Genomic DNA, 114909 nt, shown 5'->3' with positions numbered 1-114909 from the left:
AGTGGCGGCGAGCTTCGACATCAACTGGCTGTCTTGGCAGCCGAGGTTCAGTTTCCGATTTCGTGCGCGGTCGCGGTCGCGGTCGTCGGTCAACCGGCCGTCGGGATCGAGGTGGGCGATGATCCGGACACCGGCGGCGCCGATCTCTTTCGGTGTGAGTGTGGTCGCGAACTCGGCCAGGGTCTGCTCCGCGAACGCGCGGTGCTCTGGCTCGACAGCGGTCGGAATCTTGGCCATCACATCGAGGACTGCGTGGACATGGTCGGGTCCGATCGCACCGGCCGCCAACTCTCGTGCGGTGTTCGGGCAGACCGGTGGAAGCTTCTCGCCGGTCATGGCGTGCATCGGTTCGAGTGCCTGCACTTCTTTGAGCCGCTTCTTCGGTTGCGTCACGCGCAGTGTCGTCCGCAGGAACTCGGTCAGGTTCACACACCCGACGGTGCGGTGGGCGTCGCGGTCGGAGACCTCGAGGATCCTGCGGTTGCCGGCGGCCTCGAGTCGGCGGGCGATGCGTTCATGGCGGATGGCGAGATCCGCGACCTCCTCCTCGGTGCACGAGGTGGAGTCGGCGATGAGGATTCTGTCCACGATCTGTTCCAGGGCAGCGTAATCCGATTGGATATCGTTCATCGGTTTGCCCCCTCCCCAAGTGGATCTGTACATCTATCCTAGCACGGATGTTCGAGGGGTGGGCGATTGAATTTGGTGGATGTTGTTGAACGCTGGTGTATTTCGCTTGTCTGGTCGCGTTCTACTACCGCTGACGGTGCGGAAGCCGGTCGCCGAGTGTGCGTTGCTGCGCTGTCGGCTCACGTCGTGTGGTGAGCACACTCGACGGCCGTTTCCACACAGTCAGCCCTACCGGCCGACTTTCCACACAGTCAGCACCACCGGGCAGTCAGCGGGAACCGATGGTCTGCCAGAGGAACTCGTACGCCAGGGCCGATTTGAAGGCCGACTGCTTGTTGTCGGCGGCGCCGCCGTGGCCACCCTCGATGTTCTCGTAGTAGCGCACGCGGTGCCCCAGCTCCTCCATCCGTGCCGTGAACTTGCGGGCGTGGCCGGGGTGTACACGGTCGTCGCGGGTGGAGGTCGTCATCAACAGGTCGGGATACCGCGCATCGGCGACGATCCGTTGATACGGCGAGTACTCCGAGAGGAACTTCCACTCCGCAGGATCGTCGGGGTTGCCGTACTCGGCCACCCAGGACGCACCGGCCAACAGCAGGTGGTAACGCTTCATGTCGAGCAGCGGCACCTGACACACGATGGCGCCGAACAACTCCGGGTACGTCGTCACCATCACGCCCATCAACAGACCGCCGTTAGACCCACCCTGCGCAGCCAGACGATCGGGCGAGGTGAGCCCGCGGGTGACGAGGTCCTTCGCGACCGACGAGAAGTCCTCGAACACCAGGTGGCGCCCCGCCTTCAGTGCCTGGGTGTGCCACGACGGACCGTATTCGCCTCCGCCACGGATGTTCGCGATCACATAGATCCCGCCCCGCGTGATCCAGCTTCGTGCGGAGATGGCCGCATACCCCGGTGTCATCGAGTTCTCGAAGCCGCCGTAGCCGTACAGCAGCGTCGGTCCCGACGCGACGTCATCGCGCTTCACCACGAAGTACGGCACCGAGGTGCCGTCGTCGGAGGTGGCGAAATACTGTGTCGCCGAGATGCCGTCGGCGTCGAAGTGGGCCGGGCTCTGCTTCAGCGGCGTCACACCGTCGACAGTGCTGCCGTGGAGCAGGGTCGGCGGGGTGGTGAAGCTGCTCGCCGACAGGAAGATCTCGTCGCCCACGTCGGGGTCGGTGTCGAGCACCGAGATCGTGGCCAGCGGCGGCAACCCCGCGAGGTCGGCGCGTACCCAGTCCCCGAGCGTCAGCAGGTGGACCTCGGTCTGCACGTCGTGCAGCGTCACCAACGCCAGGTGCGACGCTGTCGCCCGCACGTCCTGCAGGCTGGTGTGTGCGTCGGGTGCGAACAACACCTGACCCGCACCTTCGTCGCCCGCGAGGAAGCGCGGGTAGTCGAACACCACGAGAGTGCCTGCGGGATGGGTGGTCTCGCCAATCACCCAGTCCGAGCGGGTCAGCACGAACAGCCAGTCGTGGCGGATCACGGTGTGTGCGTCGTCGGGTACGCCGATCTCGATCAGCTCGCCGTCGCGCACCTCGAAGGTGATCTGGTGGAAGAAGTCGACCGCACGCACGAGGAAGTCGCGTTCGAAGCCGGGGGTCGCATCGTGGCTGATCTGCACGGCGACATCGGTTGTCTCCCCGGCGAACACCGTCTCCGCCTCGGCAAGAGGTGTGCCACGGCGCCAGCGTTTGGCGACACGTGGGTAACCCGAGTCGGTCAGCGACGACACGCCGTCTGCGTCGGGGCCGAAATCGGTGCCCACGAAGACGGTGTCGCGATCGATCCATCCGACGTCGGACTTCTCCTCGGGCAGGGCGAACCCGCGATCGGGTCCGTCGGGATCGACCCACGTGCGCGACACGAGATCGAACTCGCGGACGACGGCGGCATCGGCGCCACCGCGTGACAACGACACCAGCGCGCGCTCGTGGTCGGGCCGCAGGACGGCCGCGCCCTGCCACACCCAGTTCTCGTCCTCGGCCTCTGCGACGGCATCGAGATCGATCAGCACGTCCCAGTCGGGCCGGTCGGTGCGGTACGACTCGAGGGTGGTGCGCCGCCACAGGCCGCGGGTGTTGGTGGCGTCGCGCCAGTAGTTGTAGAGGTGCTCTCCGCGCCGGCGCACGTAGGGGATGCGGTCGTCGGTGTCGAGGATCTCCAAGGCCGAGGCCTCGAGTTCGGCGAACCGCTCGCCTCCGGTGAGCTCGTCGAGGGTGGGCTGGTTGTGTTCGCGCACCCACGCCAGCGACTGCTCGCCGGTGACGTCTTCGAGCCACAGGTACGGATCGTCGGGGTTGCTCGCCGTGTCGGTCACCCGCCCGATTGTGTCAGGCGCCCGATCAGCGGAACCGGTCGCGCAGCGTGGCGTCGGTCTCCCACCACAGTGCGGACGGCGCAGCGGTCTCGGTGTCGTCGCGTTCACCGTCCCCGCGGGCCGCGGCCGATGTCGCGGCCTCGTCGATCTCGGCGTCGATCTCGTCGGCTCGCCGGGTCTGTTCGGTACGGAACCGACTCATCAGCGTGAGCAGGAACGGCAGTCCCACCACGTCGCCGAGGACCCACAGGATGCCGGCACCGATGATCTGATCGGTGCGCAGCGACGGCCCCCACATGCGGTCGAGTGCCGCGTAGTAGCCGTGCGCGATGTCGCCTCCCTGCCAGATCACGACCCCGAGCAGACCGTCGCCGATCGTCTCGACCAGCGTGATCAGCAGCGACAGGGCCTGGGGGAACCGGCGCGGCACCGGGTCGACCTGCAGCCGCGACCAGAAGTAGCCGAAGCCGACCCCCACGAAAAGCAGGCGGGTGACGACGTCGAGGGCGGTGCCGCGCAGCACCGCCTCGTACCAGCCGGTGAGATAGAACAGCCACGGCGTCACCAGTACGGCCGCCGAGGTGACCGCGGGGTAGGTGAGCACGCGCGCCGCCGTCGACGCCAACGCCGCATCGAATCGTCGCGTGCCGCGCGGTCCGAGGGCGTCACGCGCGACGGTGAGCGGCATCCCCGCGGCCAGCCCGAACGGCACGATCAGCAGCAGGATCACCACCTGCAACGCCCGCACCCAGAACAGCACGTCGGCATACGCCCCGATGAAGCTCGCCGTCGAGATCATCCAGACCCCGACACCCATCACGGTGAACACCGCGCCCCGACCCGCCGACACCGTCGACCGGCGCCACGCCCACCAGTACACGGCAAGCACGACAAGGCAGACACCGAGCGTGACGACATCGAGATGACCTGTGGTCAGGGCGGATTCGACGGTCAGCGGACGGTGGACGGCAGACATTGTCGGAGTATGTTCCCGGCCGCCTCCGGCTCACAACCTCGACGACCGAAGCGCGGAGAATGTCGGCTCCGCGACGGGGTCCTTGCGCCGTACGCGAACTTCCGTCGGTCGGCCTGCGTGGGCACGCACGGGCAACGTAGGCTGGCGCCCGTGGCTGAACACTTCGACACAGTTGTCCTCGGCGCAGGTCCGGGAGGGTACGTCGCCGCGATCCGGTGCGCCCAGCTCGGGCAGTCCGTCGCCGTCATCGAAGAGAAGTACTGGGGCGGTGTGTGCCTCAACGTCGGGTGCATCCCGTCGAAGGCGCTGCTACGCAACGCCGAGCTCGCCCACATCTTCCACTCGCAGGCGAAGACCTTCGGGATCTCCGGTGAGGTGACCTTCGACTTCGGCGCGGCCTACGACCGCAGCCGCAAGGTCTCCGAGGGCATCGTCAAGGGTGTCCACTTCCTGATGAAGAAGAACAAGATCACCGAGATCGACGGCTACGGGGTGTTCACCGGCCCGAAGGCGATCACGGTCCGGCCGAGCAGCGAAGCGGATCCGGCTCAGAACACAGACGACCGCGAGGTCACGTTCGACAACGTCATCATCGACACCGGTTCGTACGTGAAGCTGCTGCCCGGTGTCGAGCTCTCCGACAACGTGGTCACCTACGAGACGCAGATCCTCACCCGTGACCTCCCCGAGTCGATCGCCATCGTCGGTGCCGGCGCGATCGGTATGGAGTTCGGTTACGTGCTCGCCAACTACGGCGTCGACGTCACCATCATCGAGTTCCTCGACCGCGTGCTGCCCAACGAGGACAAGGACTCCTCGAAGGAGCTCGCCAAGCAGTACAAGAAGCTCGGCGTGAAGATCCTGACCTCGACGAAGGTCAAGACCGTCGACGACCAGGGCTCGAAGGTCGTCGTCAGCTACACCGACGCCAAGGGCAACGACAGCGACCTCACCGTCGACAAGGTGATGATGTCGGTCGGGTTCGCCCCGCGCGTCGAGGGATTCGGCCTCGACAAGACCGGCGTCGAACTCACCGAGCGCGGCGCCATCGCGATCGACGAGTACATGCGCACCAACGTCGACGGCATCTACGCGATCGGCGACGTCACCGCGAAGCTGATGCTGGCCCACGTGGCCGAGGCGCAGGGTGTCGTGGCCGCCGAGACCATCTCCGGCGCCGAGACCATGCCGCTCGGCGACTACCGGATGATGCCGCGCGCGACGTTCTGTCAGCCGCAGGTCGCCTCCTTCGGGCTCACCGAGGAGCAGGCCAAGGACGAGGGCTACGACGTGAAGGTCACCACCTTCCCGTTCACCGCCAACGGCAAGGCGCAGGGACTCGGCGAGCCCGCCGGCTTCGTCAAGCTCATCACCGACACCACTCACGACGAGCTCATCGGCGGACACCTGGTGGGCGACAACGTCTCCGAGATGCTGCCCGAGCTGACCCTGGCCCAGAAGTGGGATCTCACCGCGCACGAGCTCGCGCGCAACGTGCACACGCACCCGACGCTGTCGGAGGCCATGCAGGAGACGTTCCACGGCGCCGTCGGCCACATGATCAACCTGTAGTCCCCGCCGACAGTCCACACCGCGAGAACCCCGACGCCGATGGACGGCGAGCTGACCAGGGACTGGGCACCACCCTGGCCGCTCGACATCCGGCGCACGCTCGCGCTGCACCGGCGCGGCAGCGGCGACCCCTCGTTCCGGTTCGCGCCCGACGGATCGGTCTGGAAGGCCAGCCACACCCCCGACGGTCCCGGCACGATGGCCATCACCCGACGCTCGGGCGTGGTGACCGGGCACGGGTGGGGCCCGGGCGCGGCGTGGCTGCTGGAGCACCTGCCGTCACTGCTCGGTGCCGACGACGACCCCTCGGAGCTGATCGCCCGCGACGCGAGAGTCGCCGAACTCCAGCGGCAGGCCGATCACGCCGGTGTACGGCTGGGCCGCACCGACCGCGTGTGGGAGGCGTTGGTCCCGGCGATCATGGAGCAGAAGGTGCTCGGCCGCGAGGCGTGGCGCGCATGGCGATATCTGGTGCGGCGCTTCGGCGAACCCGCTCCCGGCCCGGCCGACGGACCCTCGGCCGACATGAGAGTGCCGCCACCGCAACGTGACTGGGCCGACATCCCCAACTGGGAGTGGCACCGCAGCGGTATCGAACCGGTCCGGATGCGCACCATCCGTGGCGCGACCGCGCTCGACGTGGAACGCCATCACACCAAGCTGACGTTGCTGCGCGGGGTGGGCCGGTGGACCGAATCGGAGGTGCGGTGTCGCGCGGTGGGCGATCCCGACGTGGTGCCCGTCGGCGATTACCACGTGTGCAAGACCGTAGGGCAGACGCTGATCGGGAGACCGGTCGACGACGCCGGCATGCTCGAATTGCTCGAACCGTATCGGGGACAACGATATCGGGTGGTGCGGCTCATCGAGCTGTACGGCACCCGGGTGGAGCGTCGGGGACACCGCCTCGCGGTCCGCGACTACCGGTCGTTCTGAACCCGAGGGTTCAGTGCGCCGCGCCCGCCGCGTCGAAGGCGAGGATCGCCGACTGGGTCTGGGCGATGGACCGCGGGCGGCTCAGGTCGAGCCCGATGGCCTCGGACACCTTCACCATGCGGTTGTCCACGGTGTTCGGGTGGATCGACAGACGCCGCGCGGTCTCCCGGCGGTTCAATCCGCACGACATGTGGATACGCAGCGTCTCGAGCAACTGTGCGTTGTCCTCCAGCGGGCGGATCAACGCCGCGAGCCGGTCGCGAGCGGGTCCCGGCCGGGTGACCTGGTATTCGACGACGAGGTCGGTGAGCTCGTAGAAACCCGGCGGCTTGCCGATCGCGCGGGCGAGTTCGAGCAGTTCGTCGGCGTCGGCGGCGATTCGGGGGACCTCGGTGGGGCCGCCGATCACCGACGTGCACGTCACGTCGGCGCCCATCGCCTCGCGCAGCGCCTCGACCGCGTCGGCGCCGACGACGTCGTCGGGTCGATGCAGCGGGACGATCGCCGTGCCGCCGCGCGCCCCGAGCAGACACAGCGCCCAGTCGCCGAGGACGTCGGGGGCCACGGTGCGCAGGCGTCGCCACGTCGGGGTGCCGGCGTCGGCGACGAGCGCGAGGACCTGGTACCGCTCGGCGGGCGCGATCCCGAACTCGCCGGACTGGTGGACGTGCATGCGCCCGGCGAGTACCTCCGTGACGAACGACTCCCGCGGCGAGTCGGCGGGCGTGATGAGTTCGTGGTCGGCCTCGGCGACGAACGCCCGGGTCACGATGGAGATCACGCGACCGCGGATGTCGATCAGCAGCGACAGGGCGCGGATCGTCTGCGCGCGGTCGACACCGACCTCGGGGACCGCGTCCGGCCGCGGGGACTCGGGCTCGGTCAGCGCACGCACGACTGTGTCGAAGGCGCTGCCCACCACCGACAGGATCGCTGCGAGGTCGATGCCGTCGCGTGTCCACATGGCGACCGCGGAGGTGATGGTCCGCGCGATGTCGTCCTCGTCGATGGCCGGCTCGAACTCCTCGGCGTCGGCGACCGCGGCCATGGCTGCGGCGGCGATCGCGGACTCGAGGTGGCCGGGGGTGTGTGCCGGTGCGGGCGAACGACGCGACCCGACGAGTGTCATCGCGGCACAGGAGATCCGGACCCCGAGATGCTTGATGTCGGCGTCGATCTGGGTGTCGCCGTTGCGGCCCCGCAACAGTTCTCGAACCGCGTACCCGATCGCGGCCAGCGGACGCGCGTCGGGCCGGGCGAACGCGGTCGCCGTCGGTGTGTGTCCGTACATGTGGTGCCCCCTCCCGCGGTGTGCCCTCCCCGGCACGGGAGTCACGCTAACGCAGGAGTGGCCGTCTCATGGCCGAATCGTCACACCGATTGTTGACACGTTTACATGTCAGATGGCTTGCGGGCGGTCACGAACTGACCCTGGCCGGTGATGGTCTGGTCGATGTCGGTCAGACCCGCCGCGGCGAGGCGTTCGGTGATCTCGTCCCGGCCGAAGATGCGGAACCCGGTCGCGCGGTTGAGCAGCCCGGTCCCGGGGACCGAGGTCAGACGGGTCCGCACGGTCGTGAACACGACGACCTCGCCACCGGGCGCGACCACCCGCGCGAGTTCGTCGATCACGGTCATCGGGTCGGTGATCAGGTACAGCGCTGCGAGGCAGGCGACGGTGTCGAAGGTGTTGTCGAAGAACGGCAGTGCGTGGGCGTCACCGCGTACGTAGGCGACCTGCGGCCCGGTGTTGTCGAGTACGGCGCGGCCGAGCATCGGGGCCGAGAAGTCGAGCCCGACGGCGAGACCGCCGCGGTCGAGGTCGGTCCCGAAACGACGTGTGTAGTTGCCGGGTCCGCAGGCGACGTCGAGGATCATCCGGTCGCCGGGACGGCTCAGACGCGCGGTGAGCTGCCGGTCGAACGCCTTGGTGGAGGTGCCCCCCAGGCTGAACAGGCGCGTGAACACCGGTCGCCACGCCCGTTCGTAGACCTCGGCGAAGATCGGGTTCTGCATCATCCGCAGGCTCAGCGACTCGCCCGTCTCGGGCGGGGGGAGCACGTCGAGGTAGCCGGCCGACTCGTCGCGCACGGGCACCGTCAGCAGGGCGCGGACCCGGTCGGTGGCCGAACCGATCGGCCGGGGGGTCATCGGTCGCGCTCGATGCGCAGGGTCCCGATCGTGGTGGCCAGCGAGTCGTACTGGTTGACCAGCATCACCAGTCCGATCTGCTGCTTCGGCGTGAGATGCCCCCGCAGGGCATCCCAGTTGCGGTCGGAGATGTCGCGTTCGCCCACCAGCTCGTCCACGGCGGTGAGGATCGCGCGCTCACGCTCGGCGAAGCCCGCGTCGGGACCCTCCATGATCCGCTCGGCCAACGCGCGGTCGATCCCGGCGCGCTTGCCCATTCGCAGGTGGTGATCGAGTTCGTAGGCGCACTGCCGCAGGTGCGCGGTACGGATGATGACCATCTCGGTCTCTTTGCGTGACAGCGGCCCGAACGGCATGAGGCGACCCGAATAGTGCAGCCACCCGCGGAACAGACCGCCGGTGCGTCCGAGGGTCGAGAAGATGTGCATGTCGCTCACCCCCTGCGTGCGCGCCGCGGCACGGCAGAACACCCAGTTGAACGGACCGAGTTGTCGGAGATTGCCCGGGGCCACGCGAGGTTGGGTCACGTGTCCGAGGTTAGAGGGTCAGTCGATGAGATAGGGCGAGATGGTGCTGCGGTGCTCGTCGATCTGCAGGGTCGCCCCCAACGCCGGGAATGCGCGCTGTGCGCAGTTGACGCGTTCGCACACCCGACAGCCCGCGCCGATGGGGGTCACCTGGGCCTGCGGCCCGATCTCGAGGCCGTCGGAGTACACGAGCCGACCCGCATGGCGCAGTTCGCATCCCAGCCCGATGGCGAAGGTCTTACCGGGCTGGCCGTAGCGGGCGGCGCGTCGTTCGACGGTGCGGGCGACCCACAGATACGTGCGGCCGTCGGGCATCTGGGCGATCTGCGTCAGGATCTTGCCCGGCGAGGCGAAGGTCTCGTAGACGTTCCACAGCGGGCACGTGCCGCCGCTGGAGGAGAAGTGGAAGCCCGTCGCCGACTGGCGTTTGGACATGTTGCCCGCGCGGTCGACACGGACGAACGAGAACGGGATGCCGCGCAGATTCGGCCGCTGCAGCGTGGACAGTCGGTGGCAGATCGTCTCGTAGGAGACCTGGTAGAACGCCGAGAGTCGTTCGATGTCGTAGCGGAAATCCTCTGCGGCGCCGTGGAACTGGGAGTAGGGGAGCACCGCGGCGGCCGCGAAGTAGTTGGCCAGCCCGAGTCGGGCCAGGCTGCGTGCCTCGTCGTTGGTGAAGTTGCCCTCGTCGGCGAGCTTGTCGAGCAGATCGCCGTATTCGAGATAGGCCAGTTCGGCGGCGAGCTTGAAGGTGCGCTGACCGCCGGAGAGGTGTCGGGAGATCTCGAGCCGTCGGGTGCGGGGGTCGAGCCGGTGCATGAGGGTGTCGCCCATGTCGACGCGTCGCACGATCTCCACGCCGTGCACGGTCTCGAGTCGGTTGTGGATCTCGCGGCGGACGTCGCCGGAGTGCATCCGCATGCGGGTGGCCATCTCCTCGGCCGCGACGTCGAGTTCGTGCAGGTAGTTGTGGCGTTGGTAGAAGTAGTCGCGGACCTCCTCATGAGGCGCGGTGATCGACCCTCGCATGCTGCCGTCCACACGGTCGTCGGTGGCTGCGGCGAGCTGGTCGGTCGCGATGCGGTAGCGGCGGTGCAGGTTCACCATCGCGCGGGCGAGGTCGGGATGTGAGCGCACCATCTCCGCGACGTCGGCGGTGTCGGCCTCGGCGTCGAGGTCGGGGTCGCCGAGCACCTCCCTCATCTCGGCGACGAGGCGGACGTTGTCCTGGGAGTTGAAGAACTCGGCCTCGATCCCGAAGACCTCACTGATCCGCGCCAGCACCGAGTCGGTCAGCGGGCGGGCGTCGTGCTCGATCTGGTTGAGATACGACGGCGAGATGGCGAGGGTCTGCGCCAGGGCGACCTGGGACAGTCCTCGTTCGGATCGCAGCGCGCGCAGGCGTGACCCCACGTACGTGCGTCCGTCGGTCCTGCTCACGACGACCAGATTACGGTCGTGAGAACTGTGATCATGGTCACTCCATCCCGGCTCGGTGAGGTCGGCACGCGGTGCGGTCGGCCGGCCTCGTGTCGAACGGTCCGCCGTGAGCGCGACGTAAAAACGCAGTACGCGCGTACTTTTTGCGCCTGATTCGCCCACTTCTTCGCAGAGACATCTTCGCAGAGTTTGCAAAACAGTCATCGATTGTGGCTCTGATTGGCATCTTCGAGGTGTGGACCAGCACGTTTGTCATGTGGCACCCTCGGTACAGGCGGCGCCTTCGAGTGGCTCACCGGTTGCGAATCCATCCGGGAACTAGCCAGGAGAACGCCAGATCTCACCACAGATCCGGCAGCCCCCCGCTCGGCGCGATGCGCCACAGGACAAACAAATAGACGAAGTCGATGAAAGTGAAGTGGGCATGAGCAACACCGGAAAGCCGAGGACCACCGCGGAGATCCAGCAGGACTGGGACACCAATCCCCGTTGGAAGGGCATCACCCGCGAGTACACCGCCGAGCAGGTCTCCGAGCTCCAGGGCTCGGTCGTCGAGCAGAACACGCTGGCCAAGCGTGGCGCCGAGATCCTCTGGGACGGCGTGAACGGCGTCAACGGCGACGAGTACATCAACGCGCTGGGCGCCCTCACCGGCAACATGGCCGTGCAGCAGGTGCGTGCCGGCCTCAAGGCCATCTACCTCTCGGGCTGGCAGGTCGCCGGTGACGCGAACCTGTCGGGTCACACCTACCCCGACCAGTCGCTGTACCCGGCCAACTCGGTGCCGTCGGTGGTCCGCCGCATCAACAACGCGATGCTGCGTGCCGACGAGATCGCCAAGGTCGAGGGCGACAACGCCGTCGACAACTGGGTCGTCCCGATCGTCGCCGACGGTGAGGCCGGCTTCGGTGGCGCGCTCAACGTCTACGAGCTGCAGAAGGCCATGATCGCCGCCGGTGCCGCCGGTACCCACTGGGAGGATCAGCTGGCCTCGGAGAAGAAGTGCGGCCACCTCGGTGGCAAGGTGCTCATCCCCACCCAGCAGCACATCCGCACGCTGACCTCGGCACGTCTCGCCGCCGACGTCTCCGACACCCCGACCGTCGTCATCGCGCGTACCGACGCCGAGGCCGCCACCCTCATCACCTCCGATGTGGACGAGCGCGACCAGCCGTTCCTCGACGGCAGCCGCACGGCAGAGGGCTTCTACGGCGTGAAGAAGGGCATCGAGCCCTGCATCGCCCGTGCCAAGGCCTACGCCCCGTACTCCGACCTCATCTGGATGGAGACCGGCAAGCCCGACCTGGAGCTCGCGAAGAAGTTCGCCGAGGCCGTCAAGGCCGACTTCCCCGACCAGCTGCTGGCCTACAACTGCAGCCCGTCGTTCAACTGGAAGCAGCACCTCGACGACGAGACCATCGCCAAGTTCCAGAACGAGCTGGGCGCCATGGGCTTCAAGTTCCAGTTCATCACCCTGGCCGGCTTCCACGCCCTCAACTACTCGATGTTCGATCTGGCCCACGGCTACGCCCGCAACCAGATGAGCGCCTACGTCGAGCTGCAGGAGCGCGAGTTCGCCGCCGAGTCGCGTGGCTACACCGCCACCAAGCACCAGCGTGAGGTCGGTGCCGGTTACTTCGACCGCATCGCCACCACCGTCGACCCCAACACGTCGACCGCGGCGCTGAAGGGCTCCACCGAAGAGGGTCAGTTCCACTAGGACCGGACCGCACAGCATTACCCGACCGGGGTGGGTACGACATCCGTCGTGCCCACCCCGATCTGTATCCGCATGTCCCCATCAGGTGAGGAGCCGACCGTGACAGGTGAACCCGTGTCGCGTGTCGGCGTGGTCGGTTCGGGCCAGATCGGTTCCGGGATCGCCGAGGTGTGCGCCCGTGCCGGTGTCGACGTCCTCGTGTACGACACCACCCGCGACCGGGTCGCCAGCGGACGCAGCCGGGTCCTCGACTCCCTCGACCGCGGCGTGAGCAGCGGTGCGCTCACCGCGCGGGAACGCGAACAGGCCTGCGCACGAATGGTGTTCACCACCGATCTCGACCGGTTCGCCGACCGTCAGATGGTGTGCGAGGCCGTGGTGGAGGACGAGGCCGTGAAGACGGCGCTGTTCGCCGCACTCGATGGGATCGTCACCTGCCCCGACGCCGTGCTCGCCTCCACCACCTCCTCGATCCCGATCACACGACTGGGCGCGGCGACCGCGGACACTCGCCGCGTGATCGGTCTGCACTTCTTCCACCCGGTGCCGGTGCTGCCGCTCGTGGAGCTCATCACGACCGCGAGCACCGACGACACGATCGCCGCACGCGCCGAACTGTTCGCCTCGGATGTGTTGGGCAAGCAGGTCATCCGGTCCGAAGACCGCTCGGGGTTCGTGGTCAACGCGCTTCTCGTCCCGTATCTGCTGTCGGCGATCCGGATGGTGGAGAACGGCCTCGTGACCGCCGAGGACGTCGATCGGGCGATGATGCTCGGCTGTGCGCATCCCATGGGCCCGATCAAGCTGGCCGATCTCGTGGGCCTCGACACCGTGAAGGTCATCGCCGACACCCTCTTCGCCGAGTACGCCGAGCCGCTCTACGCGCCGCCGCCCCTCCTGCTGCGCATGATCGACGCCGGCCGCCTCGGCCAGAAGTCCGGTCGCGGCTTCTATCGCTACCCCGCTGCCAGCTGATTCACAGGGTGCATGCAGCGTCGGTTGAATCGCCGCGACCACCGTGGTCGACATGACGATGCGACGGGTGTTCGAGGCGGTGCGGTCGGCGCCGGTGTCGGTGAGCTGGCTCGCCCTGTTGCTGGTGACCACGGTGCTGCAGCGCACCGCCGCCCCGGCGCAGGTGTCGGCGTGGCTGGCCGACTCCTCGACCGACATCTCCCACCTCGTGTCCGATCCGATCGGGGTGCTCGTCACCAGCCTGGCGTGGCTCGACGGCGCGTACTGGCTGCCCTACGCGGTGATGTTCGCGATCGTGGTGATCCCCATGGAACGACGGCTCGGTGTCCGACGCTGGGCCGCACTGGGTCTGGCCGGACACGTCGTCGGGACGGGGGTGAGTCAGGGCGCGTTGTGGGTCGCGATCGCGGTGGGCGCGACGTCGTCGTCGCAGATGTCGATGCGCGACATCGGGGTCAGCTACGCCATCTTCGCGTTCGTCGGCGGGGCGGCGCAGTTCATCGAACCGCAGTGGCGGCGGGCGTTCGCGACCACGGTGGTCGGACTCGCCGGGCTCACCCTCGTCGTCGATCCCTCGGTGACGACGCTCGGGCATCTCGTGGCCATCACCACCGGGCTGCTGCTCGGCCCGGTCGTCGCCGGACCAATGGTCGTCGGACAGGGCGCCGCAGGAGTTCAGGACGCGGCGAGCCGCTTCTTCTCGTGCTCGACGTCGAAGTCGGGGGCGGGCCATTCGAGGTCGAGGCGTTCGAGAGCGTCGATCACGAGCTCTGTGACGGCAAGGCGTGCATACCATTTGCGGTCGGCGGGCACGATGTGCCAGGGCGCGGCGTCGACGTCGGTCTCGTCGAACACCACCTGATAGGCCTCCTGATACGCCGACCAGTACTGGCGTTCGTCGATGTCGCCGGGGTTGTACTTCCAGTACTTGTCGGGCCGGTCGAGGCGCTTGGCCAGCCGTTCGCGTTGGGCGTCGGTCGAGATGTGCAGCATCACCTTGACGATGGTGGTGCCGGCCGCGACGAGCTCGGACTCGAAGTCGTTGATGATCGCGTATCGGGTGGACCACTCGGATTCGGGGACGAGATCGTGGACGCGCACGGCCAGTACGTCCTCGTAGTGGGAGCGGTCGAACACGCCGATCTGTCCTGCCGCAGGCACTTTCGCGCGGATGCGCCAGAGGAAGTCGTGGGACAGCTCCTCGTCGGTCGGCTTGCCGAACGAGGAGTGCGACACCCCCTGCGGGTCGACCATGCCCATCACGTGCCGGACGATGCCGCCCTTGCCTGCGGTGTCCATGCCCTGCAGCACTAGCAGGATCGATCGCGGATCGCCGCTGCGGCCGTGCGCGTAGAGCCGCTCCTGCAGACCCGCCAGCAACTCACCGCGGGCCTTGAGTGCCTTCTTGCCGGCGGCCTTGTCGCCGTCGAAGCCCGGGGTCGAACGCTGGTCGATCTCGCTCAGCTGTCCCTGCGCTCGCGCACGCAGGATCGCGGGGGCATCGGCGATGGCGGGATGGTCCGAGGACGGTTCGTCGGAGGAGGACATGCCGGTCAAACTACCGGGCCGAACAGTCCGCCACCGCCGAATGCGTCGCGGTGCGAATCGGGTACGACACCGTCGTCATTGACCAGTCCGTACTCATGACCGAGTTCGGCGGTCACCAGCGTGGCGCCACTGCGCGCCGGCAGGTCGGGGTCGCGGGCGAGTGCGTCGATCACGCGGCCGATGAACGTGGGGTCCTCGGCGCGGTCGAGGGAGAACCCGGCGAACTCGTTGACGCCCAACGACATCAGCAGTTCGGTGCGTACCAGCCCCGGCCACAGACTCACCGCGGTGACGCCCGTCCCGACCAACTCGTGCGCCATGTCGGAGGACATCTTGTCGAGTCCGGTCTTGCTCATCCCGTAGAGCACCGAGTGCAGATGCCCACGCGACCCGAACGACGAGATGCTCGCGATGAGACCGGAGCCCTGGTCGACCATGCGCCGCGCCGCGTGCACCGACGCGACGTAGTGCGCGCGGAGCCCGACGCCGATCAGACTGTCCCAGTCGGAGATCGGGCGTTCGAAGAACTTCTCGGAGAATCCGCCGAAGCCGCGCGGCGCCGCCCAGACGTTGTTGACGAGCAGGTCGAGTCGGCCGTGGTCGCCGTCGATGCGATCGAACAGCGACGCCACCGCGTCGTCGTCGGTGTGATCACAGCTGATCGGGTACGCGGTGCCGCCGGATTCGGCGATCTCGGCGGCCACCCGACCGAGCCGGTCGTCGGGCCCGGTACCGCCCCGCGCGGTGAGGTACACCGTCCACCCGGCCGCGCCCAGGGCTCGTGCGACACCGCGCCCCAGACTGCGGCTCGCGCCGGTCACCAGCGCGACCGAGGGCGGCGCCGCCGACGTCACCGGTCGACGTCGTCGGGGAGCTGTGCGAACGGGGGCGCGCTCACGCCGCGCACCACGTGCCCGCCGAAGGCGTCCTCCGCCGACAGCGTCCCCTCGCCCGCGCCGTGCGGGGTGCTGATGCGCACCTCGGTGCCCTCTGCGACCGGGGGGTCGGCGGGATCCGACACCGCCGTCAACCCGCGGATACGTCCCTGCCACATATAACGCCCGGCGATGGGATCGAAGTGGCCAATCAGCTGGACGTTCGCCTCCACCGGACGACGCCCGCCCACCGTCACCGTCGCCGGACCGGTGTACCCGCCGGCGTCGTCGTCGGCGTGGCCCGCGGTGTCGTGATCGCTCATGGCGTCACTGTAGGGAGTCAGGTCCCCGACGTCGACGGTGCGACACCGAACTCCGGCAGCGGATGGTCGCGGGCGTTGAACTCCGCCGCCGAACCACCGACCTCGGCGATGCCGACGAATGCCGTCCACACCAGCATCGTGAGGTGGTCGATGAGCTGTTCCTGGCTCAGGGTGCGCTCGACCATCCACCAGTGGGTGGCGAGCTGCACACCGCCGACCAGTGCGTAGGCCCACGTCTCGAATCCGGCGGTGTCGAGTCCGCGGTGGCCGAGGCGCTCGTTCATCGCGAACGCCACGACCTGCGCGATGAGCTTCTCGGAATCGGCCAGCACCGTGGGGCTGGCGAATTTCGAGCTGGTCACGAAGGTGTAGATCTGTGTCTCGTCGGCGATGGTCTGCACGTAGATGGAGATGACCGCGCGCGTCATCGTGAACTCGTCGACGTCGTCGATCAGCGCCTCGGTGAGACGCGGAAGCAGGGTCACCTCGATGAACCGGACCATCGCCGCGGTGTTCAGATCGTTCTTGTCGGTGAAGTAGCGGTAGAGGACGGTCTTCGACACACCGATGTGCGAGGCGATCTCGTCCATGCCGATGTCGGCGCCGAGTGCCCGTACCGCGGTGAGCGTGCCGTCGACGAGCTCGGCGCGTCGCTCTTCCTTGTGCTGCTGCCACCGCTGCTTGCGCCCGTCGGGTTTGCCGTCGGGGATGTCGTCGGCCGCGCCCCGCAGCGCGGCCTCGAGTCCTTTCGTCGCGTTCGCGGCGGCCACGACGGCGGCACGGGCCGCGGCGGCGGTGGTCTGGCGGGCGGGCATGCGCCCACAGTATCCCCGCCGGTGGGCATCGGATCACCGCAGCTCGTCGCCGCGCAGGCACCGACGTCCTCTTCGGGTAAGACTGGTCGGGTGAATTCGATGTCAACGGCGCAGCGCACCGACCCCGCGCCTGCCCCCAGCGCCGCCCCCACCGGTCTGTCCGGCTTCGACGCCGCCGACGCCGAACGCAGGCGGGCCCTGCGCAAGATGAAGGTGGTCGCCACCGGACTCCTGGTCTTCGCCGCCGGTGTGTACCTGCTGACCCGCTGGATCGAGAGCCGCGACGGCGCCGATGCCGCCGGCTGGGTCGCCTACGTTCGGGCGGCGTCGGAGGCCGGCATGGTGGGCGCGCTCGCCGACTGGTTCGCGGTCACCGCGCTGTTCCGCCAACCGCTGGGCCTGCCCATCCCGCACACCGCCCTGATCCGCCGCAAGAAGGACCAGATCGGTGATCAGCTCGGCGGTTTCGTCGAGCAGAACTTCATGACGCCGTCGGTGATCGAGAACCAGGTGGAGAAACTGCATCTGCCGCAGCGCGTCTCGCGGTGGTTCGCCGATCCGAAGAACTCCGATCGCATCAGCGAGGAGGCGTCACGTGCCATCGGCCTGGCGGGGGAGATGCTGCGCGACGAGGACATCGAGGCGTTCATCGTCGCGGGGATGCGGTGGATGGCCGAGCCGCAGTGGGGGCCGCCCGCCGGTCGCGTGCTCGAGCAGCTGATCGAGGAGAACCGTCTCGCGCCGATCATCGCGATGCTGTGCGACCGCGCGCACGACTGGGCACTCGACAGTCAGGGCCTCATCGACCGGGTCATCGACAAGGACGGGCCGGCCTGGGCGCCGAAGTTCCTCAACGCCGTTGTGGGGGAGCGGATCCACCGCGAACTCGTCGACTTCACCAACAAGGTGCGCTCCGACCCCGATCACGAGGTGCGCCGGGCGATGAACCAGTTCCTCGAGAACTTCGCGCAGGATCTGCAGCACGACCAGGCCACCATCGCCCGCCTCGAGGAGATCAAGGCCGAGTTCATCGGTCGCGACGAGGTCGCCGGGGCGGCGTCGTCGGCATGGAAGGCCGCGAAAGCCGTTCTGGAACAGGCACTCGACGACCCCGACAGCACCCTGCGCGCGACCCTGGCCGACGCGGTCATCAAGGTCGCCACCCGCGTCAGCAACGACGAGGCGCTGCAGACGAAGATGAACTTCTGGACGGTGCGCGTGGCGCGTCACGTCGCGGCCAACTACGGCACCGAGATCGTCTCGGTCATCACCGAGACCGTGCGCGGTTGGGACGCCGAGGACACCAGCCGCAAGATCGAACTCCAGGTCGGTCGTGATCTGCAGTTCATCCGTATCAACGGCACGGTGGTCGGCTCGCTCGCCGGCCTCGCGATCTACTCGATCTCGGTGCTGCTCTTCGGCTGAACGCGCTCGCGAGACCCCGCTCTGTGTGGGATCGACCACTATCGGGGTCGAAAATTAGCAGAGTGCTTGCTTTTGCTAGCACTCGTGCGAATACTCCTTTGCAGAGACTCAAGGAGGTACCGATGAAGTCTGAATCGGTTGATCCATCGGAGGACACACCGTCTCTCGTGGATGCCGAGGACGCAGCGACTCGCGCCGTCGAGAACGTTGTGAACGCCGCACAGGACATCGGTGCGTTCATCAGGTCTCAGCGGGTCGCCGCGGAAGTCTCGGTTCGGCAGTTGGCCGAACGGGCCGGAGTCAGCAACCCGTATCTGAGCCAGATCGAACGAGGACTGCGCAAACCGTCAGCAGATGTGTTGGCGCAGATCGCGAAAGGTCTGCGTGTGTCGGCGGAAGTGCTCTACGTCCGCGCAGGCATTCTCGAAGAACGTGCGGCAAGTCCGATACGCGACGCGCTGCTGGCCGATTCGCAGATCAGCGAGCGACAGAAACAGATGTTGCTCGAGATCTACGAGTCGTTCCGCAAGGAGAACGGCGTTGCAGTCGGTTCACCATCGCAACATCCATGAAGGAGACACCAATGAGCAAGAACGATAAGCTTTTCTCGACTCCCATCTACGCCGCGGTCGGCGTCGGTGACCTCGCCCTGCAGCAGGTGAACGAGGTTCTGACCCAGCTCCGCGAGCGCACCGAGGCCGCCACCGAGACCGCCCAGGCACGTATCGAGGAGACCCGCGAGCGTCTCACCGAGACCCGCGAGCGCATCAACGCCCTTCCTGAGGAGGTGCCTGCCGGTATCGACGACCTGCGTACACGTTTCACCCCCGAAGAGCTCCGCAAGGTCGCCGAGGCCTACATCGAGGTCGCGACCGGCATCTACAACTCGCTCGCCGAGCGCGGCGAGGAGACCGTCGAGCGTCTGCGCACCCAGCCGGAGTTCCAGGAGAACGTCTCGAAGGCCGAGAAGGTCTACAACGACGCCGTCGATCTGACCGAGGACGCCCTGGGCACCATCTCCTCGCAGACCAAGGCCGTCGGTGAGCGCGCCGCGAAGCTCGCGAACCTCGCCTCGGGCAAGGCTGCCGGCGCCGCCGGCACCGTCGAGGCCAAGGCGCGGGGTCGCAAGGACTCCCCGGCGAAGCTGCTCGAGGAGCTGAAGAACCCGGCCGAGGAGACCCCGGCCGCGAAGAAGCCGGCCGCCAAGAAGGCCCCGGCCAAGAAGGCGCCCGCCAAGAAGGCCCCGGCCAAGAAGGCACCCGCCAAGAAGGCCCCGGCCAAGAAGGCCGCCTCGAAGTAAGGCACTCCTCGGCGCAAGCCGGAAGCGATACGCGAACGCCCCCGACGGACCACGGTTCGTCGGGGGCGTTCGGCGTGTGGGAACGGTGTCGGTGATGCCCGGATAGGATCTGGACCATGAGCATCCTCGCCTACGGACAGAGCCTGATCGTCTTGATCCTCACGATCGTCGGCGGCGCCGCCGCGATCGTCGCGCTCGTCCACGCCGCGATCCAGCGTCCCGACGCCTTCCCCGCCGTCGACCGACAGTCGAAGGTGATCTGGGTCGGCATCCTGGTGCTCGCGAGCCTGTTCATCTGGTTCTTCGGACTGCTGGGCCTGTTCGGGATCATCGGCATCGTCGCGGTGCTGGTCTACCTCGTGGACGTGCGTCCCCGCGTCGACGCGATCCAGAACAAGAGCTGGTTCCGCAAGGTCTGACACCTGGGCGACCCGTCGGTGCCATCGCGTGGCGTGACAATATTCGTTGTCTCAATACCTTGACAACGGTAGGTGTCATATCGCATCGTTGATTGACAAGGACTTTGTCGTCAACCGAGGACATCGTGCCCTCGACAGGAGCCCACCGATGACCATCGCAGCCGAGCCCCTCACCCGACTCGATCGCGTGCAGGACCGTCAGGACACCGCTCGTCGACTGCTGGCCTCGTCGGCTCGCAAGTCCTATGACCCGCTGATCGAGGTCGACTGGGATGCCCCGATCGATCACGAGAGCTACTACGGCATGACGCCCGAGTGGTGCAGCCTCTACGGCACCGAGATGTGGGACCAGATGACCGAGTCCCAGCGCATCACCCTCACCGAGCACGAGGCCGCCAGCATCAGCGCGACCGGCATCTGGTTCGAGATCATCCTCATGCAGATGCTCATCCGCGACGCCTACAAGCAGGATCCGGCGTCGCCGCACTTCCAGTTCGCGCTCACCGAGATCGCCGACGAGTGCCGGCACTCGACGATGTTCGCCAAGGCCGCCGAGCACTTCGGCATCCCGAACTACGAGCGCCCGAAGTGGATCAACTTCCTGTCGCGCCCGTTCAAGGCGTTGGCGTCGGGATCGCTCGCCTTCGGCGGCACGCTGGCTGCCGAGGAGATCCTCGACATGATGCAGCGCGACTTCATGAAAGACCCGCGCGTGCAGCCGGTCACCCGCACCGTCAGCAAGATCCACGTGCTCGAGGAGGCGCGGCACATCCGCTTCGCCCGCGAGGAGACGGTGCGCATCGCCGCCGACATGAGCCCGATCCGGAGGCATCTGACCCGGCTGATGCTCGCGATCACCGTCTACATGGTGGTGTTCTGCCTCGTGAACCCGAAGGTGTACACCGCGGCCGGCCTCGACAAGAAGGCCGCGGTGAAGGCGGCCCGGAACAACACGTACTACAACGACCGCAAGCGCAACGGATGCGCCAAGACCGTGTCGTTCCTCGACGAGTGCGGGCTCATCGGCGGGCCCGGAAAGTTCCTGCTGCGCCGCGGCGCGATCATCTAGCACTGACCGACCGAGGTCTCGTACACCGCGCGGATAGACTCGCCGCGTGGCTGAATACCGGATCAACGAGCTCGCCGAGGTCTCGGGTGTGAGCGTGCGCAACATCCGGGTCTACCAGGATCGCGGGTTGTTGCCGTCGCCGAAGATCAAGGGGCGCACAGGGTGGTACTCACAGGAACACCTGGTGCGTCTCAACCTCATCTCCCGACTGCTCGAACGCGGCTACACCTTCGCGACGATCAGCGAACTGCTGCAGGCGGCGCACTACGGGATGAAGGTGGAGCACGTCCTCCACGGGACCCCGAGGTCCGGCCGCTGGCGCACGCTCAAACGGGCGGCGACGATCACCCTCACCGAACTGCGACGCACCCTGGGCGCCGACGAACGCACCATCGCGATGAGTCAGAAACTGGGCCTTCTCGCCAAGGAGGGGGCGCAGTACGCGATCAAGAGCCCCGAACTGCTCGAGGGTGCCGAGGTGCTGGTGAAGGCGGGTATCGACCTCGAATCGCTCCTGCGCAAATGGGAACGCGTCCAGGACGACATCGACGACATCGCCGACAACTTTGTCGCGATCATCACCGACAAGTACTTCGGCGACGACGGGCGGCTGCTCGACATGGAGGAGACCGAGGTCGCCAAGGTCGCCCACCTCATCGGTGCGGTGCGACCGATGGCCCACGAGATCGTGGAATCGGCGCTGCGGCGGTCACTCGACGTCAAGATCTCCGAGGCGCTCGGCGAGGCATCGGAGATCTTCGACAGCGACCGCATCCCCGACTCCGACCCCCTGACCGGGTAGGTCGCACCCGTCAACCCCGCCCGACCGATCCCGGCCCGGGCACGTATCGGAGAGGCACCCACCCATGACCAGGACGCATCGGCCGGTACGCGAGATCGCCGGCTCGCATCGAGTGCTGACCGGGACCGCGATCGCCGGCGGTGTCGCGTTCGGCGGGGCCGGGCTCGCGGTCGGGACCATCCTGGGTGCTCTGGTCCGCACGGCCCTGACCGGACCGGCGCCGATCGACGACGGCCCCGACGCGCTGCTCGCCGAACCGACCGTGGCGCCCGAGCGCATCGACGTCCGCGCCTCCGACGGCAATCCGATCAACGTGCTCGCCTACGGACCGCCCGACGGTGACCTGCTGGTGATGGCCCACGGCTGGACCTGCAACACGCGACACTGGTACGCCCAGATCAACGCCTTCGCCGCCGATCACCGCGTGGTGGTCTACGACCAGCGCGGCCACGGCAAGACCCCGCTGGGGCGCACCAAACCGACCACCGCGCTGCTCGGATCTGATCTCGAGGCGGTGCTGCGGGCGGTGGTCCCCGACGGGCGTCGAGCGTTGATCGCGGGCCACAGCATGGGCGGGATGTCGGTGCTGGCGTGGGCGAAACACCACCCGGCGAGTGTCGACCGATTCGCCCGGGTGGTGGTGCTCACCTCGACCGCGGCGGTCGAGGTGGTGCAGAACCTCGCGGTGGTCCCCGAGGGGCTCCCGCGGTTCACCCGCCCGTTCGAGCACGCCGTCGGTCGGTTGGTCGCCACCACGCCGGCTCCGCTGCCGCACACCACCGCGTCACCCAAGGTCGCGCAGTACATCGCGCTGAACACCCAGGCCAGGCTCTCGCACGTCGAGTTCTGCGACCACATGATCAGCGAGTGCCCCGCTCGTGCCCGGGCGCGCTGGGGGTCGGCGCTGCTCGATCTCGACGTGTGGCAGGGCGTCATCAACCTGACGGTGCCGACCGCGGTCGTGGTGGGCACCGACGATCGGCTCACCCCGCGCATGCACTCCGACGCGATCGCCTCGACGCTCAAGGCTGCGGGCCACCTGCAGGAGTACCTCGTACTCGAGCACACCGGACACATGAGCAACATCGAGGAACACGACCGCTACAACGATCTGCTCACCGCTCTCCTCTCCGACACCCGAGACCGCGCGTTGTGCTGAGTGGTTCGGCTGAGTGTGCGAAGAAGCGAGTCGAGTGGTTGTGCTGAGTGTGTGGAAAAGCAAGTCGAGTGTGCTCGCCGCATGACGTGAGCCGACGACGAACCAATGCACACTCGACGAAGCCTTTCCGCACACTTGGCGGCAGTAGAACGCAACCGAGAACCCAAATGAACTGACAATAAACACCATTCACGAAATTTGATCGGCCCAACTCTCGAACATCCGTGCTAGGATAGCTGTACAGCACGACGCGAGGGGAGGCGCAGCTGTGACTGATATCGAATCGAATTACGCTGCGCTGGAACATCTTCTCGACACGATCGCGACGCAAACCACCGACGCCTGTTCCGAGATCGAGGTCGCAGATCTCGCGCAACGTCACGAAACCATCGCTCGGCGTATCGAATCCCTCGGCAACAGGCGGATTCTCGAGGTGTCCGATCGGAATGCTCACCAGGCGGTCGGGTGTGTGAACATGACCGAATTCCTGCGATCGAACCTGCGGATCACGCACCCCAAGAAGCGGATGGCCGCGGTCCAGGCACTCGAGCCGATGCTCGCGATGACCGGCGAAAAACTCCCTCCCGCATGCCCGACCACCGCGGCCGAGGCAACCGCCGGCACCATCGGTCCCGATCATGTGCACGCGGTGCTCGATGTGATGGCCAAGATCCCGTCCGCTGTCGATGTGGTCGAGCGCGCGAAAGCGGAGAAACAGTTGGCCGAGTTCGCGGTCACGTTGACACCAAAAGAGATCAGCGCCGCCGGGAGCCGCATCCTGGCGCACCTCGATCCCGACGGCGAACTGACCGACGATCGCGATCGTAACCGGCAACGCAAACTGTCCCTGGGCGCGCAAGATTCGCAGTTGATGTCGAAACTCTCGGCCACCCTCGATCCTGCGACCCGTGCCCTGTTCGATGTCGTACTCGCCGCGTGGGCTGCACCTGGGATGAATAATCCCGACGACGATCAGTCCCCGAGCGGGGACAGCGCCCAGGTCGACCCAGCGGTGTTGCGGGAGGCGGCCGACTGCGACTGCCGTAGTCAGTCCCAACGTAATCACGATGCCCTGACCGCTCTGCTGCGCGCGGCGACCGACGGTGGCCTCCTCGGGGAATCCCATCGCGGGTTGCCGCCACACATCATCGTCTCGATCACCGACGAGCAATTGCGGGAGCATGCGGGTATCGCACGCACCGCGACCGGTGCTGACCTGCCGATGTCGGATGTGGTGAAACTGGCCGCGGACGCGCAACCGCATCTCACGGTGTTCAGCGAGACCACCGGCGAGCCCCTGTTCTACGGACGGGCCAAGCGACTGGCATCGCGGGCGCAACGCTTCATGGCGTTCGCCAAGTACAAGGGCTGTAGCAAAGACAACTGTCCCGTCCCGTTCGCCCACACCGAAATGCATCACGCCGAAACCGACTGGGCCGACGGCGGACTGACCGACTCGACGGACATGGCCCCCGCGTGCGGACCACACAACAGGGCCGTCGGCGACAAACCCCACCACTGGGTCACCGAGAAAATCGTCGACGGGCCGGATCGCGGCCGATACGGCTGGCGACGAAACACCGACCCACCCGAACAATTACGAGCCAACCACCTCCACCGTATCGATGAACTCCTCCGCCAGGGTTCTGACATGCCGGCGAGTACGCGCGTGCCCGAAACCAGCAGCACGGCAACTGATCCGTGGATCGAGCCTGCCGTCACCACACGCCCGCGCGGCTCTGCTGTCGAACTCGCACTCATCGACATCATCCGTCGAGAATCACCTTCGGTGTACGTCATCGACCCCGAGATGATCGCCCACTACCGCCGCTGACTGTCCGGAGAAAGCCGGAAGAGAACCAGCGGATCAGTCGTCGGCGAAACCGTCGAGCACCGCGCGTGATCCCGACAGGCCGAGGCGGGTGGCGCCGGCACCGATGAGTTCGGCGGCGAACTCGGCGGTCCGGATGCCGCCCGAGGCCTTGATGCCGACCGAAGCCGGTACCGCGGCCCGCATCAACTCGACGGCCTGCACGCTCGCCCCTCCGCTGGGGTGGAAGCCGGTGGACGTCTTCACCAGCGAGGCGCCGCCCTGCGCCGCGCGACGCGACACCTCGGTCACCGCCTCGGGTCCGGCGAACTCCAGCAGGGCCGCCGACTCGATGATCACCTTCAGCACGGCGTCGGGCCCGATGGCCTCGCGCACGGTGAGGACGTCGGCGAACACCTCGTCGTAGAGTCCGGCGACCGCGGCGCCGACATCGATCACCATGTCGATCTCGTCGGCGCCGGTGTCGATGGCGAGTCGCGCCTCGGCGGCCTTGACGAGTGAATGATGTTTGCCCGAGGGGAATCCCGCCACCACGCAGGTCCGCTGCGACCCGGTGTCGATGGGCAGCATCGACGGTGACAGACACACCGCGAGCACACCGAGTTCGGCGGCCTCCGCGACGCACGCGAGCGCGTCGTCGCGCGACGCCTCGGGCTTGAGCAGCGTGTGGTCGACCATCGCGGCGACGCGTCGTCGGGTGAGGGAACCGGTCGAGGCAGAAGTCATGTCGACGAGCGTGGCACACCTGCCGACACCGGTTCACCGCTGCCCACCGAAGCGGGTACGGCGTCGTCGTCGATGTCGTCGGCCCACGTCAGAGCTTGATCGGGACGGGCAGGACGCAGGAAGAGCGTGGCCACCACCGAGATGACCGAGGTCGCGACGAGATATCCCGCGGCCCGCCACGGACTGCCGCCGCCACTGTGGATCAGTGCGGTGAGGATCAGCGGGGTCAGACCGGAGGCGTAGACACCGGCGAAGTTGTAGATGAACGAGATGCCGGTGTAGCGCACGGGCGTGGGGTAGAGCATCGCGTACAGCGTGCCCTGGGCACCGTAGAACCAGCCGTGCACGAGCCCGAAGACGATGACGAGCCCCACGGTGAACCACACGATGTCGCCGGTGTGGAACAGCGCGAACACCGGGTACACGGCGAGGCCGTAGGCGGCGATCCCGCTGAGGAAGATCCATCTCGGTGCGATGCGGTCGGCCATGTGGCCGGAGAACGGGATCACGACCGCCATGACGGCCGTCGCGATGGTCACCGCCCACAGCACCGACACGTTGTCCATGGCGAGTGTGGTGGTGGCGTAGGTGATGGCGAAGACGCCCCAGGTGTTGAATGCGGCGCCCTCGGCCCAGCGCGACAGCAGGCCGAACACCGTCTGGCGCCGCAGACCCCGATCGGCGAACAGCGCGGCGATGGGGGCGCGCACCGTGTCGTCGGACCGTTCGGCCGCTCGGAAGGACGGTGTCTCCTCGACCACGAGCCGCACCACGAATCCGACGATCACGAGGATCACGCTGAGGCCGAACGCGATCCGCCAGCCGTAGGCGAGGAAGGCAGCCGAGTCGAAGACGGTCTGCAGCGTGGCGAACACCGCGGTGCCCAGACCGAGGCCGAGGGCGAGTCCGACCTGAGGGATGGATCCGAAGAACCCGGTGCGCCCGCGCGGGCCGTGTTCGACGGCCATGAGGACGGCACCGGCCCACTCGCCACCGAGTGCGAAGCCCTGCACGATACGCAGGAGCAGCAGGAGCACAGGGGCAAGGACACCGACCTGCGCCGCGGTGGGCAACACGGCCATCAGCGCGGTCGCGACACCCATGAGCAGCATCGTGACGGCGAGGGTCCGCTTGCGCCCGATGCGGTCGCCGATGTGCCCGAACACCAGCCCGCCGATCGGTCGCACCACGAACCCGACGGCGAAGGTCGCCAGCGACAACATGGTGCCGACGTAGGAACTGGTGTCGGGGAAGAAGACCTTGTTGAACACCAGCGACGCCGCGGTGGCGTAGAGGAAGAAGTCGTACCACTCGATGGTGGTCCCGAGCAGCGCCGAGGCGATCACGAGACGGAGTCGACGTTGCTCGACGGTGCCCCGCCCGCTGTCCGGTGAGTCGTTCGAGGGTGCGGGGAGGGAGAAGTCGGCAGACACGCGTTCCGACGTTAAGAGCGCTGCGGTCACCCGTCGAGGATCACGATCGCGGCGATCGCAACCCGCTCAGAGGCCCATCCGTCGCCGGCGTACGTCGGTGAGGAGCACGTGCACGCCGACGAGCAGGACGAGCACCACCCCGGCCGCGGCGCCGCCGGCGATGAACCAATGGTGCAGGGGATAGGTGTAGGTGGATCGGTTGTCGCCGATGGCGGTCGACCCGAACAGGGTCACCGCGAAGACGGCAATCGCCGCCCAGACGACGCCAGCGTAGCTGACCAGCGTCACGGCCAGGGGAGTGCGCAACACCGGGTTGTGCGCTGCCTTCGTACGTCCTCGCATGGTGGATGCCACCTCACATCGGTCGGTCGGTGTCGCCGATCGTACCGCCGGGAACTGAGCCACCGCTGTGGACTTCGCGCAGATTCTCAGGTTCGTCTGCGTGTCAGAACTGCTCGCGTGCGGCCTCCTGCTCGAGCAGCTCGTCGAGGTCTTTCAGACGGTTCATCGTCGCCACCGACCGCGCCGTGCGGTTGTTCTTGCGCAGCATCTCCTCGTGGCGATGGGTGAACGCCCAGTAGCCCGCGGTGAAGGGGCAGGCGTCGTCGCCGACGCGCTTCTTCGGGTTGAAGTCGCACGGCTTGCAGTGGTCGGACATCTTGTCGATGTACGCGCCGCCGGAGGTGTACGGCTTGGTCGCCATCAGCCCGCCGTCGGCGTGCTGGCTCATCCCGATCACGTTGACCGGCATCACCCAGTCGAATCCGTCGACGAAGTTGGCGCGGAACCACTCGGACAGCTCGGCCGGATCGTATCCCCGCTGCAGCGCATGACTTCCCAACAGCATCAGTCGGGGGATGTGATGCACCCAGCCCCGATCGCGCACCCCGCCGAGAGCCTCGGACAGACACCGTGCGGTGACCGCATCGGCGTCGAGGTCGCGGAACCAGTCCGGCAACGGCACATGCGCGTCGAGGCTGTTGTTCGCCATGTACTCGGGCCCGTAGTGCCAGTACAGGTGCCAGATGAACTCACGCCACCCGATGATCTGTCGAATGAAGCCCTCGCCTGCGGAGATGTCGACCGACCCGTCGCGGACGGCGGCCTCGGCGGCGTGCACCACCTCCAGCGGGTCGAGCAGTGACAGGTTCAGCGGCACCGACAGCAGCGAGTGCGACATCGTCCAGTCGGCGTCCATCATCGCGTCCTCCCAGCGACCGAACGTGGCCAGTCGCTGGTCGATGAAGGTGCGCAGGGCCTCGTCGGCCTCGTCGGTGGTCACCGCGAACAGGCGTGGCCCGTCGACCCCGGTGAACGCGACACCGTCGGCGGCCATCGCGTCGAGATCGGCGCGGACCTCCTCGTCGATCTGGTCCTCGGTGGGCCACCACGGCGGATCGACCCCGAGGGTGTCGCGTTTGGGTGGTGAGTCGCGGTTGTCGTGGTCGTAGTTCCAGCTACCGCCCAAGGGCTTGTCGCCGTCCATGAGGATGTCGAATCGTTTGCGTTGATCGCGGTAGAAGTTCTCCATCCGGAACTTCGTGCCGTCGCCGGCCCACTCGCCGAACTCCTTGCGCGACAGCGCGAACGACGGGTTGGGCAGGATCTCCGAGACCAGCCCCTCCTCGGCGAGGCGTGCGACGAATGCCGACGCGGCGTGCGAGGTCGGCTCGTGCACCACCACGGGGCGACCGAGTTCCACCAGGGCGTCGCGGTACCCCGACGCCTGCCAGAACTGGGCGCGGTCACCGAGCTCGGCCGCGAGATGGCGGATCCCGGACAGTACGAGATGCGCCTTCTGTCGGTGCCCGCCGCGGCGCGCGATGGCCGCCGACGACTCGACGAGGACCACCTCGCGGTCGGCGTGCTCGGGTGCGGAGTGGATGTGGCGACCGAGCTGATCGCCGAAGAGCCAGAGCGGATCCGGGCTCACAGGACGGTGCACGCGTCGTTGGTCGAGCCCTGCTGCTCCACCGGTGTCGATCCGAGGGTGTCGGGGTTGAGGGGGACGTCGGTGCCGGTGACCCGGAAGTCGACCCCGGTCGAGGTGACCGAGAGCTGCTGGAAGTCGAGCTGGTCGAACAGCGGCGGGAACAGCGACTTCGACACACCGTCGACGAGGGTCTGGGCGAACCCCGACGGCACACCGAACACCAGCGCGCTCGCCTTCACGACCTGGAACTCGATCTTCCCGCCGGTGACGGTCGGCTTCAGTTCGACACTCACCGGGATCGGGAAGATCGCCACGGTGACCGTCGCGTCGAGCGACATCGTCCCGGTCGAGGTGTTGCCGGTGACGCTGTTCAACGTGAAACCACCGAACAGCCCGGCGAGACCGCTCTGGTCGTTCTGGGCGGCGTCGGTGCCACCGGTGTTCTGATCGGCTGAGTTCTGAGCCGACTGCTTGCTCAGTTCGACGATCCGGGAGAACGGCACCGAACCGTTCGCCGACAGCGAGCCCAATGTGGACCCGTCCGATCGAGCGGTGATGTCGTCGGCGCGGCCGTGGAGTTCGATGGCCTTCCCGTTCTCGCCGTCTGCGTCGATCTGGACGTACGGGACCTTCTTGGTGGCGTACTGCAGCAACATCGGCTTCTTGCTCAACGACACCGACGCCGACGACCCGGTGACGTCGCTGAACGACTTCTCCAGGCAGTCCTTGGTGGCGTTGCGCAGGTACAGCTCGCTGCCCACCCCGGCGATCACCAGGACGAGCACGACTACCAACGCGCTGATCGTCACGATCACGCCGGTGCGTCGTCTCGGTCGGGTCGGTGTGGGCCCCGGATCGGAGGCCGGCACCTGCTGTGTCTGTGGCTCGGCGTCGAAAGGGCGTGTCTGCGAATACGCCTGCCCGCCGACCGGGATCTGCTCGGTCGGCGGTGTGGGGCCGGGCTGCTGCGGACTGTTGTCGGGTCGCTCGGGCTCATTCATCACCTCCGATTCTGCCTGCCGATGGTGAGGCGATCGTGAGAGTTCCCGCAAAACACGATGGCGACGGGTGACCGACGGACGTCGGCGGTCGTCCGGCGAACCGCCGATCAGGCCGTCACGACACCCGCGCGGGCGGGCGCCAGACGCCGGTTCGCCAACACGCCTATCGCCGAACGTGCGGCCTCGACACGCTCGAGGTCGACGTCGTGGACGCCGAGATGCTCGCACTCGCCGTACTCGGCCACCAGTTCGCCGAAGGGGTCGACCAGCAGTGAGTTGCCGATCCCGGTCGGCGCCGAGGACTCCGCGAGGGCGGGGTCCTCGGGCACGGCCTGCCCGACCGCGGCGACGACGGTGGAGCTGTCCAGGGCGCGGGCCTGGGCCAACACCCGCCACTGACGCCGCTTGCCCGGGCCCGCACCCCACGAGGCGGGCACCACGACCAGTTCGGCGCCGTCGGCGGCGAGGGTGGTGAACAGTTCGGGGAAGCGGATGTCGTAGCAGGTGGCGAGACCGACCGTGTGTCCGCCGACGGAGACGGTGGTGGGTGTGGAGCCCGCGGCGACGGTGTCGGACTCGCGGAACCCGTAGGCGTCGAAGAGGTGGATCTTGTCGTACGACGTGGTCGATCCGTCGGGTCCGGCGACGAGCAGCGTGTTGGTGACCCGGGTCCGCCCGTCGCGGGTGTCGGCGGGGGTGAACATGCCGACCACCACGGTGGTCGCGGCCTCGGCGGCGATGGCCCGTACCCGGTCGGCCCACGGTCCGTCGAGGGGTTCGGCGATCGGCGCGAGCGGCACCCCGAAACGACACATCGTGGCCTCGGGGAACACGACCAGCTCGGCGCCCGCGGCGGCGGCCTCCCGTGTGCGGGCGGCGACGATGCCGAGGTTGGCGTGCGGATCGGTGCCTGTCGACACCTGGGCCATCGCGATACGCATGACCGACACGGTACGGCGCTCTCGGGCCGTCGGTGCGGCTACGCCTCCGGCGCCACGAACGACCACGGGACGGTGAGGGTGTTGTCGCGCAGGCGGCGTCGCGGGATCTCACACGGCACCCCGCTCGCCGCCAGCGCGCGTCGGGCGTGCGACCACCGGACCCTCGGACCGTAGGGCGCATACGGCGCGGCGATGTCCCAGCACCGGTCGGCGGCGGTGAGCAGGGCGTGGATCGGGCGTCCCGGCAGGTTGTGGTGGATCAGCGCCTTGGGCAGCCGCGCGGCGATGGCCGAGGGGTGGTCGGTGTGGCGCGGTGCCCACGACAACGTCAGCGAGCGCGGCCCGTCGGCGTCGAGCAGGATCCACGCGCAGCGTCGCCCGATCTCGTCGCACGTGCCCTCCACGATGAGCCCGCCCGGCGCGAGCGCGTCCTGCATCCGACGCCAGTGGCCGACGACCTGCTCCTCGTCGTACTGACGCAGCACGTTGTAGGCCCGCACGAGATGTGGTCGCAGACCGGCGAGTTCGAAACCGCCACGGGCGAATCGGACACCGTCGCGGTCGGCGACCACCCTGGCGGGGTCGATCTCGAGACCCACCAGCGACAGGTTCGCGACCACCGGTCGCAGGCGTCGGTACATCTCGACGGCGGTGTCAGGTCGATCGCCGTACCCGAGGTCGACCGCGAGCGGATGTTCGGCAGCACGGAGGACGTCGACGATCTCGGGTCGCGAGGCCATCCACCGGTCGACCCGGCGGAGGCGGTTGATGTTGGTGGTGCCGCGGGTGATGACACCCTCGGGGAACGGCTCAGCCGTTGGCCTTGATCCAGTCCGCGGTGAACTCCGCCTCGCCACGGAACAGGTCGACGAGATTGACGAGGATGAGCTGCTCGAGCTTGCCGTTGACGAACGGGACGTACACCTTGACCTCGGTCGTGCGCCGCAGCGTGCAGCCGGTGTCGGTGGGGAACAGTTCCTGCACACCGGTGAGGCTGCCCGGGCCGGCGGGGATGCCCGCGCTGTAGGTGCCCTCGGTCTTCTCCGGGTGGAACGGCCCGAGGAATTCCTTACGCGTGATGATCATGTCCTTCTTGATCACCGCGTTGGCGATGGCCGGCAGATCGGACTTCGGCAGCGTCTGTACGAGCACGATGTCGATGCCGTTCTCGTCGACGGTGAACTTCTCGACATCGGACTGGGGGGTCAGCTTCCGGAACTCCACCATCTGGGCATCCCAGAAGTCGCGACTCGACAGAGCCGAGTAGACCTTCTCGGTGGGGTGCTCGTAGCGGGCTGAGTAGCTGAGACGTCGCGCCATGGGGTTACCGTACCGCCTCGCTGGTCAGGGGTGCTCCTGGTGCCAGGCAATCGTGAAATCGCGCTCGGCCTCGAACAGTGTGCGCATGTTCTCGGCGATCATCTTCTCGATCTTCCCGCCGATCAACGGGATTCGAACGGTCACCTCGCCGGCGAAGGCGATGGTGCACTCCTGCGCGCCGGTGGCCTCGATGGTGCCCGAGGTGGTGGCGGGCGCGCCGTTGACCGTGGCGTCGAAGGTGCCCGCCGACCGGTCGTCGGAGGTGAAGTCGATCGACACCTTCCGATGGATCGCGAGGTCGCCGGGGATCATCGAGGTGACCGCCGAGGGAAGCTTGTCGGCCGGGATCTTCTGGATGAGCGCGATCCGCGCCCCGGAGTCGGTGATGTCGGCGGATTCGAGCTCACCCGGCGCCTTCTCCGAACCGACCGCCAGGGTCGACCAGTACTCGGGGTCGGAGATGGCCTTGCGGTAGGCCGCCATTCCGAACGGGAACTCGATGGTGTGCTGCAGCTTCGTCGCCATGACCTGCAGACGTTACCGTTGGCAGGTGGGCTCCCGTTACGCGAACGACCTCGACACCGACGGCGGTGTGTCGTTGTCCGACCTGACCACCCTGCGCCTGGGCGGTCGCGCACGCGGGCTCGTCCGCGCCACCGACGTCAACGAACTCGTCGCCGCCCTCGACCGCCTCGATCGGGCCGGGGAGCCGGTTCTCATCGTCGGCGGCGGATCGAATCTCGTTGTCTCGGATGACGGTTTCGACGGAACCGTGGTGCAGATGGCGCAGGACGGCATCCGGGTGGGCGAGACCGACCCCGCCCGCGACACCGTCGTGGTCGTCGCCGGCGCCGGCGTCGACTGGGACCGCCTCGTCGCCCACACCGTCGCCCACGACCTCGGGGGCCTCGAGTGCCTGTCGGGCATCCCCGGTGCGACCGGCGCCACGCCGGTGCAGAACGTTGGTGCCTACGGCGTCGAGATCGCCGACGTGCTCGACGAGGTACAGGTCCTCGACCGCGCGACCGGTGTCGTGGAGTGGGTGTCGCCGGAGTCGCTGCAACTCGGCTACCGCACCAGCGCGCTCAAACACCGGTCGGACCGGGTGGTGACCGCGGTGGCCTTCGCGTTGACCCACGACGGCCTCAGTGCGCCCATCCGCTACCGCGAACTCGCCACCGCCCTCGGGGTGGAGCCGGGCGAGCGGGTATCCGTCGCTGCCGCCCGCGAGGCGGTGCTGCGACTGCGCCGGGGAAAGGGCATGGTGCTCGACGCCGCCGACCACGACACCTGGAGTGCGGGGTCGTTCTTCACCAATCCCGTTGTCGGTGAGCATGATCTGCCTCACATCCTCGAACGGATCGCGGCTCGGGTCGGGGATGTCGCGGTCCCCCGCTACCCGGCGCAGGACGGGGTGAAGCTGTCCGCGGGCTGGCTCATCGAGAAGGCCGGCTTCGGCCGCGGTCACCCGGCCGCCGACGCCCCGGCGCGCCTGTCGACCAAGCACACCCTGGCCCTGACCAACCGCGGCACCGCCCGCACCGACGACCTGTTGGCGTTGGCGCGGCAGGTGCGCGACGGTGTCGCCGACGCCTTCGGGGTGGTCCTCGAACCCGAACCGGTGCTGGTGGGGTGCCACCTGTAGGCCCTGGGCCGACCGTTGTGTGCAGTCGGACGCGATTCACGGCGTCGGGAGCACCCCTGCTGTGCAGGTATCCTCGGTTCACATGACCGTTTCACGTGGCCATTCCCCGATGACCCGGCGGACGGCGCTCGGCGCGATCGCCATCGGCGCCGTCGGCGTCACCGCCGCCGCATGCAGCACCGGCAACTCCGGTGACACCGCGTCCGACGCCGCCGCGTCGAAGAGTGCGGAGCCCTCGGCCGGCATCACCTTCTCCCCGGCGCTCGACGCGAACGCGAACCCCAGCCCCACCGCGCAGTTCTCGGTGAAGGTGTCCAAGGGCCAGCTCAACCCCGACGTGAAGCTGACCAACGCGCGGGGCACCGTGGTGACCGGCGCCCTGTCGGAGGACCGCACGACGTACACGATCGGCGAGCCCCTCGGGTACGGCAACACCTACACCTGGTCGGGTACGGCGATCGGTGACGACCGGAAGACCGTGCCGATCCAGGGCACCTTCACCACGTTGACGCCGCAGGAGCAGGCGAACGTGGTCGTCAACATCGCCGACGGTCAGGAGGTCGGCATCGCCGCGCCCCTGATCCTGAAGTTCGACTCCACGGTCACCGACAAGAAGGCCGTCGAGAAGGCGCTCACCGTCACCACCACACCCGAGACCGAGGGCAGCTGGGCGTGGCTGCCCGAGGACAACGGTTCGCGGGCGCACTGGCGCAGCAAGGAGTACTTCGCGCCGGGCACCAAGGTGTCGATGGTCGCCAAGCTCTACGGCCTCGACCACGGCGACGGCGTCTACGGTGCGGCCGACGTCACCAGCGACTTCGTGATCGGCCGCGCGCAGATCGTGAAGGCCGACGCGACGTCGTTCAAGATCGACGTCATGCAGGGCAGCAACGTCCTCATGACGCTGCCCTGCAGCTACGGCAGCGGCGACCTCGACCGCAACGTCACGCGCTCGGGCATCCACGTGGTGAGCGAGAAGCACGAGGACTTCTACATGTCGAACCCCGCGGCGGGGTACTTCAATGTGCGCGAGCGCTTCGCCGTGCGGATCTCCAACAACGGCGAGTTCATCCACGCGAACCCCGAGACCACCGGCGTCCAGGGGTCGTCGAACGTCACCAACGGTTGCATCAACCTGTCGCTGGACAACGCGCAGCAGTACTTCAACGTCGCCATCTACGGCGATCCCGTCGAGGTCACCAACACGCGGATCCCGCTGTCGGAGGCCGACGGCGACATCTACGACTGGACGTTCAGCTGGGACGACTGGAAGTCGATGTCGGCGCTCAAGGGTGAGGTCTCGAGCTCCACGGCCCCGGCGACCCCATCGAACGCGCCGCAGCTCTCGGGCATCCCGAGCACCTCGCAGACCCCGGCCCGTCAGGGCCCGACGGGCTGACTCGCACGCTCGTCAGGGTCCGACGGGCTGGCTCGCACGCTCGTCAGGGTCCGACGGGCTGACGTCTGCGCTATCCGGTACGCAGGTTGCGGCGGGCGCTGGCCTGATCGCGGGGTTTGAGCACGATCTGATCGAGGTTGACGTGCGGCGGCCGTGACGCCACGAAACCGACGACCTCGGCGACGTCGGCCGCGGTCAACGGGGTGAGGCCGTCGTAGACCGCAGCCGCCTTGTCGGCGTCGCCGTCGAATCGCACCAGCGAGAACTCCGTCTCCACCATCCCGGGCAGGATCTCGGTGAGCCGCACAGGCTTCCCGATCAGCTCGGGGCGCAGCGTGCGGTGCAACACGGCCTGCGCGTGCTTGGCCGAGGTGTAGCCCGACCCGTTGTCGTAGGTCTCGATGGCCGCGATCGAGGTGATCGTGACGATCAGTCCGTCACCGGAGTCGATCAGTGCGGGCAGCAGTGCTTTCGTCATCCGCAACGTGCCGAGCACGTTGGTCTCCCACATCCAGCGCCACTCGTCGAGATCGGCGTCGGCCACCGTCGCCAGGCCCCGCGCGCCACCGGCGTTGTTCACCAGGACGTCGACGCGGTCGAGCTGGGCGCAGAACTCCGTGACCGAGGCGTCGTCGGTCACGTCGAGCGCGATGGCGCGGCCGCCGATCTCCTGTGCGAGCGTCTGGCACCGGTCGAGTCGTCGCGCACCGACGACGACCTCGTAACCCTGTGCGGCAAGCGTTCTCGCGGTGGCCTCCCCGATCCCCGAACTGGCCCCTGTGACGACGGCGACGCGACGGGAGGACGACGGATTCGATGCGGTGGTCATCGCTGCAGTTTACGGCTGTGCCCGGGGCGGCCTAGGCTGAGCCCGGCGCCGTGCAACTCAGTCGGGGTTCGCCATCGAACGTCCGGAACACACTGCAGGGTAGGGGCGACCGACCATGGGCACGATCAGACGTGATGTCTCGTCGATGATGGACATCTGGGTGGAGGCCGCCACCGAACTCGAACTCCAGGTCACCGTGGCGAAACTGCCCGGGATGGATCTGGTGGAGACCCTCACCGTGTCGGTGAACGGCAACGCGATCACCCCCGAGGAGATCATCGCCGAGTGCGGCACCCGCATCCACCGCTTCGACGTCGAGCACGGCAACGTGCTGGTGCAGTACTCGGCGTCGGTGAACACCCCGGCCGAGCCGCTCACCGAGCAGGTGGGGGAGCGGTCGATCTACCTGCGCCCCAGTCGCTACGCCGAGGCTGACAAGTTCTTCGGTTACGTGACAGCCGAATTCGATCTCAGCAAGCCGCCGATCGAGCTGCTGTTCGAGGTGTCGAAGTTCGTGGCCGACCGCCTCAACTACCTGCCCGGTGCGAGCGATCCCATCGACGGCGCCGAGGACACCCTGCTCGCCAACGCGGGCGTGTGTCGAGACTTCGCCCACCTGGTGGTGGCGCTGCTGCGTGCACTCAACATCCCGGCCCGCCTGGTCGCGGTGTACGCGCCGGGCTGCGTGCCGATGGATTTCCACGCCGTCGCCGAGGCCCTCATCGACGGCACCTGGCTCGTCGTCGACGCCACCGGCCTCGCACCGCGTCAGGCCCTGGTCCGCATCGCGACCGGTCGCGACGCCGCCGACACCGCGTTCCTCGACAACCATTCCGGCAACATCACGCTCAACAACTACGAGGTCATCGCCACCGTCGCCGGCGACCTCCCCGTCGACAACGGCTCCGACCACATCAGCATCGGCTGACGCTCGGGGTCAGCCGCCGAGCAGCGCCGCGCAGCGGAGCAGGCCGATGTGGCTGTAGGCCTGGGGGTGGTTGCCCAGCGAGCGTTCGGCGACGGGGTCGTACTCCTCGGACAGCAACCCGGTGGGGCCCGCGGCCTTCACCAGCTGATCGAAGAGCGCCTCGGCGTCGGTGCGTCGACCGATGAGCAGGTAGGCCTCCACCAACCACGCGGCGCACAGATGGAAGCCGCCCTCGCCGCCGGGCAGACCGTCGTCGTGGTGGTAGCGGTAGACTGTTGCGCCGCTGCGCAACTCGGCCTCGGTCGCCTCCACGGTTTGGGTGAAACGGGGGTCGGAGGGATCGATCATCCCGGCGAGCCCGATGTGCAGGGTGGCGGCGTCGAGATCGGTCCCCTCGTACGCCGCGGTGAACGAACGCACCTCGGCGTTCCAGCCCTGATCGATGACCTGACCGGCGATCACGTCACGCAACACCGACCAACCCGGCTCCACCTCACGGCCGAACCGCTCGCCGATCTTGAGTGCGCGGTCGACGGTCATCCAACACATGACCTTCGAGTACACGTGATGACGCGGGTTGCCGCGGATCTCCCAGATGCCGTGATCGGGCTCGAACCAGCGCCGCTCCACCGCCCACACCATGTTGGCGACGAGGTCCCAGTCGGCGTCGGTGAGCGGCGTGGGGTCACCGGTCTCGGCACGGGCGTCGGCGAGATGGCCGATGAGTTCCACGATGGGGCCGAACACATCGAGCTGTACCTGCTGGTTCGCGGCGTTGCCGATGCGCACCGGTCGGGAGCCGGCGTACCCGGGCAGCGAGTCGATGATGGCCTCGGGCGGCAGACCGCCCCCGGCGAGGGTGTACAGCGGGTGCAGCCACTCGGGTCCGTTCACCGTGCCGAGCACACGGTAGAGCCAGCTCAGATACCCCTCGGCCTCGACGTGCGATCCCACCGACACCAGCGCCGACGCGGTGAGCGCGGCGTCACGCAGCCAGCAGTAGCGGTAGTCCCAGTTGCGGACACCGCCGATCTCCTCGGGCAGCGAGGTGGTGGCCGCGGCCATGATCGACCCGGTGTCGGCGTGGACGAGTCCCTTGAGGGTCAGCGCCGAACGCTTCATCAGGTCGGGCTTGATGACGGGCAGGGCGAGCCCGGCCGACCAGTCGCTCCAGTAGCTCTGCGCGAGTTCCCGACGTTGGGTCTCGGTGCGTTCTTCCTCGCCGATGTAATCGGTGCCGCAGCGCAATTCGAGGATCACCGGACCGTTCGACGCGTCGACCACGGCGGTCGCCCGCTGGTAGAACCGCTCGGTGTCGATGCGCCAGGTGATGCCCGGCGCGCGCAACACGATCGGCTCGTTCGAGCCGTAGACGCGCAGTCCGTCCTCGACGGCCTCGATCTGCACGCTGGCCTGACCGAATTCCGGCCGCGGTGCGAATTCGACCAGGGCCGGCGCGGAACCGGTGATGACGCGTACGAGATCGGTACGGCCGGGCGCGACATCGTGCGGCAGATAGTCGACGACCTCGAGGCCGGCCCAGCGGGTGGCGATGGTCATGGTGCCGTCGACGTAGCGCTGGCTCTGCGGCAGCGGTGCGCGACGGTCACCGTCGACGTGCGGGCGCACGCCGAACTCGCCGGCGTCGACCGTGCCGAGCAGGCTCGCGAACACCGCGGCCGAATCGGGTTCGGGGTGACACATCCAGCACACCTTGGCATCCGGCGTGATCAAGGCGACCGTGCGCGGCGACGCCAGCATCGACAGCCGCTCGATGGGTGCGGCGTTCTCGCCGCGCAGCCACGCGCGGCGCTCCTCGTAGAGAAACGCCAACGCCAGGGCCACCTGATCGGTGTCGGTCACGCGGTAGGTGGCGAGGGTGTCGCCGTCGCCGACCTTGACACCGAAATCCGGACCGTGGAGGCGACGGAACGCCTTCTCGTCGGTGACGTCGTCGCCGAAGAAGATCGCGGCCCCGGCCCCGGCCTGATGGCGCAGGATGTCGAGTGCCTGCCCCTTGTCGGTGCGGATGACGGCGAGCTCGATCACCGACTTGCCCTCGGTGACCTGCACACCGTCCCACGTCGCCGGCCCCAGCCGCACGCGGTGCAATGCCGAGTCGGAGTCGGTGTCGGAGGCATTGCGCACGTGCATGGCGGTGCTGGCGGGTTTGGTCTCCACCGTCACGCCCTCGTAATCGACCGCGATGGCACGCAACTCGGTCACCACGGTGTCGAGGAGTTCGGTTGCCGCGGGGCTGATCTCGTGCACGAAGCCGATGTCGAACTCGCTGCCGTGGCTGCCCACGAGGTGGACCTCGGCGGGCAGACGCGACAGAGTCGCGAGATCACGCAGCGCGCGGCCGGAGATGACGGCGGCGGTGGTGGAGTCGAGGTCGGCGATGGCCCGCATGGCGCGGACCGAGTCGGGGTTGGGCCGGGCATCCTGCGGGCGGGACACGATCGGCGCCATGCAACCGTCGTAGTCCGAGGCGACGAGCAGGCGCGGGGTGCGCGCGATGTCCTTCAACGCGCGGCGCAGCTCCGGGGACAGATCTTGGGCACTCACCCGGCGAGTCTAGAACCCCCGGGGGAGACCGCTCCAATCGAGAAACCCCTGCCGCCGCGCACCGTGGCGACGTCAGTCGCGATCGTGTCGACCGTCGTCGACGAGATGGACGCCACGGTTGCCGCTCGATGTGGTCTCGCTGCTGTCGGCGAGTACACCGAGGAAGCTCTGCGCCCAGCGACTCACGTCGTGGGCCAGCACCTGGCGGCGTAGCGACCGCATGCGTTTGCGGCCGTCCTCGGGGGCCTGCTCGACGGCGGCGACGATGGCGTCCTTCACCCCGTCGAGGTCGTACGGGTTGGCCTGGTACGCCGACCGCAGTTCGGCCGCGGCTCCGGTGAACTCGCTGAGCACCAACGCGCCACCGAGGTCGCTGCGGCAGGCGACGTACTCCTTCGCGACGAGGTTCATGCCGTCACGCAGCGGCGTCACCAGCATGACGTCGGCGGCGACGAAGAACGCGATCAACTCGTCGCGGTCGACCGGACGATGCAGGTACTGCACCACCTGGTGGGCGACCTCGCCGTACATGCCGTTGATGTTGCCCACGAGCTGCTCGATGCCCGCACGCATCTGGATGTAGCTCTCCACGCGCTCGCGGCTGGGGGTGGCGAGCTGGATCATCACCATGTCCTGCGGGTCGATCCGCTTCTCGGCCAGCAGCTCGCTCAGCGCCTGCAGTCGGACGTCGATGCCCTTGGTGTAGTCGAGGCGGTCGACGCCGAGCATGACCGTCGTCGGGTTGCCGAGTTCCTCGCGGATCCGCGCGGCGCGATCGCGGATCTTCTTCGAACGCGAGGTCTGGTCGAGCGCGCCGGAATCGATGGAGATCGGGAACGCGCCGACGCGGACGTTGCGGAAACCGACCTGCACGACACCGAATTTCGACCGGACGCCGACCGATCCTTTCGACGTGGCCTGACCGGCCAGTCGTCGGGCGAGGTAGAGGAAGTTCTGGGCGCCACCGGGCAGGTGGAAACCGATGAGGTCGGCGCCGAGCAGTCCCTCGACGATCTCGGTACGCCACGGCAGCTGCATGAACAGCTCGACCGGGGGGAACGGGATGTGCAGGAAGAAGCCGATGCGCAGGTCGGGCCGGAGCATCCGCAACATCTTCGGCACCAGCTGGAGCTGGTAGTCCTGGACCCACACCATCGCGCCCTCCGAGGCGGCCTCCGATGCGGCCTCGGCGAAGCGACGGTTGACCTCGACGTAGGTGTTCCACCACTCGCGGTGATACTCCGGTTTGACCAGGACGTCGTGGTAGAGCGGCCACAGGGTGGCGTTGGAGAAACCCTCGTAGTACTCGTTGATCTCCGTCGCCGACAGCGGGACGGCGCGCAACTGCAGGCCGTCGACCACAGGGTGTTCAGCGGAGTCGGGTACACCCGACCAGCCGACCCAGGCACCGGTCTGCGATCGGAGGATGGGTTCGAGCGCGGTCACCAACCCGCCGGGGCTCCGCTTCCAACGGACGCTGCCGTCGACGAGGGTCTCCTTGTCGACCGGGAGACGATTGGCCACCACGACGAAGTCGGCGGCATGGAACTCGGTGTCGACGCGATCAGGGACGAGGCCGTCGGGATCGGTGACGTTTGTCGGCACGCTCAGACGACGTCGGGGCTGATCCCGAGCATGGACAGCAGCATCCGACACTCGTCGGCGTCGGTGGCGTACGCGGCCACCACGCGGCGCGCGGCCTTGGCGGTCTCGGCGGCGACCGTCGCGATGTCGTCCTCGGCAATCTCGGCGGTGTCGGTGGTCTTCGCAGGCATGGGAAGTAGTTTACCCCGCGTCATCATCGGCCCTGACCTCGCCCTTTGGTCCACCGATCGGCCCACCCCGTGGTGGGCGGCGTCGGCCGGGGGCTCACCGGTCGGCCCGCGCGGCGAGGTCGTCGGTGGTGATCCGCGCGAACGACCCCGACTCGGCGCGTAGCGCGCGCATCGGTTCGGTGACGGCGGCGTCGGCGGGAATGGGCGGCGGCGCGTCGGCGTCGCGCGTGAACCGTTTCGGGCGCAGCGCCGAGCGCGCGGTGAGCAGCGCGCGGGTGGGGCGGCTCGGGATACGGGGCCGACGCAGTGTGCGGGCCAGGAACTCGCCGAGGGTGACCCCCGCGGCGAGCGCCGCTCCGATGCCCAGGGCCGAGGCGATGGCGATGATGCCGTCGAGGGTCTGTTCGTTCAGCAGGCCGTACAGCCCGCGGTAGACCGCCAGACCGGGTAGTAGCGGTGTGATGCCGGCGACGGCGACGACGAGCGGCGGCGTCAGCGCGCGACGGGCGAGGAGGCCACCGACCAGCCCAACGGTGACCGCGGCCAGTCCGCCGGCGATCACGGCACCGATGTCGATGAGCGCCGCCGCGGCGGACACCGCGGCACCGATGAGGCCGCCGGCGAACGCGACGGTGAGCGCGCGCGTCTCGGCGTAGCTGCCGAGGGCGAACGCCGCCGCCGCGACGCCGCCGCCGATGATCTGTGCGGGGGCGTCGGTGAGCCCGAGGGCGGTGGTGCTGGTGATGGTGGGCAGATAGGTGCCGGTCCCCGCCAGCAGTCGCAGCGCGACGCTGACGCCGGCGATGATCCCGCCGGTGAGGATCAGCAGCTCGAAGAACCGGGCGACACCGGTGATCGGCGCTCCGGTGATCGCGTCCTGCACCGAACCCACCAACGACAGCCCCGACAGCAAGACTATGACGCCCGCCGCGATGACCAGCGACGGTGAGATCGCGACCCCCAGTGCCTCCTGGAATCGGAACACCAGCGCGGCCGGGATCACCGCGATGAAGCCGCCGGCCACCTGCTGGAAGAACTGCGGCGTGCCCCATCGGTTCAGGAATCGGTTCATCCGATCGATGAACGCGGTGGTCACGAAGGACACGACCGCGACCAACAACCCGCCGCCGAGGGTCACCGACAGCGCCGCGGCCATCGTCGACCACGCCAGTGTCGCGATCCACCGCGCGTAGGGGTGTGGCGACGAGATGATGTCGTCGATCACCTCGTGGGCTTCACCCGGCGTCACCGCGAGATTGCGGATCTTGCGGATCAGGCGATCGACCTGCGCGAGTCGTGTGAAGTCGAGCGAGCGGTAGTGCACGGTGCGCATCGCGGTGACCGGCGGCATCGACTGTCCGCGCCGGGCGCTGACCATGATCGTGTTGTAGGTGACATCGACGTCGACGCGCTCGACGCCGAACATGCCGGCCACGAAACGCATCTGCGTCTGGGTGTCGATGGCGCCGGTGCCGGAGTCGAGGAGCACCGAACCGACCTTGATCGCCAGATCGAGCACCTCGGTGACCGCGGCGTCGTCGGTGAGGTCGACGGGCTGACGTGGTGACAGCGGCGAGGTGAACGGCTCGATCGTGTCGATCGTCGCGCGACGGGAGCCCGCCAGGGGGCGCAGCATCCTGCGGATATACTCGGCCACGCGCATTCGCCTCCTTAGCTCAGTGGTAGAGCACTCGCCTTGTAAGCGAAAGGTCGTCGGTTCAATCCCGACAGGGGGCTCCACCCACCACTGATCGCCTCACCGCCTGTTGCCACCGCAGACTACCCACGCACCGCGATGTCAACACTCCTCGAAATACGCGTCCGCAGAGCGGCTGACGACGACTCCAAGAAAAAACGATATTTTGGTTGCTCGACGATTATCGCTGGGATAGCGTGTGGCCTACACCACATCTGATCACGGATGTGGGCTGTGATGACGTCAGAGATGAGCAAGACCGATGCCTGATATCGAGACCCCAGTACTGATCGTGGGCGCCGGTCCCGCGGGACTGACCACCGCCTTGTCGCTCGCCCGATACGGCGTCGAGTGTGTGGTCGTCGAGAAGTACAGCGGCCCCGCGCACACGCCGCGTGCACACATCGTCAACCAGCGCACGGTGGAGATCTGGCGCCACCTCGGGATCGAAGACCGTCTGCTCGGCGCTGCGACACCGCAGGAGATGATGCGCAACAACCTCTGGGTGACCTCGCTCGACGGGCCCGAGGTGGCGCGATCGGAGACCTGGGGCACGTCGGACGAACGGGCGGCCGAGTATCGGAGCTCCAGCCCGTCCCCGATGGTGAACTGCCCCCAGACGATCTTCGAACCGTTGCTGATCGACGAAGTCGAGAAGTCCGGCGGCGATCTTCGGTTCGACCACGAATTCGAGTCCTTCGCGCAGTCCGAGGACGGCGTCGACAGTGTGATCCGGAACAGGGTGACCGGTGAGACCCTCACGGTCCGATCGCAGTATCTGGTCGGCGCCGACGGAGCGCGCAGCCGCGTGTTCGCGCAAGCGGGACTCACCGTCGACGGCCCGTCTGGACTCGCGCACGCAGCGAACATCTGGTTCCGCGCCGATCTCGGCGAATACCTCGCGCACCGACCCGGTGTGCTCACGTGGAGCGTCACACCCGGCCCGCTCCCGCCGCTGCGGCGCGGCGTGTTGATCTGCCACCGGCCGTTCACCGAGTTCGTCCTGGTCAACATCTACGAGCCGGGCACCGACGATGTCATGGCCGAGAGTCATGAGGAGCTCACGCGTCGAGTCCATGCGTTCATCGGCAACGACCGTACCGATGTCGAGATCCTCGATTGCGCCAGCTGGACGGTGAGCGCACAGGTCGCACAGCGCTATTCGGCCGGCCGGGTCTTCTGTCTCGGCGACGCCGTGCACCGCCACCCGCCGACCAACGGTCTCGGGTTGAACATGTCCACCGCAGATGCGTTCAACCTGGCGTGGAAACTCGCCCTGGTCGTGCAGGGCACAGCGGGCCCGGAACTGTTGGAGACGTACACCACCGAACGTCAGCCGGTCGGCGCGGCCGGGATCGCCCGGGCGATAACCAGTCTCGGTGACGCCGCGGAGATCGATCGTGCTCTCGGTCTCGCTCCGGGTCAGTCGGTCGAGGAGGGCTGGAAAGAGCTCGAGCAGTTGCGCGAACCCGGAGCCGTCGGTGCTCGCAAACGGGAAGACCTGGCCGCCGCGATACGGCTGAGTGACTACCAGTTCAACGCGCACGGTATCGAACTGGGCTATCGGTATGACGAGGGAGCGTTGGCGCCGGAGGGCCCGCAGACGCCCGTCGAGGATGGGCCCGATGCGGTGCTGAACTACACGCCCACCACCCGACCGGGAGCGCGCGTCCCGCACGCTCGGCTCCAACGCGGCACGGATTGCGTCTCGACCCTGGATCTCGTCGAGGGGCTGCACCTGACCCTCTTCACCGGTGTCGGAGGCGAGGGGTGGGTGCAGGCGGCCGCTGCGGCCGAACGCGCCACGGGATTCGCCATCGACGTACACATCATCGGTGCAGAACGTGGACTGGCCGATCCGTACAACGACTGGGCGCGGCGCCGCGAGGTCGATTCCGACGGATGCGTGCTGGTGCGGCCGGATCGCCATGTCGCCTGGCGGTGCGCCCGCATCACCGACACGGCCGCCGACGAGCTCACCAGCGTGGTCGCGCAGTTCCTCGCCCGTGGAGTCCACTCCGGCGAGATGGCCGCGGCTGCAGTCTGATCCGTTACGATCCGACACCCCCGGGTGCGCCACGTCGCGTGCGCCGGGGCGGGCCGCGTCGGCTGCCCAGGCTATTCCGGTGCGTAGGCCAACAGCGCGTCGGATGTCCGCACGATGTGGGCGGTCAGCTCGGCGACCGCCGTGTCCGCGTCATGGGCGAGCGCGGCGTCGAGGATCGCGCGGTGCTCGGTGACGTAGTCGCGGTCGTCATGGGCGAGGGTCGAAGCCCACACGCGGTACAGCTCGGCGCCGTCGCGCAGTGAGTTCGAGATGGACTGTAGCCGTGGGCTGCTGCATCCCGAGAGCAGAGCCTGATGGAAGGCTCGGTGCACCTCGAGCCACGCCGTGGCGATGGAACCATCGGCCTCGTGTGTCGGAGTGCGCTCCATCGTGTGATGCGCCGACACCGAGGCCGATTCCCAGGCGAGACCGCCGTGTTCGATGGCGTCACGCAGCGCCCAGGTCTCGATCTCGACCCGCACCCGGGTGATGTCCCTGAGGTCGTCGCGGGACAGGTCCATCACCGAGAAGCCACGCTGCGGGTTGGCGACGACGAGCTGTTGTTCCGCGAGACGGGTGAGCGCCTCGCGGACCACCGACAGGCTCACACCGAACCTGTTGGCGAGCTGCGCGATTCGCAGACGTACGCCCGGTTCGACACGACCGTTCAAGATGTCGGCGTAGAGCGCGTCGTATACCGCGACGGTCCTGGTCGTCGACTTGCTCTGCACGGTCATGGCCGGACTTTAGCATCGATCATCGATTTTCTCAGGAATGGTCGACCGACGTCGTCGACGTCCGATCAGGCTGTGGCCCTGTCGGGTCTGCTCATCGTGGCGAACTGCTCGAGGGCGCTCGGATCGTCCACCGCAAGCGGGTTCACCACCTCTGAAGGTCTGCGGCCCTGCAGTATTCGTTTCACCGGGACCTCCATCTTCTTTCCGGTCCGGGTGTGCGGGAGAGAGGTGACCACGATGATGTCGTCGGGGACGTGGCGGGGGCTGATCCCGGTCCGGATCGCCTGCCGCACCACGTCGACCGTGTCACCGGTACTCGGAGTGGAATCCGACTCGACGACGAACATGGGCATCCAGTACGCGCCGCCGTCGAGCTCGACCCCCACGACCAGTGCCTCGGAGACCTGTGGCAGTCGTTCGACGACGTCGTAGATCTCGGCGCTGCCGATTCGTACCCCGTGACGATTGATCGTCGCGTCGGAACGCCCGTGCACCACCACACCTCCCCGCGCGGTGATGGTGATGCGGTCCCCGTGGTGCCAGACGCCCGGGTACTTGTCGAAATACGCCGCGCGGTAACGATGACCGCCGGGGTCATCCCAGAATCCGATCGGCATGGACGGCATCGGTCGTACGACGACCATCTCACCTTCCTCGCCGACTCGCGCGACCCCCTGATCGTCGAAGGAGTGCAGCGCGACGCCGAGCATGGGGCCCTGGATCTCGTCTCCGTACACCGGCCGGGTGGGGATTCCGCCGGCGAATGCAGAGCAGATGTCGGTGCCTCCGCTCGCCGACGCCAACCACACATTCGGCAACTGTTCGGCCACCCACCGCGCCGTCGACCGCGGGAGCGGTGATCCGGTGCTCCCGACGGCCCGCAGATGCAACGCGGGTGCCACCTCGGATGGACGTGCGGCGTGCTTGCTCGCCGCGGTCAACGCCGACGCGCTGGTGCCGAGGAAATCGACGTCGAGTTCGGCGGCGATGTTCCACAGTCTGGCCGGCTCGGGCCACGACGGATTGCCGTCGTAGGTCGTTATCGTTGCACCGCAGATCAATCCGGAGATCTGGATGTTCCACACCATCCAACTCGGCGTCGCCAGCCACAGAAACGTCGATCCCGGTCGCACATCGGCGTGCAGCGCGAGGAACTTCGTGTGCTCGAGCACGATTCCGCCGTGCGAGTGCACGATGCCCTTCGGTTTACCCGTGGTCCCGGATGAGAAGAGAACCCACAGGGGATGGCCGAAGTCGACTCGGACGTAGTCGGGGGCCACACCGCGTGCGGTGACATCGTCGAAACGAACTGTGTCGGGCCCGGATTCGGGGATCCCGAGACCCACGTTGTCGATCCACACGATCGCTTCCACCGAGTCGAGCAGGGCGTGCAGGCGCGTGGCCTCCGCTCGTCGGTCGTGGGTCCTGCCGCCGTAGAGATAGCCGTCCGCGGCGATGAGGATGCGGGGCTTCAGCGGGCCGAAACGATCCTGTGCGCCTTCTGCGGAGTACTCCTGTGCACACGAAGCCCAGGTCGCACCCACCGAGGCACAGGCGAGCATCGCCACGACTGCGTCGGCGACGTTCGGCACGTAGGCCACCACGGTGTCCCCGGGCTCGATGCCCTGCGCGCGCAACCATCGCCCGAGTGCACCGACCTTGCCCCGAAGGGCTTCGGAGGTCAGTTCTGTGCGGACCCCCTGTTCGTTCAGTGACCGGATGGCGATTCGAGGAGATGTGTTCTCGAGTGCACATGCTGCGTAGTTGGTCGTCGAACCGGTGAACCAGGAGGTCGCAGCCATGCCGGTGGTGTGGTCCACGGCGACATCCGGTTCGCTGATGTCGAGGTGGAAGAAGTCGCGGATCGAGGTCCAGAAGTCGCCGACCTCGGTGACCGACCACCTCCACAGATCGTCGTAATCAGAGACGGTGCGTCCGGTTCGACCGGCGACGAATTCGCTGAACCGGTTGAGGAGCGAGTTGTCGGCGAACTCCGCTGTCGGCGTCCACAGGGGCTCTTCGGAGTCGGCGCGCGTCATGAGGATTCATGCGCCCCGGTCATGTGAGCAGCGAGGTCCTCCGGCATCACGAACGACGGTGGAGGCGGGGGACCCCAGTTGAACAGACTCTTCGCCGGCTCCCACACACCGGGCGTCCACAGCGCGTCGTCGACGATGCAGTCGATGTCGGAGTAGTACTCGGAGAAGTTTCCGGCGGGGTCTTTGAGATACCAGAAGAAATTCGATCCGACATGATGACGTCCGAGACCCCAGATGTGTCGTTCCGGGTGGTCCTCGAGCATCGCCATCGCGCCGCGCCCGATCTGGTCCACATCATCGACCTCCCACGACGTGTGGTGGAGGAAGTTGACCGGCGACTGCTGGACGAGCACGTTGTGGTGATCGGTGGAGCAACGCATGAAGGCCGCCAGCGAAGGGACCACATCACTGATCTTGAAGCCCAGGCCCTCGGTGAAGAACCGCTGGGTCGCAGCCTGGTCGGTCGATCCGATCACCACATGACCGAGCTTGTGTGGCCTGACGCGATCCGCGCGTTGGAGGCCGGGCGCACGATTCGTGCCGCGGTCGACGCGTCCGGGTCCGTTGTACGGGGTTGCGGGAACGATCGTCTGTCGCAGGTGCGGCATGACCTCGACCACGGCTTTGAACTGCGCAATCGGTTCGTACGCCTCCACACGTCCGGGACCCACCTGAGTATCCAGCCCCAGCTTGCCGAGTCGGGATGCGATGTCGTCGATGTCGTCCTGATCGTCGGCGCCGATGGAGATCTCGACAACCTGCCGGCGTGGTGCGTGGACGATACGGAGCTGTTCTCCGCCCTCGAGGGTGGAGAAGCGGTTCTCCCCGGTTCGGGTGAGCCCGAAATCCGAGTAATACGCAGCGGTGGCGTCCACGTTGGGAACGCCGATGGTCACGCTTCCGAGGCGATGAAGTGGCACGGGACTCTTCCTCAGTACTCGGACGGCGGGTAGGGCGTGCCTGCGACACATGTCGATGTGATGGAACCGATGCCTTCCACCCAGGTCTCCAGAACGTCTCCGTCCTTGAGAAAGACGGGTGGCTTGCGGGCCCCCCCGACGCCGGCCGGGGTGCCGGTGAAGATCACGTCGCCGGGGAGCAGCGGCAGGACCGCAGACAGTCTGGAGATGATCTGTGACACCGAGAAGATCAGGTCGTCGGTGCGTGAATCCTGCATGGTCACACCATTGATCGAGCATCCGATCGGGAGGGAGTCGCGGTCGGACAATTCGTCGGCGGTCACCAACCACGGTCCGATCGGCGAGAATCCGGGGAACGACTTGGCGAGACCGAACTGCGGAGCAGGCCCCATGAGCTGTCGGGTCCGCTCTGAGATGTCCTGTCCCACGGCGAGGCCGGCAACGTGGCCCCAGGCTGCGGATTCGGAGACGCGATAGGCGTTCTCGCCGATCACCGCAACCAGCTCCGCCTCGTAATCGACGGTGTCGGTCGGCAATTCGAGCGTGGTGTGCGCTCCGGTCACCGATGAGGGGAACTTGGTGAACACCGACGGCTCGGTCGGCCTGTCGAACCCGGCCTCGCTGGCGTGTCCGGCGTAGTTCAAGCCGATGGCGAACACCTGCTGCGGCGTCGGTGACGGCGCACGCAGCTGTTCGGGATCGATGACGTCGCCGTGAGACGGATCGAGGTTGGCGGCCCAGTCGCCGAACGCGCCCCAGACGGAGAAGATCTCGGCTGGATCCGACGAGAACTCGCCGTTGCTGTGTCGTGCGACGTCGACGGCATGTGTCCCGTCGGTGACCACGGCACGTCCTGCGTGGTTGGCGAATCTCATGGGTTCCCTGTCTGCGAAGTAGGTGCCACCGCGCGCGGCGCCTCGGCTCGATGTGATCCCTCAGGTGTACGGCAGATCACACTACTTTGCAACCAAAAGTCGATTTTTTGTCGCGTGTAACTCATTCTCGGGGCGGCGCGAGACGATCCACGCAATCGGGACTCGGCGGCGCCTGGCCGAAGTGCAGCAGATCGAGACGACACCCGGGGGGTGCCGCCACCGATTCGGCACCGAGGGCGCACGCCGGGGAGTCAGTCCTCCCGCATGTGCAGCCACCGTTCGACGACGTCCCAGGCCTGCGGCCAACCGGCGTCGAGCATCATGTCGTGACCGATTCCCTCGAGATCTCGAGTGGTCGCGCCGTAGCGGCGTGCGGTCGCGCGCGTGGAGCGGATCGGGACGACACGGTCGTCGACACTCGACACCATCAGCACGGGGATCGGTGTCGCCGGCCGTCGCGCCGGCGTGCGCACCAGGAGCTGGAGTTGCACCACCGCCGAGTCCGGGGTCATGTGGGTCATGGCTGCCGCGGACGAGGCCTCATCGAGGCCTCGGAAGAGCATCTCGGGACCGAGATGGAGGGGACGGCCCATGGCGAGGCGCAGCCCCTGGATCGGATCGTTGCGCACCACCGACAGCGCGGTTCGGATCGCCGGGCGATGCGGGATGGTCGCGAGCAGGACTGCCGAGGAGGCCTCGAGTACGGGCAGCGCGTGTTGGACGACCAGACCGCCGAGCGAGTGTCCGACGAGGACGGCCTTTCCGCCGCCGATCGACGATGCGGCCCGGACGGTGTCGGCGACATAGTCGCGCAGCCGTGCCCCCGCGGCGCTGCCCTCACTCCCACCGTGGCCCCGGAAGGACAACGCGTAGGCATCGTGCCCCGCGGCCGCAGCTGCTCCCATCCAGTTGCGCCAACACCATGCACCGTGTGCGAGGCCGTGTACGAACAGCAGCGGTGGACCGGTGGCGACACCGGTCGCCGGTTCGTGCACGAGCTCGATCGCGGGTTGCCCCCCGGTCGAGGGAAGCAGTGTCGTCGTCATGGTCGGGTCTCGATTCGATCGTCCCGCGGTGGGGTCTCGGTGTGGCCGGTGCAGATCAGTCCATGACCGAGCCGGACGGCGACCACGACGTGGTGTCGATCGGCGAGAAGTCCGTGTCCTTGTCGTCGAGTCGCCTCATCCGGGCCCCTCGGCGGGCCTCGAGGATGTGCTCGTCGAGGGGCGTGGTGAACACGTTCTCGACCAGGGTGTACTCGGCCGCCAGGCGGCCGACCGGATTCAGTGCTGCGGTGTCGATACGCCCTCGGTCGAGATAGAGATCGTCGCGGATGTGGAAGCGCTCGACGATCCCGTACACGACGTGATCGTCGAGGTCTCCGATGGGGATGATCCGTTCGAGGGTGCATTCGAAGGAGATCGGAGCGCCGGCGACCCGGGGAGGCCGCACCACCTCGGATGCCTCTTTCTCCAACCCCACGGCATCGAATTCATCGACATCGCTGGGGAATTCGGCTGCAGTCCGATGCATCTGGTGGGCGTGGGGGAGGGACACCAGGTTGGTGCAGAACTCGCCGGTGTCACGGATGTTGACGAACGTGTCCTTGAGGCGGCCGTCGGAGAGGGACTGCATGGACAGCGACACCATCGGTGGTTTGCGGCCGACGGCGGTGAAGAACGAGATGGGTGCCAGATTCGCGACACCATCGGGCGACAGCGTGCTCACCCAGCCGATCGCGCGCGGCAGGATGCTGCCGATCAACAGTTTGTAGGCGGCATCTGCCTCGAGGGTCGACGAGTCGATGATCATCGGTGAGCTCCGTTCGGTGCATTCGTGACAGCGGGTATCAGTGGTGTCGATGGATGGGTACACGCCTCCGGCGGTGTCATCCCTTTGCCGAGCGGGCCGATCCCCAGGCGGCTCCGGGGTTCACCCGATCGGGGTGTTTGTCGAGCAGGCGCTCGTAGAGCTCGAGCGTGGTAGAGGTGGTCGCGACCAGCTCGTCGAAATCCCGTATGTACTGCCGTGTCTGCTCGATGATCTCCGGGGTGTCGCCGCGCTCGGGATTCTTGTGGCCGGCGACGACGGAGACGGGGGCGAGGGAGTCGAGGGTGTCCAACGCGGCCGTCCACGCCTGTCGCCCTTCGGCGGGTGACTCGGCGAGATAGAGATGTACGTCGTTGTATGCCGCGTCGCCTGCGACCACCAGACCGATCGACGGTACGTGCAGGGCGGTGGTGTCGTCGGTGTCGGTGTGGCCGAGTTCGACGATCCGGATCTGCTCTCCCTCGAGCTCGAAGGTGGTGCCCGACACCGCCTCGGGAAGCGCGAGGTGATCGGGGATCTGCCCGGGGAAGCGGGATCGCCAGAACGACTCGACGAACTCCGGCGCGCTCTGTTTCCGCGCGTGGGCGAGCACGGCCGGCGTGGCGATGGCCCGGGCGCCCGGGAAGCGCTCGAGGAGGGTGGAGAGCCCGAACCAGTGGTCACCGTGACCGTGGGTGATGTAGATCGTCGTGAGGTTCTTGCCGCCGGCCGCCACCCAGTCGGCAAGGGCGCGTGCCTGTTCGACGGTCATCGGGGGGTCGACGAGCAGGGCGTCGGACTCTCCGCTGATGAGAGTCGAGGTGATCGGTGACCACCATCGCCGGTCGAGGCCGGGGGGAAGATCGGGGATCGCGGTCGGAATGGAGGGCGCGACGTGGAGCTCGTAGGACAGGGTCGGCATCGTGGGATCCTCTCAGCGGCCTTGGAAGGGCATCGCGGGTCGGGGTGCGCCGGACCGCAGGGCGTCGACCGCCGCGGGAAGCGCGGTGCGGCTGTCGTGGGTCGCGAACAGCGGCAGGGCTATGTCGAACATCGCCTCGTCGGCCGCCGCCACCCCACCGATCGCCCAGGTGCGCAACAGCGCCTTGTGTGCCGCGTGCGCCTTGGTCGGACCCTGTGCGAGTGCGCGGGCGAAAGTGGTTGCAGCGTCCATGAGTTCGTCGTCGGGAACAATTCTGTTGACTATCCCGAAGCGCTCCATCTCGACGGCAGGGACCTGCTGGGAGGTCAGCGCCCACTCCATGGCACGAGCTCGGCCCGCACGTTCGGCGACACGATAGATGCCGCCCAGCAGGGTGACGATGCCGATCGACTGCTCCGAGTGACCGAACCGGGCGCCGGAGCCCGCGAAGATGACGTCGCTGCGCAAGGCCAGTTCGAAGCCGCCACCCGAACACAGGCCCTGCACCGCGGACACGGTCGGCATCGGCAGACGCTCGAACTGGTTGAACGTCCACATGAATGCTTCGAACCTGGTGCGCATCTCGCGCTCGGTCCAGTCCGGCCACGGGTCGATGTCACCGCCGCAACTGAAGTCGGGGCCGTCGGCGTGGAGCAGGACTGCGCGGGCCTCGCTGATCTCGATGGTGTGCAGAGCCTGCCGCAGTTGGTCGTTCATCTCGACACCGATGCGGTTCTGGGGCGGGTTGTGCAGGCGCAGCATCGCGAGTTCGCCCTCGATCGTGCAGCTGAGGTGGGTCATGTCGCTCCCCTTGTCTCGGGTTGGTGGTGGGTCGACCTCCGCGTTCGGGGATCGAGGAGGTTCTCGGCGACGGCCAGACGTGGCTCGGTCACCGCGCAGACGTCGTCGACACCGATCCCCGGGGCCAGCTCGACCAGTCGCAGACCGTCGTCCTCGACATCGATGACCGCGAGATCGGTGATGATGCGGTGTACGACATGGCGACCGGTCAGGGGGAGGGTGCAGTGTCGGACGATCTTGGGTGAGCCGTCCTTGGACACGTGGTCCATCAGCACGACGACCCGCCGAGCGCCGTGCACCAGATCCATCGCCCCGCCCATCCCTTTCACCATCTTCCCGGGAACGATCCAGTTGGCGAGATCGCCCCGTTCGGAGACCTGCATGCCGCCGAGGATGGCCGCGTCGATCTTCCCGCCGCGGATCATGGCGAAACTCGTCGCGGAATCGCAGAACGAGGCGCCCGGCCGCAGCGTGACCGTCTCCTTGCTGGCGTTGACCAGGTCGGGGTCGACGTCGTCGGGCTCGGGGTAGTCGCCGGTGCCGAGCACGCCGTTCTCGGACTGCAGCACCACGTCGATGTCGGGGGGGATGTGGGCGGGCACCCGGGCCGGCGCACCGATACCCAGATTGACGTAGTCGCCGTCGGCGAGTTCCTGCGCGGCACGGGCCGCCATCTGATCTCGCGTCCAGCTCATCGGGCGTCGCTCCGCGTCACACGCTTCTCGATGCGTTTGTCCGCCGCCTGCTCGGCGGTGAGCGCGACGACGCGTTGCACGAACACCCCCGGCAGATGGACCTCGTCGGGCGCGATCTCACCGGGTTCGCAGAGCTGCTCCACCTCGGCGATCGTGACCTGACCCGCCATCGCGCACAGTGGGTTGAAGTTGCGCGCGGATTCCCGGAAGACCAGGTTCCCGTGCCGGTCGCCACGCCAGGCGCGGACCAGGCCGAAGTCCGTCCGGATGCCGGTCTCGAGGACGAACTCGCCCTCGAGCCCATAGCGGGCCGAGCCGAACGGCTTGGTCTCCTTGGCCGGTGACGCGATCGCGACGCCGCCGGTCGAGTCGTATCGCCACGCGAGTCCGCCGTCGGCGACCGAGGTCCCGACACCGGTTCTGGTGTAGAAACCCGCGATCCCGGCGCCGCCGGCACGCAGACGTTCGGCGAGGGTGCCCTGCGGTGTCAGCTCGACCTCGAGTTCGCCTGCGAGATACTGCCGCGCGAACTCCCTGTTCTCCCCGACATACGACGAGGTCATCCGATCGATGCGGTGCTCGCGCAGCAACAGGCCCAGCCCCCAGTCGTCGACACCGCAGTTGTTGGACACGACCTCGAGCCGGCTGACGTCGCGCCGCAGCAGCGCTGCGATCAACACGCTGGGGATCCCGCACAATCCGAATCCGCCCACCGCGAGCGATGCACCGTCACCCACATCGCTGATGGCCTCGTCGGCCGATGTGACGACCTTGTCCACGTCAGCTCACGCATCCCTCGTCGGACGTGGCACGACGGGCAGGACGATCCGTGAGGGGTGCCGGGCGTCGTGCAGGACGGTGAGATCGGCCGCCCGGAGGCTGGTGTCGGTGCCGACCGGTGCACCGGTCCCGGCATTCCGGTCCCACCGCGGGAAGTCGCTCGACGTGATGTGCAGTCGTGGTCGATGACCGCGTCGGAAGACATGGCTGATGTTCCACAGCGGGATCGTGAACTCGTAGGCGGCGCCCGGCTCCAACGGCATCGGGTCGATGAACGATTCGCGGAACTGCCCGCGCACCACACCCTCGGCGAGGTTCTGGACGAAGCCGTCGGGACGGACGTCGGAGAGCACGGCCACGAAGTCCGCGTCCGCGACCGATGTCGTCGCATGCAGATGGACGGTCACCGGCCCGGTGATCTCGAGGTCCTCGGTCAGGTGCGTCCCGGTGTAGACGAGAACATCGGAGCGCGACTGGTTCGGGCGTTGGTCTGCAACTCCGCCACCGACGTATCTGCCCCCCGCGGTGGGGACGGGATCGTCGGGGTCGAATCGATAGGTGTCCGGTGGCTCGTCCGTCGGTGGCTCGACGGTGAGGGTCCCATCGCCGTCGAGCGTGTTCGCCGAACCCGAACTGCGCAGGTGATACGGGGTGTACGCGGTGCGCGCGAGCGGCCACTCCTGCTCGTCCCGCCAGCGGTTCTCACCCATGACGAAGATCCGCACAGGCGGTGTCGGCAGTTCGGTGGAGTCGCTCCGGAGGTGATGGTCGAACCATCGGCGTTCGATGTCCACGAGATCGATCGCGGCCTCGGGACCGAAATCGATGTCACCGGTGCCACCCGAGGTCGGTTGGTTGAACGGCAGTTGATGCGCCCACGGACCCATCATCAGTGCGTGCCCGTCCCGCGCGGCCAGCGCGTTGTCGCGCAGGTCGGAGTAGAACATCGGGGTGTCGCGGTTGGCGATGTCGTACCAGGAACCTATGTGCAACATGGGCACATCGATGTTGAACAGCTGCCGGCTCAGGTCGGTCGCCCACCAGTACGGGCCGTCGGTCGACTGGGTGAGGATGTCGTCGAGGAACGGTGCGCCTGCGCCGAGTCGATCAGCCCAATCACGCAGGGGCAGTCGGCGTAGCGCGTCGTCGGTCAGGGCCGAGAATCGCACCGTCGGATCGGCTTTCAGCTTCGCCAGCTCGTCGATCGCCGCGTGGTCCCCACGGGAGGCGAGCACCGCCTCGGCCATGTTCACGAAATAGCTGAGTGTCCAGCCGAGTTCGAGCGCCCCGCCGTTGTACCAGTAGTTCTCGAACGCCAGCTGATACGCCGACACGGGGATGCAGGTCCGCAGGTGCGGCGGTCGCTGGGTGGCCGCGAGATACTGACTGATCGCCCCGTAGGACTGACCGAACGTCCCGACCGCCCCCGTCGTGCCCGGCAACGTCGCGGCCCATTCGATCGCGTCGTATCCGTCCCGTGCCTCGTAGATGAACGGGTACCAGGCTCCCTCGGACGCGAATCGCCCGCGCGTGTCCTGGACGACCACCACGTAACCGTGCGAGGCGAAGTAGTGGGCTTCGTTGAAATCGTCGGCCAGGTCGTTGACCCGCTTCCCGTACGGTGTGCGCCGCACCAGGATCGGATGATCGCCCGACGTCTCCGGGCGGTAGACATCGGCCCGCAGGACGACACCGTCCCTGGTGGTCATCGACAGGTCATTCTCGCGTACCACTGCGAAAGGGCCTCGCTGCTGTTCCAACAAGCTGCCGCTCGCCACGATGTGATGTCCAATCATTGGGGGTGTCATCGACATAACCATAAGCGCTACACCCATGTCTATGGTTTGGGGATGGGAATCGACTGTCGGTGCCCTACAGACAGAGCCGTACGCGAAACGGTCACCACGCCGTATGGGGTGAATCCGGGTAGGCTCTCGCCCATGACATGGCCCGCGACCGAGCGATACCAGCTGATCGGAGCCCCGGGGGGCCTGGGTTTCGTCCAGGACCTGCTGAACACGAGACCGGTCGGCAAGCCGCGTCAGGCCGATCTCCTCGGTGATCTCGAGAGCACGCAGGAGTGGCTGGATGAGGCGGTGGAGTCGTGGAGCACCGTGACCGAGGCCGGCGAGAACCGAATCGTCCTGGCCGAACGCGATCTCGAGCCATTGCGTGACCTCCGAACCGATCTCCACGCTCTTCTCGCCGCCGGGTCCGACTCGAGTCGCGTTGCGGCGCGGATGAACCCGGCCACGGTGGGCGTGCGGATGCAGTCGGACGGCACGGTGACACTGGAGCCACGCGCAGAGGGTTGGCGGCGCGTCGCCGCGATCGTCCTGATCGAGTCGTTCGTGGCCCAGCACCACGACACCTGGCGCCGATTCAAGATCTGCCGCAACGAGCGGTGCGGCGGGGCCTTCTATGACCGCTCGCGGAACACCAGTGCGGTGTGGCACGACGCGCGCGTGTGCGGGAACGCGGTCAATCTGCGCGCCTCTCGCGCCCGTAGACGCGCGACCGAACCGACGCCCGCCGAGAGCTGAGCGACGGGAGATCCGGCTACGCGCTGGACGAGTCGCCGTCGTGAAAATGGTCGCTCGATATCTCTCCGTCCAATCGGCGACGGAGTTCTCGAGAGAACTTCAGTGCGGCGCCGAGAGGACGGTGATGTATCGCGGCGTGTGCGATGCGACCGTCGGCATCCCTCGTGAGGATGGTGACCCCGAAAAGCTTCTCGCCTCCCCAGGCGGTGGCACTCCACTGGAGGTAGCTGGTGCCGCCGGATTCGGCGTCGGCGGTGAACTCGAGGGAGTCGTAGATCCCACTCGCCACCCCCAATGCGGTTGCGACAGCGGTGCGGCCGCTGAGAGGTCGCGTCAGGACGGTCGCCTCGAGGACGACGTCGTCGGTGAATCCTTCACCGAACCCCTCCGACGACTTCTCCGCGAACGCGGACTTCCAGCCGGAGGTCGGTGCATCGGGCAGGCGACGGGCGAAATCCGACAGCAGGTCGGCCACGCGGCCGGGCTGCTCCACGTGCAGCCAGTGCCCACCCCCGGCCACCACCTCGATCTCGGCGTCGGGAAAGCGTGGCTCGACGACCCCGTGGGCGAGCTCTTCGGTGACGAAGCCGTCGGAACCCCCTCGGATGATGAGTGTCCGGCCGGGAAAGGCCGTCACCTCGGGAGCCGAGCTGTCGCCGTTGTTCCAGAGCTCGACGTAGTTGGCGACCGTCGTCGTGGTCGGCAGTGCGCCGAGGGTGTCGAGCAGATCGAGGTCGTCCGACGTCAGTGCCGGAGACAGCTGTCGGCGCACCTCCCGCTGCATCCCGAGTTGATGCCCCATCGCCTTGAACGGCGCCGCCGCCTCCTCGGGCATGTTCGTGCCGCCCAGGGGAACCGGGCTCAGGAGGACGAGGCCGATGACCTTCTCCGTTCGTCGGGCCGCGGCCAGCTCGGCGATCTGAGCGCCCATCGACTGCCCCACCAGCACGACCGGACCAGCGATGTCGTCGACGACCGTCAGTGCCTCGGTCACGAAGTCGGCGAGGCGCTGTGGGGTGGCATCGTCGACGCGCGACCCCGATCCGGGGAGGTCGTAGGCGAGGGTGTGCACGGTGTCGCCCAGCGCGTCGGTGACGCCGCGCCACACGTCGGCGCTGTCGAGGAAGCCGTGTACGAGAACGAACGTGGGCGTCCCGGCGTCCGCTCCACGGATCAGAGTCCGTGCGCCGTCGAGCAAGTGACGAGTGATGACCATCTCGAGGTTCCTGACGTCTGTGTCCGAGGTCGGACGGTGATGGCGGTATGTGACCGCCCACACATCTGACCACATCTCACGAAAGAAGTGAAGTGCAGTTGCCTCTGTTGATCTGATCTGGGCTCACGGCGCCGATCGACAGGGCCGAGCCAGCCTGACCCGGGTTCGCAGGTGTCGCTACCGGTTGCCGTGCGCGGTCGGGGCGACGACGATGACGGGATGCGCGGGGTCCTCGACGAACTGTGCGCCGCCGCGGCGCGGGGGCCGGTGGCGCTCGCCCGCATCATCTCCGCGCACGGATCATCACCCCGTCCGGTCGGTGCGGCGATGATCGTCACCGAGGACGGCACCGTCATCGGATCGGTCTCCGGCGGGTGCGTGGAGGCCGCGGTGCTCGCCGCGGCACGCGACGTCCTCGGCACCGGCGCCGCGGTCGTCGAGAGGTACGGCCCCGACGACGACACCGACGCGATCGGAGTCGCACCAGGACTCACCTGCGGGGGCGAGATCGAGGTCCTCGTCGAACGGCTCGACGACGCCTCGGTCTTCGTCGACCTCGCCCGCCGCCTCGAGGCGGGCGAGCCGTGCGCATTGCTGACCACTGTCGGCAGCGACACCCGCCGCGCTGTCATCACGGCCGCCGGCGCCCCCGACCCGTCCTGGGATCGGGTGGACGCCGACGCACTCGCCATGATGGCCGCGGGTTCGTCGGGGGTCGTCGGCGAGGAGGTCGCCGGCGATCGCGCGCCGGTGTTCGTCCACGCGTTCGCCACACGCCCACGCATGGTGCTGGCCGGCGCCAACGACTTCGTGCGCGCGTTGGCCGAGGTGGGCGGATTCCTCGGCTATCGCGTCACCGTGGTCGACGCTCGCGCGACGTTCGCCGTCGCCCATCGTTTCCCCGCGGCGCACGAGGTGATCGTCGACCGCCCCGACCGCCACCTGCTCGCCGAGCACGCGGCCGGTCGGCTCGATCGCCGCACCGTGGTGTGCGTCATGACCCACGACGACAAGTTCGACGTCCCCGCCCTCGCGGCCGCACTCACCCTCGACCGGTTCGCGTTCGTGGGGGCACTCGGTTCCCGGCGCACCCACACCGACCGTCTCGCCCGGCTCGTCGCCGCCGGTGTGCCCGCGAGCGACCTCCGGCGACTGCACAGTCCGGTGGGTCTCGACCTCGGCGCCCACACCCCGCACGAGACCGCGGTGTCCATCGCGGCGGCGATCGTCGCCGCGCGCACCGGTGCGTCGGGGCGTCCCCTCGCTGAGCTGGACGGACCGATACACCGCTGACCTCGATGTTCGCATATGTGTCGACCGTCACACATGCAGTCGAGTGCAAATCTCGAGGCCTGCCCGACTCATTCCCTGTAACCGCAGCAACCCGTTGCGGCACCGAGAAGAGGAGTCACCATGGGAATCGTCGACAAGGCCAAGAACGCCGCCGAAGATGCGATCGGCAAGGCCAAGGAGGTCGTCGGTGACGTCACCGACAACAAGGATCTCGAGGCCGAGGGCAAGAAGGACCAGGGTTCGGCCGGCGTGAAGAAGGTCGGCGAGAACATCAAGGACAAGCTGTCCTGACCTGTTCGTGATCGTTCAGTCAGCGCACGACATCCCCACGGTGGGTCGCCTCCCGATCGGCGGCGGCCCACCGGGTCGGGGCGTGGTCGCACACCGCGGACCACCCTGACCACCACGACTTTTCACACCGAGAGAAGGTAGACGCCATGACCGCCACCACCACCCCGACCGTCCGTTCCACCGAGCGCCCCGCCCGCCGCGGTGTCGGCGCCGCCTCGAAGACGCTGCTCGCCGTCGCGACCGTTCTCGTCGCCGCCCTCGTCGTCTTCGTGCTGCAGAACACGGTGCACACCACGATCTCGTTCGTCGCGTGGGACTTCGATCTCGGTGTCGGTGTGGCGCTGCTCGGTTCGGCCGTGGTCGGAGCCGTCGTGGCTCTGACCGTCAGTGGGGCGATTCGCGCCCGCCGCGCGCTGAGCTGACCGAGCACTCTCGAACATCCCGGGACCCGGTGAGACCTGATGTCTCGCCGGGGTTTCGGCGTCTCACCGCAGTCGTGCGTGGCGCCATCCCGACAGCGCCTCGGGCTGGGCGATTCGCCGACCCCGCGCACGGTCGTAGGATGGCGCCCATGTCGCAGATACGCGTGAACGGATCGCAGTCGCTCCACGATGGTGGGTTCTCCTACAGCGCGATCGCCGCGCCCGGCTCGACCGTCTTCACCGCGGGCATCGCGCCGCTCGATCCCGCGGGCGCCACCGTCGCCCTCGGCGACGTCCAGGGCCAGGCCCGCGCGTGCATGGACAACCTGACGACGGTCCTCACCGAGGCCGGGGCCGCCCTGACCGATGTGGCGAAGGTGACCGTCTTCGTCGCCGAGGGTTTGCAGGCCGACCTGTCGGTGGCGTGGGACGCGGTGCTCGCCGCATTCGGCGACCACAAGCCCGCCGCGTCGCTGCTGGGCGTCACCGTCCTCGCCCATGACGACCAGCTCGTCGAGATCGAGGCCATCGCGGTCGTCGCCGCCCCCTGACCCCTCTATCCATCCCTCCGATGAGCGCCCGGCCCCACATCGACGACGCCGCCCGTCGCGCCCGACTCCAGCGGCGCCACCTGCTCACCGCCGATGCGGCCCCGACGCTTTCGACGACGCGGCCGATGTCGGTGACCGACGCGGTCTCGTCGATCGTCGCGCTGCACGCCACGTGTCCGCCCACGATGTACCTCTCGCTGTGGGCTCGTCTCCCCGGCTTCCGGCGTGAACAGCTCGATTCCGCTCTCTACGATGAGCGGTCGTTGATCAAGCAGCTCGCGATGCGGCGCACGATGTTCGTCCTCGACCGCACGGGTCTCGCCGCCGCCGTGGGTGCTGTGGGCCCGCGTGTCTCCGCATCCGAGCGCACCAACATGCTGCGAGACCTCCGTCGCAGCAACGATTTCGACGACCCCGAGGGCTGGATCGACACCGCGCGGGCCGCGGTCGCTGGTGCCCTGGCGGATGGTTCGGTGGCCTCGTCCACCGAACTGCGCGCCCGGCTGCCCGAGCTCGACGGGGTCGTGGAGATCGCCCCCGACCGGTCGTGGGGCGGAACGTCGCCGATGGGGCCACGGGTGCTGAACATGATGAGCGCGGCCGGCGACATCGTCCGTGGACCCAACGCCGCCGGGTGGCAGCTGTCCCGCCCGCAGTGGTCGTCGATGGAGCGGTGGCTCGGTGAACCGCTGTCGGAGGTGTCGGTCGCCGACGGCCACCGGGCGATGGTCGCGCGGTGGCTGCGCACCTTCGGCCCCGGCACCGAGACCGACATCGTGTGGTGGCTCGGGTCGACGAAGGCGTCGGTGCGGGCAGCACTCGCCGAGCTCGACGCCGTCGAGGTCGATCTCGAGGCGGGAGACGTCGGATACGTGCTCCCGGGCGACCTCGATGATGTCGAACCCGTTGCCCCGCAGGGCTTTCTGCTCCCCGAACTCGACCCGGCCACGATGGGCTGGAAGGAGCGCGGCTGGTACCTCGGCGATCACGGGCAGCACGTGTTCGACCGCAACGGCAACGGGGGACAGACGATCTGGTGGGACGGCCGCATCGTGGGCGGATGGTTCCAGCGAGCCGATGGCACCATCGGACTGCACCCCCTGGAGACGTTGCCGCGCCGCGCGATGACCCAGCTGTCCGCCCGCGCCGACGAGCTGGCCGCCTGGCTCGGTGACGCCCGCCCGAAACCGGGCTACCCGGCACCGTTCATGAAGGTCGTCGGATGACGTCGGGGCTTCGCTTCGCATTGTTCGACACCGCGCTCGGTGTGTGTGGGGTGTGCTGGAACGCCGCCGGCGCCATCGTCGCGGTGGCCCTGCCCGAGGACGACCGAGCCGACATCGAACGTCACCTCGCCGCGTTCGACGCCGTGGCCGGTGACCCCGATCCCGGTGTTGCCGAGACGATCGACCTCATCCGCGCACTCATGGCCGGCGACGACGTCGATCTGTCGGCAGTCGTCGTCGACGTCGCGGCCGTGCCCGAGTTCGATCGTCGCGTCTACGCGATCACCCGCGACATCCCGCGTGGCCGGGTGCTGACCTACGGCGCGGTCGCGGCGCGACTCGGGCAACCCGGCGCCGCGCAGGCGGTGGGCCGGGCGCTCGGTCGTAACCCGATCCCGGTGATCATCCCGTGCCACCGTGTCGTCGGCGCCGGCACCGAGGTCGGCGGGTTCTCCGCGCCCGGCGGCGCGGCGACGAAGAGTCGGATCCTCGCCGCCGAGAAGGTGTCGGGGTTCGGCGAGCCGACCCTGTTCTGACCTGTCGCACGGTTGCGACCTGCACGGATCGGTGCCGTGAGAAGGTGGGATCGGCTCACAGGAACCTGCCAGGGTTCTCGCAGCACGATGTCAGCGCATACACGGAAGGTGGGCACCATGACTGATCCCGGTGCCCGCGTGCTCGTCGTCGACGACGAGCCGAACATCCTCGAACTGTTGTCGGTGTCGCTGAAGTTCCAGAACTTCGACGTCGCGACGGCTGCCAACGGTCCCGCGGCTCTCGACAGGGCGCGCACCTTCCGCCCCGACGCACTGGTACTCGACGTGATGATGCCCGGTATGGACGGCTTCGGGCTGCTGCGTCGGCTGCGTGCCGACGGCATCGAGGCGCCCGCGCTGTTCCTCACCGCGCGGGACTCGATGGAGGACAAGATCAACGGTCTCACCATCGGTGGCGACGACTACGTGACCAAGCCGTTCAGTCTCGAGGAGGTCGTCGCTCGTCTTCGGGTGATACTGCGTCGCAACGGTTTCGGCGAGAAGCAGGCCGAGCCCACTCGGATCTCGTTCGCCGACATCGAACTCGACGACGACACCCACGAGGTGTGGAAGGGCGGTGAACTGGTGTCGTTGTCGCCCACCGAGTTCACCCTGCTGCGGTACTTCATGATCAACGCCGGCACCGTGCTGTCGAAGCCGCGCATCCTCGACCACGTGTGGAACTACGACTTCGGTGGCGAGGTCAACGTCGTCGAGTCGTACGTGTCGTATCTGCGTCGCAAGGTCGACACCGGCGACACACGCCTCATCCACACCCTGCGCGGCGTCGGGTATGTGATGCGCGAACCTCGATGACCTCGCCCGCGCCGCCGGTCGGCCCCGAGGCGGCGAAAATCCCGCGTCGTCGACGTGGTGTCCCGCTGCGGGTCTCGCTGGTCGCCCTGATGCTGGTCCTGGTGGCCCTCGGCCTCGTGGTCTCGGGGGTGTCGGTGACGTCGGCGCTGGAGAACCGCCTGGTCGACCGCACCGACAACGGTCTGCGCGGTGCGGCCGAGGGCTGGGCCCGTCCGCGTGACGGCGACGACCGCGGCCCCTTCGCCCAGGGCGGGCAGAGCGGCAGCCCGACCGCCGAACGTCGCCCGCCCTCACCGTATTACGTGATGCTGATCCGGTCCGACGGTCTGACGTTCACCATCAACGACGTCGGTGGGACCCCCGACCTGTCGGACCTCTCGCGTTTCTCCACCGATCCGGTCACCGTCGACAGCGCCACCGGGTCCGACGCCCGCTGGCGCGTGGTGAAGGTGACCGCCACCAACTCCTCCGGGGTCGCCACCACCTCGGTGGTCGCGATCAAGCTCACCGACGTCGACGACACCGTCACCCGGTTGATCTGGTTGCAACTCGGTATCGGGCTCGGGGTCGTGGTCGTCGTCGGCGGGCTCGGTTACCTGCTGGTGCGGACCAGTCTTCGCCCCCTCCGACGGGTCGAGGAGACCGCGGAGAAGATCGCCGGCGGCGAACTCGACCAGCGTGTGCCGACCTCGCCACCGAACACCGAGGTCGGCAGGCTCGCCACGTCGCTGAACGTGATGCTCCACCAGATCCAGAACGCCTTCGCCGCCACCGCCGCATCGGAGGAACAGGCCCGCGGTTCCGAGGACAAGATGCGGCGGTTCATCGCCGATGCGAGCCATGAACTGCGCACCCCGCTCACCTCGATCCGCGGGTTCTCCGAGCTCTACCGCCAGGGCGCGATGACCGACACCGGGCAACTGATGTCGCGGATCGAGACCGAGGCCGGCCGCATGGGGCTGCTCGTGGAGGAACTGTTGATGCTCGCCCGCCTCGACGCGCAGCGACCCCTCGACCGCGCGCAGGTCGACCTGTTGTCGCTGGCGTCGGACTCGGTGCACAGCGCCCGCGCGATGGCCCCCGAACGTGAGATCGCGCTGCAGGTGCTCGACGGGCCGGGGATCCCCGCGGTGATGGGCGACGCGGCCCGGTTGTCGCAGGTGTTGAGCAACCTGATCACCAACGCGATCCGACACACGCCCGACGACGCGACGATCACCGTGCAGATCGGCACCGACGACCGCGACGCGATCATCTCGGTCGTCGACACCGGTCCCGGGTTGGCCCCGGACGACAAGGCCAGGGTCTTCGAACGGTTCTACCGCGGTGACTCGTCGCGACACCGCGACGCCGGCGTCGGGGGCAGTGGACTGGGGCTGTCGATCGTGGCCGCGCTGGTCGACGCCCACGGCGGCACCGTCGGCGTCGACGACACCCCCGGCGGCGGCGCCACCTTCACCGTCCGCATCCCGCGCGCGGACTAGCAGCCGCCAGGCCGCGCCTACGATCGAGCCATGGCAACCGTGTTCAGCATGATCATCGACGGCGACATCCCTGGACGCTTCGTGTGGAAAGACGACACGGCCGTCGCGTTCCTCACCATCAACCCCGTCACCCCGGGACACGTGCTGGTGGTGCCGCGGGAAGAGATCGACCACTGGGAGCAGGTGGATCCGGGCGTGTTCGCCCATCTGACGGCGGTGTCGCAGACCATCGGCAAGGCCAACCGCGACGCCTTCGACGCACCGCGCATGGGTCTGCTGATCGCCGGGCTGGAGGTGCCGCACCTGCACATCCACGTGTTCCCCGCGCACTCGCTCGAGACCTTCGACCTGGCGTTGGCGGAGAAGGACCCCGATCCCGCCGCCCTCGACGATGCCGCGGCGAAGATCCGTGCCGCGCTGCGGGCGGCGGGGGAGACCGAGCACGTCGCCGACTGAGCCACGGCTCACAGGAAGCTGACAGGTCGGCCGCAGAATCGAGCCAGCCGGCTCGATCAGAGTCTCCTTCATGACAGCAGACACCATCGATCGGTCGGGCGACGCGACGTCTCCCGAGCCGACTCGCGCCCCCGAGATGACCGTCGTCGTCGACCGGACCCACCCGAGTCCCGAACTCGACGTCGTGGTGCCGGTCTACAACGAGGAAGCCGACCTCGAGACCGCCGTCGTGCGGCTCGCCGAACACCTGCGGACCCGCGTGCCGTATTCGGCGCGGATCACCATCGCCGACAACGCCAGCACCGACTCCACCCTGGCCGTGGGTGTCGAACTCGCGCAGACCATGGACAACGTGCGCATCGTCCACCTCGACGCCAAGGGGCGCGGGCGGGCACTGAACGCGGTGTGGAGCGAGAGCGACGCGACCGTCGTCGCCTACTGCGACGTCGACCTGTCGACCGACCTCAACGCGCTGATGCCGCTGGTGGCGCCGCTGCTGTCGGGTCACTCCGACGTAGCCATCGGGTCGCGGCTGTCGCGGTCGTCGCGGGTGGTCCGCGGCGCCAAGCGCGAATTCATCTCGCGCAGTTACAACCTCATCCTGCGCACCACGATGGGTGCGAAGTTCTCCGACGCGCAGTGCGGGTTCAAGGCCATGCGGGCCGACGTCGCGCGGGCGGTGCTGCCCTACGTCGCCGACACCGGCTGGTTCTTCGACACCGAACTGCTGGTGCTGGCCGAGCGCATCGGACTGCGTATCGCCGAGGTGCCCGTCGACTGGATCGACGACCCCAACTCGAAGGTCGACATCGTCAAGACCGCGACCGAGGACCTCAAGGGATGCTGGCGGGTCGGCCGCGCACTGGCCCATGGTGAGCTGCCGGTCGCCGAGCTCCGACGTAGCCTGGGCCGCAACCGCTTCGACGATCCGCAGGTGACAGGGGTGCCGCGGGGCATGGTCGGGCAGTTGGTCCGCTTCGCGGTGATCGGCGTGATCTCGACGGTCGCCTACGCGGTGCTGTACCTCATGCTGCACTCGCTGATCGGGGCGCAGGCGGCCAACTTCGCCGCACTGCTCATCACCGCGGTGTTCAACACCGCCGCCAACCGCGCGTTCACCTTCGGTATCAGGGGACGCGACGGCGCCGCACGACACCACATGCAGGGCATCGCGGTGTTCGTCTTCGGCTGGGCCCTCACCGGAGGGTCGCTGTGGGCACTGCACGCCTTCGCCCCCGATGCAGGCAAGCACGTCGAACTGCTCGTCCTCATCGTCGCCAACCTCGTCGCCACCCTCACCCGATTCGTCGCCCTGCGCTGGGTGTTCCGCTCGGCGCACCCGACCACCGACCTCGAAAGCGCCGCCACCGCATGAGCACACTCATCCGCCCCAGCGATCTCGACGCCCCCCGTACCGACGGGGGGCGTCGCCCCACGTCAGTGGTCCGCGACCGGATCGGTCTCGCCGTCCTCCTCGCCGGCACAGCCGTGCTGTACCTGTCGAACCTCAGCGCCAACGGGTACGCCAACTCCTTCTACTCCGCGGCGATCCAGGCCGGATCGGAGTCGTGGAAGGCGTGGTTCTTCGGATCGTCGGACGCCGCGAACTCCATCACCGTCGACAAACCGCCCATGTCGCTGTGGCTCCCGGGTGTCGCGGTCCGGATCTTCGGTCTGAACTCGTGGTCGATCCTGGTGCCGCAGGTCCTCATGGGGGTGGCGTCGGTCGCCCTGCTGTACGTGATCGTCAGGAAACACGTGGGGGCCACGGCCGGTCTCCTCGCCGGTGCCACGCTCGCGCTGACACCTGTTGCAGCACTGATGTTCCGGTTCGACAACCCCGATGCACTGCTGGTCCTGCTCATGATCGCCGCGGTGTGGGCGACGCTGAAGGGGATCGAGGACGGCCGTATCCGCTGGATGATCCTGACCGGTGTGTTCGTCGGGCTCGGGTTCCTCACCAAACAGCTCCAGGTGTTCCTGGTGATCCCGCCACTGGCACTGACCTACCTCGCGTTCGGGCAGCACACGTGGGTCAAGCGACTCGGCCATCTGTTCGCAGCATTGGCCGCGATGCTCGTCAGTGCCGGCTGGTGGGTTCTCGCGGTCACCCTCTGGCCGAAGGACTCGCGGCCCTACATCGGCGGCTCGCAACACAACTCGATCCTCGAGCTGACGTTCGGGTACAACGGCTTCGGACGGCTCACCGGCAACGAGACCGGCTCCACCGGCGGAGGCGGGGCGCGGCGAGCGACATCGGAGGTGGCCCAGGGCGCGTTCGGGGCCGGGTTCCCCGGTGGCGCAGGCGGTCCCGGTGGACGCGGCGGCATGTGGGGCGAGACGGGGTTCTTCCGCATGTTCCAGCCCGAACAGGGCGGACAGATCGGTTGGCTGATCCCCACCGCGTTGATCCTCGGTGTCGCCGCACTCGTGCTGGCGGGCCGTGCGGCGCGCACGAACACGACCCGGGCGCTGCTGGTGGTCCTGCTGATCTGGCTGGTCACGACAGCGGCCACGTTCAGTTACATGTCCGGCATCTTCCACGCGTACTACACGGTCGCGCTGGCCCCGGCGATCGCCGGACTCATCGGTGCCGGGGGAGTGCTCTGCTGGCGTGAACGCGACCGACTCTGGGTACGGTTGGTGCTCGCGGCGTCGTCGGTCGTCACCGGCGTCATGTCCTTCGTGCTGCTGAACCGGTCGTCGGACTTCGTGCCGTGGCTGAAGGTCGTCGTGATCGTGCTCGCGGTGCTCGCCGCGATCGGAGTGCTCGTCACGCGCATCCCGCGGATCGCGGCGGTGGTGGCCGCGGTGGCGATCGTGATGGGCCTCGCGGGGCCCACGGCGTATGCGATCGACACCGTCGCGACCGCGAAGAGCGGATCGATCATCAGCGCGGGACCGCAGGTCAAGGGAGGCTTCGGTCCGGGTAACTTCGGTGGACGCCGAGGCGGCCAACGAGGCGCGTTCGGTCCCGGCGGCCAGATGCCTGGCGGACAGGCGCAGGGCGGCCAGATGCCGCCCGGGATGGCCCCCGGCGGCGCGACCCCCGGCGCCGGCGCCGCGACCCGCGCCGAGGCCTTCGGGGCCATGGGCATGGGTGGTCCCGGTGGTGGCCTGCTCCAGGGCTCGAAGCCGACGGCCGAGATGGTCGCGCTGCTGGAGAAGGGCGCCGACGACTACACCTGGGTCGCCGCGGCGATCGGCTCGAACTCCGCGTCGGGGTATCAGCTGGCCACCCAGAAACCGGTCATGCCGATCGGCGGCTTCAACGGCAGCGACCCGTCACCCACCCTCGCGCAGTTCCAGCAGTACGTGCGCGACGGGAAGATCCACTGGTTCATCGGCGGCGGCCGCACGGGAGGCGGGATGAACGCCGAGGGCACCGCCACGGCCATCAGCGAGTGGGTCACCACGCACTACACCGCGAGGACCGTCGGGTCGGTGACGCTCTACGACCTCACCGCGCCGAAGGGCTGACCACGGTCGAACGCGGGTCGAGCAGGCCGACGCGGGTGCCCAGGGGCTCGCGTTCGCCGACTCGGCCCGCGTCGGCGGCACCGAAATCCCGTTGCCCGGTGGTCGGGGCTGGCATACGGTGCCTCTCCGTGGAACCCCTGACCGACTCCGACATCCGTGCGTCCTTCGTGAACGCGACGAAAGGCGAGATGAAGCGGATCGTGCTGCCCCGCGACCTGTCCGAGACCCGCTGGAAGGACATCGATTTCCTGGGCTGGGTCGATCCGACGTACGCCGGGCGGTCGTACCTGGTGACCCCCGCGGTGACAGACGAGGGCGACGACGGGTTGGTCGGGGTGGCGCTGCGCTACGAGACCGGTGGGTCGCGCAAGGCGCAGATGTGCAAGATCTGCCTCACGACCCACCCTTCGGGAGGGGTGTCGCTGATGACCGCGCGCAAGGCCGGCGAGGCCGGACGCAAGGGCAACACCGTGGGTACCTACATCTGCACCGACCTCGACTGCTCGCTCTATGCGCGCGGCAAGAAGACCCCGGCCCTGGGCAAGCAGTACCGCGAGGACCTCGACGTCGAGGCGAAGATCGACCGGGTGCGCCAGAACCTCGCCGCCTTCGTCGCGCGCGTCGCCGCCTGACGGTGCACGCGTCGATCGACACCGGTCTCCACGGAGTGATCGCGCTGAGATGTGAACCAGGCGCGGTCGAGGCCGCGTACGTCGATGAGCCGGGGACGCGCGTCGCCATCCGACGCCGCGGGCCCGCCACCCACCGGCGCACGCCGCTCGGAACCCGCGACCCGCGGGCGGTCGAGGTCGACCTCGCGGGGTGTGCGGTGACCATCCGTCCTCGACGGGCTCGGTTGACGAAACGGTCCTACCGCGTCGACATGGACGTCGACGGTGTCGCCCTCGATCTGTCGCCGCGCGACCTCACCACCAGTGAGTTCCGGTTGTCGACCATTGATGTCGCGCACAACGTGATGGCCGAACTGACGCGGCACGGCGACGGGACGATGGAGTTGATCCCGTCCACACCGGTTCGGTTGGGCCGGCGCACGTTCGATCCGCCGACCCCTTCTCGCGAGCAGTTGCTGCTGGCGCTGGCGGTTGCCGCGGCGTTCGGTACCGGTGGACTGTCGTTGCCGACAGTCGTCGGGAACGCTGTCGACGCGCTGCTGCCCTGACGACGAGGTCAGCGCTCGGCGAAGCGGTCGAGTGCCTCGACGAGGTGCCGGCCGAGTTGCTCCGAGCCGGTGTGGCCACCGTCGTCGACGACGTGCAGCACGCATCCCGGCCACGCGGCGGCGAGGTCGTAGGCGGTGTCGACCGGACAGCTCAGGTCCTGGCGGCCGTGCACCAGTACGCCGGGGATGTCGGCGAGCAGATGCGCGTCGCGGATCAGGGCGCCCTCGGCGAGCCAGGCGCCGTGCGAGAAGAAGTGGGCGCAGATGCGCACCAACGCGATCCGCGCGTCGGAAGGGCGATCGCTGAAAGGGTTCTTCTTCGGTGTGGGTTCGAGGGAGAGCACGGTGTCCTCCCACCGACACCACGCCTCGGTCGCCGCGAGCCGCACGGCCTCGTCGGGGTCGTTGACGAGGCGGTCGTAGATCGGCACGAGATCGGTTCGCGGGGAGTCGGGTTCACGCGGCGCCACCCCTGCACTCGCGGCGAAGCGGTCCCACTCCTCGGGGAAGAACCGCCCGACACCGCCGTAGAGCCAGTCGATCTCGCGCTTCCGGAAGGTGGTGACGGCCGGGATCACGATCTGCGTGACCCGATCGGGATGGGTCTGGGCGTAGGCCAGGATCAACGTCGACCCCCACGACCCGCCGTGCAGCAACCACCGCTCGATGCCGAGATGCTCGCGGACACGCTCCATGTCGGCCACGAGATGCCACGTGGTGTTGGTCTCGAGTGATGTCGACGGGTCACTCGCATGCGGCAGGCTCCGGCCGCAGCCACGCTGATCCACGTTGATGATCCGGTAGCGCGCCGGATCGAGACTGCGGCCCGCACCCGGTGCCGCCCCCGACCCCGGGCCGCCGTGCACGCACAGGGCGGGCTTGCCGTCGGGGTTTCCGCAGCTCTCCCAATAGACGAGCTGACCGTCGCCGACGTCGAGCAGGCCGTGATCGTGCGGAACGGTCGGCGGGTATGCAGGCATGTGAGCAAACCTAACGGTCGCCGACCTCGCGCACACCCGATGGCCGATACGTACCATTCCCCCCGTCTGAAGTCCCCGACTGCCCGAAGAGGTCGCCGCCATGACTGCCACCGACGCGGGTTCGTCCGCGCCCAACCCGCTGGCCCACCGGGTCACCCGCATGACCGGTCGCGCCCACGACGAACAGGGCCGCACCGCCACCAACCTCGAGCTGTTCTTCGACCTGACGTTCGTCGTCGCGTTCTCGCTGGCCGGAACCGAACTCGCGCACTACCTCGCCGACGGCGACTACAAGACCGCACTCATCGGATTCCTCTTCGCCACGTTCGCCAGCATCTGGGCGTGGATCAACTTCACCTGGTTCGCCTCGGCCTTCGACACCGACGACTGGGTGTTCCGCGTGGTCACCATGCTGCAGATGGGCGGCGTCCTCATCCTCGCCCTCGGTATCGAGCCGGTGTTCACCTCGGTGGCCGAGGGTCGCACCATCGACAATCGTGTGGCCGTCCTCGGGTACGTGGTGATGCGGGTGGCCATGATGTTCCAGTGGATCCGCGCGGCACTGCAGAGTCCGCAGTACCGCCGGACGTGCCTCACCTACGCCGCCGCAATCCTGACCGCGCAGGTCGGCTGGGTGGCGGTGATCGTGCTCGAGATGGACCTCGTCCCCACGCTCATCGCCACCGTGGGACTCGTGGCCCTCGAACTCGCCGGCCCGTTCATCGCCGAGACGCGCAACGCCGAACCGGCCACCCCGTGGCATCCGCACCACATCGCCGAGCGTTACGGACTCCTCGCGATCATCACGCTCGGCGAGGGCATCGTCGGCACGGTGGTGGCGCTGCAGGCCGTGATCCATTCCCAGGGGTGGGATATCGAGACCGCGGTCCTTGGGCTGGCCGGCATCGCCACCACCTTCGCCATGTGGTGGATCTACTTCGTGGTCCCCAGCGGCGACGCGCTGGAACTGCGGCGCGCCAAATGTTTCGGGTGGGGCTACTCCCACATCATCGTGTTCATGGCGATCGCGGCCGTCGGCGCCGGTCTGCACGTCGCCGCGCTCTACCTCGAACACGAGGCAAGCGTCTCGGCCGCCGTCGTCGTCGCGTGCGTCGCCGTCCCGCTGGGGATCTACCTCGTCGGCATCGCCGCCACCTACTCCTATCTCGTCGAGTTCGACGTGCTCAACGTGGCGCTCGCGGTCGGTGCGGTCGCGGTGCTCGGAGGGTCGGTGGCGTTGGCGGCGGCCGGGGTCGAGGTGGTCTACGCGCTCGTCGTCACCGCCATCGCGCCGGTGGTCGTGGTGGTCCTCGACGAGCTGGTCGGCACCGGACACCGTGCCACGGCGCTGGACCGATTGCGGGCCCGCGTCGCAGGGTGAGTCGCCGATACGTGTCGGCCGGTAGAGTTCCCGACCGTGCGAGTACTGGTGATCGGATCCGGCGGCCGCGAACACGCGCTTCTGGTGGGACTCTCGGCCGACCCCTCGGTGACGTCGCTGCACGTCGCGCCCGGTAACGCCGGGACAGCGGCGCTCGCGGACAACCACGCCGTCGATGTCGCCTCGAGCGAGGCCGTGGTGGCTCTCGCCGCCGAGGTCGACGCCGATCTCGTGGTCATCGGACCCGAGGTGCCCCTTGTCCTCGGGGTCGCCGATGCGTTGCGCACCGCCGGCTTCGCGACGTTCGGGCCGTCGGCCGCCGCCGCGCAGATCGAGGGCTCGAAGGCGTTCGCGAAAGACGTCATGGCCGCGGCCGGGGTCCGGACCGCCTACAGCGAGATCGTCGACACCCCGGCCCACCTCGACGCCGCGCTCGACCGCTTCGGTCCCACCTGGGTCGTCAAGGACGACGGTCTCGCCGCCGGAAAAGGCGTGGTCGTCTCGCCCGATCGCGACGCCGCACGTGCCCACGCCGCCGACCTCCTCGAACTCGGCCACCCGGTACTGCTGGAGTCGTTCCTCGACGGCCCCGAGGTGTCGCTGTTCTGTCTCGTCGACGGGACCGATGTGGTTCCGCTGCTCCCCGCGCAGGACCACAAGCGCGTCGGGGACGGCGACCGCGGCCCCAACACCGGCGGTATGGGTGCCTACACGCCGCTGCCGTGGCTGCCCGACGACATGGTGGACCGGATCGTCGACGAGGTGGTGCGACCCGTGGCGGCCGAGATGGCCACGCGTGGAACACCGTTCAGCGGCCTGCTCTACGCGGGCCTCGCCATCGGCCCCGACGGGCCCGCCGTCGTCGAGTTCAACTGCCGTTTCGGCGACCCCGAGACCCAGGCCGTCCTCGCGCTCCTCGAATCACCGCTGGGCGAGGCCCTGCACGCGACGGCGACCGGTGCCCTGTCCTCGCTCGCCCCACTGCGCTGGCGCGACGGCGCCGCGGTCACCGTGGTCGTCGCCGCCGAGCACTACCCCGCATCGCCGCGCACCGGTGACCCGATCACCGGCAGCGACGCCGAGGGGGTGCTCCACGCGGGCACCGCATTCGGCGCCGACGGCGCGGTGATCTCCAGCGGCGGACGTGTCCTGAGCGTGGTGGGCACGGGCGCCGACCTCCGCGCGGCACGCGCGCAGGCCTACGAACGACTCGAGGGCGTGAAACTCGCCGGGGCACATCACCGATCCGACATCGGGTTGGCCGCGCTCGAGGGCCGCATCACCATCCCCGGCTGATCGCGCCGGTTCACAGCACAGTGGGGTCTCAGGCGGCGAGGTTGCGGCCCAGGAACGCCAACTGGTCGGGTAACACGCTGCGCCAGAAACGATTGTTGTGCCCGCCCGGTGCGGTGGTGAACGCCGCCGGCGGGTGCAGACCGGCCATCCACTGCCGGGTGTAGAGGTAGAACTGATCGCTCGCACCGATGTCGATGAGCAGCGGGATCTTCGCGAAGGCGTTCTGCGCGCCGAACATCGAGTTCGCCTGGTAATCCTGCGGGTTGTCGAACGCCCGTGGGGGGAAGGTGCGTGGATCACCCCACAGCGCAGGTGAACTCGCCGCGATCGCAGCCACCCGCTGTGGCCCGAGGACGGCGCCGATTCGCAGAGCGCCGTAGCCGCCCATCGACCATCCGTAGAGCCCGATCCGGTCGGTGCGCAGGCCCAACGAGGCGTCGCCGGCGAGCATCGGCAGGAACTCGTCGATGATCATCGCCGCGGAGTCGGTGCCGTCGAGACGCGGGTGGTAGTAGTTGCGCCCGGTGTCGGGGGCCGCGAGCGCGAACGGTGCCGTCCCCGCCGCCACCGACTGCGCGAGATAGCGGTGCATCTGCAGGCTGGAGTCGAACGCCGTGCGCTCGTCGGTGTTGAGGGCGTGCAGCACCAGGACCACGGGCAGCACCCCGGTCACGCCCGGCGGGCGCGCCACCACCCAGCGGGTCTCGCGGCCGGCCATCTTCGCCGACCGGAAGCTGCCCGTGAGCAGCGTCGGGTCGTTCGGGGCGGTCGATGTCGGCACCGTCGACTCCGGCGAGACCTCGTCCTCACGCTGCGGTTGTGCCGCCCGCCGCGGGTCCATCCGGCCACGGTCGTCGTCCCCGCAGGCGGCAAGCGCCGCCACACCGGGCACGGCCAGGGCCGACAACCCCAGCCCGGCACGCAGCACGGAGCGACGATCGAGTGCGGTCATGAACCCGGTCGTCCCCTTCTGTCCCGGTCGCTGTCCCCAGCGGACTTCCCCGGCCGATGTGCTGTCGTCGGCGAACGACTCCACAGGGTACCGGCGAGGGCGGCCGACGTTACTGTCGAACCATGGCCGCACCGCGGAGTACACAGGCGGGGAGTTCACTCGCCGGGGGTTCACAGCGCTCCGAGATCGCGATGTTCCACGTGATGGACGTCCTCGCGGCCGGCGCCGCCCGCCGCGCGTCGGGACTCGAGGTGGTCTCGCTCGCGGCAGGACAGCCCTCGACACCCGCCCCCGCTCCGGTGCTCGCTGCGGTGCGCTCGGCACTGGCCGCCGACGTGCTCGGCTACACCGAATCGACGGGTGTCGCGCCGCTGCGTACCGCGATCGCCGGGCACTACCGGACGCGCTACGGCCTCGAGGTCGACCACGGCGACGTCGTCGTCACCACCGGCTCGTCGGGGGCCTTCACGCTGATCTTCCTGGCCGCGTTCGACGTCGGCGACCGCGTCGCGATGGCGCGCCCGGGGTACCCGGCCTACCGCAACACACTTGCCGCCCTGGGGTGCGAGGTCGTCGAACTCGACTGCGGCGCCGCGACCGGGTTCGTGCCGACCGTGGAGATGCTCGACGCCCTCGACTCGCCACCCGCGGGTCTCATCGTGGCCAGTCCCGCCAACCCGACCGGGACCGTCATCACCCCCGACGACCTCGCCGCATTGGCCCGGTGGTGCGACGACCACGGCACCCTGCTGATCTCCGACGAGATCTACCACGGCATCTCCTACGTCGGTCGTACCTCGTGCGCCTGGGAGACCTCGCGCGAATCGGTGGTGATGGGTTCGGTGTCGAAGTACTTCTCGATGACCGGGTGGCGTCTGGGCTGGATGCTTGTCCCGCAGCGGTATCGGCGTGGCGTCGAGCGCCTCACCGCGAACCTCACGATCTGCCCACCCGCGGTGTCGCAGGCCGCGGCCGTCGCCGCCTTCGACCCCGAGTCGATCGCCGAATGCGACTCGCACGTCGAGAGATACGCCGCCAACCGGGCGGTCCTGCTCGACGGTCTCGCCACCCTCGGCGTCACCGACATCGCCCCACCCGACGGCGCGTTCTACGTCTACGCCGACATCGGTGACATCACCGACGACTCCCTCGCGTGGTGCGCGCAGGTGCTCGCCGACACCGGTGTCGCGATGGCACCCGGCGTCGACTTCGACACCCGTTCCGGGAACCGGACCGTGCGGTTGAGCTTTGCCGGCACCACCGCCGAGATCGAGCGTGGTCTGGAATTGCTCACGCCGGTGTTCGAGAGCTCCCGCCTGCACACGGGCTGACCGCGGGCGGTCGGGCAGGGGTCGTTTTCCGCGAAAACACGGTGACGTGCACCACACATTTGGCAGCATGATCGGATGACGTCGGCAGCCACGCCCAAGGGAATGCGACGGCGTGCCCGATTGATCTCCGCCGCAGCAGAACTCCTTCTCGAGGGCGGCTTCGACGCGGTGCGCCATCGCGCCGTCGCCGACCGCGCCGGGCTGCCCCTGGCGTCGACCACCTACTACTTCGAATCGCTCGAAGACCTCATCGTGGAGGCCGTCACCTTCGCGTGCCACCACGACGAGGAGGCGATCCGGCTCCGGTCGGAGATGCTCACCCGACGTCGCCGGGGGCACGAGGCCACCGCGGAGGCGCTGGCAGATGTCTTCGTCGGCGACGGCACCACCCGCGACGAGCTGACCACGCGGTACGAGATGGTGGTGCTCTGCGCCCGCTTCCCACGCCTGCGGCCGGTGCTCGCCGACCGTCGCAAACTCCTCGCCGGCCTGCACTGCGAGGTGCTCGAGAAGTCGGGTCGGGTGGGCAGCCCCGAACGGATCAGCCAGCTGATGGCCGTCGTCGACGGTGCCGTGGTGGGCGCGCTCGCCGATTCGGTCGACGACGTCATGGAGGTCACCCGCGTCGCCCTGTGCGACGTCGTCGACGTGCTGGCACCCGTCCACGCCGACGACCGCCGGTTGAACAGTCGGTGAACTCGCCCGTCGCCGTTCGGTGATCGCCTGCGCTCACCCCTACCGTGGGTTTCCGTGATGATCTCCCGCCGCCGTCTGCGTCCCGTATCCGCCGCCCTCGCGATCGCGGCCGTCTCGACGATCGGACTGGCCGGGTGCGGATCGGACTCGCCCGATGCCTCGTCTACGTCGTCCTCGTCGGCCGCCGGTTCGTCCGGGGCCGCGCGCACGGTGGATCTGCAGGCGCACCGCGGTGGCCGCGGCGAGCACACCGAGGAGTCGCTGTACGGCTTCGAGCAGTCGATCAAGCTCGGCGTGAGCACGCTCGAACTCGACATCGTGCTCACCAAGGACCTCGCGCCGATCATCTGGCACGACCCGACCATCGACCCCACGAAGTGTTCGGACACCGCACCGGTCACCGCGGGCGACCCGCAGTTCCCCTACGTCGGCAAGGTCGTCCACGACCTCACCTACGCCCAGATCGAGACACTCGACTGCGGCAAGAAGCTGGCCGCCTACCCCGATGCGAAGGTGGTCGAGGGCAACAAGATCGCCACGCTCCCACAGTTGTTCGCGCTCGCCGACAAGTACAAGGCCGGTGTCCGCTACAACGTGGAGACCAAGATCGAGGGCGAGAAGCGCACCGAATCGGCCACGCCGCAGCAGTACGTGGACGTGATCCTCGGCGCGGTGAAGGCGGCGGACAAGACCGACAAGGTCGAGATCCAGAGCTTCGACTGGCGCACCCTGCCGCTGGTGAAGGCCGCTGCGCCGTCGATCCCGCTGGTCGCGCTGTGGGACGAGACGACCTGGAAGCCGAACTCGATGTGGACCGGGTCGGTCGACTACGCCTCGGTGGGCGGCGACGTGATCGCCGGCGCACAGAAGCTGGGCGTGCAGGTGCTCTCGCCGGGCTACTCGGTGCCCTACGGCCAGACCACGAAGGACAAGGATTTCGCGCTGGTCGCCGACAAGGCGTTCGTGGAGCGCGCGCACGCGATGGGCTTCACCGTGGTGCCGTGGACCATCGACGACGTCGACGTGATGAACGCGCAGATCGACGCCGGCGCCGACGGCATCATCACCGACTACCCGACCCGCCTGCGGCAGGTCCTCGCCGACCGCGGCCTGCCCCTCCCGAAGGCCTACTCCTGACCCTCGCCAGTTGGGCCGTTGTTTCCATCGACTGGGCCGTCGTTCGCACCGGCTGTGCCGAAATCCGTCTCAGTTGGGCGCCGTGGCTGATCAGGGCACAATGAGCGCCGTGTCGAACAAGCCTCGTATCTCGAATGTTCTCGCCGGCCGGTACGCATCTGCGGATCTGGTGGAGCTGTGGTCGCCGGAACACAAGATCGCCCTCGAGCGTCAGCTGTGGATCGCGGTTCTCTCGGCCCAGCGCGACCTGGGCGTCGACGTCCCTGACGGCGTCATCGACGACTACACCGGAGTGGTCGATCAGATCGACCTGGCGTCCATCGCCGACCGCGAGCGCGTCACCCGCCACGATGTGAAGGCCCGCATCGAGGAGTTCAACGCCCTCGCCGGTCACGAGCACATCCACAAGGGGATGACGAGTCGCGATCTCACCGAGAACGTCGAACAACTGCAGATCCTGCGCTCGCTCGAGCACGTGCACGCACACGGTGTCGCCGTCGCGGCCCGGCTCGCCGACCGCGCCGCGGAGTACTCGTCGATCGTGATGGCCGGCCGCAGTCACAACGTCGCCGCCCAGGCCACCACCCTGGGTAAGCGATTCGCCTCCGCCGCAGACGAACTCCTCGTCGCCCTGACCCGCCTGCGGGAGTTGATCGACCGATATCCGTTGCGCGGCATCAAGGGGCCGATGGGCACCTCGCAGGACATGCTCGACCTCCTCGACGGCGACGCCGCCAAGCTCTCCGAGCTGGAGTCGAAGATCGCTGTGCACTTGGGCTTCTCGAGCTCGCTGACCTCGGTCGGTCAGGTGTACCCGCGGTCGCTCGATCACGATGTCGTCTCCGCGCTGGTGCAGGTGGCGGCCGGGCCCTCGTCGCTCGCGCACACCATCCGACTGATGGCAGGGCACGAACTGGTGACCGAGGGTTTCCAGCCCGGGCAGGTCGGCAGCTCGGCGATGCCGCACAAGATGAACACCCGCAGTTGCGAACGCGTCAACGGCCTCACGGTCATCCTGCGGGGCTACGCATCGATGGCCGCCGAACTCGCCGGCGCGCAGTGGAACGAGGGTGACGTGTTCTGCTCGGTGGTGCGCCGCGTCGCGCTGCCCGACGCGTTCTTCGCCATCGACGGGTTGATGGAGACGTTCCTGACCGTGCTCGCCGAGTTCGGCGCGTACCCGGCGGTGATCGCCAACGAACTCGACCGCTACCTGCCGTTCCTCGCGACCACGAAGGTGCTGATCGCGGCGGTGCGGGCGGGTGTGGGCCGCGAGACGGCGCACGAGGCGATCAAGGAGAACGCGGTCGCCGTCGCCCTGGCGATGCGCGAAGAAGGTCGCGAACCCGACCTGCTCGACCGTCTCGCCGCCGACGACCGCCTACCGCTCGACCGCGCCGCGCTCGACGCCGCCCTCGCCGACAAGCACGCCTTCATCGGTGCCGCCGAGGCGCAGGTCGCCGACGTCGTCGCCGCGGTCGGGCGCCTCGTGGAGCAGCACCCCGACGCCGCGGCCTACGCGCCGGCCCCGATCCTCTAGCCGGGGCGCGACCAGCCGACCGTGATCACCCTGCTGCGGCGATGATCGCCTCGACGTTGCGTTCCGCGAGCGCCGTGATCGTCAACGAGGGGTTCGCCGTACCGGTGGTGCCCGGTATCAGCGCGCCGTCGACCACGAACAGGTCGCGGTAGCCGTCGACCCGACCGTGGGTGTCGGTGGCGCGCCCCAGCACGACACCGCCGAGCGGGTGGGCGGTGAACCGGGTGTTCACATCCTTCGCCAACGGCCCTGCACCGACAGCGATCCCGCTGCGGTCGGCGATGCGGGTGTGGACCGTGCGCAACGCCGCCTCCACGTCGCGGTTGCCACCTCGTGGCCATCGCAGGTCGACGTCGCCGGACGCGCGGTCGAGCACGAACCTGCCACGGGTGCCGTCGAGCACCATGCCCAGCGAGCCGATCAACGACAGGTCGACCGGGTTGCCCGGTACGTACCAGTTCTCCAGCGACACAGCCGTTCCGGTGGACTCGTCGACGATCCGGGTCGCCGACGGCGACGCCTGCACGAGGCCGTTCCCGCGGAGATCGGGTCCGCGTACCAGCGCCGCGTCGCCGTTGGTTCCCCAGCCCTCACCGATTGCTCCGCCCAGCTGGGGCAGGGTGCCGGTGTCGCGGGCGCGCACCAACAGGGCCGAGGTGCCCATCGATCCCGCACCGAGGAACAGGCGCCGACACCCGATGGTGCGGCGTCGGATCACGGTGGCGTCGGGCGCGAGCTCGGCGATGGTGAGCACGAAACCGGAAGCGTCCCGGCCGATGTCGATCACCTCGTGACGCGGATGGATGCGCACCCGGCCGGTGGCCTCGGCCCGCCGGAGATACGTCGAACGCAGATCGTTCTTGCTGCCGTCGGCATTGCCCAGGTTCGATTCGCCGATGATCGCCGAGGGACGCACGGCCCCGCGCAGTTCGGCGCGCACGATGTCCCAGTCCCAGATGCCGTCGATGCGTTGCAGCGCGTAGCCGGCGCGCCGGGCCTGCGCATCCCACACCCGTGAGTGCGTGAACGGTCCCGACGCCAGCACGTCACCGGGCATCGGTGATCCGCGTAGACCCGCAAGCGCGCGAGCGTAATACGGGGCCATCTCGTCGTGATCGAGGCTGGATCCGAACGCCGCTTCGAAGAATCGACGCTCGGGGCGCACGAGCGCTCCGGTGAACACCAGCGACCCGCCGCCGACGCCCGCGCCCCGCCAGACCTCGAGATCGCCGTGCTCGGTGGCCTCGAGCACCCCGCCGAACGAGTCGACGGGGATCTGCGGGAGTCCGGTCAGGGGAACGGGATTGACGGTGCGTCGCCAGAAGCCGCGCCCATCGGGTACCACGTCGTTGGCGAAGACGGCGCGGTGCGGGTCGATCGGCCATCGTGAGCCGCGTTCGAGCACGGTGACGTCGAGCCCCGCCTGTCCGAGACGCAACGCGGTGACGGCCGCCCCGAACCCGGTGCCCACCACGAGGGTGTCGCTGAACGCGGGGGCCGGCGGTGTCCGGCGATAGATCTCGGGGACCAGCGCCCGGTAGGCGGGCTCACCGATCGGAGCTGCCGTGGCGCGCACCGCCATCGGACCCAGCGCTGCGGTGGCAGCGACCCCGGCGGCGGTTCGCGCCGCCCCTGTGATGAACGCACGTCTGTCGAACACGGCTCGCCCCCCGGCTGATGTGCGTCACGCCGCACTCGGTTGTGGCCCACATCCTGCGCATCCGATCTGACATGTCGCGAGTTCAGATGACCGGAAGTGACCAGTCGGTAACCGGGGGCCACATGTGACGCCGGTCGGTTCGTGGTGCGCCTGTGGTCGGCGTCTACCTCGCGCCGTCTACGTCGCGGCCCCGGCGCGGCCCGCGACGCCCGCGATGAACTGGGCCTGGCCGATGTGCAGCGTGATGTCGTTGACGACGCTCACCAGGCGGACACCGGCGGTGACCGGCGGATCCCAGTTGTCGTCGACGATCCGTTCGATCTCGTCGGCGTCGACACCACGGATGTACTCCAACGTGGTCTCGTGCACGGCGTGGAAGTACCCGGCGAGCGTCGCTGCGTCCCCGGGCACCGCGGCCACCTCGTCGCTGGACTGGCCGTAACCGGTGGCCCAGTCGTCGAAGGGGAGGTCGAACCGGTCGCGCCACTGCGGCCACAGCTGATCGCGGCCCGAGAGTCCGGTGATGTGATCGTCGACGACCCGCGCCGAGTGCCAGATGAGCCAGGCGATGGTGTTCGCGTCGGCGTCGATCCGGTACGTGAGCACCTCGGGATCGGCGTCGTCGGTCAGAGAGGCGACGGCGTCGTCGACACGGGTGAACGCGTCGACGAGGACGTCGTGCAGGGCGGTGGCGTCGTCGGCCATGGTGGCTCCTCACAGGTCGGTGTCGTGTCGGGTGATCGGTGCAACGCCGCGGTGGGGGCGCTGCCATCCCCGCGGACACTGTCGACCGGGCGGCGCCACTAGCCTGAGGGGATGCGCCCCACCCTCGAGTCCTACCGCCACGTGGCATCGGGCAAGGTCCGTGAGCTCTACGAGATCGACGGCGACACGCTGTTGATGGTGTCGTCGGACCGGATATCGGCCTTCGACCACATCCTCTCCACGCCCATCCCCGACAAGGGGAGGGTGCTGACCGCGATGTCCTTCTTCTGGTTCGACACCCTCGGTGTGCCCAACCACCTGGCCGGCGGCGCCACCGACGAACGCATCCCGGGGTCGGTCCTGGGCCGCGCGATGGTGGTGCGGAAGCTGCCGATGCTGCCGGTGGAATGCGTTGCTCGCGGTTACCTCACCGGATCGGGACTCCTCGACTACCGGGCGACGGGGGAGGTATGCGGTATCGCACTGCCCACCGGTCTCGACGAGGCGTCGCAGCTGCCCGAACCCATCTTCACGCCCGCGAGCAAGGCCGACATCGGCGACCACGACGAGAACATCGACTTCGACGCGGTCGTGGCGCAGGTCGGTCCCGATGTGGCACAGGCCGCCCGAGCGCTGACCCTCGACATCTACACGCGCGGCGTCGAACTCGCGCGGGAGCGGGGGATCATCCTCGCCGACACCAAGTTCGAGTTCGGCACCGACGCCGACGGCGGCCTCGTACTGGCCGACGAGGTGATGACCCCGGACAGCTCCCGCTACTGGGACGCGCAGACCTACACGCCGGGACAGGTGCAGCCGAGCTTCGACAAGCAGATCGTGCGCAACTGGCTCACCGGGCCCGACTCCGGGTGGGACAGGGCCGCCGACGGGCCGCCGCCGCCGCTGCCCGGTGACGTCGCCGAACGCACGCGTGGTCGTTATATCGATGCCTACGAACGTATCTCGGGTCTGTCGTTTCGCGACTGGCCGAAGGAGGAGCAGTGACCATGCCGCAGATCCCGGTTGCGAAGAAGGTGCCGGTCACCCGCGTCCACCACGGCGACGAGGTGATCGACGACTACGAGTGGCTACGGGAGAAAGAGGATCCCGAGGTCATCGCGTTCCTCGAGGCGCAGAACGCGCTGACCGAGGCCGACACCGCCGAACTGGCCGATCTGCGTTCGGCGATCTACGGGGAGATCAAGGCGCGCACCCAGGAGACCGACATGTCGGTCCCGTCGCGGCGGGGGCGGTTCTGGTACTACGCGCGCACGGTCGAGGGCAAGCAGTACCCGCTGCGGTGTCGTGCGCCGATCGCCGGCGACGACGACTGGGACCCGCCGACGGTGTCGGGCGACGATCCGCTGCCCGGCGAGCAGATCCTGCTCGACTCCAACCTTGACGCCGAGGGCACCGACTTCTACAGCCTCGGCGCGTTCTCGGTCACCGACGACGGAGACCTGCTCGCCTACAGCGTCGACGTCAAGGGCGACGAGCGGTACACGTTGCGCTTCAAGGATCTTCGCACCGGCGAGATGCTCGCCGAGACGGTGGAGAACACCGCACCCGGCGCGACGTGGTCGCACGACGGCAAGCACATCTTCTACCTCACCGTCGACGACGCCTGGCGCCCCGACACCGTGTGGCGCCACGACCTCGGCGCCGGTACCGACGACGTGACGGTGTTCCACGAACCCGACGAGCGGTTCTGGGTCGGCATCGGCGGCACCCGCAGCGACAAGTACCTGATGATCGGGCTGGGTTCGAAGATCACCTCCGAGGTGCACGTCCTGTCCGCCGACGACCCCACCGGTGAGTTCCGCGTGGTGTGGCCTCGTCGCGACGGCGTCGAATACGACGTCGAGCACGCCGTCATCGGCGGTGAGGACCGGTTCCTCATCACCCACAACGAGAACGCCGAGAACTTCGAACTCCTCGACGCGCCCGCCGATGACCCCACGGCCACCAGGACTCTCGTGCCGCACTCCGAGGAGATGCGCATCGAGGGCGTCGACGCGTTCGCCGACCATCTGGTCCTCAGCTACCGTCGCGGCGCGACGCCTCGGTTCTCCATCGCCGACATCCGCGATGCCTCGAGCGCGACGGAGGTGTCGTTCGAGGAGGTGACCTTCGACGAGCCGCTGTCGACTTCGGGCCTCGCGGGGAATCCCGAGTGGGCGGCACCCCGTCTACGTATCGGGTACTCGAGCTTCATCGAACCCAGCGAGGTCATCGATCTCGACGTGCGGACCGGCGAGCGGATCCTGCTCAAACGCCAAGTGGTGCTCGGTGATTACGATCCAACCGACTACGAGCAGAAGCGCGAGTGGGTCACCGCCGCCGACGGCACACAGGTCCCGTTGTCGATCGTGAGCCGTAAGGGGGTGTCGCGGCCGGCGCCCACGCTGCTGTACGGCTACGGGTCCTACGAGGCGAGCATGGATCCCGGGTTCTCGATCGCGCGGCTGTCGCTGCTCGACCGTGGCGTCGTGTTCGTCATCGCCCACATCCGCGGCGGGGGTGAGATGGGGCGGCACTGGTACGAGAACGGCAAGACGCTCACCAAGAAGAACACCTTCACCGACTTCGTCGACGCGGCACAGCATCTCGTCGACACCGGTGCCACGACGCCGTCGCAGCTGGTGGGTGAGGGAGGTTCGGCCGGTGGGCTCTTGATCGGCGCGGTCGCCAACCTCGCACCCGAGCTGTTCAGCGGGATCCTCGCGGTGGTCCCGTTCGTCGATCCGTTGACGTCGATCCTCGACCCGTCGCTGCCGCTGACGGTCATCGAGTGGGACGAGTGGGGCAACCCGCTCGAGAACGCTGAGGTCTACGAGTACATGAAGTCGTATTCGCCATACGAGAACGTCGAGGCGAAGCCGTACCCGTCGATCCTGGCGATCACCTCTCTCAACGACACCCGCGTGATGTACACCGAGGCCGCGAAATGGGTTGCGCGGCTGCAGGCGAACACGACGTCGGACAACCCGATCCTGTTGAAGACGGAGATGAGTGCCGGACACGGTGGCGTGAGTGGCCGCTACAAGCAGTGGGAGGAAGTCGCCTTCGAACACGCCTGGGTCCTCCGCCAGACCCGCGCGATCTGACCCACCCCACCCCAACCCCACCTCCGCCAGTTGGGCCGTCGTTCCGCGCAGTTGGGCCGTCGTTCGCGCCGATTGGGCCGTCGTTCTACTCCGAGGGTCGGTAGCCACGAATCACGAGGGCGTCGGTGATGGTGCGGATCACCTCATCGGGACGGGGAGACAGGGTTGCCGAGTCGACTCGGATCGGTTCCCAGCCCCGGTTGCGAACGGCGAGGTCGCGGCGACGATCGTGGGCTCGATCGGCGGGTGACGTGTGGAAGTCGACGCCGTCGTAATCGATGCCCACCTTGTAGCGGCGGTATCCGAGGTCGAAGCGTGCGATCAGTTCACCCCGTGCGTCGCGGACCTCGATCTGTGTCTCGGGTTTAGGCAGTCTCCCCTGGATCATCACCCATCGAAGCCAACTTTCCCCAGGTGATTCGGCATTCGCATCGATCAACGGGACCAGTTCCCGAAGCTGCCGGATCCCTTTCGTGCGCGGATGGACCCGCACGTACGACCACAGCTGCCCGACGTGCAGACCGGTCGCGGCGACCAGGGCGTCGAGACGGCCGAGCGCCATCCAGGCGGGTGTTCTCCGACCGAGGTCGTACGCGGTGCGGATCGGCGAGGTGACCGCGATTCCGTCGACGACCTCGATCATCCCCGGTTCGAGGCCATCAGTCCGGACGATGTGGACGTCGTTGCGCGTGCGTCCCTGACCGCTGAGGTCACGGATCAGCTCGACCTCGTCTCCGTTGTCGTTGAACTTCGCCCCGTGCAGGACCGCAGCACTCGTTCCCGCGACGACCGCGCCGGGTCCGGCCCGCATCGCGGCCGCGCGGATCACGTCGACAGGGGACAGATCGATGCCGGGCTCGACGTAGATCCCGCGATGGAGACGGTGGTGATCGCGCCGGATGTCGTGTGCGCCCGCATCTGCCCGGATGATGTGCGCTGTTCCCCACAGGGGGTGCTCGCCGAATGCCATGACACGTTCGACGGTGTGGGCGGCGATCTGGTTTCATTCGGCGGCGCTCGGGTCGTCATCGGCCCAACTGGTGGAAACGTCGGCCCAACTGGCGCCAACGTCGGCCCAACTGGCGCTTACGTCGGCCCAACTGGCGGAAACGACGGCCCAACTGGCGGGGGTGGGGTGGGGTCGGGTTTGGGTGGCTCAGGGTGCAGAGATGACACGAGCCCCGCCGGAAGGTTCCGGCGGGGCTCGTGTGGTCAGGCGATCAGTGCATCATCACCGGGGCGGCCTTGACGGGCTCGCCGTTCTCGTCGACCGGGGTGGCGACGGCGATCTTCTTGCGCGGCAGGAAGAATGCCGGCACGAGGCAGATCACGATGAGCACCACGGCGACCACGAAGGTGTCGCCGAAGGCGCCGGCCGAGGCGCCCGGTGTCGGTGCGGCCAGACCCTTGAGGTTGGTCGCGAGGATCACCGAGATGACCGCGGTGCCGATGGAGGCGGCGGTCTGCTGGACGACGTTGACCAGGGTCGAGCCGTCGGCGACGCTCTCGGCCTTCAGGGTGGCCAGCGCGGCCGACATCATCGGCATCATCGACATGCCCATGCCGAGGCCCTGCACGAACAGTGCCGCACCGAGCAGCCAGTACGAGGTGTCGGCGCCGAGGAACATGAACACGCCGAGACCGATCGCGATGAGCACGATGCCGGTGAGCACGAACTTGCCGGGGCCGATCTTGTCGGTCATGCGACCGGCGATTGGCATCGTCAGCATCGCGCCGAGGCCCTGTGGGGCGACCAACAGGCCGGCCATCAGGGTCGACTCACCACGCACACCGATGAAGTACTGCGGGAACAGCAGCGACGCACCGAAGAACGCGATCAGGAAGAACGTGAACGTGACGACGGTGATGCTCAGCGTGCGGTTGCGGAACAACCGGAGATCGAGCAGCGGGGTCTTGCCACGCAGCGCGTGGACCACGAACGACACGATCAGGGCGGCACCGATCACCATGGGGATCAACACCTTCGCCGACATGAACGTGCCCTCGGAGTTCGACGACGAGACGCCGTAGAGGAACACCGCGAGACCGGGGGAGAGCAGGAGCAGTCCCACGAAGTCGAACGGGGGCTTGGACTTCTCCTCCTCGCCGTCGAGGATCCACGCCGAGTACGCGATCGCGAGGATGCCGATCGGGACGTTGATGAGGAAGATCCAGTGCCACGACACGAACTCGATGAGCACGCCGCCGAGGATGGGGCCGGCGATGGGTCCGAGCAGCATGGGGATACCGAGTACGGCCATGATCGAGCCGACGCGCTCGGGACCCGCTGCGCGCGTGAGGATCATCATGCCGACGGGCATCAGCATGCCGCCGCCGGCGCCCTGCAGCATGCGGAACGCGACGAGCGACCCGATGTTCCAGGCGAAGGCACAGAGGATGGAGCCGAGGACGAACAGCACCAGCGACGTCAGGTAGACGTTCTTGGTGCCGAAACGTGCTGTGGCCCAACTCGAGAGCGGGATCACCGCGGCCAGCGCCAGGGTGTAACCGGTGGCCGTCCAGGCGGCGTTGGCGGCGGAGGTGTTGAACACGTCCTGGAAGGTGTTCTGCGCCACGGCCACGACCGTGGTGTCGAGGATCGACATGATCGCGCCGAGCACGACCACGGCGGCGACCTTCAGGGTCCGGGCGTCGAGCCCCGACCCCTGATCGGCCGATGTTGTCGAGGAGGTCATCGGTTCACTTTCTGATGGTGCCGGTGTGCGAACACCGGATCGGATTCGGACAGGTAGTCGCCGCTGACTATCGAGTGCAGAGCGTCATGGAGGTTGGTGCGCAGCTCGGCGGGCAGCCGGTGGACGAAATGCCGGAACTGCTCCTCCTTGCTGTCGAGATGGGCGTTGACCACGGTGTGGCCCTCGTCGGTGAGGGACACCCGCTTGATACGGCGGTCGTGGCTGTCCTCGCGTCGGTCGACGAGACCCAGGCCCACGAGCTTGTCCACGTTGCGACCGGTGGCCGCGACGGACAGGTGCAACGCCTCGCCGAGTTCGTTCACCGACAGCGCCCGCCCCCGGCCCGAGAGGACCATGAGGGTGCGGAAGTGTGAGAACGAGATCTCGGTGTTGAACAGGCTGTCGAGCGCATCGACCTCGGCCGTGGACATGAGGCGCCCGAGGAACTCGACGAGGACGTCGAACGTCTGTTCCGTGGATGCCGCGGTGTCCGCGGAGGGGTCGGTGATGGTCACCGGAAAAAGGTAATGCCCGCGCAACTATTGCCGCCACTGCAATTGTTGTGACATGGCGCACGTCGACGAGAAATCGCATGTGAGCCGCGTCACGAACACCCTGCGGACGCCGTGACTACGCTCGTCGCATGACCTCCATCAAGTCCATCCCGCTCACCACCCTCCAGGGTTCCGACACCAGCCTCGCGGAGTTCGACGGCCCGGTCCTCGTCGTCAACGTGGCCAGCAAGTGCGGCCTCACCCCGCAGTACACGGGGCTGGAGAAGATCGCCGAGGACTACCGCGATCGCGGGCTCACCGTCGTCGGCGTGCCGTGCAATCAGTTCATGGGCCAGGAGCCCGGCACCGCCGAGGAGATCGAGACGTTCTGCTCGACCACCTACGGCGTCACCTTCCCGCTGCTCGAGAAGGTCGACGTCAACGGCGACAACCGGCATCCGCTCTACGCCGAGCTGACCCAGGCGTCCGATGATTCCGGCGAGGCCGGCGACGTGCAATGGAATTTCGAGAAGTTCCTCCTCGACGCCGACGGCACCGTGGTCAAGCGTTTCCGTCCGCGCACCGAGCCCGACGCCCCCGAGGTCATCGAGGCCATCGAATCGGTCCTCTCCTGAGAGTTGGCGCGCCGTACACGGCGACATAACCGACGGCTCACCTGCGAGATGGACACTCGGAGCCATGGCAGGACAGTTGTATGTGTCGGTCTCGGGGATCCGCGCCGACACCCTCCCCGACGCGCAGGCCTTCGTCGACGAGCTCGCCCGCCGCGAGGTGCCCACCTCGCTGCTGGTGTCGCCGCGACTCAAGCACGGATATCGCCTGGCCGACGACGCCGAGACCGTCGACTGGCTGCGCGAGCGGCGATCGGGTGACGACGCGATCGTGTTGCACGGCTACGACCAGGCGGCCACGAAGCGACGGCGCGCCGAGTTCGCGGTCATCGACACCCACGAGGCCGCGCTGCGTCTCGCCGCCGCCGACCGGGTGCTCGAGGCGGCGGGCCTGCGGACACGCCTGTTCGCCGCGCCCCGGTGGACGGCGTCGATGGGTGCCACCGCCGCGTTGCCCGCGGCCGGGTTCCGGGTGAACCTCGGCTTCACCGGCTGGGACGACCTGGTCACCGGCCAGTTCACCCGGGCACGGGTCCTCGGTTTCGGCGACGGCTTCCGGGCCGATGCGTGGTGGGCGCGGATGGTGGTCGTCTCGACGAACCGGACCGCGCGCCGTGGCGGCGTGGTCCGGTTGTCGATCGCGGCCAAGCACCTGCAGACGCCCATCGCGCGGCAGACGCTGCTCGACTGCGTCGACCTCTCGCGTCACCACGGGCTGACGCCGGTCACCTACCGCCGTCTCACCGGGGTCGCCGCCGGGCGCGGCGCCGCCTGACCGGTAAACTCTGCTCGATCGAGAACCCTCAGGATCGAGTACCGGTCGATCGGAATCAGGAGCGCACTCTCATGGCACGTGTGGTGGTCGATGTGATGCCCAAGACGGAGATCCTCGACCCGCAGGGTCAGGCCATCGTGGGCGCACTGGGACGGTTGGGCTTCTCCGGCATCGCCGACGTCCGCCAGGGCAAGCGGTTCGAACTCGAGGTCGACGGCACCGTCGACGACGTCGCACTCGACCGCATCGCGGCGGAGTTGCTGGCCAACACCGTGATCGAGAACTTCACTGTCTCCCGGGCCGAGCAGTGACGGCACGCATCGGCGTCATCACCTTCCCCGGCACCCTCGACGACGTCGACGCCTCCCGCGCGGTCCGCCTCGCCGGCGCCACCCCGGTGGAACTGTGGCACGCCGACACCGACCTGCAGGGTGTCGACGCGGTCGTGGTGCCCGGCGGCTTCTCCTACGGCGACTATCTCCGCGCCGGGGCCATCGCGCGCTTCGCCCCGATGATGGGTTCGGTCGTGGAGGCCGCCACCCGCGGCGTCCCGATCCTGGGGATCTGCAACGGTTTCCAGGTGCTGTGCGAGGCCGGTCTGCTGCCCGGCGCGCTCACCCGCAACATCGGTCTGCATTTCGTCTGCCGCGACCAGTGGCTCGAGGTCGCCTCGACCACGTCGGCGTGGAGCAGCCGCTTCGAACCCGGCGCAGAGATCCTGGTGCCGCTGAAATCCGGCGAGGGCCGCTACGTCGCCTCCGACGAGGTCCTCGACGAGCTCGAGGGCGAGGGGCGCGTCGTGTTCCGCTACGCCGGGGACAACCCGAACGGATCGATGCGCTCGATCGCCGGCATCTCCAGCGCCGACGGCCGCATCGTCGGACTCATGCCGCATCCCGAGCACGCCACCGAGCCGCTCACCGGACCCAGCGACGACGGTCTGGGGCTGTTCTACTCGGCACTCGACGCCGTGCTGGCCACCGCCTGATCTCCGTGGCCGACACCGCGATCACCACCTCGGCGACCGCGCAGGGACTGTGCGATTTCGTCGACGCCTCGCCGTCGCCGTTCCACGTATGTGCCACGGCGGCAACGCATCTGCGTGACGCGGGGTTCACCGAACTGCGCGAGGCCGACGCCTGGCCCACCGAGCCCGGCGCCCACTTCGTGATCCGCGGTGGTTCGCTGATCGCCTGGGACGCACGCGACGCGGGCGAGGCCTTCCGCATCGTCGGTGGGCACACCGACAGCCCGAACCTGCGTCTCAAGCAGCACCCCGAACTGCGCTCGGCGGGTCTGCGGATGGTGGGTCTCGAACCCTATGGCGGGGCCTGGCTCAACTCGTGGCTCGACCGCGACCTCGGTCTGTCCGGTCGGGTGGCGACTCGTCGCGGCACCACGATCGAGCAGCGGCTCATCCGGGTCGACGCCCCGATCCTGCGGGTGCCGCAGCTCGCGATCCACCTCTCGGAGGACCGCAAGGGCGTCACCCTCGACCCACAGCGACACCTCAACGCGGTGTGGGGTGTGGACACCGGCGACGACCGGACATTTCTCGAGATGGTGTGTGCGCGAGTCGATGTCGATTCCGCAGAGGTCCTGGGCTGGGAGCTGATGACGCACGACCTCGCCCCGAGCGCGGTCGTCGGAGCCGACGGCGACCTCATCAGCGCTCCGCGGCTGGACAACCAGGGCACCTGCTACGCCGGTCTGCGCGCACTGCTCGACGGTGCGGGTGGATCCACCCACACCCGCGTCCTCGCGCTCTTCGACCACGAGGAGGTCGGCAGCGCATCCGATCGAGGAGCGGCGTCGGATCTGCTGGTCTCGACGCTGGAACGGATCGTGGCCGGACGCGGCGGCGACCGGTCGGAGTTCCTGCGCACCATGGCGGCCAGCGTCTGTGTCTCCGGCGACATGGCCCACGCGACGCATCCGAACCACCCCGACCGCCATGAGCCGGCCCACCGCATCGCGGTCAACGGCGGCCCGGTGTTGAAGGTGAACCAGAACCTGCGCTACGCCAGCGACGCCGGCGGTGAGGCGTTGTTCGCGCTGGCCTGCGAGCAGGCGGGCGTTGCGCTGCAGCGGTACGTGCACCGCGCCGACCTGCCGTGCGGGTCGACGATCGGCCCCATCACCGCGACCCGAACCGGTCTGTCGACCGTCGATGTGGGTGCTCCGCAGCTCGCGATGCACAGTGCGCGCGAACTGATGGGCGCCACCGACATCGTCACGTATTCGGCTGCGCTGCAGGCCTTCCTGTCACCCGTCTGAGGGTTCGACACCGCGGAGCTCGGTGCCGATCAGGGCCTGCTCGGCACGGCTGAACAGCCACGCGAGGGCATCGGGATCGTCGTCGATGGTGATCTGCTCGTAGCCGATCAACAGATACATCGACCATTTCGCGAACATGTCCGCTCCCCGCCGGTCGCCGAGGATGTCGAACGCGGCGTCCGACAGCGCTTCGATGCGCTGGGCGTCGACCTCCTGCTGCACGGCGCGTACCTCGGGATCGAGGCTGCTCCACGTGCGGATCGCGGCCTCGGCCCGGTATGGCAGTGACAGACCGATCGCCCGGAGCGCATCGATACGCGCCCGGGGATCGGATTGAGCGCGCACACCCTCCACCAGCAGCGTGGTGCTCTCGGTGTGCCAGTGGGTGATCAGCTCGCCGGTGTAGGTGCCCCAGTTGGCGAAGAAGTGATAGAAGCTGCCCGAGGTCACCCCGAGGCGACGACAGACCTCGGCGAGCTTGAGTCCGCCGTAGCCCTGGTCGGCCAGGACTCCCAATCCGGTCTCCAGGTACGCCTGGCGCGAGGTCGTCGATACCACCCGCTCAGCCTAGACTCCATAAGTTCACTTATGTTAGTGTGACGCACGCCACCACAATCAACCGGAGGTCGACGTGAGTTTCACCAGTTCCGACGAGGTCGCCACCTACATCGGGGGCATCTTCGAGACCGCCTTCGCCGACGCCGAGCTCGGACCGAAGCTGGCCGAGACCGGCATCGTGCTCGAGTTCGACTTCAGTGATCCCGAGACGCACCTGATCATCGACACCACCGCGGGAGCCGTGCACAACGGCCGCGACGGTGCGCCGCAACCGGCCGCGACGATGTCGATGACCGCCGACGTCGGCAACGCCTACTGGCAGGGGAAGGTGAACCTCCCGATGGCCATGGCGAAGAAGAAGATCAAGGTCGAGGGCAATGTCGCATCGCTGCTGAAGATCGCGCCGCTGTCGAAGAAGTTGTTCCCCACCTACATCGAGCGGCTCACCGCCGACGGCCGCGACGACCTCCTCGTCTGACCCTCACCTCTCTGCAGGAAGACCACCATGAGTGCACCCACCGCCGATCGCACATTCCACCCCGATTCCATCTCGCCTCTCTCGTTCTGGGCCGCGAGCGCCGCCGACCGCGAGGCGACCTTCGCCCGGTTGCGCGCCGACGCCCCGGTGAGCTGGCATCCGCCGGTCGAGGGCCCGCTCATCCCGCCCGAGCAGCCGGGGATCTGGGCGGTCGCACGCCACGCCGACATCGCCTACGTGTCGAAGCATCCCGAACTGTTCACCTCCGGACAGGGCGTGATGGTCGAGGAGGTCCCCGAGGAGATGCTCGAGGCGGCCATGTCGTTCCTCGCGATGGACGGCAAACGACACTCGCTGCTCCGCCGCCTGGTGAGCGCGGCGTTCACCCCGCGTCGGGTCGCGGCGATCACCGAACAGATCGAGAACCAGGCCCGCATCATCGTCGACGACCTCCTGGCCACCGACTCCGGCGACTTCGTGGCCCAGGTGTCCAAGCGACTGCCCATGTGGACCATCTACGAGATGATGGGCCTGCCCGAAGAGCATCGTGAGGCCGCGGCCCACCATGCCGACGGCATGGTCTCGTGGAACGATCCCGACGTCGCCGCGGGCCGCGAACCCGGTGAGGTCCTCAACGAGTCACTCGTCGCCCTGCTGAGCCTCGCCCTCGATCTCGCCGAGGCGCGGCGCACTGACCCCCGCGACGACCTGATGACCAACCTGGTGGAAGCCGAGGTCGACGGCGAGCACCTCACCGACGAGGAGATCGCGGCGTTCTTCGTGCTGCTGTCGGTCGCCGGCAACGACACCACCCGCAACACCATCAGTCTCGTCGCCCGTGCGCTGCAGGACAATCCGGATCAACGAGCGCTGCTCGCAGGCGACTTCGAAGGCAACGCGGCGAGCGCGATCGAGGAGTTCGTGCGATACGCGACCCCGGTGATGACGTTCCGTCGTACCGCCGTCGTCGACACCGAACTGGGCGGCCGGCAGATCAAGGCCGGCGAATGGCTGTTGCTGCTCTACCCCTCGGGCAATCGCGACGCCGAGGTCTTCGACACCCCCGACGATTTCGACGTGACCCGTTCGCCCAACCCACATCTCGGGTTCGGTGGCGGGGGACCGCACTACTGCATGGGCGCGTTCCTCGCCAAGACGCAGCTGCGAGAGCTGTTCGGCCAGTTGCTCTCCCGTGCGTCGGGACTCACCCTCGGCGATCCTGAGTACCTGGTCGGGAACTTCGTCCACGCCGTCCGGTCGATGCCGTACACCCTCGAGCCGGCGGAGAACGCGCGATGACCGACCTGGCGGGAAAGAGCTTCGTCGTCACCGGCGCCGCGTCGGGCATCGGCCACGCGGTGGCCACCGCTCTCCTCGACGCCGGTGCGCAGGTACACAGCCTCGACCGCAACACCCCGACCGCGGCGGTCACCGCACACATCGAGGTCGACCTGGCCGATCCGCGCAGCATCGATGCCGCGGTCGAAGCACTCGACGGCGAGTACGACGGACTGATCAACGTCGCAGGCATCCCCGGCACCGCGCCCGGCGACCTCGTCCTCGCGGTGAACGCGCTCGCGGTGCGTCACCTCACCGAGGCCATGTTCGGTCGGCTGCGGGCCGGTGGGTCGATCGTGGTCGTGTCGTCGATCGCCGGGATGAACTGGCCGCTGAGACTCGAGGCGGTACGCGACCTGCTGGCCACCGACACCTTCGACGATGGCGCCGCCTGGTTCACCGACCACCCGCAGGAGGGCAACGCCTACAACTTCTCGAAGGAGGTCGCCACGGTCTACGCGATGTCGATGTCGCTGGCCATGGTCGAGATGGGGTTGCGGATCAACGCCGTGCTCCCCGGACCTGTGGAAACCCCGATTCTGCCCGACTTCGAGGAGTCGATGGGCAAGGATGAACTCGACGGCGTCAGAGGTCTGCTGGGCCGACACGCCCAGCCCGACGACATCGCCGACGCGATCACCTTCCTGGTCACCGACTCCGCACGCTGGATCAACGGCCACGCGCTGGTCGTCGACGGTGGTCTCAGCGGAGGCATCCTCACCGGCGTCGTACCGGCACCCGAGATCTGAGAAGGACATCCCCATGGCTGCACCCACACTCCCCACCACGCCCGTCGCCGAGCCGGTCGACAAGTCCGTGCTCGCCGATCTGCGCCGGTACCACGCAACCGGCGTGACGCGCGACATCGGTTGGCGCACCACACAGTTGGCTGCTCTGGAGAGCATGCTCGACGAGCGTGAGGCCGACATCGTCGCCGCGCTCGACGCCGACCTCGGCCGCGCCGGCTTCGATGCCTGGCTCGGTGACATCGCGTCGACCAAGGGCGAGGCCACCTTCGCCCGAAAGAACCTGAAGAAGTGGATGAAGCGGCAGAAGCAGTCGCTGCCGTTGGCGCAGCTGCCCGCCCGCGGTTGGGTGCAGTACGAGCCGCTCGGCGTGGTGCTGGTGATCGGCCCGTGGAACTACCCCGTGTACCTCACCCTCGGCCCGCTGGTCGCGGCGATCGCGGCGGGCAACTGCGCGGTCCTCAAGCCCTCGGAGATGGCGCCGGCGTCGTCGGCACTGCTGGCGCGCATCGTGCCGCAGTACCTCGACACGAAGGCGTTCCGGGTGATCGAGGGCGACGCCTCGACCACCCAGGACCTGCTGGCCATGGGCTTCGACCACGCCGTGTTCACCGGCGGCACCGAGGTCGGCAAGAAGATCATGGCCGCCGCGGCACCCACGCTCACCCCGGTGACCCTCGAACTCGGCGGCAAGAGCCCGGTGTACGTCGCCGCCGACGCCGATCTCGACGTCACCGCACGCCGCATCGCCTGGACCAAGCTGCTCAACTCCGGCCAGACCTGCATCGCGCCCGACTACGTGCTCGCCGACCGCTCGGTGGTCGACGAGCTGGTGGCCAAGATCGGCGACACCATCGCCGAGTTCCGCGCCGACAAGACCGAGCCGACGGTGAAGATCGTCAACGATCGGCAGTTCGACCGGCTGTCGGGTTACCTCGACGCCACCAGCGGTCGGATCGCCCTCGGCGGCGGCGTCGACCGCGAGAACCTGCGCATCGAACCGACCGTGGTCGTCGATCCCGATCCCGACGACGCCGTGATGGAGAACGAGATCTTCGGCCCCATCCTCCCGGTGCTCACCGTCGACTCACCCGACGCCGCGATCGCCTTCGTCAACGCCCGCCCCAAACCGCTCGCCAGCTACGTGTTCACCTCGTCGAAGGCACTCGGGCAGAAGATGATCGACGCCATCCCGTCGGGCGGTGCGGTGGTCAACCACATCGCGATGCACTGCCTGATCCCCAGCCTCCCGTTCGGCGGTGTCGGGGCCAGCGGCATGGGCGCCTACCACGGCCGGTGGGGGTTCGAGGCGCTCAGTCATCGCAAGGCGGTGCTGGCCAAGCCGACGAAACCCGATCTGTCGCTAATCTATCCGCCGTACAGCGACCGCGCGGTGAAGCTGCTGCGCCGGATGCTCTGAGAGGGGAGCGGTCGTGCACGTGACGGTCGATCGGGACATCTGCTGCGCATCGGGCAACTGTGAGATGGCAGCACCTGCGGTGTTCGAGCTCGCCGACTCCGGCGATGTGCAGGTCGACGACGCCGCCGTCGACGCGAACATTGATTCCGTCCGCCGAGCGATCAGCGAATGCCCCACCCAGGCGTTGACGCTCGTCGACTGAACCGTCAGGTCAGTACTGCCCGAGGTAGAACCGCACGCCCTGATCGTCGCGGCATTCGGCGACCGTCGCGTACGGCATCCGTTCGGGGCCCGAGATCACCTCGCCGCCGCCCTGCCGGACACGCGAGACGGCGAGGTCGATGTCGTCGACGGTCCACATCGCGACGGCCGAGTGTGCCTCCGCGCCGCCGGCGATCCCGATCTGCGGGCGGGCGTCGTCGACCTCCCAGCCGTCGTCGATACGTCCCGCGGAGAACTCCCAACCGAGGACCGAGCCGTAGAAGTCGCGCAGGGCGCCGCTGTCAGGGGTCTCGATCGTGAGGTAGGTGAGCTCCCCGTGTCCAGCCGGGTGCAGATCGCCGCGCGGCTCGTCGGGGTCGGGGACGTACACCGCGAACCGGATGCCCTGATCGTCGACGCCGTCGAGTGAGCCGGGGTGCCCGCCGGGCTCGGTGACGTCACGGCCGCCGGCGGCGATGATCGCCGTACGCGCGGCGTCGAGATCGTCGACCGCGTACACGCAGAACACGGTCCGCAGGTCGTCGAGACTCGAGATGCCCAGTCGATGGCCCAGATTCGTGACCTGTCGGGTCTCGGGGTCGTACCGCCAGCCGAGCACCGACCCGTAGAACCGCACCGCGGCGTCGACATCGGGCACACACAGCGACGGATAGATCAGGTCGCCGCGGCGCACCCGCGCGACGGTCGCCGACCTCGAGGGTCCGCTCAGCATCCAGCGATGTCCGAACGGGTCGATGATCGCCCCGGTACGGGATCCGTAACCCTCGTAGGGTTCCCGCTGCACCGTGGCCCCGCCCGCGCGGGCCGCGGCGACCGCCCGATCGGTGTCGGGGACCGCGAGCATCAGGCTCACCGACACCGCGCCCGGGGCCGGTGCCACCAGCCCGAGATCGGGGGCGGGTTCGGCGAGATACACCACGCCACCACCGATCTCGATCTCTGCGTGCCCGATGACACCGCCGTCCATCACGATCGGCTCGCCGCGCAGCGTGCCACCGAGGACCGTGGTGTACCACTCGATGGCCGCGCGCCCGTCGCCGACGGTGAGATAGGGCAGGGCGCCCGGCCGCTCCACGACAGGAGCCGTGGCTGCGGCCTGGGTGACGGTGACGGTGACGGACATGTCGATTCCTTCCGGGAGGGTGGCGCCCCGCTCGAGGCGAGTGCGCAGGCGGCGTCGAAAATCTGCCGACGGGTCGAGGGGGGTGTCGTCGGCGCGCAGGACGGCGAGCGGATCTCGTCCCTCGGGATGGGTGGTCACGACACGCCTCCTCTCGCGGTCGGGGCGCCCGGATAGTGGGCGCGGAAGTCGCGCTTGGCGCGGGTCAGCAGGGCCTCGGTCGCCGAGACGGTGCGTCCGAGGTGGTCGGCGCAGTCGCCGACGGTCAGATCATCGACGTAGCGCAGGGTGAGCACCGCCCGATGCAGCGGCGTGAGCTGTGCGAGCACGTGTTCGGCGATCAGCCGGTCGAGCTCGGTGTCCCACCCGTCGTGGGCGGTCTCGGGTACGTCGGCGACCGGTGTGGCGGTTCGTGCGGCGCGCCGCCAGTGGTCGGCCAGCTTGTGTCGGGCGACGCCGACCAACCATGCGGTGCCGGCTGCGGGCATCGTGCCCCGCCGGGCGGCGTCCATCGCGGCGAGGAACGTCTCCGAGGTCAGGTCCTCGGCCACGGCGGTGTCGCGGCACCGGCGCAGCAGGTATCCGTAGACGACCGGTACCGCGTCGTCGTAGATCTCGAGGAGCGCGCCCGCGCCCGATCCGCCACTCACATCCCCATAGTCGTCGGGTGGCGCGGAAATCCGGCGGAATCGGGTACAAGCCGTAGTCTGAGCGGCGTGGCGCATGGTCCGTTGATCCGGTTGCTCGGCGATGCGATGACCATCCCGCTGCGGGTGGGCAACCTTCTCACGCGCTCCACCTCCGACGTCGGAACACTTGCCCCGGACCAGGAGATCGACAACCCGGCGCCGCCGAACACCGCCCACGAGCGACAGAAGGTCGCCTACAACTTCTTCTCCGGGATCGGTCCCGAGATCGCCAACCCCGGCGGCGCGCTACCAGGCGCGAACCGGTGGGACGACGCCGTCGACCCGACCCACCCGAACCCGGTGATCCTCGTCCACGGCACCGGTGGCGGCGGCCAGACCAACTGGGGCACCTACGTTCCGTTGCTCACCGGCGAGCGCTTCTCGGTGTTCACCCTCACCTACGGTGCGCTGCCGCATCTGCCGTGGCCGCTGTCGGCGATGGGCGGCATGACGACGATGGAGGAGAGCGCGGCCGAACTCGGCGACTTCATCGACCGGGTGCTTGCGTCGACCGGTGCGCAGAAGGTCGACATCGTCGGTCACTCACAGGGCACCCTCGTGCCGAACCACTACGCGAAGTTTTTGGGCGGGGCCGACAAGATCGACCGGTACGTGTCGCTGGCGCCGCTGTGGGAGGGCACGAGCGCCTTCGGGGCCGGTCTGCTGCACACGGTCGACCTGCGCCTCGGTATCGACCCGCTGAAGGTGTTGCCGTGTCGGGCGGTGTCGCAGATGACGATCGGCTCGGCCTTCCTCGCCCGGATGAACGCCGACGGCGGTCCGTACGTCCCCGGGATCCGCTACACCAACATCTCGACACGGTTCGACGAGTTCGTCCGGCCGTACACCAGCGGTCAGCTGCCCGCGATGTCCGACGATCAGGACGTCACCAACATCGTGGTCCAGAGCAACTGCGCGCAGGATTTCTGCGACCATCTCGGGATCTGCGGGTCGCCCCGGTCGGCGCGACACGTCCTCAACGCACTCGATCCCGATCACACCGAGGAGGTGCCATGCGTGTTCGTCCCGCCGTTCTTCGGCTGACCGCTCTCGCGACACTGCTCATCGCCGTCGCGGCCCCGACCGCCACCGCCGCCCCGCTGCCGGTGACCTACGACTTCTTCGCCGGCGCCCGTGCCGAACTGGCGAACCCCGGCGGTTCGCTGCCCGGCACCAACGACTTCCGGTGCCGGCCGAGCGCGGCGCACCCCGAACCGGTGATCCTGGTGCACGGCACCGGCGGCAACCGGCAGACGAACTGGGCGACCCTCGGGCCGGTGCTGCACAACGCCGGATACTGCGTGTTCGCCCTGAGCTACGGCGCCCTGCCGGGCACGCCGTACCCGCTCAACCAGCTCGGCGGACTCACCAGCATGATCCCCAGCGCCCGGCAGCTCGCGACGTTCGTCGACCGGGTGCGAACGGCCACCGGAGCGTCGAAGGTCGATCTCGTCGGTCACTCCGAGGGCACGCTCATGCCCGAGTGGTACGTGCGGTACCTCGGCGGCGCGCGGTTCGTACACCGGTACGTGTCGCTCGCCCCGTACTGGAAGGGCCAGGACCAGACGCCATATCTGCGGCTGGAATCGGCAACGCGCGCACTGGGACTCGATCCCAAGGCGGTGCTGCCGTGCCCGGAGTGCGCGGAGGAGCAGTACGGCAGCCCGTTCATGAGGGCGATCAACGCCGGCGGCACCCCGTACGCGCCGGGTGTCACCTACACCAACATCATGACCCGCTTCGACGGCATCGTGGAGCCCTGGACCGACGGCTTCGTACCCGGTCCGCGCACCACCAACATCGTGGTGCAGGACACCTGCGCCGCCGACCGCTCCGACCATCTGTCGCTGGTGTCATCGCCGCGCACCGCCGCCCTGGTGCGTACCGCGCTCGACCCCGCCCACCCGGTGCCGGTGCCGTGCGTGCCGGTGGCGCCAGGACTTCCGGGCTGATCGAGGCCTGGCCGGCCGACCGATGAGTTCTGCAGGCCGGCCCGGTCAGTACCGGTATGGCCACAGCAACGATCTCCAGCGCACTGCTCTCCAGCGACGACCCTGCCCGGCTGCGTGACTGGTACGCGCACGCGTTCGACGCCACCATCGAGCATGTCGGTGACGAACCCGGATATGACCCCGGTGAACCGGTCGTCTATTCCGTGGATCTGGACGGCTTCTATCTGATGATCGACAGCCGCGACGACGTCTCCGGCCCGGCTCGCGAACCCGCGCGCCTCATCCTCAATCTCGAGGTCGACGACATCGGGGCGACGGCGGCCCGCGTCGACGAGCTCGGCCACGGCTGGTTCGCCCCCGTGGAGGACCGCGACGGCAGCTGGTTCGGGACCGCGACCGATCCCGACGGCAACCTCGTGCAGATCATCGCCCTGAGCGACGCGATGGTGCGCGACGCGCAGGAGGCCTCGATGACGCCGTTCAGCGGCTTCGCCGTCCGCGATGTCGACGCGGCCGCGACCTTCTACGGCGACGTGCTCGGGCTGCGGGTGCAGCGCGCGGACTCGGGGATGTTGACGCTGCACCTCGACCGCCGCACGCGGGTCCTGGTGTATCCGAGCGACGACCACCGCCCCGCCTCGCACACCGTGCTGAACATCCCGGTGGCCGACATCGACTCCGCCGTCGACGATCTCGTGGGCCGAGGTGTCGCCGTCCTGCGCTACCCCGGGATGCCGTGCGACGCCAAGGGCATCATGCGCGGCCGCCAGATGGGCATGGGCCCCGACATCGTGTGGTTCGCCGACCCGTCGGGCAACGTGGTGTCGCTGCTGCACTGACGGCCGGCGCGTACCGATCGCTATCCTCGGCGTCCATGACGGTGGCGGCGATGGAACGACGCCAGATCCCGTTGTATCTCGCGGCACTCGCGGTCGGCGCAGCGGTAGGGCTCGGTGTGCCCGACGTCGGCCCGCTCGCCGGTCATGCGGTCACCCCGGTGCTGATCGTCCTGCTCTACGCCACGTTCCTCGCGGTCCCTTTCGGCCGGATCGGCGCAGCGGTGCGCGACGGTCGTTTCCTGCTCGGTGTCGTGGTGCTGAACTTCGTCGTCGTGCCCGCGGTCGTGTTCGCCCTGACCCGCGTGCTGGCCGACGATCGGCCGGTCCTGGTCGGCGCGCTGCTGGTGCTGCTCACGCCGTGCATCGACTACGTCATCGTGTTCAGCGGACTGGCCGGCGGGGCGTCGGACCGCCTCCTCGCGGCGGCCCCGCTGCTGATGCTGTTGCAACTCGCGCTCTTGCCGCTCTACCTGTGGGCCTTCGTCGGGTCCGACCTCGTCGACGTGATCGACATCGCCCCGTTCGCCGAGGCGTTCGTGCTGCTCATCGTGGTGCCGCTGATCCTGGCCGGCATCACCCAGTCGGTCGCCCGCAGACACCGTGCCGGTCGGGGCGTCGTATCGGCGATGGCGGCGGCGATGGTGCCGATCATGATGGTCACCCTCGCGGTCGTGGTCGCCTCGCAGATCGACGTGGTGCGCGACCGGTGGTCGTCTCTGGTGTCGGCAGCTCTGGTGTTCGTCGCCTTCCTGGTGGTGATGCCGTTCCTCGGCGCCGGTGTCGCCCGGATCGCCCGATACGACGTCGCCGCCACCCGCGCGCTGGTCTTCTCGGGCGCCACCCGCAACTCGCTGGTGGTGTTGCCGCTCGCCGTCGCTCTGCCCTCCGCACTCGATCTGGCGCCCGCGGTCGTGGTGACGCAGACGCTGGTCGAACTGGTGGGAATGGTCGTCTACGTGCGGGTCATCCCGATGGTGATCGGCCGATCGTCGACGCACGCTGCCGTCACCGGCGCATGAGAAGATGATCGGCGTTCGTCCGGACATCCGGATGGGCCGACAACGGGAGGGGTGGGGCACGTGGGTCCGGGAACGCGACGGCGCTGGTTTCGTACCGCCGCCTCGCTGACGGCGATCGTGGGTGTGGTCGCGCTGGTGGCGACCGTGATCGGCTGGTCGACATCGGGGTCGACCACCGACGACGAGGCGATGTCGCCGATGCCGCGCAGCGTCACCACCGAGGAGCCGATCCGCTACGTCGCCCTGGGCAGCTCGTACGCCGCCGGCCCCGACGTCGGCGACCTGATCAACGCCCGCTGCCTGCGCAGCCGCGACGACTACCCGCATCGTGTCGCCTCGGGTTGGCGCGCCGACCTGACCGACGTGACGTGCTCCGGATCGACCATCCCCGACATTCTCGACCGCGCGCAGCCCGGTCGGGCCTCCGAGCCGCAGATCGACGCGGTGCGCTCCGACACCGACCTGGTCACCATCACCACCGGCGGCAACGACCTCCGTTACATCGGTCGGCTCACCGAGATCAGTTGCGCGAACTGGCTGGCCGAGCCGGTCAACGTCGACGGCAAGAAGTGTCGCCCGGGACGGCCGTCGCCGCCGCCGGTGCCCGCCGACTACGACCGTCTGCGGTCGTCGATGATCCGCCTGGTCGACGCCGTGAAGGCCCGCGCCCCGCGCGCGGTGATCATGATCGTCGACTACCTCCCGGTGCTCGACGCGCAGGCGACGACCTGTCCGGTGGTCCCGCTCGATCCGGTGCAGGCGCGGCAGACCGTCGACACCTTCGCCGCCCTCACCGCGACGACGCGTGCCGCCGCGGAGGCGACGGGCGCGACACTGGTGAACGCCGCGGCCGCCGGCGCCGATCACACGGCATGTTCGGCGTCGCCCTGGGTCTACGGTTTCCGTCTGCCGCTGCCGTACCACCCGAACGCCGAGGGACGCGAGGCGATGGCGTCGCTCGTACTCGACGCGCTGGAGACCTCGGGGCTGCGACGCGCTACGACGCCGAGCTGACCGACCGAGACCACACCTCGGTCAGACGGCGACGGGGGTGTCGTGCGAGCGACGCTGCTTGAGCAGGACCCACACCGACGACGCCGCGAGCAGCAAGCCGGTCCCGAACAGGGCCGACCCCGCCAGCGGCGAGAAGGTGTAGTGCACGGCGAGGCCCGCGGCCATCGTCAGCACACCCACCGGTAGTGACTTCGCGGGCGTCTGCGCACGCCAGTCGAGCGTGCTGCGCCCGGTGGTGATGAGGCTGATCGGACTGCGGCGCAACACCTCCACGATGAAGATGGTCATCGCGACCACCGCGACGTAGGCCAGGACGATCTCGAGGCCCGTCGGGGCGTCGATGTCCTCGAGGACCGTCGGCTGCACCACGCTCAGCGCCACCGCGTGGGCCAGGTAGATGCCGAACGACCGGTCGGCGGCGGTGCGCATGAAGCGCGCCGCGATCGATCCCGCCCGGCGTCGCTCCTGCCAGATGGTGCCGATGCAGTAGAGCATCGCGATGATCGCGATGTAGGCGAACGTGTTGTGCAGCATGAAGACGTTCGTCGCGCGGAACATGTCCTCGCCGCGGTCGATGAGCTCGAGGAAGTAGATCAGCGTGACCGCCACGACGATCCCGCCGACGCCGAGCACCGCCCACCGGAACCGCTTGGCGAAGCGGGTGAACGCCTCGAAGTGCATCGCCGCGAGAGCGCCGGAGAGGATGAAGAACTGGTAGGGGAGCAGGGTGATCTCGAGGTGGCGCCACAGCACGCCGACGGGTCCCTCCACCAGGAAGCCGTGCTGCGGCCGCACCATCATGTAGAGCAGCACCGAATGGAACGCGAAGCTCGCCGCCAACAGGTATCGGTGGTACCCCCAGGTCTTGCGCATCACCCACAGCAGCGCCGGGAAGATGGCGTAGATCTGCATGCTCACCGACAGGAAGTACAGGTGATACCAGGCGCTGCCGGTGATGAGGTCGTAGACGATGCTCTTCGCCGCCAGTCGGGCGGCGTCGAGCGACGCCACGGTGTCGGTGATCCCGGTGACGCCGCCGCCGAGATAGTGGCCGTAGAGCCAGTACATGAGGCTCCACACCAGGAACGGAAGCCCGATCAGCTTGTAGCGACGACGCCAGAACGGCCACACGTTCAGTTCGCGGTTGCGGTACTGATAGGTCAGCACGAAGCCGGTGAGCGCGAAGAACCCGTAGCGGGTGTAGCGCAGGAGGGTCTCGACGGCGCCGGCCGCGACGTTCGCCGGTGACGCGACACCGAGCATGACGTGGTCGAGGATGACGCCACCGAAGGTGACCAGACGTACGAGGTCGATCTGGTGCAGGTGCTTGTCCCGAGTGACCGGCGGGGCCGCGACCTCCACCGGTTCGGCGGGATCGGCGGCGGTGCTGGGTTCGGTCGCGGTGCTGCGTTCAACGCCGTCGGGGTCCGCGCCGGGGGGTGTCTGACCCGACGGGACGTCAGTGGGAGAAGCCATGATGAACCGAGACGATACTGCGCGATCCTGTGTGTGCCCTGCCGAGCCACACCTCAGGAGGGCAGGTGTCGCCGGAATTCGCGCGGGCTGACGCCCCTGTGCCTGGTGAACGCGGCGCTCAGCGCGAACGCACTCCCGTACCCGATCTCGCGCGCCACCGACTCGAGTGTCCGGGTGGGATCGGCGAACAGATCCGCGGCCATCGTGAGTCGCCACTGCGTCACGTAGGTCATCGGCGCCGTCCCCACGAGCTCGGTGAACCGGCGCGAGAACGCTGATCGGGACATGCCGGACGCGGACGCGAGGGTCGTCACCGTCCAGGGGTGCGCGACGTTGTGGTGGATCAGTCGTAACGCCACTCCCACAACCGGATCGGACTGCGCGGCGTACCAGCGCGGGGTCGGCGCGTCGGGCCGGTCGAACCACGATCGCAGACCGGTCACCAGCACGAGATCGAGCAGCCGGTTGAGCACCGCCTCCTGGCCCGGTGCCTCGCGCCGCATCTCGGCGTCGAGGACCGCGGTCAACGGATTGTCGTGGCCACCGATCACCGTCGCGCGGTCGACCGCGCCGAGCAGTCGGGCGCTGACCTCGCCTTCGACGGCGTAGGTGCCGATGAGCATCTCGGTGTCGGGACGGCGCCCGGGTTGTGCGTTTCCCCACGTCCGGACGCCGAGCGACATGTGGTCGGGCAGGGTGGCGCCGTTCTCGGTGCGGCAGACGCCGTCGGGATGGATCACCGCGGTCACGGTGGTGTGTTCGGCCGGCTCGTCCTCGGTGTGGTCGGCGAACACGTACGGATCCGGTCCGCGCAGGATCACGATGTCGCCCGCGGTCGCCCGCAGGCGCGTCCCGTCGTCGTAGGCGATGGTCACCGCCCCGGTGGTCATCACCACCACCGTCAGCGGTGCCTCGTCGCGCACCCGCAGCGCCCACGGCGAGGCCATCACCACCCGCAGCAGGAACGCGCTCTGCGCGCGGGGACCGTCCAACAGTCCCGACATCGAGTCCATGAGGACGATTGAACATGTTCGGGGCTTTCCAGCCATGTTCTGTGCTGCGGTACCGGTGTGGAATCGATGCCATGGCCACCACAGCACGCGTCACCGACGCGTTCCTCGTCCTCGGCGTCACCACCTCCGGACTCGTCGCGGGGTTGTTCTGCGCCTTCGCCTACGCGGTGATGCCCGGCCTGCACCGCACCGACGACCGCACCCTGGTGACGGCGATGCAGAAGATCAACGTCGCGATCGTCAACCCGGTGTTCCTGCTGCTCTTCTTCGGGGGACTGGTGGTCGCTGTCGCCGCGGCGTGGTGCAGTCGTTCGCAGCCGATCGGGCCCTGGGCGATCGCCGCGGCCGTGCTCTACCTCGTGGGGATGGTCGTCACGATCGCGGCGAACATCCCGCTCAACGACCGCCTGGCCGCGTCGTTGGGTCTCGATGCGGACGGCGCCCGCGAGGTGTTCGAGACGGCCTGGGTGCGGTGGAACAGCGTACGAGCGGTGGCCCACACCGCGGGGTTCGTCGTGCTCGCAACAGGACTGGTGATCGGCCGGGCATAGTGGGCACATGTCTGTCGAACGGGTCCGGGCCGGTGTCCTCGATGTCGCCTACGAACGACACGGTGTCCCCGGTGGTCGCGCAGTCGTTCTCGCCCATGGGTTCCCGTACAGCCCGCGCTGCTTCGACGATGTGATCGAACGACTCACCGATGTCGGGGCCGACGTGGTGGTGCCCTACCTTCGCGGGTACGGACCGACCCGATTCGTGGCGCCGGACACCGTGCGATCGGGCCAGCAGGCCGCGTTGGCACACGATCTGCGCGATCTGATCGGCGCGCTCGATCTCGACCGTCCGCTGGTCGCCGGGTTCGACTGGGGTGGTCGTGCCGCGTGTCTGGTGTCGTTGCTGTGGCCGCAGATGGTGTCGGGTCTGATCACGGTCGGCGGCTACAACGTGCAGGACATCGCCACCGCCTCGACGACCCCGTCGCCGCCCGCACTCGAGCGCCGCGCCTGGTACCAGTACTACCTGCACTCCGAACGCGGTCGGGCCGGCCTCGCCGAGTATCGCTCGGAGATCGCGCAGCTGCTGTGGACCGAATGGTCGCCGACGTGGCGGTTCGGGGACTCCGAATTCACGGCGACGGCAGAGTCTTTCGGCAACCCCGACTTCGTCGACGTCGTGGTGCACTCCTACCGGCACCGCTACGGCCTCGCCGACGGCGATCCCGCGTACGACGACACCGAGGCCGAGATCGCCCGTCTGGGAACGATCGACGTGCCGACCGTCGTGGTCGAGGCCACCGAGGACCCCATCGAAGCCCTCTCGGCATCTTCGCGTGATCACGCGGCACACTTCACCGATCTCCGCGACGTCCGCCGCCTCGACTGCGGCCACAATCCACCCCAGGAACTCCCCAGCCTCTTCGCCGACGCGGTGCGAGTACTGCTGTGACGCCCTCCGATCGCGAGATCACTCACCGACGAGAACAACTCGCCGTTCGCGTGAACGCCGCGATGAATCTCCCCGAGGCGATCGAGCCCGGGGCCGAACCGATCGACAAGTACCTCCTGCAGGCTGACCCCGCAATACTCCGTGAGCTGGCGGCGCTCATCGCGAACGGCATCGACGACCAGGTCGACGTCATCGTGGGAGTGGAGGTCGGCGGCATCGCACTCGCCGCCGCTGTAGCTCTTGAGACCGGTCTGCCCTGGTCGATCGGTCGACGACCGCATGGCTCCACCACCATCACGCGTGTCGTGGGTACCCCGATCGCCGGCCACACCGTCGTCATGGTCAAGGACGCAGCCGTCGGTGGGGGCTCGTTGCCTCCACTCGCCCAATCGCTTGGGCCATTCGGGGCCGAGGTCGCCGCAGTGGCTGTCGGGCTCTCCTGGAACGACGACATCGCCGTCGATCTCATGCAGTCGGGATACGCATCGGTGATCGGTCTGTGCGCATCAGATCTCAGAAAACACTGGGCCTGACAGCATCTTTCGTCCACACGGGCGTCTGCGGTCGTGGCGATTGTCGGTGGGCGCAGGTAGTATCGAACACATGATCGACGGGGTGGTAGATGCGACAGTGGTTGCGCTGCAGTCGTTTCTGTCGTCTCTCGGCGATCACGACACTGCTGATTCCGAATCCGCGGCGGTTGATCGGATCGCGGTTCTCGAAGCGATCAAGGCGGGATGCGCTGCGGCGCAGGCAGTCGAGACAATTCGGCTCGAAGAACTCCGTGTCGAGGCCGAGACCGCCGCGGGTGTACCGAAGAGTCGACAGGGCCGCGGGTTGGCCTCTGAGGTCGCGTTGGCCCGCAAGGCGTCGGGTTCCTCGGGTGGTCGGTATCTCGGGTTCGCGCGGGCGTTGATGCGCGAGATGCCCCACACCCGTGCCGCGTTGGCGGCCGGTGTGTTGACGGAGTGGCGGGCGACGATCCTGGTACGAGAGACCGCGCACCTCACCCCACGCGACCGGGGTGAGATCGACCAACGTATCTGCGCCGACACCTCAAAGTTGGAGGGAGTGGGTGACCGCGCGCTCGATGCCGAGGTGAAGCGTCTGGCCTACGAACTCGACCCACAGGCTGTCGTCGACCGCCACGCACTGGCGAAGTCCGACCGCCGAGTGTCGACTCGTCCCGCCCCCGACGGGATGGTGCGGCTGTCCGCGTTGCTGCCGCTCACGTCGGGGATCTCGGTGTACGCCTCGCTGAAGAAACATGCTGACGCGACCGTCGGTGGTGATGACCGGACGCATGCTCAGGTCATGGCCGACACCCTGGTCGAGCGGGTCACCGGCGCCGCGACCGCGGATGCACTACCCGTGGCGGTGAACCTCGTCCTCTCCGACGAGGTACTCCTCGGGGACAGCACCGCGGCCGCGCATGTCATCGGCTACGGACCCATCCCCGCTGAGGCGGCCCGAGCGATGGTGAATTCCGCTCTGGATGCCGAGACCCGGTCCACGCTGCGAAAGGTCTACGCGACCCCCACATCGGGTGCGTTGACGGCGATGGAGTCCACCGCGCGTCTCTTCCCGACCGGATTGAAGACGTTCTTCGACCTGCGCGACCAGACGTGCTGGATCCCGTACTGCGATGCCCCGATCGCCGAATACGACCACGCCGACCCTCACGCCGATGGTGGCGTCACCTCAGCAGCCAACGGCGGCGGCATGTGCCTGGCCCACAACCGAGCCAAACAAAACCCACGGTGGCGGGTCATCACCAGCGACGGCACCGACATCGCGAGACACACCGCGACCATCACCACACCCACCGGGCACAGCCATGCCTCCAGAGCGCCGGCACCACCGGGCCACCACGATGAACCGGTGAGCGTCATCGAACGACAGCTCCGGGCACTGCTCGACGCCGCCTAGATCACGCCGCCGGGTTTGCGCCACACGATCGAGTACCGAAAGAGAAGGTGGCGTCGAAATCGCGAGCCGGGCAACAGTTCTGCCGACATCTTCCGCATCTCGCGGTAGCTGACCGGTGGCGGCCACACCACCGGGCTCTCGTGATCCCACATGGTGTGACGGCGAATCTGGATGTGCGCGGTCACGAAGGAGATCCCCTCCATGAGGAGATCGCGAGGGAACTCGCTCCGTGCGCAACTCACCACCACCAGGGTCCCGCCGGGTCGCACCAGCTCGGCGAGACGCATCAGCCCCCTCTCGGCATCCATGTGGTGCAGGGCTGCGAAAGACGCCACCGCATCGAATGATTCGGGCTCGAAGGGGTGCTCGAAAAGATCCCCGCAGATGTAGGCGATGTCGTCGGACTCTTGCCGCGCCGCCTCGATGCTCGCCGAGTCGGGATCGAGACCGGTGACGTGCGGGACGTGGCGTCGTAGCCGGCGGGCGAGCATCCCCTCGCCGCAACCGACATCGAGCGCGGTCTGCGCGGCGCCCAATGCCGGCGGATCAGTGAGCCGGTAGTAGTGCGTGTTGTAGTTCCACCGGTCGCGCTCGGGGATGGTGCTCGACGTCATGTCACCTCCGCCCGCTCGCCGCTCGAATGTCCGATTCGGAGCGTACCCGTCCCACGACGCCGATGAGGTCACCCCAGTGCGGCTCGGATCACCTCGGCGAACGGGGTGCTCGGGCGGCCCAGGAGGTCGGCGAGATCGGTCGAGGTGGTGTCGAGATCGCCGCGCGCGATGCCGGCGTCGGAGTCGGCGAGGACCGCGGGCATCGGCTCGGGCACACCGGCCGAGGCGAGTGCGGCGGCGTAATCCGCCTCCGGGAGATCCTGGTACCGAACGGCCTTGCCCGACACCTCGGCCAGCACCGCGGCGATGTCGGTGTAGGTGAGGTGCTCGGAGCCCGCGAGCTCGTACACCCGCGGTTCGCCGGCGATCAGAGCGGCGGCACTCGCGCCCGCGTAGTCGGCACGTGTCGCCGGTGCGACCTTGCCGTCGCCCGCCGCCCCGTAGAGGACGCCGCCGTCGAGGGTGGGTTGCAGCGATGCGGTGTAGTTCTCCGAGTACCAGCCGTTGCGCAGCAAGATGTGGTCGAGACCGCTGTCGGCGAGGACCTTCTCGGTGGCGACGTGCTCCTCCGCCAGCAACAGCCCGCTCGACTCCGCGTGGAGAACGCTCGTGTACGCGACAAGACCGACCCTCGCGGACACGGCGGCCTCGATGACAGCGGTGTGCTGCGACACCCGCGACCCCACCTCGGACCCCGAGATGAACAGCAGCCGGTCGACCCCGGCGAACGCCGCCGTGAGCGCGTCGCGATCGGAGTAGTCGGCGACACGGACGGTGACTCCGCGGTCGGCCAACGGCGTGGCCTTCGCCGCGTCGCGCACCACCGCGACGATGTCGCCGGTCGCGACACCCCGCTCGATGAGAGCTTCGATGGACAACGATCCGAGCTGACCGGTCGCCCCGGTCACCGCATATGTGGTCATGGCGTCTTCTCCGACTGTGGTGGGACCGCCGGACAGCCCCGGCGATGACTCCAGTGATAGCACTAACTATTCGTGCAGTGCAAACACCGCAGCATGCGCACCCTCGACGGGGGTATGCTCTCGGACATGTCAGCGCCCGAGATCCCCGACGCCTCGCTCGAGGCCGACGTGTTCGCGCGCAACTGTGGTTCGCGTGACGTCCTGCAGAACCTCACGGGCCGCTGGGGCCTTCTCGCACTGCTGGCCCTGAGCGAGGGCGACTACCGCTTCAACGCCCTGCGCCGTCGCGTCGACGGGGTCAGTGAGCGGATGCTGTCGCAGACGCTGCAGACCCTGGAGCGCGACGGGTTCGTCACGCGCACGGTGCTGCAGAGCATCCCGCCGCGCGTCGAGTACTCGCTGACCGAACTGGGGCGAGCGGTGTCGGTGTCGGTGCGATCGCTGGTCGAGCAGGTCGAGGGGGCGGTGCCGACGGTGATGGCCGCACGCGAGCGCTACGACACCGAATCGGGTCGGTGAAGGGCTAGTTCGCTGTCGGCGTATCGCACACCGAAACACCGGCCTCACCTGCAGCGTTGACGCAGAGGACACCACTTCCGCCGAGGGGCTGTACACACCCTCGGCGACACATCTCCGGTGGCACAGACAGGCGCCCACTACAGTGGTGACAAGGCTTCCGACGGGTGAGTTGTATCCGCATCACACCTGGTCGGCCGAGGTACGTAAGGGAGAACAATGTTCGAACGGTTCACCGATCGCGCTCGCAGGGTTGTCGTCCTCGCCCAAGAAGAGGCGCGGATGCTCAACCACAACTACATCGGCACCGAGCACATCCTGCTCGGGCTGATCCACGAGGGCGAGGGCGTGGCGGCCAAGTCGCTGGAGTCGCTCGGCATCTCGCTCGAGGGTGTGCGCAGCCAGGTCGAGGAGATCATCGGCCAGGGGCAGCAGGCGCCGTCGGGCCACATCCCGTTCACGCCGCGCGCCAAGAAGGTGCTCGAGCTCTCGCTGCGCGAGGCGCTGCAGCTCGGCCACAACTACATCGGCACCGAGCACATCCTGCTCGGCCTGATCCGCGAGGGCGAGGGCGTCGCCGCCCAGGTCCTGGTGAAGCTCGGCGCCGACCTGAACCGCGTCCGCCAGCAGGTCATCCAGCTGCTCTCGGGCTACCAGGGCAAGGAGCCGCAGGAGGCCGGTACCGGCGGACGCAGCTCCGAGTCGGGTACCCCGTCGACGTCGCTGGTCCTCGACCAGTTCGGTCGCAACCTCACCGCGGCGGCCGCCGACGCCAAGCTCGACCCGGTCATCGGGCGCGAGAAGGAGATCGAGCGGGTCATGCAGGTGCTGTCGCGACGCACCAAGAACAACCCGGTCCTCATCGGTGAGCCCGGCGTCGGCAAGACCGCCGTCGTCGAGGGTCTCGCTCAGGCGATCGTGTCCGGCAACGTCCCCGAGACGCTCAAGGACAAGCAGCTGTACACCCTCGACCTCGGTTCGCTGGTCGCCGGCAGCCGTTACCGCGGTGACTTCGAGGAGCGCCTGAAGAAGGTGCTCAAGGAGATCAACACCCGCGGCGACATCATCCTGTTCATCGACGAGCTGCACACGCTCGTCGGTGCAGGTGCCGCCGAGGGTGCGATCGACGCCGCCTCGATCCTCAAGCCGAAGCTGGCCCGAGGCGAGCTGCAGACCATCGGTGCCACCACGCTCGACGAGTACCGCAAGTACATCGAGAAGGACGCCGCCCTCGAGCGTCGTTTCCAGCCGGTCCAGGTCGGCGAGCCCTCGGTGGAGCACACCATCGAGATCCTCAAGGGTCTGCGCGACCGGTACGAGAGCCACCACCGCGTCTCGATCACCGACGGTGCGCTGGTGGCCGCGGCCACCCTGGCCGACCGCTACATCAACGACCGCTTCCTGCCCGACAAGGCGATCGACCTCATCGACGAGGCGGGCGCGCGGATGCGCATCCGTCGGATGACCGCGCCGCCGGACCTCCGCGAGTTCGACGACAAGATCGCCAACGCGCGCAAGGAGAAGGAATCGGCGATCGACGCCCAGGACTTCGAGAAGGCCGCGAACCTGCGCGACAAGGAGAAGCAGCTCGTCACCGAGCGCGCCGAGCGTGAGAAGCAGTGGCGCAGCGGTGACATGGACGTCGTGGCCGAGGTCGACGACGAGCAGATCGCCGAGGTGCTGGGCAACTGGACCGGCATCCCCGTGTTCAAGCTCACCGAGGAGGAGACCACCCGTCTGCTCCGCATGGAGGACGAGCTGCACAAGCGGATCATCGGCCAGGTCGAGGCGGTCAAGGCCGTGTCGAAGGCGATCCGTCGTACCCGCGCCGGTCTGAAGGACCCCAAGCGTCCGTCGGGCTCGTTCATCTTCGCCGGCCCGTCCGGTGTCGGTAAGACCGAGCTCTCGAAGGCGCTGGCGAACTTCCTGTTCGGCGAGGACGACGCACTCATCCAGATCGACATGGGTGAGTTCCACGACCGCTTCACCGCGTCGCGTCTGTTCGGTGCCCCTCCCGGCTACGTCGGGTACGAAGAGGGCGGCCAGCTGACCGAGAAGGTCCGCCGCAAGCCGTTCTCGGTGGTGCTGTTCGACGAGATCGAGAAGGCCCACTCGGAGATCTACAACACGCTGCTGCAGGTGTTGGAGGACGGGCGTCTCACCGACGGTCAGGGTCGTACGGTCGACTTCAAGAACACCGTGCTGATCTTCACCTCGAACCTCGGTACCGCCGACATCTCCAAGGCCGTGGGCCTCGGCTTCTCCTCCGGCGACGGAACCGGCTCGAACTACGAGCGGATGAAGCAGAAGGTCAACGACGAGCTGAAGAAACACTTCCGCCCCGAGTTCCTCAACCGCATCGACGACATCGTCGTGTTCCACCAGCTCACCCAGGAGGAGATCATCACGATGGTCGACCTCATGCTCAACCGCGTCGAGGGTGCGCTGAAGAACAAGGACATGGCGCTCGAGGTGACCGACAAGGCCAAGAGCCTGCTGTCCAAGCGCGGTTTCGATCCGGTGTTGGGTGCGCGGCCGCTGCGTCGCACCATCCAGCGCGAGATCGAGGACCAGCTCTCGGAGAAGATCCTCTTCAACGAGATCACCCCCGGGCAGATCGTCCTGGTCGACATCGACAACTGGGACGGCGAGGGCGACGGAGACGGCGTGAAGTTCACCTTCAAGGGTGAGAAGAAGCCGGTCGAACTCCCCGAGTCGCCGGTGGAGCTCACCAAGGCCGCCGACTGACCGCGGTCACGTACTGACACGAGCGGGGCGCATCCGAGAGGGTGCGCCCCGCTTCGTGTTCTTGACCACACTTTCGGCCAGGTCGGATAGCCGAGGTGGGGTGGAGTCGTTGAACGCTTCGACAGGTAGACGACGATTCCAAGGAGAGACTTCACATGGCAGCCTCGACCACGCCGATTCGTTCGCAGCTCAGCGTCCTTCTCACGCTGACCCACACCGAGATCCAGATCGCACAGACCCGAGTGATCCAGGCCCGCACCGAGGCCGTTGCCGACGAGCTCCGCGAGAACGCCGAGAACGGTCGCGTCCGCGCGATCGCGATCGAGAAGGTCCTCCGTGAGCTCGGTGGCATCCCGGAGATCACCCGTCCCCTCGTCGGACGCGGTGTCGCACTGGGCAAGACCGTCCTCGAGCAGGCGCAACCCCTCGACGAGGCCCTGCTCGGTGACCTCGCACTCGAGCAGCAGCTGCTCGGCCGCGCGAAGTACGTGAAGGCGCTGGGCGTCGCCCACGACATCCCCTCGGTCGTCGAACTCGCCGACACCCTCATCGACGCGCACTCCGCGACCGTCGACTGGCTCACCACCGTTCTCGCCGAGGAGGCCATCGGCGGCCCGGCCGCCCTGCGTCGCACGCCGACCCAGTGGGCCAGTGGTGTTCTCGCCACAGCCGTCACGTTGCCCGGCACCGTCATCGCCCGTGGCGCCGACCGCGTCATCGACACCGTGACCCGCGTCCCCCAGCGGATCGGTAACCTGCGGTCCGCGGCGAAGGAGACCACCGACGGCCTGCGGGAGGCGGCGAAGGAGACCACCGAGACCGTCGCGGTGACCCTCACCGCAGGACGCGACGCCGCACTCGAGGCGGCCGAAGAAGCGGCCCGCGAGACCGGAGCCACCGGTATCGCCGAGACCATCCACTCCGCGCGTGTCGCCACCGGCACCATCACCGCCGACGACCTGCCCATCGACGGCTACGACGACCTGACGGTCGGCTCGGCCGTGTCGGCGATCAAGGAACTCGACAAGCCGTCCGACATCCGCCTCGTCATCGACTAC

112 protein-coding genes, 1 tRNA gene and 1 pseudogene (2 of these 114 cut by a window edge) are annotated in these 114909 nt (G+C 68.1%); 62 read left to right on the top strand and 52 right to left on the bottom strand.

Translation table 11 applies throughout. The features are described from left to right. The 3 genes from ACLBW1_RS10790 to ACLBW1_RS10780 form a co-directional block, all read right to left on the bottom strand. On the bottom strand, positions 1-630 hold the 5' end (the start) of the coding sequence (locus ACLBW1_RS10790) for a DUF222 domain-containing protein (protein WP_447811824.1). The gene continues 834 nt to the left of window position 1, outside the view; the window shows 630 of its 1464 coding nt (coding positions 1-630); its start codon is at positions 628-630; its stop codon lies off the left edge, out of view. Positions 631-898: 268 nt separating this feature from the next. After that, positions 899-2956, bottom strand: a complete 2058-nt coding sequence (locus ACLBW1_RS10785; protein ID WP_447811823.1) for a prolyl oligopeptidase family serine peptidase — start codon at positions 2954-2956, stop codon at positions 899-901. A 25-nt stretch (positions 2957-2981) separates the two neighbouring features. Next, positions 2982-3932: a cytochrome c oxidase assembly protein gene (locus ACLBW1_RS10780; protein WP_447811822.1), complete on the bottom strand. Its 951-nt coding sequence runs from the start codon at positions 3930-3932 to the stop codon at positions 2982-2984. A 150-nt stretch (positions 3933-4082) separates the two neighbouring features. Between ACLBW1_RS10780 and lpdA the strand changes: the two genes are divergently transcribed. Then, positions 4083-5504 (top strand): dihydrolipoyl dehydrogenase, encoded by a 1422-nt coding sequence (gene lpdA, locus ACLBW1_RS10775; RefSeq protein WP_447811821.1) that lies wholly within the window; start codon positions 4083-4085, stop codon positions 5502-5504. 39 nt (positions 5505-5543) lie between these two features. Continuing rightward, a complete protein-coding gene (locus ACLBW1_RS10770; RefSeq protein ID WP_447811820.1) occupies positions 5544-6440 on the top strand; it encodes a DNA-3-methyladenine glycosylase family protein in 897 nt (298 codons plus the stop codon). 10 nt (positions 6441-6450) lie between these two features. Here ACLBW1_RS10770 and ACLBW1_RS10765 read toward each other — a convergent pair whose 3' ends face one another. The 4 genes from ACLBW1_RS10765 to ramB form a co-directional block, all read right to left on the bottom strand. Then, a complete protein-coding gene (locus tag ACLBW1_RS10765; protein WP_447811819.1) occupies positions 6451-7731 on the bottom strand; it encodes a PucR family transcriptional regulator in 1281 nt (426 codons plus the stop codon). Between the two features lie 101 nt (positions 7732-7832). After that, positions 7833-8591: a class I SAM-dependent methyltransferase gene (locus ACLBW1_RS10760; RefSeq protein WP_447811818.1), complete on the bottom strand. Its 759-nt coding sequence runs from the start codon at positions 8589-8591 to the stop codon at positions 7833-7835. After that, complete coding sequence (locus tag ACLBW1_RS10755; RefSeq protein ID WP_447811817.1) at positions 8588-9118, bottom strand: carboxymuconolactone decarboxylase family protein; 531 nt, start codon at positions 9116-9118, stop codon at positions 8588-8590. Before ACLBW1_RS10755 ends, ACLBW1_RS10760 begins: the two co-directional genes overlap by 4 nt. A gap of 18 nt (positions 9119-9136) precedes the next feature. Next, positions 9137-10558 (bottom strand): acetate metabolism transcriptional regulator RamB, encoded by a 1422-nt coding sequence (ramB, locus tag ACLBW1_RS10750; RefSeq protein WP_447811816.1) that lies wholly within the window; start codon positions 10556-10558, stop codon positions 9137-9139. 424 nt (positions 10559-10982) lie between these two features. Here ramB and aceA point away from each other — a divergent pair, with 424 nt between their 5' ends. The 3 genes and pseudogenes from aceA to ACLBW1_RS10735 all read left to right on the top strand — a co-directional run. Beyond that, positions 10983-12278, top strand: coding sequence for an isocitrate lyase (gene aceA / locus ACLBW1_RS10745; protein ID WP_447811815.1), 1296 nt, complete (start codon positions 10983-10985; stop codon positions 12276-12278). A gap of 99 nt (positions 12279-12377) precedes the next feature. Next, positions 12378-13253 (top strand): 3-hydroxybutyryl-CoA dehydrogenase, encoded by an 876-nt coding sequence (locus tag ACLBW1_RS10740; RefSeq protein WP_447811814.1) that lies wholly within the window; start codon positions 12378-12380, stop codon positions 13251-13253. 52 nt (positions 13254-13305) lie between these two features. Continuing rightward, positions 13306-13884: pseudogene (locus tag ACLBW1_RS10735) on the top strand (rhomboid-like protein); the annotation flags it as partial. Positions 13885-13928: 44 nt separating this feature from the next. On the opposite strand, the gene ACLBW1_RS10730 reads toward ACLBW1_RS10735, so the two are convergent. From ACLBW1_RS10730 to ACLBW1_RS10715, 4 genes are read right to left on the bottom strand one after another with little or no spacing between them, the layout of a single operon-like run. Further along, the gene (locus ACLBW1_RS10730) at positions 13929-14801 is read right to left on the bottom strand and encodes a PPK2 family polyphosphate kinase (protein WP_447811813.1); all 873 of its coding nucleotides are present in this window, start codon (positions 14799-14801) and stop codon (positions 13929-13931) included. Between the two features lie 5 nt (positions 14802-14806). Further along, positions 14807-15655, bottom strand: coding sequence for an SDR family NAD(P)-dependent oxidoreductase (locus ACLBW1_RS10725; protein ID WP_447811812.1), 849 nt, complete (start codon positions 15653-15655; stop codon positions 14807-14809). Next, the gene (locus tag ACLBW1_RS10720) at positions 15652-15999 is read right to left on the bottom strand and encodes a DUF4873 domain-containing protein (RefSeq protein WP_447811811.1); all 348 of its coding nucleotides are present in this window, start codon (positions 15997-15999) and stop codon (positions 15652-15654) included. Before ACLBW1_RS10720 ends, ACLBW1_RS10725 begins: the two co-directional genes overlap by 4 nt. Before the next feature lie 17 nt (positions 16000-16016). Beyond that, positions 16017-16814, bottom strand: coding sequence for a TetR/AcrR family transcriptional regulator (locus tag ACLBW1_RS10715; protein WP_447811810.1), 798 nt, complete (start codon positions 16812-16814; stop codon positions 16017-16019). 99 nt (positions 16815-16913) lie between these two features. Between ACLBW1_RS10715 and ACLBW1_RS10710 the strand changes: the two genes are divergently transcribed. The 8 genes from ACLBW1_RS10710 (at position 16914) to ACLBW1_RS10675 (ending at position 24822) form a co-directional block, all read left to right on the top strand. Then, on the top strand, positions 16914-18239 hold the full coding sequence (locus ACLBW1_RS10710; RefSeq protein ID WP_447812156.1) for a DUF445 domain-containing protein: 1326 nt from the start codon (positions 16914-16916) through the stop codon (positions 18237-18239). Positions 18240-18361: 122 nt separating this feature from the next. Then, entirely contained in the window at positions 18362-18811 is a 450-nt protein-coding gene (locus ACLBW1_RS10705; protein ID WP_447811809.1) for a helix-turn-helix domain-containing protein, read from the top strand. Positions 18812-18822: 11 nt separating this feature from the next. Next, the gene (locus tag ACLBW1_RS10700) at positions 18823-19539 is read left to right on the top strand and encodes a heparin-binding hemagglutinin (RefSeq protein WP_447811808.1); all 717 of its coding nucleotides are present in this window, start codon (positions 18823-18825) and stop codon (positions 19537-19539) included. Between the two features lie 116 nt (positions 19540-19655). After that, a complete protein-coding gene (locus ACLBW1_RS10695) occupies positions 19656-19958 on the top strand; it encodes a DUF2516 family protein (protein ID WP_447811807.1) in 303 nt (100 codons plus the stop codon). A gap of 148 nt (positions 19959-20106) precedes the next feature. Continuing rightward, the gene (locus tag ACLBW1_RS10690) at positions 20107-21027 is read left to right on the top strand and encodes an AurF N-oxygenase family protein (RefSeq protein WP_447811806.1); all 921 of its coding nucleotides are present in this window, start codon (positions 20107-20109) and stop codon (positions 21025-21027) included. A gap of 46 nt (positions 21028-21073) precedes the next feature. Next, positions 21074-21829 (top strand): MerR family transcriptional regulator, encoded by a 756-nt coding sequence (locus tag ACLBW1_RS10685; RefSeq protein ID WP_447811805.1) that lies wholly within the window; start codon positions 21074-21076, stop codon positions 21827-21829. A gap of 64 nt (positions 21830-21893) precedes the next feature. Beyond that, complete coding sequence (locus ACLBW1_RS10680) at positions 21894-22988, top strand: alpha/beta fold hydrolase (RefSeq protein ID WP_447811804.1); 1095 nt, start codon at positions 21894-21896, stop codon at positions 22986-22988. 268 nt (positions 22989-23256) lie between these two features. Then, positions 23257-24822: a DUF222 domain-containing protein gene (locus tag ACLBW1_RS10675; protein WP_447811803.1), complete on the top strand. Its 1566-nt coding sequence runs from the start codon at positions 23257-23259 to the stop codon at positions 24820-24822. 33 nt (positions 24823-24855) lie between these two features. Here ACLBW1_RS10675 and deoC read toward each other — a convergent pair whose 3' ends face one another. The 9 genes from deoC to ACLBW1_RS10630 form a co-directional block, all read right to left on the bottom strand. Further along, positions 24856-25545 (bottom strand): deoxyribose-phosphate aldolase, encoded by a 690-nt coding sequence (gene deoC, locus ACLBW1_RS10670; protein WP_447811802.1) that lies wholly within the window; start codon positions 25543-25545, stop codon positions 24856-24858. Beyond that, positions 25542-26978, bottom strand: coding sequence for an MFS transporter (locus tag ACLBW1_RS10665; protein ID WP_447811801.1), 1437 nt, complete (start codon positions 26976-26978; stop codon positions 25542-25544). The genes deoC and ACLBW1_RS10665 overlap by 4 nt, the downstream gene beginning before the upstream one ends. A gap of 66 nt (positions 26979-27044) precedes the next feature. Further along, positions 27045-27320, bottom strand: a complete 276-nt coding sequence (locus ACLBW1_RS10660) for a hypothetical protein (RefSeq protein WP_447811800.1) — start codon at positions 27318-27320, stop codon at positions 27045-27047. 103 nt (positions 27321-27423) lie between these two features. Beyond that, positions 27424-28911: a cryptochrome/photolyase family protein gene (locus tag ACLBW1_RS10655; protein ID WP_447811799.1), complete on the bottom strand. Its 1488-nt coding sequence runs from the start codon at positions 28909-28911 to the stop codon at positions 27424-27426. Beyond that, entirely contained in the window at positions 28908-29912 is a 1005-nt protein-coding gene (locus ACLBW1_RS10650; RefSeq protein ID WP_447811798.1) for an LmeA family phospholipid-binding protein, read from the bottom strand. Before ACLBW1_RS10650 ends, ACLBW1_RS10655 begins: the two co-directional genes overlap by 4 nt. A gap of 107 nt (positions 29913-30019) precedes the next feature. Beyond that, a complete protein-coding gene (locus ACLBW1_RS10645; RefSeq protein WP_447811797.1) occupies positions 30020-30853 on the bottom strand; it encodes a carbon-nitrogen hydrolase family protein in 834 nt (277 codons plus the stop codon). Between the two features lie 38 nt (positions 30854-30891). Continuing rightward, positions 30892-31593 carry a class I SAM-dependent methyltransferase gene (locus ACLBW1_RS10640; RefSeq protein ID WP_447811796.1) on the bottom strand — a complete coding sequence of 234 codons (702 nt, stop codon included), beginning with the start codon at positions 31591-31593 and terminating at the stop codon, positions 30892-30894. Between the two features lie 70 nt (positions 31594-31663). Next, on the bottom strand, positions 31664-32173 hold the full coding sequence (locus ACLBW1_RS10635; RefSeq protein ID WP_447811795.1) for a DUF2505 domain-containing protein: 510 nt from the start codon (positions 32171-32173) through the stop codon (positions 31664-31666). A gap of 24 nt (positions 32174-32197) precedes the next feature. Continuing rightward, positions 32198-32698, bottom strand: a complete 501-nt coding sequence (locus ACLBW1_RS10630; RefSeq protein WP_447811794.1) for a DUF2505 domain-containing protein — start codon at positions 32696-32698, stop codon at positions 32198-32200. On the opposite strand from ACLBW1_RS10630, the gene ACLBW1_RS10625 reads away from it, so the two are divergent. Both ACLBW1_RS10625 and ACLBW1_RS10620 read left to right on the top strand, forming a co-directional pair. Beyond that, a complete protein-coding gene (locus tag ACLBW1_RS10625; RefSeq protein ID WP_447811793.1) occupies positions 32697-33818 on the top strand; it encodes a UDP-N-acetylmuramate dehydrogenase in 1122 nt (373 codons plus the stop codon). The two genes, ACLBW1_RS10630 and ACLBW1_RS10625, sit on opposite strands and share 2 nt — an antisense overlap. 82 nt (positions 33819-33900) lie before the next feature. After that, positions 33901-35217, top strand: a complete 1317-nt coding sequence (locus tag ACLBW1_RS10620) for a L,D-transpeptidase (RefSeq protein WP_447811792.1) — start codon at positions 33901-33903, stop codon at positions 35215-35217. Between the two features lie 70 nt (positions 35218-35287). Here the strand turns inward: ACLBW1_RS10620 and ACLBW1_RS10615 are convergent, their stop codons facing one another. Continuing rightward, complete coding sequence (locus ACLBW1_RS10615) at positions 35288-36046, bottom strand: SDR family oxidoreductase (protein ID WP_447811791.1); 759 nt, start codon at positions 36044-36046, stop codon at positions 35288-35290. Positions 36047-36161: 115 nt separating this feature from the next. Here ACLBW1_RS10615 and ACLBW1_RS10610 point away from each other — a divergent pair, with 115 nt between their 5' ends. Next, the gene (locus tag ACLBW1_RS10610; RefSeq protein ID WP_447811790.1) at positions 36162-36974 is read left to right on the top strand and encodes a transglutaminase-like domain-containing protein; all 813 of its coding nucleotides are present in this window, start codon (positions 36162-36164) and stop codon (positions 36972-36974) included. A 9-nt stretch (positions 36975-36983) separates the two neighbouring features. On the opposite strand, the gene otsB is transcribed toward ACLBW1_RS10610, so the two are convergent. From otsB to ACLBW1_RS10590, 4 genes are all read right to left on the bottom strand, one after another. Beyond that, complete coding sequence (gene otsB / locus ACLBW1_RS10605; protein WP_447811789.1) at positions 36984-39542, bottom strand: trehalose-phosphatase; 2559 nt, start codon at positions 39540-39542, stop codon at positions 36984-36986. Between the two features lie 72 nt (positions 39543-39614). After that, positions 39615-41069 carry an alpha,alpha-trehalose-phosphate synthase (UDP-forming) gene (locus tag ACLBW1_RS10600; RefSeq protein ID WP_447812155.1) on the bottom strand — a complete coding sequence of 485 codons (1455 nt, stop codon included), beginning with the start codon at positions 41067-41069 and terminating at the stop codon, positions 39615-39617. An 80-nt stretch (positions 41070-41149) separates the two neighbouring features. After that, positions 41150-41317, bottom strand: coding sequence for a hypothetical protein (locus ACLBW1_RS10595; RefSeq protein WP_447811788.1), 168 nt, complete (start codon positions 41315-41317; stop codon positions 41150-41152). Positions 41318-41411: 94 nt separating this feature from the next. Next, complete coding sequence (locus tag ACLBW1_RS10590) at positions 41412-42974, bottom strand: threonine/serine ThrE exporter family protein (RefSeq protein ID WP_447811787.1); 1563 nt, start codon at positions 42972-42974, stop codon at positions 41412-41414. Between the two features lie 8 nt (positions 42975-42982). On the opposite strand from ACLBW1_RS10590, the gene ACLBW1_RS10585 reads away from it, so the two are divergent. Next, positions 42983-43057 (top strand) — tRNA-Thr (locus ACLBW1_RS10585). Between the two features lie 218 nt (positions 43058-43275). Continuing rightward, positions 43276-45060 (top strand): FAD-dependent monooxygenase, encoded by a 1785-nt coding sequence (locus tag ACLBW1_RS10580; protein ID WP_447811786.1) that lies wholly within the window; start codon positions 43276-43278, stop codon positions 45058-45060. Between the two features lie 71 nt (positions 45061-45131). On the opposite strand, the gene ACLBW1_RS10575 is transcribed toward ACLBW1_RS10580, so the two are convergent. From ACLBW1_RS10575 to ACLBW1_RS10525, 11 genes are all read right to left on the bottom strand, one after another. Beyond that, on the bottom strand, positions 45132-45797 hold the full coding sequence (locus ACLBW1_RS10575) for a GntR family transcriptional regulator (RefSeq protein ID WP_447811785.1): 666 nt from the start codon (positions 45795-45797) through the stop codon (positions 45132-45134). A 65-nt stretch (positions 45798-45862) separates the two neighbouring features. Continuing rightward, on the bottom strand, positions 45863-47836 hold the full coding sequence (locus ACLBW1_RS10570; protein WP_447811784.1) for an acetoacetate--CoA ligase: 1974 nt from the start codon (positions 47834-47836) through the stop codon (positions 45863-45865). Further along, positions 47833-48756, bottom strand: a complete 924-nt coding sequence (locus ACLBW1_RS10565) for a VOC family protein (RefSeq protein ID WP_447811783.1) — start codon at positions 48754-48756, stop codon at positions 47833-47835. The genes ACLBW1_RS10570 and ACLBW1_RS10565 overlap by 4 nt, the downstream gene beginning before the upstream one ends. An 11-nt stretch (positions 48757-48767) precedes the next feature. Beyond that, entirely contained in the window at positions 48768-49631 is an 864-nt protein-coding gene (locus tag ACLBW1_RS10560) for a fumarylacetoacetate hydrolase family protein (RefSeq protein WP_447811782.1), read from the bottom strand. Positions 49632-49882: 251 nt separating this feature from the next. Continuing rightward, complete coding sequence (locus ACLBW1_RS10555) at positions 49883-50677, bottom strand: alpha/beta fold hydrolase (RefSeq protein WP_447811781.1); 795 nt, start codon at positions 50675-50677, stop codon at positions 49883-49885. 55 nt (positions 50678-50732) lie between these two features. Next, positions 50733-51443, bottom strand: a complete 711-nt coding sequence (locus tag ACLBW1_RS10550; RefSeq protein ID WP_447811780.1) for a flavin reductase family protein — start codon at positions 51441-51443, stop codon at positions 50733-50735. Between the two features lie 76 nt (positions 51444-51519). Then, positions 51520-52362, bottom strand: a complete 843-nt coding sequence (locus ACLBW1_RS10545; protein WP_447811779.1) for an MBL fold metallo-hydrolase — start codon at positions 52360-52362, stop codon at positions 51520-51522. Positions 52363-52374: 12 nt separating this feature from the next. Next, positions 52375-53163 (bottom strand): enoyl-CoA hydratase/isomerase family protein, encoded by a 789-nt coding sequence (locus ACLBW1_RS10540; RefSeq protein ID WP_447811778.1) that lies wholly within the window; start codon positions 53161-53163, stop codon positions 52375-52377. Continuing rightward, entirely contained in the window at positions 53160-53858 is a 699-nt protein-coding gene (locus tag ACLBW1_RS10535) for a CoA transferase subunit B (protein WP_447811777.1), read from the bottom strand. The genes ACLBW1_RS10540 and ACLBW1_RS10535 overlap by 4 nt, the downstream gene beginning before the upstream one ends. Continuing rightward, positions 53855-54637, bottom strand: coding sequence for a CoA transferase subunit A (locus ACLBW1_RS10530; protein ID WP_447811776.1), 783 nt, complete (start codon positions 54635-54637; stop codon positions 53855-53857). Before ACLBW1_RS10530 ends, ACLBW1_RS10535 begins: the two co-directional genes overlap by 4 nt. 6 nt (positions 54638-54643) lie before the next feature. Continuing rightward, positions 54644-56347, bottom strand: coding sequence for a CocE/NonD family hydrolase (locus ACLBW1_RS10525; protein WP_447811775.1), 1704 nt, complete (start codon positions 56345-56347; stop codon positions 54644-54646). 231 nt (positions 56348-56578) lie between these two features. Here ACLBW1_RS10525 and ACLBW1_RS10520 point away from each other — a divergent pair, with 231 nt between their 5' ends. Further along, entirely contained in the window at positions 56579-57181 is a 603-nt protein-coding gene (locus ACLBW1_RS10520) for a CGNR zinc finger domain-containing protein (RefSeq protein WP_447811774.1), read from the top strand. Between the two features lie 16 nt (positions 57182-57197). On the opposite strand, the gene ACLBW1_RS10515 is transcribed toward ACLBW1_RS10520, so the two are convergent. Continuing rightward, positions 57198-58397 (bottom strand): alpha/beta fold hydrolase, encoded by a 1200-nt coding sequence (locus ACLBW1_RS10515; RefSeq protein ID WP_447811773.1) that lies wholly within the window; start codon positions 58395-58397, stop codon positions 57198-57200. Between the two features lie 219 nt (positions 58398-58616). Here ACLBW1_RS10515 and ACLBW1_RS10510 point away from each other — a divergent pair, with 219 nt between their 5' ends. The 11 genes from ACLBW1_RS10510 (at position 58617) to ACLBW1_RS10460 (ending at position 68952) form a co-directional block, all read left to right on the top strand. Continuing rightward, positions 58617-59690 carry an XdhC family protein gene (locus ACLBW1_RS10510; protein WP_447812154.1) on the top strand — a complete coding sequence of 358 codons (1074 nt, stop codon included), beginning with the start codon at positions 58617-58619 and terminating at the stop codon, positions 59688-59690. A gap of 120 nt (positions 59691-59810) precedes the next feature. Further along, positions 59811-59981 (top strand): CsbD family protein, encoded by a 171-nt coding sequence (locus ACLBW1_RS10505; protein ID WP_045821745.1) that lies wholly within the window; start codon positions 59811-59813, stop codon positions 59979-59981. A 146-nt stretch (positions 59982-60127) separates the two neighbouring features. Beyond that, a complete protein-coding gene (locus ACLBW1_RS10500) occupies positions 60128-60403 on the top strand; it encodes a lipopolysaccharide assembly protein LapA domain-containing protein (RefSeq protein WP_447811772.1) in 276 nt (91 codons plus the stop codon). A gap of 149 nt (positions 60404-60552) precedes the next feature. Beyond that, complete coding sequence (locus tag ACLBW1_RS10495; RefSeq protein ID WP_447811771.1) at positions 60553-60954, top strand: RidA family protein; 402 nt, start codon at positions 60553-60555, stop codon at positions 60952-60954. Positions 60955-60974: 20 nt separating this feature from the next. After that, the gene (locus tag ACLBW1_RS10490; protein ID WP_447811770.1) at positions 60975-62180 is read left to right on the top strand and encodes a winged helix DNA-binding domain-containing protein; all 1206 of its coding nucleotides are present in this window, start codon (positions 60975-60977) and stop codon (positions 62178-62180) included. After that, the gene (locus tag ACLBW1_RS10485) at positions 62177-62716 is read left to right on the top strand and encodes a methylated-DNA--[protein]-cysteine S-methyltransferase (protein WP_447811769.1); all 540 of its coding nucleotides are present in this window, start codon (positions 62177-62179) and stop codon (positions 62714-62716) included. The genes ACLBW1_RS10490 and ACLBW1_RS10485 overlap by 4 nt, the downstream gene beginning before the upstream one ends. A gap of 117 nt (positions 62717-62833) precedes the next feature. Further along, positions 62834-63532, top strand: coding sequence for a response regulator transcription factor (locus tag ACLBW1_RS10480; RefSeq protein ID WP_447811768.1), 699 nt, complete (start codon positions 62834-62836; stop codon positions 63530-63532). Then, positions 63529-65016, top strand: coding sequence for a sensor histidine kinase (locus ACLBW1_RS10475; protein ID WP_447811767.1), 1488 nt, complete (start codon positions 63529-63531; stop codon positions 65014-65016). The genes ACLBW1_RS10480 and ACLBW1_RS10475 overlap by 4 nt, the downstream gene beginning before the upstream one ends. Before the next feature lie 30 nt (positions 65017-65046). Continuing rightward, positions 65047-65472, top strand: a complete 426-nt coding sequence (locus tag ACLBW1_RS10470) for an HIT family protein (protein ID WP_447811766.1) — start codon at positions 65047-65049, stop codon at positions 65470-65472. Between the two features lie 136 nt (positions 65473-65608). Further along, positions 65609-66847, top strand: a complete 1239-nt coding sequence (locus ACLBW1_RS10465) for a glycosyltransferase (protein ID WP_447812153.1) — start codon at positions 65609-65611, stop codon at positions 66845-66847. After that, positions 66844-68952, top strand: coding sequence for an ArnT family glycosyltransferase (locus tag ACLBW1_RS10460; RefSeq protein WP_447811765.1), 2109 nt, complete (start codon positions 66844-66846; stop codon positions 68950-68952). Before ACLBW1_RS10465 ends, ACLBW1_RS10460 begins: the two co-directional genes overlap by 4 nt. Here the strand turns inward: ACLBW1_RS10460 and ACLBW1_RS10455 are convergent. Continuing rightward, positions 68933-69067, bottom strand: a complete 135-nt coding sequence (locus ACLBW1_RS10455) for a hypothetical protein (protein ID WP_447811764.1) — start codon at positions 69065-69067, stop codon at positions 68933-68935. The genes ACLBW1_RS10460 and ACLBW1_RS10455 overlap by 20 nt on opposite strands. 13 nt (positions 69068-69080) lie before the next feature. On the opposite strand from ACLBW1_RS10455, the gene ACLBW1_RS10450 reads away from it, so the two are divergent. Next, positions 69081-69584 carry an FBP domain-containing protein gene (locus tag ACLBW1_RS10450; protein ID WP_447811763.1) on the top strand — a complete coding sequence of 168 codons (504 nt, stop codon included), beginning with the start codon at positions 69081-69083 and terminating at the stop codon, positions 69582-69584. Between the two features lie 251 nt (positions 69585-69835). After that, complete coding sequence (locus tag ACLBW1_RS10445) at positions 69836-70132, top strand: hypothetical protein (RefSeq protein WP_447811762.1); 297 nt, start codon at positions 69836-69838, stop codon at positions 70130-70132. 8 nt (positions 70133-70140) lie between these two features. Here the strand turns inward: ACLBW1_RS10445 and pip are convergent, their stop codons facing one another. Next, entirely contained in the window at positions 70141-71112 is a 972-nt protein-coding gene (pip, locus tag ACLBW1_RS10440; RefSeq protein ID WP_447811761.1) for a prolyl aminopeptidase, read from the bottom strand. A gap of 100 nt (positions 71113-71212) precedes the next feature. On the opposite strand from pip, the gene ACLBW1_RS10435 reads away from it, so the two are divergent. After that, complete coding sequence (locus tag ACLBW1_RS10435; protein ID WP_447811760.1) at positions 71213-72493, top strand: low temperature requirement protein A; 1281 nt, start codon at positions 71213-71215, stop codon at positions 72491-72493. Between the two features lie 36 nt (positions 72494-72529). Next, positions 72530-73789 carry a phosphoribosylamine--glycine ligase gene (gene purD, locus ACLBW1_RS10430; RefSeq protein ID WP_447811759.1) on the top strand — a complete coding sequence of 420 codons (1260 nt, stop codon included), beginning with the start codon at positions 72530-72532 and terminating at the stop codon, positions 73787-73789. A 28-nt stretch (positions 73790-73817) separates the two neighbouring features. Here the strand turns inward: purD and ACLBW1_RS10425 are convergent, their stop codons facing one another. Beyond that, positions 73818-74741 (bottom strand): alpha/beta hydrolase, encoded by a 924-nt coding sequence (locus ACLBW1_RS10425; protein ID WP_447811758.1) that lies wholly within the window; start codon positions 74739-74741, stop codon positions 73818-73820. A 122-nt stretch (positions 74742-74863) separates the two neighbouring features. Between ACLBW1_RS10425 and ACLBW1_RS10420 the strand changes: the two genes are divergently transcribed. From ACLBW1_RS10420 to purB, 4 genes are all read left to right on the top strand, one after another. Beyond that, entirely contained in the window at positions 74864-76072 is a 1209-nt protein-coding gene (locus tag ACLBW1_RS10420) for an aminotransferase class I/II-fold pyridoxal phosphate-dependent enzyme (protein ID WP_447811757.1), read from the top strand. A 75-nt stretch (positions 76073-76147) separates the two neighbouring features. Continuing rightward, positions 76148-76768 carry a TetR/AcrR family transcriptional regulator gene (locus ACLBW1_RS10415; protein ID WP_447811756.1) on the top strand — a complete coding sequence of 207 codons (621 nt, stop codon included), beginning with the start codon at positions 76148-76150 and terminating at the stop codon, positions 76766-76768. A 75-nt stretch (positions 76769-76843) separates the two neighbouring features. Next, positions 76844-77905 carry a glycerophosphodiester phosphodiesterase family protein gene (locus ACLBW1_RS10410; RefSeq protein WP_447812152.1) on the top strand — a complete coding sequence of 354 codons (1062 nt, stop codon included), beginning with the start codon at positions 76844-76846 and terminating at the stop codon, positions 77903-77905. 109 nt (positions 77906-78014) lie between these two features. After that, the gene (gene purB / locus ACLBW1_RS10405; RefSeq protein WP_447811755.1) at positions 78015-79445 is read left to right on the top strand and encodes an adenylosuccinate lyase; all 1431 of its coding nucleotides are present in this window, start codon (positions 78015-78017) and stop codon (positions 79443-79445) included. A gap of 25 nt (positions 79446-79470) precedes the next feature. Here purB and ACLBW1_RS10400 read toward each other — a convergent pair whose 3' ends face one another. Both ACLBW1_RS10400 and ACLBW1_RS10395 read right to left on the bottom strand, forming a co-directional pair. Continuing rightward, positions 79471-81105 carry a GMC oxidoreductase gene (locus ACLBW1_RS10400; RefSeq protein WP_447811754.1) on the bottom strand — a complete coding sequence of 545 codons (1635 nt, stop codon included), beginning with the start codon at positions 81103-81105 and terminating at the stop codon, positions 79471-79473. Positions 81106-81282: 177 nt separating this feature from the next. Then, positions 81283-81810 carry a mycothiol transferase gene (locus tag ACLBW1_RS10395; RefSeq protein ID WP_447811753.1) on the bottom strand — a complete coding sequence of 176 codons (528 nt, stop codon included), beginning with the start codon at positions 81808-81810 and terminating at the stop codon, positions 81283-81285. 111 nt (positions 81811-81921) lie between these two features. Here ACLBW1_RS10395 and ACLBW1_RS10390 point away from each other — a divergent pair, with 111 nt between their 5' ends. Together ACLBW1_RS10390 and ACLBW1_RS10385 are read left to right on the top strand one after the other, a co-directional pair. Further along, positions 81922-82815 carry a phosphoribosylaminoimidazolesuccinocarboxamide synthase gene (locus tag ACLBW1_RS10390; RefSeq protein WP_447811752.1) on the top strand — a complete coding sequence of 298 codons (894 nt, stop codon included), beginning with the start codon at positions 81922-81924 and terminating at the stop codon, positions 82813-82815. Positions 82816-82817: 2 nt separating this feature from the next. Further along, positions 82818-84917: a S9 family peptidase gene (locus ACLBW1_RS10385; protein WP_447812151.1), complete on the top strand. Its 2100-nt coding sequence runs from the start codon at positions 82818-82820 to the stop codon at positions 84915-84917. 85 nt (positions 84918-85002) lie between these two features. On the opposite strand, the gene ACLBW1_RS10380 is transcribed toward ACLBW1_RS10385, so the two are convergent. The 3 genes from ACLBW1_RS10380 to ACLBW1_RS10370 form a co-directional block, all read right to left on the bottom strand. Continuing rightward, positions 85003-85887: a hypothetical protein gene (locus ACLBW1_RS10380; protein ID WP_447811751.1), complete on the bottom strand. Its 885-nt coding sequence runs from the start codon at positions 85885-85887 to the stop codon at positions 85003-85005. 250 nt (positions 85888-86137) lie between these two features. Then, positions 86138-87613, bottom strand: coding sequence for a DHA2 family efflux MFS transporter permease subunit (locus ACLBW1_RS10375; RefSeq protein WP_447811750.1), 1476 nt, complete (start codon positions 87611-87613; stop codon positions 86138-86140). Then, complete coding sequence (locus ACLBW1_RS10370; protein ID WP_447811749.1) at positions 87610-88128, bottom strand: MarR family winged helix-turn-helix transcriptional regulator; 519 nt, start codon at positions 88126-88128, stop codon at positions 87610-87612. Before ACLBW1_RS10370 ends, ACLBW1_RS10375 begins: the two co-directional genes overlap by 4 nt. 128 nt (positions 88129-88256) lie before the next feature. Here ACLBW1_RS10370 and ACLBW1_RS10365 point away from each other — a divergent pair, with 128 nt between their 5' ends. The 5 genes from ACLBW1_RS10365 to ACLBW1_RS10345 all read left to right on the top strand — a co-directional run bounded on the left by ACLBW1_RS10365 (position 88257) and on the right by ACLBW1_RS10345 (position 91791). Beyond that, positions 88257-88742, top strand: coding sequence for a glutathione peroxidase (locus ACLBW1_RS10365; protein ID WP_045821771.1), 486 nt, complete (start codon positions 88257-88259; stop codon positions 88740-88742). A 64-nt stretch (positions 88743-88806) separates the two neighbouring features. Further along, the gene (locus ACLBW1_RS10360; RefSeq protein ID WP_447811748.1) at positions 88807-89514 is read left to right on the top strand and encodes a DUF2334 domain-containing protein; all 708 of its coding nucleotides are present in this window, start codon (positions 88807-88809) and stop codon (positions 89512-89514) included. 71 nt (positions 89515-89585) lie between these two features. Further along, positions 89586-89825 carry a phosphoribosylformylglycinamidine synthase subunit PurS gene (gene purS / locus ACLBW1_RS10355; protein ID WP_434216815.1) on the top strand — a complete coding sequence of 80 codons (240 nt, stop codon included), beginning with the start codon at positions 89586-89588 and terminating at the stop codon, positions 89823-89825. Then, positions 89822-90502 carry a phosphoribosylformylglycinamidine synthase subunit PurQ gene (gene purQ / locus ACLBW1_RS10350; RefSeq protein WP_447811747.1) on the top strand — a complete coding sequence of 227 codons (681 nt, stop codon included), beginning with the start codon at positions 89822-89824 and terminating at the stop codon, positions 90500-90502. The genes purS and purQ overlap by 4 nt, the downstream gene beginning before the upstream one ends. Positions 90503-90507: 5 nt before the next feature. Then, positions 90508-91791 (top strand): M18 family aminopeptidase, encoded by a 1284-nt coding sequence (locus ACLBW1_RS10345; RefSeq protein ID WP_447811746.1) that lies wholly within the window; start codon positions 90508-90510, stop codon positions 91789-91791. On the opposite strand, the gene ACLBW1_RS10340 is transcribed toward ACLBW1_RS10345, so the two are convergent. Next, positions 91780-92349: a TetR/AcrR family transcriptional regulator gene (locus ACLBW1_RS10340; protein ID WP_447811745.1), complete on the bottom strand. Its 570-nt coding sequence runs from the start codon at positions 92347-92349 to the stop codon at positions 91780-91782. The genes ACLBW1_RS10345 and ACLBW1_RS10340 overlap by 12 nt on opposite strands. Before the next feature lie 73 nt (positions 92350-92422). On the opposite strand from ACLBW1_RS10340, the gene ACLBW1_RS10335 reads away from it, so the two are divergent. Genes ACLBW1_RS10335 through ACLBW1_RS10315 form a run of 5 tightly spaced genes read left to right on the top strand, consistent with a single transcriptional unit; the run spans position 92423 to position 96533 of the window. Next, positions 92423-92827, top strand: a complete 405-nt coding sequence (locus ACLBW1_RS10335) for an SCP2 sterol-binding domain-containing protein (protein ID WP_447811744.1) — start codon at positions 92423-92425, stop codon at positions 92825-92827. A 27-nt stretch (positions 92828-92854) separates the two neighbouring features. Further along, the gene (locus ACLBW1_RS10330) at positions 92855-94126 is read left to right on the top strand and encodes a cytochrome P450 (protein ID WP_447811743.1); all 1272 of its coding nucleotides are present in this window, start codon (positions 92855-92857) and stop codon (positions 94124-94126) included. After that, the gene (locus ACLBW1_RS10325) at positions 94123-94914 is read left to right on the top strand and encodes a coniferyl-alcohol dehydrogenase (protein WP_447811742.1); all 792 of its coding nucleotides are present in this window, start codon (positions 94123-94125) and stop codon (positions 94912-94914) included. The genes ACLBW1_RS10330 and ACLBW1_RS10325 overlap by 4 nt, the downstream gene beginning before the upstream one ends. A gap of 13 nt (positions 94915-94927) precedes the next feature. Further along, positions 94928-96331, top strand: a complete 1404-nt coding sequence (locus tag ACLBW1_RS10320; protein ID WP_447811741.1) for an aldehyde dehydrogenase family protein — start codon at positions 94928-94930, stop codon at positions 96329-96331. A 13-nt stretch (positions 96332-96344) separates the two neighbouring features. Then, entirely contained in the window at positions 96345-96533 is a 189-nt protein-coding gene (locus ACLBW1_RS10315) for a ferredoxin (protein ID WP_447811740.1), read from the top strand. Positions 96534-96542: 9 nt separating this feature from the next. On the opposite strand, the gene ACLBW1_RS10310 is transcribed toward ACLBW1_RS10315, so the two are convergent. Next, a complete protein-coding gene (locus ACLBW1_RS10310) occupies positions 96543-97814 on the bottom strand; it encodes a VOC family protein (RefSeq protein ID WP_447811739.1) in 1272 nt (423 codons plus the stop codon). Continuing rightward, on the bottom strand, positions 97811-98323 hold the full coding sequence (locus tag ACLBW1_RS10305; RefSeq protein ID WP_447811738.1) for an RNA polymerase sigma factor: 513 nt from the start codon (positions 98321-98323) through the stop codon (positions 97811-97813). Before ACLBW1_RS10305 ends, ACLBW1_RS10310 begins: the two co-directional genes overlap by 4 nt. Before the next feature lie 66 nt (positions 98324-98389). Between ACLBW1_RS10305 and ACLBW1_RS10300 the strand changes: the two genes are divergently transcribed. The 5 genes from ACLBW1_RS10300 to ACLBW1_RS10280 are packed head-to-tail and all read left to right on the top strand — an operon-like array spanning position 98390 to position 103186. Then, positions 98390-99406, top strand: a complete 1017-nt coding sequence (locus ACLBW1_RS10300) for an esterase/lipase family protein (RefSeq protein WP_447811737.1) — start codon at positions 98390-98392, stop codon at positions 99404-99406. After that, complete coding sequence (locus ACLBW1_RS10295; protein WP_447811736.1) at positions 99376-100314, top strand: esterase/lipase family protein; 939 nt, start codon at positions 99376-99378, stop codon at positions 100312-100314. The genes ACLBW1_RS10300 and ACLBW1_RS10295 overlap by 31 nt, the downstream gene beginning before the upstream one ends. Positions 100315-100370: 56 nt before the next feature. After that, the gene (locus tag ACLBW1_RS10290) at positions 100371-101153 is read left to right on the top strand and encodes a VOC family protein (RefSeq protein WP_447811735.1); all 783 of its coding nucleotides are present in this window, start codon (positions 100371-100373) and stop codon (positions 101151-101153) included. Between the two features lie 35 nt (positions 101154-101188). Continuing rightward, entirely contained in the window at positions 101189-102172 is a 984-nt protein-coding gene (locus ACLBW1_RS10285; RefSeq protein WP_447811734.1) for an arsenic resistance protein, read from the top strand. A 60-nt stretch (positions 102173-102232) separates the two neighbouring features. After that, the gene (locus tag ACLBW1_RS10280) at positions 102233-103186 is read left to right on the top strand and encodes an SGNH/GDSL hydrolase family protein (protein WP_447811733.1); all 954 of its coding nucleotides are present in this window, start codon (positions 102233-102235) and stop codon (positions 103184-103186) included. A gap of 21 nt (positions 103187-103207) precedes the next feature. Here ACLBW1_RS10280 and ACLBW1_RS10275 read toward each other — a convergent pair whose 3' ends face one another. After that, positions 103208-104662, bottom strand: coding sequence for an acyltransferase (locus ACLBW1_RS10275; RefSeq protein ID WP_447811732.1), 1455 nt, complete (start codon positions 104660-104662; stop codon positions 103208-103210). 53 nt (positions 104663-104715) lie between these two features. Beyond that, complete coding sequence (locus tag ACLBW1_RS10270; protein WP_447811731.1) at positions 104716-105675, bottom strand: AraC family transcriptional regulator; 960 nt, start codon at positions 105673-105675, stop codon at positions 104716-104718. Positions 105676-105746: 71 nt separating this feature from the next. Between ACLBW1_RS10270 and ACLBW1_RS10265 the strand changes: the two genes are divergently transcribed. The 4 genes from ACLBW1_RS10265 to ACLBW1_RS10250 all read left to right on the top strand — a co-directional run bounded on the left by ACLBW1_RS10265 (position 105747) and on the right by ACLBW1_RS10250 (position 109050). Continuing rightward, a complete protein-coding gene (locus ACLBW1_RS10265) occupies positions 105747-106226 on the top strand; it encodes an anthrone oxygenase family protein (protein WP_447811730.1) in 480 nt (159 codons plus the stop codon). A 7-nt stretch (positions 106227-106233) separates the two neighbouring features. Beyond that, positions 106234-107121 carry an alpha/beta fold hydrolase gene (locus ACLBW1_RS10260; RefSeq protein ID WP_447811729.1) on the top strand — a complete coding sequence of 296 codons (888 nt, stop codon included), beginning with the start codon at positions 106234-106236 and terminating at the stop codon, positions 107119-107121. A gap of 62 nt (positions 107122-107183) precedes the next feature. After that, positions 107184-107654 (top strand): phosphoribosyltransferase family protein, encoded by a 471-nt coding sequence (locus tag ACLBW1_RS10255; protein WP_447811728.1) that lies wholly within the window; start codon positions 107184-107186, stop codon positions 107652-107654. A gap of 70 nt (positions 107655-107724) precedes the next feature. Then, the gene (locus ACLBW1_RS10250) at positions 107725-109050 is read left to right on the top strand and encodes a DUF222 domain-containing protein (RefSeq protein WP_447811727.1); all 1326 of its coding nucleotides are present in this window, start codon (positions 107725-107727) and stop codon (positions 109048-109050) included. Here the strand turns inward: ACLBW1_RS10250 and ACLBW1_RS10245 are convergent. Continuing rightward, entirely contained in the window at positions 109047-109664 is a 618-nt protein-coding gene (locus ACLBW1_RS10245; RefSeq protein WP_447811726.1) for a class I SAM-dependent methyltransferase, read from the bottom strand. The two genes, ACLBW1_RS10250 and ACLBW1_RS10245, sit on opposite strands and share 4 nt — an antisense overlap. Positions 109665-109732: 68 nt before the next feature. After that, a complete protein-coding gene (locus ACLBW1_RS10240; RefSeq protein WP_447811725.1) occupies positions 109733-110587 on the bottom strand; it encodes an SDR family oxidoreductase in 855 nt (284 codons plus the stop codon). Between the two features lie 126 nt (positions 110588-110713). Between ACLBW1_RS10240 and ACLBW1_RS10235 the strand changes: the two genes are divergently transcribed. The 3 genes from ACLBW1_RS10235 to ACLBW1_RS10225 form a co-directional block, all read left to right on the top strand. Further along, positions 110714-111106 (top strand): winged helix-turn-helix transcriptional regulator, encoded by a 393-nt coding sequence (locus tag ACLBW1_RS10235; protein WP_447811724.1) that lies wholly within the window; start codon positions 110714-110716, stop codon positions 111104-111106. Positions 111107-111322: 216 nt separating this feature from the next. Further along, positions 111323-113851, top strand: coding sequence for an ATP-dependent Clp protease ATP-binding subunit (locus ACLBW1_RS10230; protein ID WP_447811723.1), 2529 nt, complete (start codon positions 111323-111325; stop codon positions 113849-113851). A gap of 155 nt (positions 113852-114006) precedes the next feature. Beyond that, positions 114007-114909: the 5' portion of a ferritin-like domain-containing protein gene (locus ACLBW1_RS10225; protein ID WP_447811722.1), read on the top strand. 90 nt of this gene lie beyond the right edge of the window; only the first 903 of its 993 coding nucleotides appear in the window; the start codon lies at positions 114007-114009; its stop codon lies off the right edge, out of view.

It is taken from the genome of Williamsia sp. M5A3_1d (assembly GCF_053345315.1).
Note: the sequence above shows the minus strand (reverse complement) of the source record. Positions and strands in the feature narration are given on the sequence as shown.

Bases quoted from the DNA above. Each gene is read 5' to 3' on its own strand.
- ACLBW1_RS10780 (WP_447811822.1), bottom strand. From the start codon at position 3,932: ATGTCTGCCGTCCACCGTCCGCTGACCGTCGAATCCGCCCTGACCACA.
- ACLBW1_RS10770 (WP_447811820.1), top strand. From the start codon at position 5,544: ATGGACGGCGAGCTGACCAGGGACTGGGCACCACCCTGGCCGCTCGAC.
- ACLBW1_RS10765 (WP_447811819.1), bottom strand. From the start codon at position 7,731: ATGTACGGACACACACCGACGGCGACCGCGTTCGCCCGGCCCGACGCG.
- ACLBW1_RS10760 (WP_447811818.1), bottom strand. From the start codon at position 8,591: ATGACCCCCCGGCCGATCGGTTCGGCCACCGACCGGGTCCGCGCCCTG.
- aceA (WP_447811815.1), top strand. From the start codon at position 10,983: ATGAGCAACACCGGAAAGCCGAGGACCACCGCGGAGATCCAGCAGGAC.
- ACLBW1_RS10730 (WP_447811813.1), bottom strand. From the start codon at position 14,801: ATGTCCTCCTCCGACGAACCGTCCTCGGACCATCCCGCCATCGCCGAT.
- ACLBW1_RS10720 (WP_447811811.1), bottom strand. From the start codon at position 15,999: ATGAGCGATCACGACACCGCGGGCCACGCCGACGACGACGCCGGCGGG.
- ACLBW1_RS10715 (WP_447811810.1), bottom strand. From the start codon at position 16,814: ATGCCCGCCCGCCAGACCACCGCCGCCGCGGCCCGTGCCGCCGTCGTG.
- ACLBW1_RS10710 (WP_447812156.1), top strand. From the start codon at position 16,914: ATGTCAACGGCGCAGCGCACCGACCCCGCGCCTGCCCCCAGCGCCGCC.
- ACLBW1_RS10705 (WP_447811809.1), top strand. From the start codon at position 18,362: ATGAAGTCTGAATCGGTTGATCCATCGGAGGACACACCGTCTCTCGTG.
- ACLBW1_RS10700 (WP_447811808.1), top strand. From the start codon at position 18,823: ATGAGCAAGAACGATAAGCTTTTCTCGACTCCCATCTACGCCGCGGTC.
- ACLBW1_RS10695 (WP_447811807.1), top strand. From the start codon at position 19,656: ATGAGCATCCTCGCCTACGGACAGAGCCTGATCGTCTTGATCCTCACG.
- ACLBW1_RS10690 (WP_447811806.1), top strand. From the start codon at position 20,107: ATGACCATCGCAGCCGAGCCCCTCACCCGACTCGATCGCGTGCAGGAC.
- ACLBW1_RS10680 (WP_447811804.1), top strand. From the start codon at position 21,894: ATGACCAGGACGCATCGGCCGGTACGCGAGATCGCCGGCTCGCATCGA.
- deoC (WP_447811802.1), bottom strand. From the start codon at position 25,545: ATGACTTCTGCCTCGACCGGTTCCCTCACCCGACGACGCGTCGCCGCG.
- ACLBW1_RS10660 (WP_447811800.1), bottom strand. From the start codon at position 27,320: ATGCGAGGACGTACGAAGGCAGCGCACAACCCGGTGTTGCGCACTCCC.
- ACLBW1_RS10650 (WP_447811798.1), bottom strand. From the start codon at position 29,912: ATGAATGAGCCCGAGCGACCCGACAACAGTCCGCAGCAGCCCGGCCCC.
- ACLBW1_RS10645 (WP_447811797.1), bottom strand. From the start codon at position 30,853: ATGCGTATCGCGATGGCCCAGGTGTCGACAGGCACCGATCCGCACGCC.
- ACLBW1_RS10640 (WP_447811796.1), bottom strand. From the start codon at position 31,593: ATGGCCTCGCGACCCGAGATCGTCGACGTCCTCCGTGCTGCCGAACAT.
- ACLBW1_RS10635 (WP_447811795.1), bottom strand. From the start codon at position 32,173: ATGGCGCGACGTCTCAGCTACTCAGCCCGCTACGAGCACCCCACCGAG.
- ACLBW1_RS10625 (WP_447811793.1), top strand. From the start codon at position 32,697: ATGACCTGCAGACGTTACCGTTGGCAGGTGGGCTCCCGTTACGCGAAC.
- ACLBW1_RS10630 (WP_447811794.1), bottom strand. From the start codon at position 32,698: ATGGCGACGAAGCTGCAGCACACCATCGAGTTCCCGTTCGGAATGGCG.
- ACLBW1_RS10620 (WP_447811792.1), top strand. From the start codon at position 33,901: ATGACCGTTTCACGTGGCCATTCCCCGATGACCCGGCGGACGGCGCTC.
- ACLBW1_RS10615 (WP_447811791.1), bottom strand. From the start codon at position 36,046: ATGACCACCGCATCGAATCCGTCGTCCTCCCGTCGCGTCGCCGTCGTC.
- ACLBW1_RS10610 (WP_447811790.1), top strand. From the start codon at position 36,162: ATGGGCACGATCAGACGTGATGTCTCGTCGATGATGGACATCTGGGTG.
- ACLBW1_RS10595 (WP_447811788.1), bottom strand. From the start codon at position 41,317: ATGCCTGCGAAGACCACCGACACCGCCGAGATTGCCGAGGACGACATC.
- ACLBW1_RS10580 (WP_447811786.1), top strand. From the start codon at position 43,276: ATGCCTGATATCGAGACCCCAGTACTGATCGTGGGCGCCGGTCCCGCG.
- ACLBW1_RS10575 (WP_447811785.1), bottom strand. From the start codon at position 45,797: ATGACCGTGCAGAGCAAGTCGACGACCAGGACCGTCGCGGTATACGAC.
- ACLBW1_RS10570 (WP_447811784.1), bottom strand. From the start codon at position 47,836: ATGACGCGCGCCGACTCCGAAGAGCCCCTGTGGACGCCGACAGCGGAG.
- ACLBW1_RS10560 (WP_447811782.1), bottom strand. From the start codon at position 49,631: ATGAGATTCGCCAACCACGCAGGACGTGCCGTGGTCACCGACGGGACA.
- ACLBW1_RS10555 (WP_447811781.1), bottom strand. From the start codon at position 50,677: ATGACGACGACACTGCTTCCCTCGACCGGGGGGCAACCCGCGATCGAG.
- ACLBW1_RS10550 (WP_447811780.1), bottom strand. From the start codon at position 51,443: ATGATCATCGACTCGTCGACCCTCGAGGCAGATGCCGCCTACAAACTG.
- ACLBW1_RS10545 (WP_447811779.1), bottom strand. From the start codon at position 52,362: ATGCCGACCCTGTCCTACGAGCTCCACGTCGCGCCCTCCATTCCGACC.
- ACLBW1_RS10540 (WP_447811778.1), bottom strand. From the start codon at position 53,163: ATGACCCACCTCAGCTGCACGATCGAGGGCGAACTCGCGATGCTGCGC.
- ACLBW1_RS10535 (WP_447811777.1), bottom strand. From the start codon at position 53,858: ATGAGCTGGACGCGAGATCAGATGGCGGCCCGTGCCGCGCAGGAACTC.
- ACLBW1_RS10525 (WP_447811775.1), bottom strand. From the start codon at position 56,347: ATGACCACCAGGGACGGTGTCGTCCTGCGGGCCGATGTCTACCGCCCG.
- ACLBW1_RS10520 (WP_447811774.1), top strand. From the start codon at position 56,579: ATGACATGGCCCGCGACCGAGCGATACCAGCTGATCGGAGCCCCGGGG.
- ACLBW1_RS10515 (WP_447811773.1), bottom strand. From the start codon at position 58,397: ATGGTCATCACTCGTCACTTGCTCGACGGCGCACGGACTCTGATCCGT.
- ACLBW1_RS10510 (WP_447812154.1), top strand. From the start codon at position 58,617: ATGCGCGGGGTCCTCGACGAACTGTGCGCCGCCGCGGCGCGGGGGCCG.
- ACLBW1_RS10505 (WP_045821745.1), top strand. From the start codon at position 59,811: ATGGGAATCGTCGACAAGGCCAAGAACGCCGCCGAAGATGCGATCGGC.
- ACLBW1_RS10500 (WP_447811772.1), top strand. From the start codon at position 60,128: ATGACCGCCACCACCACCCCGACCGTCCGTTCCACCGAGCGCCCCGCC.
- ACLBW1_RS10495 (WP_447811771.1), top strand. From the start codon at position 60,553: ATGTCGCAGATACGCGTGAACGGATCGCAGTCGCTCCACGATGGTGGG.
- ACLBW1_RS10490 (WP_447811770.1), top strand. From the start codon at position 60,975: ATGAGCGCCCGGCCCCACATCGACGACGCCGCCCGTCGCGCCCGACTC.
- ACLBW1_RS10485 (WP_447811769.1), top strand. From the start codon at position 62,177: ATGACGTCGGGGCTTCGCTTCGCATTGTTCGACACCGCGCTCGGTGTG.
- ACLBW1_RS10480 (WP_447811768.1), top strand. From the start codon at position 62,834: ATGACTGATCCCGGTGCCCGCGTGCTCGTCGTCGACGACGAGCCGAAC.
- ACLBW1_RS10475 (WP_447811767.1), top strand. From the start codon at position 63,529: ATGACCTCGCCCGCGCCGCCGGTCGGCCCCGAGGCGGCGAAAATCCCG.
- ACLBW1_RS10470 (WP_447811766.1), top strand. From the start codon at position 65,047: ATGGCAACCGTGTTCAGCATGATCATCGACGGCGACATCCCTGGACGC.
- ACLBW1_RS10465 (WP_447812153.1), top strand. From the start codon at position 65,609: ATGACCGTCGTCGTCGACCGGACCCACCCGAGTCCCGAACTCGACGTC.
- ACLBW1_RS10460 (WP_447811765.1), top strand. From the start codon at position 66,844: ATGAGCACACTCATCCGCCCCAGCGATCTCGACGCCCCCCGTACCGAC.
- ACLBW1_RS10455 (WP_447811764.1), bottom strand. From the start codon at position 69,067: ATGCCAGCCCCGACCACCGGGCAACGGGATTTCGGTGCCGCCGACGCG.
- ACLBW1_RS10445 (WP_447811762.1), top strand. From the start codon at position 69,836: ATGGACGTCGACGGTGTCGCCCTCGATCTGTCGCCGCGCGACCTCACC.
- pip (WP_447811761.1), bottom strand. From the start codon at position 71,112: ATGCCTGCATACCCGCCGACCGTTCCGCACGATCACGGCCTGCTCGAC.
- ACLBW1_RS10435 (WP_447811760.1), top strand. From the start codon at position 71,213: ATGACTGCCACCGACGCGGGTTCGTCCGCGCCCAACCCGCTGGCCCAC.
- ACLBW1_RS10425 (WP_447811758.1), bottom strand. From the start codon at position 74,741: ATGACCGCACTCGATCGTCGCTCCGTGCTGCGTGCCGGGCTGGGGTTG.
- ACLBW1_RS10420 (WP_447811757.1), top strand. From the start codon at position 74,864: ATGGCCGCACCGCGGAGTACACAGGCGGGGAGTTCACTCGCCGGGGGT.
- ACLBW1_RS10415 (WP_447811756.1), top strand. From the start codon at position 76,148: ATGACGTCGGCAGCCACGCCCAAGGGAATGCGACGGCGTGCCCGATTG.
- ACLBW1_RS10395 (WP_447811753.1), bottom strand. From the start codon at position 81,810: ATGGCCGACGACGCCACCGCCCTGCACGACGTCCTCGTCGACGCGTTC.
- ACLBW1_RS10390 (WP_447811752.1), top strand. From the start codon at position 81,922: ATGCGCCCCACCCTCGAGTCCTACCGCCACGTGGCATCGGGCAAGGTC.
- ACLBW1_RS10385 (WP_447812151.1), top strand. From the start codon at position 82,818: ATGCCGCAGATCCCGGTTGCGAAGAAGGTGCCGGTCACCCGCGTCCAC.
- ACLBW1_RS10380 (WP_447811751.1), bottom strand. From the start codon at position 85,887: ATGGCATTCGGCGAGCACCCCCTGTGGGGAACAGCGCACATCATCCGG.
- ACLBW1_RS10375 (WP_447811750.1), bottom strand. From the start codon at position 87,613: ATGACCTCCTCGACAACATCGGCCGATCAGGGGTCGGGGCTCGACGCC.
- ACLBW1_RS10365 (WP_045821771.1), top strand. From the start codon at position 88,257: ATGACCTCCATCAAGTCCATCCCGCTCACCACCCTCCAGGGTTCCGAC.
- ACLBW1_RS10360 (WP_447811748.1), top strand. From the start codon at position 88,807: ATGGCAGGACAGTTGTATGTGTCGGTCTCGGGGATCCGCGCCGACACC.
- purS (WP_434216815.1), top strand. From the start codon at position 89,586: ATGGCACGTGTGGTGGTCGATGTGATGCCCAAGACGGAGATCCTCGAC.
- ACLBW1_RS10330 (WP_447811743.1), top strand. From the start codon at position 92,855: ATGAGTGCACCCACCGCCGATCGCACATTCCACCCCGATTCCATCTCG.
- ACLBW1_RS10325 (WP_447811742.1), top strand. From the start codon at position 94,123: ATGACCGACCTGGCGGGAAAGAGCTTCGTCGTCACCGGCGCCGCGTCG.
- ACLBW1_RS10320 (WP_447811741.1), top strand. From the start codon at position 94,928: ATGGCTGCACCCACACTCCCCACCACGCCCGTCGCCGAGCCGGTCGAC.
- ACLBW1_RS10295 (WP_447811736.1), top strand. From the start codon at position 99,376: ATGCGTGTTCGTCCCGCCGTTCTTCGGCTGACCGCTCTCGCGACACTG.
- ACLBW1_RS10290 (WP_447811735.1), top strand. From the start codon at position 100,371: ATGGCCACAGCAACGATCTCCAGCGCACTGCTCTCCAGCGACGACCCT.
- ACLBW1_RS10285 (WP_447811734.1), top strand. From the start codon at position 101,189: ATGACGGTGGCGGCGATGGAACGACGCCAGATCCCGTTGTATCTCGCG.
- ACLBW1_RS10275 (WP_447811732.1), bottom strand. From the start codon at position 104,662: ATGGCTTCTCCCACTGACGTCCCGTCGGGTCAGACACCCCCCGGCGCG.
- ACLBW1_RS10270 (WP_447811731.1), bottom strand. From the start codon at position 105,675: ATGGACTCGATGTCGGGACTGTTGGACGGTCCCCGCGCGCAGAGCGCG.
- ACLBW1_RS10265 (WP_447811730.1), top strand. From the start codon at position 105,747: ATGGCCACCACAGCACGCGTCACCGACGCGTTCCTCGTCCTCGGCGTC.
- ACLBW1_RS10260 (WP_447811729.1), top strand. From the start codon at position 106,234: ATGTCTGTCGAACGGGTCCGGGCCGGTGTCCTCGATGTCGCCTACGAA.
- ACLBW1_RS10255 (WP_447811728.1), top strand. From the start codon at position 107,184: ATGAATCTCCCCGAGGCGATCGAGCCCGGGGCCGAACCGATCGACAAG.
- ACLBW1_RS10250 (WP_447811727.1), top strand. From the start codon at position 107,725: ATGATCGACGGGGTGGTAGATGCGACAGTGGTTGCGCTGCAGTCGTTT.
- ACLBW1_RS10245 (WP_447811726.1), bottom strand. From the start codon at position 109,664: ATGACGTCGAGCACCATCCCCGAGCGCGACCGGTGGAACTACAACACG.
- ACLBW1_RS10240 (WP_447811725.1), bottom strand. From the start codon at position 110,587: ATGACCACATATGCGGTGACCGGGGCGACCGGTCAGCTCGGATCGTTG.
- ACLBW1_RS10235 (WP_447811724.1), top strand. From the start codon at position 110,714: ATGTCAGCGCCCGAGATCCCCGACGCCTCGCTCGAGGCCGACGTGTTC.
- ACLBW1_RS10230 (WP_447811723.1), top strand. From the start codon at position 111,323: ATGTTCGAACGGTTCACCGATCGCGCTCGCAGGGTTGTCGTCCTCGCC.